The sequence below is a fragment of the Stenotrophomonas sp. YJH_SMC_80 genome (genome assembly GCF_059372495.1).
Map to the genome: position 1 here is coordinate 1 of NZ_JCAFVP010000005.1, position 110448 is coordinate 110448.

Annotated in this window: 109 protein-coding genes, 2 tRNA genes, 1 other RNA gene and 2 pseudogenes (1 of these 114 only partly in view); 54 read left to right on the forward strand and 60 right to left on the reverse strand. The window is 66.4% G+C overall.

All coding sequences use genetic code 11. The annotated features are described in order from the left end of the window. Nucleotides 1-139: 139 nt before the first annotated feature. A pseudogene (locus AC5P99_RS10300) lies at nt 140-712 on the forward strand (IS3 family transposase); the annotation flags it as partial. Nucleotides 713-864: 152 nt separating this feature from the next. Here the strand turns inward: AC5P99_RS10300 and AC5P99_RS10305 are convergent. Then, nucleotides 865-2136, reverse strand: a complete 1272-nt coding sequence (locus tag AC5P99_RS10305; RefSeq protein WP_495213123.1) for a tyrosine-type recombinase/integrase — start codon at nt 2134-2136, stop codon at nt 865-867. Between the two features lie 574 nt (nt 2137-2710). Further along, nucleotides 2711-5725 (reverse strand): autotransporter outer membrane beta-barrel domain-containing protein, encoded by a 3015-nt coding sequence (locus AC5P99_RS10310; RefSeq protein ID WP_088436037.1) that lies wholly within the window; start codon nt 5723-5725, stop codon nt 2711-2713. A gap of 294 nt (nt 5726-6019) precedes the next feature. On the opposite strand from AC5P99_RS10310, the gene AC5P99_RS10315 reads away from it, so the two are divergent. Continuing rightward, nucleotides 6020-6424 carry a DUF6165 family protein gene (locus AC5P99_RS10315; protein ID WP_005408281.1) on the forward strand — a complete coding sequence of 135 codons (405 nt, stop codon included), beginning with the start codon at nt 6020-6022 and terminating at the stop codon, nt 6422-6424. Nucleotides 6425-6502: 78 nt separating this feature from the next. Here AC5P99_RS10315 and AC5P99_RS10320 read toward each other — a convergent pair whose 3' ends face one another. Further along, nucleotides 6503-7549 carry a glycosyltransferase family 9 protein gene (locus tag AC5P99_RS10320; RefSeq protein WP_012479274.1) on the reverse strand — a complete coding sequence of 349 codons (1047 nt, stop codon included), beginning with the start codon at nt 7547-7549 and terminating at the stop codon, nt 6503-6505. A 20-nt stretch (nt 7550-7569) separates the two neighbouring features. On the opposite strand from AC5P99_RS10320, the gene AC5P99_RS10325 reads away from it, so the two are divergent. The 3 genes from AC5P99_RS10325 to AC5P99_RS10335 are packed head-to-tail and all read left to right on the forward strand — an operon-like array spanning nt 7570 to nt 9472. Further along, nucleotides 7570-8319 carry a 3-deoxy-D-manno-octulosonic acid kinase gene (locus AC5P99_RS10325; RefSeq protein ID WP_012479275.1) on the forward strand — a complete coding sequence of 250 codons (750 nt, stop codon included), beginning with the start codon at nt 7570-7572 and terminating at the stop codon, nt 8317-8319. Continuing rightward, a complete protein-coding gene (locus AC5P99_RS10330; RefSeq protein WP_108270510.1) occupies nt 8319-9086 on the forward strand; it encodes an MBL fold metallo-hydrolase in 768 nt (255 codons plus the stop codon). The genes AC5P99_RS10325 and AC5P99_RS10330 overlap by 1 nt, the downstream gene beginning before the upstream one ends. Continuing rightward, nucleotides 9083-9472 carry a nuclear transport factor 2 family protein gene (locus tag AC5P99_RS10335; RefSeq protein WP_012479276.1) on the forward strand — a complete coding sequence of 130 codons (390 nt, stop codon included), beginning with the start codon at nt 9083-9085 and terminating at the stop codon, nt 9470-9472. Before AC5P99_RS10330 ends, AC5P99_RS10335 begins: the two co-directional genes overlap by 4 nt. Nucleotides 9473-9550: 78 nt before the next feature. Here the strand turns inward: AC5P99_RS10335 and ffs are convergent. Continuing rightward, an RNA gene (ffs, locus tag AC5P99_RS10340) (signal recognition particle sRNA small type) lies at nt 9551-9647 on the reverse strand. A 300-nt stretch (nt 9648-9947) separates the two neighbouring features. Between ffs and AC5P99_RS10345 the strand changes: the two genes are divergently transcribed. Together AC5P99_RS10345 and AC5P99_RS10350 are read left to right on the forward strand one after the other, a co-directional pair. Then, nucleotides 9948-10265, forward strand: a complete 318-nt coding sequence (locus AC5P99_RS10345; protein WP_005408286.1) for a DMT family transporter — start codon at nt 9948-9950, stop codon at nt 10263-10265. A 358-nt stretch (nt 10266-10623) separates the two neighbouring features. Continuing rightward, on the forward strand, nt 10624-21528 hold the full coding sequence (locus tag AC5P99_RS10350) for an autotransporter-associated beta strand repeat-containing protein (protein ID WP_495213124.1): 10905 nt from the start codon (nt 10624-10626) through the stop codon (nt 21526-21528). 56 nt (nt 21529-21584) lie between these two features. Here the strand turns inward: AC5P99_RS10350 and AC5P99_RS10355 are convergent, their stop codons facing one another. Continuing rightward, nucleotides 21585-22028, reverse strand: a complete 444-nt coding sequence (locus AC5P99_RS10355) for a GNAT family N-acetyltransferase (RefSeq protein WP_049451108.1) — start codon at nt 22026-22028, stop codon at nt 21585-21587. Nucleotides 22029-22377: 349 nt separating this feature from the next. On the opposite strand from AC5P99_RS10355, the gene AC5P99_RS10360 reads away from it, so the two are divergent. Next, a complete protein-coding gene (locus tag AC5P99_RS10360) occupies nt 22378-22788 on the forward strand; it encodes a DUF3592 domain-containing protein (RefSeq protein WP_275043323.1) in 411 nt (136 codons plus the stop codon). Nucleotides 22789-22926: 138 nt separating this feature from the next. On the opposite strand, the gene AC5P99_RS10365 is transcribed toward AC5P99_RS10360, so the two are convergent. Further along, a tRNA-Ser gene (locus tag AC5P99_RS10365) sits at nt 22927-23019 on the reverse strand. A gap of 162 nt (nt 23020-23181) precedes the next feature. Here AC5P99_RS10365 and dnaX point away from each other — a divergent pair. From dnaX to AC5P99_RS10385, 4 genes are all read left to right on the forward strand, one after another. After that, on the forward strand, nt 23182-25215 hold the full coding sequence (gene dnaX / locus AC5P99_RS10370; protein ID WP_049451114.1) for a DNA polymerase III subunit gamma/tau: 2034 nt from the start codon (nt 23182-23184) through the stop codon (nt 25213-25215). 6 nt (nt 25216-25221) lie between these two features. After that, the gene (locus tag AC5P99_RS10375) at nt 25222-25542 is read left to right on the forward strand and encodes a YbaB/EbfC family nucleoid-associated protein (RefSeq protein WP_005408298.1); all 321 of its coding nucleotides are present in this window, start codon (nt 25222-25224) and stop codon (nt 25540-25542) included. Nucleotides 25543-25653: 111 nt separating this feature from the next. Beyond that, the gene (gene recR, locus AC5P99_RS10380; protein WP_005408299.1) at nt 25654-26253 is read left to right on the forward strand and encodes a recombination mediator RecR; all 600 of its coding nucleotides are present in this window, start codon (nt 25654-25656) and stop codon (nt 26251-26253) included. Between the two features lie 67 nt (nt 26254-26320). After that, nucleotides 26321-26680: a histidine triad nucleotide-binding protein gene (locus AC5P99_RS10385; protein ID WP_005408300.1), complete on the forward strand. Its 360-nt coding sequence runs from the start codon at nt 26321-26323 to the stop codon at nt 26678-26680. A 77-nt stretch (nt 26681-26757) separates the two neighbouring features. Here the strand turns inward: AC5P99_RS10385 and AC5P99_RS10390 are convergent, their stop codons facing one another. The 4 genes from AC5P99_RS10390 to AC5P99_RS10405 are packed head-to-tail and all read right to left on the reverse strand — an operon-like array spanning nt 26758 to nt 31124. After that, nucleotides 26758-27285 (reverse strand): Slp family lipoprotein, encoded by a 528-nt coding sequence (locus AC5P99_RS10390; RefSeq protein ID WP_005408301.1) that lies wholly within the window; start codon nt 27283-27285, stop codon nt 26758-26760. Then, on the reverse strand, nt 27282-29231 hold the full coding sequence (locus tag AC5P99_RS10395) for a transglutaminase TgpA family protein (RefSeq protein ID WP_049451101.1): 1950 nt from the start codon (nt 29229-29231) through the stop codon (nt 27282-27284). The genes AC5P99_RS10390 and AC5P99_RS10395 overlap by 4 nt, the downstream gene beginning before the upstream one ends. Next, nucleotides 29224-30168, reverse strand: a complete 945-nt coding sequence (locus AC5P99_RS10400; RefSeq protein ID WP_495213125.1) for a DUF58 domain-containing protein — start codon at nt 30166-30168, stop codon at nt 29224-29226. The genes AC5P99_RS10395 and AC5P99_RS10400 overlap by 8 nt, the downstream gene beginning before the upstream one ends. 2 nt (nt 30169-30170) lie before the next feature. Then, nucleotides 30171-31124, reverse strand: coding sequence for an AAA family ATPase (locus AC5P99_RS10405; RefSeq protein WP_005408304.1), 954 nt, complete (start codon nt 31122-31124; stop codon nt 30171-30173). A gap of 42 nt (nt 31125-31166) precedes the next feature. Here AC5P99_RS10405 and AC5P99_RS10410 point away from each other — a divergent pair, with 42 nt between their 5' ends. Continuing rightward, the gene (locus AC5P99_RS10410; RefSeq protein ID WP_049451099.1) at nt 31167-33008 is read left to right on the forward strand and encodes a glycosyltransferase family 39 protein; all 1842 of its coding nucleotides are present in this window, start codon (nt 31167-31169) and stop codon (nt 33006-33008) included. 211 nt (nt 33009-33219) lie between these two features. On the opposite strand, the gene AC5P99_RS10415 is transcribed toward AC5P99_RS10410, so the two are convergent. Next, a complete protein-coding gene (locus AC5P99_RS10415) occupies nt 33220-33789 on the reverse strand; it encodes a Maf family protein (RefSeq protein ID WP_049451098.1) in 570 nt (189 codons plus the stop codon). 113 nt (nt 33790-33902) lie between these two features. On the opposite strand from AC5P99_RS10415, the gene AC5P99_RS10420 reads away from it, so the two are divergent. The 16 genes from AC5P99_RS10420 to AC5P99_RS10495 all read left to right on the forward strand — a co-directional run bounded on the left by AC5P99_RS10420 (nt 33903) and on the right by AC5P99_RS10495 (nt 46871). Beyond that, the gene (locus tag AC5P99_RS10420) at nt 33903-34412 is read left to right on the forward strand and encodes a YceD family protein (protein ID WP_012479287.1); all 510 of its coding nucleotides are present in this window, start codon (nt 33903-33905) and stop codon (nt 34410-34412) included. A 107-nt stretch (nt 34413-34519) separates the two neighbouring features. Beyond that, the gene (gene rpmF / locus AC5P99_RS10425; protein ID WP_005408308.1) at nt 34520-34714 is read left to right on the forward strand and encodes a 50S ribosomal protein L32; all 195 of its coding nucleotides are present in this window, start codon (nt 34520-34522) and stop codon (nt 34712-34714) included. A 91-nt stretch (nt 34715-34805) separates the two neighbouring features. Next, nucleotides 34806-35783, forward strand: a complete 978-nt coding sequence (locus tag AC5P99_RS10430; protein WP_088436031.1) for a beta-ketoacyl-ACP synthase III — start codon at nt 34806-34808, stop codon at nt 35781-35783. Between the two features lie 78 nt (nt 35784-35861). After that, on the forward strand, nt 35862-36644 hold the full coding sequence (locus AC5P99_RS10435) for a BUD32 family EKC/KEOPS complex subunit (RefSeq protein ID WP_088436030.1): 783 nt from the start codon (nt 35862-35864) through the stop codon (nt 36642-36644). A 257-nt stretch (nt 36645-36901) separates the two neighbouring features. Continuing rightward, entirely contained in the window at nt 36902-37846 is a 945-nt protein-coding gene (gene fabD / locus AC5P99_RS10440; RefSeq protein ID WP_049444071.1) for an ACP S-malonyltransferase, read from the forward strand. 81 nt (nt 37847-37927) lie between these two features. After that, nucleotides 37928-38671 (forward strand): 3-oxoacyl-ACP reductase FabG, encoded by a 744-nt coding sequence (gene fabG / locus AC5P99_RS10445; protein ID WP_088436029.1) that lies wholly within the window; start codon nt 37928-37930, stop codon nt 38669-38671. A gap of 152 nt (nt 38672-38823) precedes the next feature. After that, entirely contained in the window at nt 38824-39063 is a 240-nt protein-coding gene (gene acpP, locus AC5P99_RS10450) for an acyl carrier protein (RefSeq protein WP_005408313.1), read from the forward strand. Nucleotides 39064-39206: 143 nt separating this feature from the next. Next, entirely contained in the window at nt 39207-40469 is a 1263-nt protein-coding gene (gene fabF, locus AC5P99_RS10455) for a beta-ketoacyl-ACP synthase II (protein WP_049444073.1), read from the forward strand. A 190-nt stretch (nt 40470-40659) separates the two neighbouring features. Beyond that, entirely contained in the window at nt 40660-42024 is a 1365-nt protein-coding gene (locus AC5P99_RS10460) for an aminodeoxychorismate synthase component I (RefSeq protein ID WP_088436028.1), read from the forward strand. 197 nt (nt 42025-42221) lie between these two features. Further along, complete coding sequence (mltG, locus tag AC5P99_RS10465) at nt 42222-43283, forward strand: endolytic transglycosylase MltG (RefSeq protein ID WP_108270516.1); 1062 nt, start codon at nt 42222-42224, stop codon at nt 43281-43283. Beyond that, nucleotides 43280-43945, forward strand: a complete 666-nt coding sequence (gene tmk, locus AC5P99_RS10470) for a dTMP kinase (protein WP_005412450.1) — start codon at nt 43280-43282, stop codon at nt 43943-43945. The genes mltG and tmk overlap by 4 nt, the downstream gene beginning before the upstream one ends. After that, nucleotides 43942-44898, forward strand: a complete 957-nt coding sequence (locus AC5P99_RS10475; protein ID WP_005412451.1) for a DNA polymerase III subunit delta' — start codon at nt 43942-43944, stop codon at nt 44896-44898. The genes tmk and AC5P99_RS10475 overlap by 4 nt, the downstream gene beginning before the upstream one ends. Next, nucleotides 44895-45248 (forward strand): PilZ domain-containing protein, encoded by a 354-nt coding sequence (locus AC5P99_RS10480; RefSeq protein WP_005412452.1) that lies wholly within the window; start codon nt 44895-44897, stop codon nt 45246-45248. The genes AC5P99_RS10475 and AC5P99_RS10480 overlap by 4 nt, the downstream gene beginning before the upstream one ends. A 113-nt stretch (nt 45249-45361) precedes the next feature. Further along, nucleotides 45362-45436 (forward strand) — tRNA-Val (locus AC5P99_RS10485). A gap of 119 nt (nt 45437-45555) precedes the next feature. After that, nucleotides 45556-45843, forward strand: coding sequence for a hypothetical protein (locus AC5P99_RS10490; RefSeq protein ID WP_495213126.1), 288 nt, complete (start codon nt 45556-45558; stop codon nt 45841-45843). Nucleotides 45844-46097: 254 nt separating this feature from the next. Then, nucleotides 46098-46871: a DUF3800 domain-containing protein gene (locus tag AC5P99_RS10495; RefSeq protein WP_495213127.1), complete on the forward strand. Its 774-nt coding sequence runs from the start codon at nt 46098-46100 to the stop codon at nt 46869-46871. Between the two features lie 157 nt (nt 46872-47028). Here the strand turns inward: AC5P99_RS10495 and AC5P99_RS10500 are convergent, their stop codons facing one another. The 11 genes from AC5P99_RS10500 to AC5P99_RS10550 form a co-directional block, all read right to left on the reverse strand. Next, entirely contained in the window at nt 47029-47601 is a 573-nt protein-coding gene (locus AC5P99_RS10500; RefSeq protein WP_495213128.1) for a hypothetical protein, read from the reverse strand. A 103-nt stretch (nt 47602-47704) separates the two neighbouring features. Then, a complete protein-coding gene (locus AC5P99_RS10505) occupies nt 47705-48304 on the reverse strand; it encodes a tail assembly protein (protein WP_495213129.1) in 600 nt (199 codons plus the stop codon). A gap of 2 nt (nt 48305-48306) precedes the next feature. Next, a complete protein-coding gene (locus tag AC5P99_RS10510) occupies nt 48307-48588 on the reverse strand; it encodes a hypothetical protein (RefSeq protein WP_495213130.1) in 282 nt (93 codons plus the stop codon). A 305-nt stretch (nt 48589-48893) separates the two neighbouring features. Further along, nucleotides 48894-50261 carry a phage major capsid protein gene (locus tag AC5P99_RS10515; protein ID WP_495213131.1) on the reverse strand — a complete coding sequence of 456 codons (1368 nt, stop codon included), beginning with the start codon at nt 50259-50261 and terminating at the stop codon, nt 48894-48896. 309 nt (nt 50262-50570) lie between these two features. Further along, on the reverse strand, nt 50571-50807 hold the full coding sequence (locus AC5P99_RS10520) for a hypothetical protein (protein WP_135965965.1): 237 nt from the start codon (nt 50805-50807) through the stop codon (nt 50571-50573). After that, nucleotides 50804-51070: a hypothetical protein gene (locus AC5P99_RS10525; RefSeq protein ID WP_049469137.1), complete on the reverse strand. Its 267-nt coding sequence runs from the start codon at nt 51068-51070 to the stop codon at nt 50804-50806. The genes AC5P99_RS10520 and AC5P99_RS10525 overlap by 4 nt, the downstream gene beginning before the upstream one ends. Beyond that, entirely contained in the window at nt 51067-51267 is a 201-nt protein-coding gene (locus AC5P99_RS10530; protein ID WP_495213132.1) for a hypothetical protein, read from the reverse strand. Before AC5P99_RS10530 ends, AC5P99_RS10525 begins: the two co-directional genes overlap by 4 nt. Nucleotides 51268-51717: 450 nt before the next feature. Beyond that, nucleotides 51718-52230, reverse strand: coding sequence for a hypothetical protein (locus AC5P99_RS10535; RefSeq protein ID WP_495213133.1), 513 nt, complete (start codon nt 52228-52230; stop codon nt 51718-51720). A gap of 188 nt (nt 52231-52418) precedes the next feature. Further along, nucleotides 52419-52679 carry a hypothetical protein gene (locus tag AC5P99_RS10540; RefSeq protein ID WP_495213134.1) on the reverse strand — a complete coding sequence of 87 codons (261 nt, stop codon included), beginning with the start codon at nt 52677-52679 and terminating at the stop codon, nt 52419-52421. Then, on the reverse strand, nt 52676-53035 hold the full coding sequence (locus tag AC5P99_RS10545) for a hypothetical protein (protein WP_495213135.1): 360 nt from the start codon (nt 53033-53035) through the stop codon (nt 52676-52678). The genes AC5P99_RS10540 and AC5P99_RS10545 overlap by 4 nt, the downstream gene beginning before the upstream one ends. A 103-nt stretch (nt 53036-53138) precedes the next feature. Beyond that, the gene (locus AC5P99_RS10550; protein ID WP_135965969.1) at nt 53139-53345 is read right to left on the reverse strand and encodes a helix-turn-helix domain-containing protein; all 207 of its coding nucleotides are present in this window, start codon (nt 53343-53345) and stop codon (nt 53139-53141) included. Between the two features lie 113 nt (nt 53346-53458). Between AC5P99_RS10550 and AC5P99_RS10555 the strand changes: the two genes are divergently transcribed. Then, the gene (locus AC5P99_RS10555; RefSeq protein WP_495213136.1) at nt 53459-53932 is read left to right on the forward strand and encodes an Arc family DNA-binding protein; all 474 of its coding nucleotides are present in this window, start codon (nt 53459-53461) and stop codon (nt 53930-53932) included. Here the strand turns inward: AC5P99_RS10555 and AC5P99_RS10560 are convergent. After that, entirely contained in the window at nt 53929-55101 is a 1173-nt protein-coding gene (locus AC5P99_RS10560; RefSeq protein ID WP_495213137.1) for a site-specific integrase, read from the reverse strand. The genes AC5P99_RS10555 and AC5P99_RS10560 overlap by 4 nt on opposite strands. A 399-nt stretch (nt 55102-55500) precedes the next feature. Here AC5P99_RS10560 and AC5P99_RS10565 point away from each other — a divergent pair, with 399 nt between their 5' ends. Next, nucleotides 55501-55881, forward strand: coding sequence for a tautomerase family protein (locus AC5P99_RS10565; protein ID WP_172963519.1), 381 nt, complete (start codon nt 55501-55503; stop codon nt 55879-55881). A gap of 30 nt (nt 55882-55911) precedes the next feature. Here the strand turns inward: AC5P99_RS10565 and AC5P99_RS10570 are convergent, their stop codons facing one another. The 19 genes from AC5P99_RS10570 to AC5P99_RS10660 all read right to left on the reverse strand — a co-directional run bounded on the left by AC5P99_RS10570 (nt 55912) and on the right by AC5P99_RS10660 (nt 69785). Beyond that, nucleotides 55912-56985, reverse strand: a complete 1074-nt coding sequence (locus AC5P99_RS10570; protein ID WP_051187995.1) for a phage late control D family protein — start codon at nt 56983-56985, stop codon at nt 55912-55914. After that, nucleotides 56976-57191 carry a tail protein X gene (locus AC5P99_RS10575; RefSeq protein WP_088436025.1) on the reverse strand — a complete coding sequence of 72 codons (216 nt, stop codon included), beginning with the start codon at nt 57189-57191 and terminating at the stop codon, nt 56976-56978. The genes AC5P99_RS10570 and AC5P99_RS10575 overlap by 10 nt, the downstream gene beginning before the upstream one ends. Then, nucleotides 57175-57642, reverse strand: a complete 468-nt coding sequence (locus AC5P99_RS10580) for a phage tail protein (protein ID WP_005408323.1) — start codon at nt 57640-57642, stop codon at nt 57175-57177. Before AC5P99_RS10580 ends, AC5P99_RS10575 begins: the two co-directional genes overlap by 17 nt. 2 nt (nt 57643-57644) lie before the next feature. Further along, entirely contained in the window at nt 57645-58508 is an 864-nt protein-coding gene (locus AC5P99_RS10585; protein WP_495213138.1) for a hypothetical protein, read from the reverse strand. After that, on the reverse strand, nt 58423-60108 hold the full coding sequence (locus AC5P99_RS10590) for a phage tail protein (protein ID WP_495213139.1): 1686 nt from the start codon (nt 60106-60108) through the stop codon (nt 58423-58425). The genes AC5P99_RS10585 and AC5P99_RS10590 overlap by 86 nt, the downstream gene beginning before the upstream one ends. Nucleotides 60109-60115: 7 nt before the next feature. Then, nucleotides 60116-60664, reverse strand: a complete 549-nt coding sequence (locus tag AC5P99_RS10595; protein ID WP_134948479.1) for a phage tail protein I — start codon at nt 60662-60664, stop codon at nt 60116-60118. A 223-nt stretch (nt 60665-60887) separates the two neighbouring features. Then, entirely contained in the window at nt 60888-61784 is an 897-nt protein-coding gene (locus tag AC5P99_RS10600) for a baseplate assembly protein (protein ID WP_005412462.1), read from the reverse strand. A gap of 2 nt (nt 61785-61786) precedes the next feature. Next, nucleotides 61787-62125, reverse strand: a complete 339-nt coding sequence (locus AC5P99_RS10605) for a GPW/gp25 family protein (RefSeq protein ID WP_005408332.1) — start codon at nt 62123-62125, stop codon at nt 61787-61789. Nucleotides 62126-62177: 52 nt separating this feature from the next. Next, nucleotides 62178-62768, reverse strand: a complete 591-nt coding sequence (locus tag AC5P99_RS10610; protein WP_099530046.1) for a phage baseplate assembly protein V — start codon at nt 62766-62768, stop codon at nt 62178-62180. Continuing rightward, nucleotides 62765-63319, reverse strand: coding sequence for a hypothetical protein (locus AC5P99_RS10615; RefSeq protein WP_495213140.1), 555 nt, complete (start codon nt 63317-63319; stop codon nt 62765-62767). The genes AC5P99_RS10610 and AC5P99_RS10615 overlap by 4 nt, the downstream gene beginning before the upstream one ends. A gap of 117 nt (nt 63320-63436) precedes the next feature. Then, nucleotides 63437-63766 carry a hypothetical protein gene (locus tag AC5P99_RS10620; protein ID WP_495213141.1) on the reverse strand — a complete coding sequence of 110 codons (330 nt, stop codon included), beginning with the start codon at nt 63764-63766 and terminating at the stop codon, nt 63437-63439. 279 nt (nt 63767-64045) lie between these two features. Next, nucleotides 64046-64531, reverse strand: a complete 486-nt coding sequence (locus AC5P99_RS10625; protein ID WP_012479306.1) for a glycoside hydrolase family 24 protein — start codon at nt 64529-64531, stop codon at nt 64046-64048. Then, entirely contained in the window at nt 64528-64878 is a 351-nt protein-coding gene (locus AC5P99_RS10630) for a hypothetical protein (protein WP_005408337.1), read from the reverse strand. Before AC5P99_RS10630 ends, AC5P99_RS10625 begins: the two co-directional genes overlap by 4 nt. Continuing rightward, entirely contained in the window at nt 64875-65303 is a 429-nt protein-coding gene (locus AC5P99_RS10635) for a helix-turn-helix domain-containing protein (protein WP_223846372.1), read from the reverse strand. Before AC5P99_RS10635 ends, AC5P99_RS10630 begins: the two co-directional genes overlap by 4 nt. 355 nt (nt 65304-65658) lie before the next feature. Next, a complete protein-coding gene (locus AC5P99_RS10640; RefSeq protein ID WP_033835195.1) occupies nt 65659-66042 on the reverse strand; it encodes a hypothetical protein in 384 nt (127 codons plus the stop codon). Between the two features lie 152 nt (nt 66043-66194). Beyond that, the gene (locus tag AC5P99_RS10645; protein WP_495213142.1) at nt 66195-66833 is read right to left on the reverse strand and encodes a deoxynucleotide monophosphate kinase family protein; all 639 of its coding nucleotides are present in this window, start codon (nt 66831-66833) and stop codon (nt 66195-66197) included. A gap of 41 nt (nt 66834-66874) precedes the next feature. Further along, entirely contained in the window at nt 66875-67102 is a 228-nt protein-coding gene (locus AC5P99_RS10650) for a hypothetical protein (RefSeq protein ID WP_241876225.1), read from the reverse strand. 64 nt (nt 67103-67166) lie between these two features. Next, complete coding sequence (locus AC5P99_RS10655; protein ID WP_495213143.1) at nt 67167-67448, reverse strand: DUF7696 family protein; 282 nt, start codon at nt 67446-67448, stop codon at nt 67167-67169. Beyond that, nucleotides 67449-69785, reverse strand: coding sequence for a VapE domain-containing protein (locus tag AC5P99_RS10660; RefSeq protein WP_495213144.1), 2337 nt, complete (start codon nt 69783-69785; stop codon nt 67449-67451). 486 nt (nt 69786-70271) lie between these two features. Between AC5P99_RS10660 and AC5P99_RS10665 the strand changes: the two genes are divergently transcribed. The 6 genes from AC5P99_RS10665 (at nt 70272) to AC5P99_RS10690 (ending at nt 76592) form a co-directional block, all read left to right on the forward strand. Continuing rightward, the gene (locus AC5P99_RS10665; RefSeq protein WP_005408344.1) at nt 70272-70496 is read left to right on the forward strand and encodes a hypothetical protein; all 225 of its coding nucleotides are present in this window, start codon (nt 70272-70274) and stop codon (nt 70494-70496) included. A gap of 11 nt (nt 70497-70507) precedes the next feature. Next, on the forward strand, nt 70508-70762 hold the full coding sequence (locus tag AC5P99_RS10670) for a hypothetical protein (RefSeq protein WP_495213145.1): 255 nt from the start codon (nt 70508-70510) through the stop codon (nt 70760-70762). Nucleotides 70763-70973: 211 nt separating this feature from the next. Continuing rightward, complete coding sequence (locus AC5P99_RS10675) at nt 70974-71360, forward strand: DUF2946 family protein (protein ID WP_495213146.1); 387 nt, start codon at nt 70974-70976, stop codon at nt 71358-71360. Nucleotides 71361-71488: 128 nt separating this feature from the next. After that, nucleotides 71489-73627, forward strand: coding sequence for a TonB-dependent receptor (locus tag AC5P99_RS10680; protein ID WP_495213147.1), 2139 nt, complete (start codon nt 71489-71491; stop codon nt 73625-73627). Between the two features lie 11 nt (nt 73628-73638). Continuing rightward, nucleotides 73639-75144: a PepSY domain-containing protein gene (locus AC5P99_RS10685; protein WP_464048510.1), complete on the forward strand. Its 1506-nt coding sequence runs from the start codon at nt 73639-73641 to the stop codon at nt 75142-75144. Nucleotides 75145-75311: 167 nt separating this feature from the next. Next, nucleotides 75312-76592: an RICIN domain-containing protein gene (locus AC5P99_RS10690; RefSeq protein WP_005408349.1), complete on the forward strand. Its 1281-nt coding sequence runs from the start codon at nt 75312-75314 to the stop codon at nt 76590-76592. Nucleotides 76593-76658: 66 nt separating this feature from the next. Here AC5P99_RS10690 and AC5P99_RS10695 read toward each other — a convergent pair whose 3' ends face one another. Together AC5P99_RS10695 and AC5P99_RS10700 are read right to left on the reverse strand one after the other, a co-directional pair. Then, the gene (locus AC5P99_RS10695; RefSeq protein ID WP_049459421.1) at nt 76659-77792 is read right to left on the reverse strand and encodes an MFS transporter; all 1134 of its coding nucleotides are present in this window, start codon (nt 77790-77792) and stop codon (nt 76659-76661) included. Between the two features lie 11 nt (nt 77793-77803). After that, complete coding sequence (locus AC5P99_RS10700) at nt 77804-78580, reverse strand: DeoR/GlpR family DNA-binding transcription regulator (RefSeq protein WP_012479318.1); 777 nt, start codon at nt 78578-78580, stop codon at nt 77804-77806. Nucleotides 78581-78737: 157 nt separating this feature from the next. Between AC5P99_RS10700 and smqnr the strand changes: the two genes are divergently transcribed. Further along, on the forward strand, nt 78738-79385 hold the full coding sequence (gene smqnr, locus AC5P99_RS10705) for a SmQnr family pentapeptide repeat protein (protein WP_044569588.1): 648 nt from the start codon (nt 78738-78740) through the stop codon (nt 79383-79385). 3 nt (nt 79386-79388) lie between these two features. Here the strand turns inward: smqnr and AC5P99_RS10710 are convergent, their stop codons facing one another. Both AC5P99_RS10710 and AC5P99_RS10715 read right to left on the reverse strand, forming a co-directional pair. After that, nucleotides 79389-80063 carry a class I SAM-dependent methyltransferase gene (locus AC5P99_RS10710; protein WP_495213148.1) on the reverse strand — a complete coding sequence of 225 codons (675 nt, stop codon included), beginning with the start codon at nt 80061-80063 and terminating at the stop codon, nt 79389-79391. 88 nt (nt 80064-80151) lie between these two features. Next, nucleotides 80152-80850: a glutathione S-transferase family protein gene (locus AC5P99_RS10715; protein ID WP_495213149.1), complete on the reverse strand. Its 699-nt coding sequence runs from the start codon at nt 80848-80850 to the stop codon at nt 80152-80154. A 115-nt stretch (nt 80851-80965) separates the two neighbouring features. Here AC5P99_RS10715 and AC5P99_RS10720 point away from each other — a divergent pair, with 115 nt between their 5' ends. Next, nucleotides 80966-81910, forward strand: coding sequence for a LysR substrate-binding domain-containing protein (locus tag AC5P99_RS10720; protein WP_495213150.1), 945 nt, complete (start codon nt 80966-80968; stop codon nt 81908-81910). Here AC5P99_RS10720 and AC5P99_RS10725 read toward each other — a convergent pair. After that, nucleotides 81849-83228 (reverse strand): aminotransferase-like domain-containing protein, encoded by a 1380-nt coding sequence (locus tag AC5P99_RS10725; protein ID WP_088431379.1) that lies wholly within the window; start codon nt 83226-83228, stop codon nt 81849-81851. The two genes, AC5P99_RS10720 and AC5P99_RS10725, sit on opposite strands and share 62 nt — an antisense overlap. 133 nt (nt 83229-83361) lie before the next feature. Between AC5P99_RS10725 and AC5P99_RS10730 the strand changes: the two genes are divergently transcribed. Beyond that, the gene (locus AC5P99_RS10730; RefSeq protein ID WP_495213151.1) at nt 83362-84225 is read left to right on the forward strand and encodes a DMT family transporter; all 864 of its coding nucleotides are present in this window, start codon (nt 83362-83364) and stop codon (nt 84223-84225) included. Nucleotides 84226-84264: 39 nt separating this feature from the next. Here the strand turns inward: AC5P99_RS10730 and AC5P99_RS10735 are convergent, their stop codons facing one another. Next, a complete protein-coding gene (locus tag AC5P99_RS10735) occupies nt 84265-85200 on the reverse strand; it encodes a LysR family transcriptional regulator (protein ID WP_088436010.1) in 936 nt (311 codons plus the stop codon). 107 nt (nt 85201-85307) lie between these two features. Here AC5P99_RS10735 and AC5P99_RS10740 point away from each other — a divergent pair, with 107 nt between their 5' ends. Further along, the gene (locus tag AC5P99_RS10740) at nt 85308-86825 is read left to right on the forward strand and encodes an MFS transporter (RefSeq protein WP_088436009.1); all 1518 of its coding nucleotides are present in this window, start codon (nt 85308-85310) and stop codon (nt 86823-86825) included. A gap of 279 nt (nt 86826-87104) precedes the next feature. Here AC5P99_RS10740 and AC5P99_RS10745 read toward each other — a convergent pair whose 3' ends face one another. Next, nucleotides 87105-87509: a GFA family protein gene (locus AC5P99_RS10745; RefSeq protein WP_033834825.1), complete on the reverse strand. Its 405-nt coding sequence runs from the start codon at nt 87507-87509 to the stop codon at nt 87105-87107. Between the two features lie 171 nt (nt 87510-87680). On the opposite strand from AC5P99_RS10745, the gene AC5P99_RS10750 reads away from it, so the two are divergent. Further along, nucleotides 87681-88655: an Lnb N-terminal periplasmic domain-containing protein gene (locus tag AC5P99_RS10750; RefSeq protein WP_088436008.1), complete on the forward strand. Its 975-nt coding sequence runs from the start codon at nt 87681-87683 to the stop codon at nt 88653-88655. Next, on the forward strand, nt 88655-90676 hold the full coding sequence (locus AC5P99_RS10755; RefSeq protein ID WP_495213152.1) for an esterase/lipase family protein: 2022 nt from the start codon (nt 88655-88657) through the stop codon (nt 90674-90676). The genes AC5P99_RS10750 and AC5P99_RS10755 overlap by 1 nt, the downstream gene beginning before the upstream one ends. An 87-nt stretch (nt 90677-90763) precedes the next feature. Here the strand turns inward: AC5P99_RS10755 and AC5P99_RS10760 are convergent, their stop codons facing one another. Then, nucleotides 90764-92185 (reverse strand): MFS transporter, encoded by a 1422-nt coding sequence (locus tag AC5P99_RS10760; protein ID WP_088436007.1) that lies wholly within the window; start codon nt 92183-92185, stop codon nt 90764-90766. A gap of 29 nt (nt 92186-92214) precedes the next feature. Here AC5P99_RS10760 and soxR point away from each other — a divergent pair, with 29 nt between their 5' ends. Further along, nucleotides 92215-92649, forward strand: a complete 435-nt coding sequence (gene soxR, locus AC5P99_RS10765) for a redox-sensitive transcriptional activator SoxR (RefSeq protein WP_005412484.1) — start codon at nt 92215-92217, stop codon at nt 92647-92649. A gap of 72 nt (nt 92650-92721) precedes the next feature. Here soxR and AC5P99_RS10770 read toward each other — a convergent pair. Continuing rightward, nucleotides 92722-93333 (reverse strand): annotated as a pseudogene (locus tag AC5P99_RS10770) (short chain dehydrogenase); the annotation flags it as partial. Between the two features lie 89 nt (nt 93334-93422). Between AC5P99_RS10770 and AC5P99_RS10775 the strand changes: the two are divergent. Then, nucleotides 93423-94298 (forward strand): LysR family transcriptional regulator, encoded by an 876-nt coding sequence (locus AC5P99_RS10775; protein WP_099605049.1) that lies wholly within the window; start codon nt 93423-93425, stop codon nt 94296-94298. A gap of 176 nt (nt 94299-94474) precedes the next feature. Here the strand turns inward: AC5P99_RS10775 and proC are convergent, their stop codons facing one another. Next, entirely contained in the window at nt 94475-95296 is an 822-nt protein-coding gene (gene proC / locus AC5P99_RS10780; RefSeq protein ID WP_005408367.1) for a pyrroline-5-carboxylate reductase, read from the reverse strand. 18 nt (nt 95297-95314) lie between these two features. Continuing rightward, nucleotides 95315-95992: a YggS family pyridoxal phosphate-dependent enzyme gene (locus AC5P99_RS10785; protein WP_005408368.1), complete on the reverse strand. Its 678-nt coding sequence runs from the start codon at nt 95990-95992 to the stop codon at nt 95315-95317. An 87-nt stretch (nt 95993-96079) separates the two neighbouring features. Between AC5P99_RS10785 and AC5P99_RS10790 the strand changes: the two genes are divergently transcribed. The 3 genes from AC5P99_RS10790 (at nt 96080) to AC5P99_RS10800 (ending at nt 99552) form a co-directional block, all read left to right on the forward strand. Beyond that, nucleotides 96080-97117, forward strand: coding sequence for a type IV pilus twitching motility protein PilT (locus AC5P99_RS10790; protein ID WP_004147099.1), 1038 nt, complete (start codon nt 96080-96082; stop codon nt 97115-97117). Between the two features lie 100 nt (nt 97118-97217). Continuing rightward, entirely contained in the window at nt 97218-98360 is a 1143-nt protein-coding gene (locus tag AC5P99_RS10795; RefSeq protein WP_005408369.1) for a PilT/PilU family type 4a pilus ATPase, read from the forward strand. A gap of 208 nt (nt 98361-98568) precedes the next feature. Further along, the gene (locus AC5P99_RS10800) at nt 98569-99552 is read left to right on the forward strand and encodes an aldo/keto reductase (protein ID WP_005408370.1); all 984 of its coding nucleotides are present in this window, start codon (nt 98569-98571) and stop codon (nt 99550-99552) included. Between the two features lie 47 nt (nt 99553-99599). Here the strand turns inward: AC5P99_RS10800 and AC5P99_RS10805 are convergent, their stop codons facing one another. Beyond that, complete coding sequence (locus tag AC5P99_RS10805; RefSeq protein WP_049451062.1) at nt 99600-100499, reverse strand: LysR family transcriptional regulator; 900 nt, start codon at nt 100497-100499, stop codon at nt 99600-99602. Between the two features lie 471 nt (nt 100500-100970). Between AC5P99_RS10805 and AC5P99_RS10810 the strand changes: the two genes are divergently transcribed. Further along, complete coding sequence (locus AC5P99_RS10810) at nt 100971-101183, forward strand: DUF4287 domain-containing protein (RefSeq protein WP_014646220.1); 213 nt, start codon at nt 100971-100973, stop codon at nt 101181-101183. Nucleotides 101184-101293: 110 nt separating this feature from the next. Beyond that, nucleotides 101294-102001, forward strand: coding sequence for a YitT family protein (locus AC5P99_RS10815; RefSeq protein WP_014036228.1), 708 nt, complete (start codon nt 101294-101296; stop codon nt 101999-102001). 83 nt (nt 102002-102084) lie between these two features. Here AC5P99_RS10815 and AC5P99_RS10820 read toward each other — a convergent pair whose 3' ends face one another. Next, nucleotides 102085-102630 carry a DNA-3-methyladenine glycosylase I gene (locus tag AC5P99_RS10820; protein WP_495213153.1) on the reverse strand — a complete coding sequence of 182 codons (546 nt, stop codon included), beginning with the start codon at nt 102628-102630 and terminating at the stop codon, nt 102085-102087. Then, nucleotides 102627-104414 (reverse strand): DUF4153 domain-containing protein, encoded by a 1788-nt coding sequence (locus AC5P99_RS10825; protein WP_088436005.1) that lies wholly within the window; start codon nt 104412-104414, stop codon nt 102627-102629. The genes AC5P99_RS10820 and AC5P99_RS10825 overlap by 4 nt, the downstream gene beginning before the upstream one ends. Before the next feature lie 91 nt (nt 104415-104505). On the opposite strand from AC5P99_RS10825, the gene AC5P99_RS10830 reads away from it, so the two are divergent. The 4 genes from AC5P99_RS10830 (at nt 104506) to AC5P99_RS10845 (ending at nt 107364) form a co-directional block, all read left to right on the forward strand. Further along, on the forward strand, nt 104506-105072 hold the full coding sequence (locus AC5P99_RS10830) for a YqgE/AlgH family protein (RefSeq protein ID WP_005408377.1): 567 nt from the start codon (nt 104506-104508) through the stop codon (nt 105070-105072). Next, complete coding sequence (ruvX, locus tag AC5P99_RS10835; RefSeq protein WP_005408378.1) at nt 105065-105559, forward strand: Holliday junction resolvase RuvX; 495 nt, start codon at nt 105065-105067, stop codon at nt 105557-105559. The genes AC5P99_RS10830 and ruvX overlap by 8 nt, the downstream gene beginning before the upstream one ends. Nucleotides 105560-105574: 15 nt before the next feature. After that, nucleotides 105575-106525: an aspartate carbamoyltransferase catalytic subunit gene (locus AC5P99_RS10840; protein WP_049451058.1), complete on the forward strand. Its 951-nt coding sequence runs from the start codon at nt 105575-105577 to the stop codon at nt 106523-106525. A gap of 347 nt (nt 106526-106872) precedes the next feature. Next, nucleotides 106873-107364: an REP-associated tyrosine transposase gene (locus AC5P99_RS10845; RefSeq protein WP_088436004.1), complete on the forward strand. Its 492-nt coding sequence runs from the start codon at nt 106873-106875 to the stop codon at nt 107362-107364. A gap of 120 nt (nt 107365-107484) precedes the next feature. On the opposite strand, the gene AC5P99_RS10850 is transcribed toward AC5P99_RS10845, so the two are convergent. The 4 genes from AC5P99_RS10850 to ptsP form a co-directional block, all read right to left on the reverse strand. Further along, entirely contained in the window at nt 107485-108282 is a 798-nt protein-coding gene (locus tag AC5P99_RS10850; protein ID WP_099605450.1) for a carboxylesterase family protein, read from the reverse strand. Nucleotides 108283-108352: 70 nt separating this feature from the next. Then, nucleotides 108353-108619, reverse strand: a complete 267-nt coding sequence (locus AC5P99_RS10855; RefSeq protein WP_049451054.1) for a hypothetical protein — start codon at nt 108617-108619, stop codon at nt 108353-108355. 62 nt (nt 108620-108681) lie between these two features. Further along, nucleotides 108682-110043 carry a magnesium transporter gene (mgtE, locus tag AC5P99_RS10860; protein ID WP_005408383.1) on the reverse strand — a complete coding sequence of 454 codons (1362 nt, stop codon included), beginning with the start codon at nt 110041-110043 and terminating at the stop codon, nt 108682-108684. Between the two features lie 194 nt (nt 110044-110237). Then, nucleotides 110238-110448, reverse strand: partial view of a phosphoenolpyruvate--protein phosphotransferase gene (gene ptsP, locus AC5P99_RS10865; RefSeq protein ID WP_059033400.1) — the 3' portion only. Its footprint extends 1559 nt past the window's final position; 211 of the gene's 1770 nt are visible here — the last part of the coding sequence; its start codon lies off the right edge, out of view; the stop codon is at nt 110238-110240.

The window sequence follows — 110448 nt, forward strand, 5'->3', positions numbered from 1 at the left end:
CACCGTGAAGCCACGCTCGATCACCTGCTTCACCGCCTCTGCCCGGAACTCATCCGTGTACTGCTTGCTGTTGCCCATAAACACCTCGGTCATTGCCATCAATTATGGCAACCGGATGTCTACGAAAGGCTGGCCGGTCCATGGCCAGCGCGCTCAACCGGCACTGACGCCGCCGGGCGTGCGTAACCTGTTGGAGCGTGATTTCAGCGCCTTGGAGCCGGAAACCAAGTGGGTGACCGACATCACCGAGATCAAGACCCAGCAGGCCAAGCTGTATCTATGCGTCGTGCTGGACCTGTTTGATCAGCGCATTGTGGGCTGGCCCATGCATCATCGGCAGGACCGGCAGATGGTTATCAGAGCGGTGCAGATGGCGGTTTGGCAACGGCAGGAGCGGCATCCGCTGATCCTGCACTCCGACCGCGGCAGTCAATTTCGTAGCGGCGATTACCAGGGCTACCTGGCCGCCAATGGCCTGCTTTGCTCGATGAGTGCTGTGGGGCATTGTGGTGACAACGCCGCCTGCGGAGGCTTCTTTGGCCTGCTCAAACGCGAGCGGATATATCGCACAACGTATCCAACACTCGATGCCGCCAGGTCCGATGTGTCCGAATACATCGAGCGCCGCCACAACCCCAGGATGCGACGGCGCCGGGTCAAACAGGATCAGAAGTTTTCAGCCCTTTCCAAACAGTCCGTGATTTCGGGGTAGAACCCCTGTGGCGCGATGGGAGTTGTGTTAGTAATATTACTACTTCCCATCTGCCCGTCTGTCCACCCCCATCCTAGTGAGATGGGGGTAGAGCCCTGTTCAACTTGTCGTGGGAGATCCAGAGATTGAGTCGAGGCCGGATGTCTTGAACACTATTCGTGTCGGTCTATGGGCTGACTAGAGCAGTCCGGAGCAGGTCTGGGGAGGATGAAATCAGCCCATGCCTGCATCATGGGGCGTCGTTGCTCCAGCAGATCGGTGCGGTGATAGGCAGCTTCGACCTTGTTTTGGACAGTGTGGGCCAGCGCGCGTTCAGCAAGATCCCGAGCATAGCCTTCCTCGCTGCACCAGTCGCGAAAGCTTGACCGGAAGCCGTGCGCGGTGGCTATCCGCTTGTCGCTATCGCTGTGGGCCTTCAGGCGGCGCAATAGCGCAGTTAGGGTCATGTCCGAGAGGACTGTTCGGGACTGGATCGATGGGAAGACCAGATGATCGTGCTTCCCTGCCTGTACCTGCAGCAAAGTGATGGCTTGCTCAGAGAGTGGGACACGATGGGTCTGGCTGGCTTTCATGCGATCGGCAGGAATGATCCAGACTTTGTTGCGCAAATTGACCTCATCCCAAGTCATTCCCCTGACTTCGCCAGAGCGCGCAGCGGTCAAGATCAAAAACAGCAGCGCACGTTTGGTGACATCTAGCTCGTTTGTATCCGCCAGTCTGGTTTTTACAAACGCTGGGATGTCGGCCCAAGGCATGGCCGGTTGATGCTCTTGTCTGACCGTCTTGCTGGGTTGTACCGGCAACAGATGTGTGACTACATCCACGGGGTTGGCTTGGTTGAACCCGTGTGCCCAGCCCCAGGCCATCACGGCATGCAAACGCTGCTTTACCCTGGAAGCGGTCTCTGCTTTTTCCAGCCAGATCGGGCGCAAGACATCGGCCATATGACGAGGCTGAAGTTGATCCATCGGTAGGGAGCCGATCTTGGGGAAAACGTATTCGGTAAGTGTGTTGATCCACTGCTGTGCGTGCTTGGCATTCTTCCAGCCTGGCTTCAGTTCGGCGTGTACCTGTTTTGCTGCCTCTTGGAAGGATGGCATCACCGGTGCGGCCACAGGGGTCTCCTTGATCGCCAGGGGGTCATGCCCCAGTGCAATCTCTTCGCGCATCTCGCGAGCCAGCTTGCCGGCAAGAGCGACGCCCACGTGCGGGTAGCTGCCTAGGCCGGCGTTGCGCCGCTTGCCAGTGACAGGGCTTACGTAGCGCAAGACCCACTTGCCTTGGCCCTTCTGGGTGCGTGAAGGAAGCAGACTCAGGCCGGTAACTCCGCCGTGTGGCAGTGCTGCGCTTCCGGGAGTGATGCTTCGAGCTTTGATGTCGGTTAGCAGTGCCATGCGTGCCTGGTATGCCATCTGGTATGCCATCCAGTATGCCATCTGGTATGCCATTTCGCGTTGGGTGGTGATGGGCGTTGCTGGACGGTGCTGGATGATGTCACTTGTAAGTCATTGAAATTAAATGGCAAACATATTTTTTTTGAAATGCCACTGGATTTCCTTGGACGAATCTATGGCAGTCCCCCTCTCCGCCAGATAAAAGAAAAGGGCTGCCGAAAGGCAGCCCTTTTCTTTTATCTGGCGCGGGACACGACGCGCGTTTCGCGCGTCGCCCCACACGTTGCGTGGCAACGCGTGGGCCCCTCCCTTTGTCTGCCTCTCCCCGCCCCTGTCGGGGCAGCCCCTCAACAGAGGGGCTTGCTTCTCCAGATGGTTCCGGGCGTGGATGCGGCATTGATGACTTCCTTGTCTCTGCGGGAATAGAAGAGGGCTGCCGAAAGGCAGCCCTTTTCTTTTATCTGGCGCGGGTCGCGACGCGCGTTTCGCGCGTCGCCCCACACGTTGCGCCGCTCGTTGCCCGCTGGGTGCATCCACGCACGGCGTGGAAGGCAAGGCCATTCGCACAGGGCGGGGATCCATGCCCTGTGCGAATGGCGTGTGCTCAGAACGTGTAGCCCAGCCCCAGCTGTATGCCGTTCTGGGTCTGGCCGTCGCGCCGCTCGCCCACGTAATCAACCATCACCGACAGGCGCTTGCTGGCACGGCTGGTCACGCCCAGGTTCCAGGCCAGGACCTGCTCACCGACGGGCTGGCTGCTGGCACTGAACAGCAGGTCCGGGGCGGCGGCGAAGCCGTTGCTGTAGCGGGCCTGGGTATCGCCCAGCTCCTTCTGCCAGACCACGCGGGCCCGCGGGGTGATGCGCTCGCCGTTGTTGCCGTCGAAGGTCTTGAACAACTGCAGGCCGGCGCCTACGCGGATGCTTTCCAGGCTGCCACTGCGGCCGATGAGTGCGGCTGCGTCCTGGCCTTCGTTGAAGTGCGTGGCCGAGGTGCGCATGTAGTCGATCACCGGCAGCAGCGGCTGTATCACCAGGCCGTTGCCGGTGGTGAACGAGAACGCATGCTCCACGCGCGCGGAAATCGCGTCGTTGCTGTACTTCGCATGCAGCGGTGCCTGCAGGCCCTCGATCCCCTCGATGCTGCGACGGGTATCGTGGCGAAGATCGGTGTAGCGGACAGCGGCGGACAGGTAGCCGCGCGAATAGAGCGCGTCCACGTAGCCGCCGATATCCAGCGCGCGGACATCGCCGCTGAATCCTGCACCTTCGCTGGACCTGGTCGACATGTCGGCCGCGGCAAGGCTCACGCCCAGTGTCACACGGTCGTCTGCCAGGCGGGTATCGGCACCAAGTGCGATGCCGCCGATGGTGTGGCTCAGGCCGGCGACGCCGGCATCACCCTCGATACGGCCGTGGCTGCCGAAGCCCCGCGCCCAGAAGCTGCGGTTGCGTCCGGCGTCGCCCGCATCACTGCCCGCATCCGCCGGTGCGACCAGGTGCATCGCCAGCTGGTTGAACAGGCGATTGCCGGTCATCGCAGATTGTGCCGAGGCCGTCTGTGCGGCCTGTGCAGCCAGGCCGTCCGCATCGCCACCGCTGCGTGATGCTGCCTGGTGCTGCTGCACGACGTTGCCGATGCTGCCGACCAGTGCGGAATCGGCCAGGCGCAGGCTGGCATGCCCGTCGCCACGCAGTGCTCCCGCCTGGCGCGCGATGTCATCGCGGTCAGCGAACTGCAGGGCGCCCAGCAGTCCGCTCATCGAGGAAGTGCGCTGTGCAGCCGCCTGTTGCAGTGCGATGCCCAGGCCGTCGCCGGACGGGGCATTGCCGAACAAGCGTGTGTCGTCGAAGGAGGGATTGGCGGTCAGCCACAGGCCACTGCCGGTCTGGTTGACGGTGAAGCTGAGCAGTGAATTGTGGCGAGGGCGGAATACGGCGCCGGGAGCGGTGAGGTCCACCGCGCTGCCGGCCTCGCCACTGCGCTCGACGTACTGGAAGCGCCCTTCGATGAAGTCCGACACCGGCGCTGCGCGGGTCAGGGTATCGGGCGTAGCGGTGCGGCACCACAGGCCAGCGTACTCACCGTTCGACGCGCTGCAGGGGGCGATGGGCAGCTGCAGGGCGCTGGCATCCACCTGGGTTCCCACCAGGTGGTTCTGCTGCCCGGCCGGGAAGAACGCCTGCTTGACGTCCAGCGTCAGCCTGGCGGCGGGGGCAATGCTCAGCACGGCGCGGTTGATGTTGCCGAACAGGTTGTAGTCCCCCGTCTGCCGGTCCTCATCGACCAGGAAGTAGCGGGCTTCTTCCAGCGTCAGTGCCGGTGCAGTGCGCTGGCTGTCGACCTCGAAGGCCAGGTTCGCACCGTCATTGAGGTTGATGTAGCGACCCTTGCCGATCCGGAAGCGCTCACTGGTGAACACGTCGTCGCCACCCGGTGCGAGTGCTTCCAGCGAGTAGGGGCGCATGACGATGCCGGACGGCGCGAGCGTTCCGCCCTCGTTGATGTCGATCGTGGCATTCAATGAACCGTGCCCGGTCAGCACGCCGCCGCGTTCGATCACGGTCAGGCTGCGCAGTGCGCCCTGCTGCAGTTCGATGCGCCCGCCATTGCGGGCGCCGATGGCTTCGGCGTGGTGGATCCAGCCATTCTGCTGCAGGCGCAGGGTGCCGCCATCGGCGACCACATACTGGGCGGCGGAAGCGGTATCCAGCGACCAGACCCCGCCCTTGCCGATACGGATCACACCGAAGGCGTCGTCCAGCCGGATGTCCGGGGCCGACTGCTGGAAGTAGCGCAGGTTGGCCAGCGCATTGGTGTAGCGCCCGCGCACGGCCAGGTTCGGATTGAGGTCTCCGCTCACGTCCTTGTCGACGGAAAGCACGTCGCCGGTCTGGACGTAACCGGCTTCGGTGACGACGCGATCACTGTAGAAGGTCACACCGGGATACGCGGTGCAGTTGCCTGCCGCGCTCTGGTCGCGGGTCGGGCAGAAGCGCGTGGCCACGGCCGCCACGTTCGGGTCGAAGTAGCGCAGGAAGCCCGACTGCTGGGTCAGTTCATAGTGCGCCTGGACGATGCGCGCTTCGATGACCGCGAAGTCGGTCGGGCCGAACATGTCCCGGTAGTACTTGATGTACTTGTCCTGCCCCGGGTACGGGGTAGGGCCGTTCGGGCCGGATTCGCCATGGATGCCCAGCACCGTCTCCGTGTAGTTGCCGTGCGCCGGCAGCAGGCCGAATTGCGTGACCTTGCGCTTCACGCCGGCAACGAAGGCGTCGGCGCAGGCCGAGTAGCAGCCGCCGTCCAGCACGGTATCCAGCCCATGCTGGCGGATGATGGCGCCCATGCCCACGCCACCGGAGGCGGCCCCGCCCGGCGAGTTGCGGAACACCACCTGGCGCAGCGGCGTACCACGGGCCTGCGCGGCGAGGATGTAGGCCTCCAGCGTCTGCGGATCGGTCGCCAGCACGTTGCCGGTGTAGTAGAGCGTGTCTCCATTCACGTGGAAGGCACTGGCATGGGCCTGCGGCGAGGCAGCGATGCCGAGAAGCGCTGCAACAAGGGCACTGCCGAGGACGGTGGCGCGACGGGTGGGGAGGGCGGGATATCGATGCATGCGGAGTTCCACGGAAAGGAGTGAAGTGCGGTTGCCGCCCCTTTTTCGCTGCATGAACACGCTGATGCGGCGTGGTTTCAACACGTTGCAGCGTGGGCAGGGCGGCGGGTCGCGCGCGCTCGGCCGTTGGACTGGCCGGGCGAGGAGGGCGACAGGCCGCCTCTCCAGACCGCTAACGCAGCTGCGGGGGGTTCTCCCCCAGTCATCGCGCTCGGCTGACCATGCAGGCGCCGGGGCGCAGCGTTTGCGCCGCGCGGGTTACCATGTATGCATCACCTGCTGGAGCCTTCCCCCATGAGCGCTGAAATCCTTGTCCCCGTGTCCTTCGGCGAGCTGCTGGACAAGATCTCGATCCTGCAGATCAAGTCCGAGCGCATCAGCGACGAGGGCAAGCTGGCCAACGTGCGCAGGGAGCTGTCGGCGCTGGAGCAGACCTGGATGGCGCACCCGGCGGCGGTGAAGGACATCGCCAAGCTGCGTGCCGAGCTGAAGGCGGTCAACGAGCAGCTGTGGGACATCGAGGACGACATCCGCCTGAAGGAAAAGGCGCAGGCGTTCGACCAGGGCTTCGTCGACCTGGCGCGCAGCGTCTACCTGCGCAACGACGAGCGTGCGCGCATCAAGAAGGCGATCAACCTGGCGCTGGGCTCGGCGTACGTGGAAGAGAAGTCCTACCAGGATTACGCGCAGCGCGCGTAATCCCGGCGGCCAAAAGGGGGAGGTCCACGCCACGCGTGGATGAAACCGCAGGGCGCAGGCCAACGCCCGGCCGGCCCATCACCCCAGATGATCGGCCACGTAACGCTCGAAAGCCGCGATGCCGTCTTCGACAGTGATCAGTTCCATCACATCGTCGAACTCGATCTTGGTGCCCCATTTCAGATCGGCAGCCTGCTTGGCCAGGTACTTGCGTGCGGCGTCGTCGTAGCGGTCCACGCAGTAGCGGCGGTCCGAGTACGGTCCGCTGCGGTTCGGGTTGCTGGCCGCATGCAGGCCCAGCACCTTGGCGCCCATCGCGTTGGCGATGTGCATCGGGCCCGAGTCCGGAGTCATCACCAGGTTGGCGCGGGCAAGCAGGGCAGGCAGCTGCTTCAAGGTGTCCTTCCCGACCAGGTCCAGCGCCGGCGTGAGCAGTTGTGCCTGGATGGCATCGGCCATGCTGCGCTCCAGTTCGCTGCGGCCACCGCACAGCACCACCTGCCAACCACGCTGCGCGGCGTGGTTGGCCACGGCTGCATAGCGGTCTGCATACCAGTTGCGGCGCACGTGGCTGGAACAGGGCGAGATCATCAGCACCGGGCGCCCATCGTCCTGCCATTGCGCAGCGGCCCAGTCATATGCGGACTGGGGCACGGCCAGGTCCCAGCTGACCTCGGTCTGGCGCAGGCCCAGCGGCTCGCAGAAGCTGCCGATGGCATCCAGCACATGGACGCCGGGGCGGTCGGGAATGCGCTCGTTGATGAAGAGCCCGTGCAGGTCCTTGGAACGGCTGCGGTCGTAGCCGATGCGTCGCTCGGCGGGAATGAACGCCGACAGCAGGTTGGCGCGGAACGCCACCTGCATCTGCAGCAGCGCTTCAAAACGCCCCGGTGGCAGCTGTTTGCGCAGCTCCTTGACACCTGCCATGCCGCTCTTCTTGTCGTAGGCGTGGAAAGTGACGCCGGGCAGGCCATCGAGCAGTTTGTGGCCGACCTTGTCGATGATCCAGTGGATCGGCGTGTCCGGACGCGCAGCCTGCAGGGTGCGCACCAGGGGCACCACGTGGGTGACATCGCCGAGTGCGGACAGGCGCAGGAGGCACAAGGAGGAGGACGCTGATGCCATGTGTTGTTAGACTCAATGAAATGGTCGCATTCGACGCCAATGAAGCGCTGACGCCATGCCGCGAGGGTCGCGGCATCGGGGCCATTCTGTTCGACCGCGAGCGGCTGCGGCAAGCCGAGGTTGGCCTGTTCTCCCCCCAGCACTGGGGCAGCAAGGCCCGGCCGGTCGGCGAGGGCGGCCGCGGCAGCGCCTGGTTCATCGATGCGCCGTTCGGCGCCAGCGTGCTGCGCCACTACCTGCGCGGCGGCCTGGCAGCGAAGATCAGCCATGACCAGTACCTCTGGCGTGGCTCGGACCGGACCCGGAGCTTTGCCGAATTCCGCCTGATGCGCGCCCTGCGCGAGAAGAAGCTGCCGGTGCCCCGGCCGATCGCCGCGTACTACATGCGCGAAGGCCTGCGCTACCGGGCGGCAATCCTGATGGAGCGGATCGAGGGCGTGCGCTCGCTGGCCGACCGTGCGCTGGTCGCCGGACGGGGCGCGCCCTGGGAAGAGACCGGGCGGCTGATCGCCCGCTTCCACCGTGCCGGCCTGGACCATGCCGACCTCAACGCGCACAACATCCTGTTCGATGGCAACGGCCATGGCTGGCTGATCGACTTCGACCGTGGAGTGATCCGCATTCCGGCCACCGCCTGGCGCGAACGCAACCTCAAGCGCCTGCTGCGCTCGCTGATCAAGCTGCGCGGCGAGCGCAGCGTGGAAGACGTACAGAAGGACTACGCGCGGCTGAGGCGCGCCTATGACATGGCCTGGAACCGGGGCACCTGATGGGCTGGTCGTTGCGTTTCCTCGGCGTCGGCAACGCGTCGGCGGTCGAGCTGGGGTCGCCGATGTCGGTGATCGAGCGGGACGGGCGGCCGTGGCTGACGATCGACTGCGGCGGCGAAGGCCTGACCGCGTTCAAGGCGCACTACGGGCACATGCCGCAGGCACTGTTCGTCACCCATGTGCACCTGGATCACGTGGCCGGTTTCGAGCGGCTGTTCGTCGATTCCTTCTTCAGTACGCAGCGCCGCGGCAAGGTGCGCCTGTATGTGCCTGCCACCGTGGTGCCGCTGCTGCACAAGCGCATCGGTGACTACCCGAACGTGCTGGCCGAGGGCGGTGCCAACTTCTGGGATGCGTTCCAGTTGATCGTGGTGGGCGAGGCGTTCTGGCACGAGGGCGTGCGCCTGGAAGTATTCCCGGTACGCCACCACTGGCCGGAGACGGCGTACGGCCTGCGCCTGCAGGGCGCGCTGACTTGGAGTGGTGATACCCGGCCGATTCCGGAGATGCTGGCCCGCTTCGCCAATGACAACGAACTGATCGCCCACGACTGCGGCCTGCACGGCAATCCGTCGCATACCGGTGTGGACGACCTGGAGCGCGAGTACAGCGCGGAACTGCAGGCGCGGATGATGCTCTACCACTACGCCAGCGTGGCTGATGGTGTGGCGCTGGCCGCGCGCGGCCACCGCGTGGCGCAGCCGGGGCAGTGCGTGCCGCTGGCAACCCCGACTGCACCGCACGTGCTGGCGCAGGATCCGCCGTGAGCGGTGCCGGCCTGCCCGCCGACGCGGCGCTGGCCGCCGGACTGGAGGTGCTGGAGCGCGCGCTGCATGCGCCTGCGGTGCGGGCCGATCCTGAGCGCCTTGACGCATTGCTGGACGAGGATTTCAGCGAGATCGGCAGTTCCGGGCAATGCTACGGCCGTGATGCAGCCTTGCAGGAGATCCCGTTGGAGCGCGCGCAGGTGCTGATCGAATCGGAACAGTACGCGGTGTGGTTGCTGGCCGACGGTCTGGCCCAGGTGCGTTATCGCAGCCGCCATTACCTCGACGGCCAGCCGCAAGGCTGGGTGCTGCGCAGCTCGCTGTGGCGCCGGCACGGGGATGGATGGCGCATGCTGTTCCACCAGGGCACGCCCGAGGCACGGTAGGACCGGGCCATGTCCGGCGAAGGGCGCCAACCAGGGGTGGCACCTGCCAGGGGCGGGGCGTCGCCGGAAAAGGCGATGGCCCCGCCGGCTGACCTCGGCGCCCGCGTCGATCGATACCGTTGCTGCCTTCCGGCCCTGGCGGGGTTTTCGACCTAGCGTCGCGAGGGGCCGACGGGGCCACCATAGAGACGTCGGCCGCCCGGAGGGCAGCCAGTTCACGGACCAGGGGAAGCAGCGCGCGATGCGCCAGAGACCACAGCCGGACTGCGCATCGGCTGGCCGATGGCAGACGCGTAGTCTAGCGCAGGCAGGTGCATCGACGCCAGCTTCACGCGCTGAATCCGCTGTAACCCGTTCCCGCCCATGGCGGCCCGGGCCACCCGCCGTTGCTAGAATGCCGGCCAGGAGGAACGGCCTCCCCCACATCGGGAATCAAAGACCAGGACGGCCTGGCCCTACCAAGAGGAGGGCCGTCATGGCCTGGATCTATCTGTTGTTCGCCGGCCTGCTGGAAATCGTCTGGGCCGTGTCCATGAAGCAGTCCGAAGGCTTCACCAAGCTCACCCCCACCGTGGTCACGATCGTCGGCATGATCGCCAGCTTCTGGTTGCTGGCGGTGGCCATGCGCAGCCTGCCGCTGGGCACCGCCTATACGATCTGGACCGGCATCGGCGCGGTCGGTGCGTTCGTGGTTGGCATCGTGTTCCTCGGCGAGCAGGTCAGCCCGATGCGGATCGGTGCAGCGGTGCTGATCGTTTCCGGCCTGGTGCTGATGAAACTCTCGAGCAGCTGAATGATTTACTTATGGCGGGGAAAGGAATCTCCGCTTCCAGCAGATATATGCATTTTCGGCAAGACCATTTTGTCCGCCCGTTTTATTTGACGTACGTCATGAAAATAACGAGCGTGATTCACATGCCGCTGGCACCGACGGTCGCACAGTGCCGCCATTCGTCGGGCGAAACCGGGGAGTTTTCGCCTTGAGGGACACGCTGTCGTACCTGTCGCCGGGTGCGACGGCGTGAAGATGTGAAGATTTTCAGGAGTTAATGCCTTCGAACCTTGTTTCCGCATCGGGAGCCGGGGTGGGCCGCATTGTCTCCAAAAAACCTGCCAGCTGTGCCATCCGGTCTTTTCATGGAGATTTACCGATGAACCGCATTTACCGTCTGGTTTTCAATCGTGCCCTTGGGGTAATGCAGGTTGCTTCGGAGGTCGCCCGGAATCCCGGCGGAAGCGCGGTCAGCGCAGGGCGGGTGCCGCGATTGCGGGCGCATCAGCTGGCGGTGGCACTGGCGGCCACGCTGGCCAGTGGATCGGCGTTTGCGGCCTGCACTACCGCAGGTACGACGGTGACCTGCGCCACCGGCTCCAATACCAATTCGCTGACCAACAGCATCAACGGCGTGACGCTGAATATCCAGACCGGCGCCGAGCTCAGCGTGCCGCCGATCGTTGGCGGAAGTGCAGTGAATTTGAGTGGTAACGGCATCACCGTGAACAACCAGGGCACGGTCGATCCCACCATCAACGGTGGCCTGAGCCTGGCAGCGTCGGGCATGGTGCTGGGCAACAATACCGTCGGTGGAAACACCATCAGCGTCAACAATCAGGCAGGCGGGGCGATCAAAGGCCTGGTCAACATCGGCTCCATCCTCGGTTTCGGCGGACAGGCGCTGGTGGTGCAGAACGCTTCCGGCGGTGTCAGCAACATCGTCAATGCCGGTAATGTGGACATGTCGATCTTTGGTGCAGGCCTGTTGACCACGGCCGATGCGGCATCGATCGTAAGCTACGGTGGTGCGCAGACCACTCTCAACAACACCGGCACCATTACCGGCCGCATAGGGTTCCAGGGTTCGGCCACGGCGGGGGCCGGCAATACCTTCCTCAACGCGGGAACCATCAACGGCAGTGTGAACCTGGGCAGTTCGGTCGCCGGCAACACCTTCACCGCCGTGTCTGGTTCCAGCGTCAATACCGCCGGTATCGGCGTGGCCGGGCAGGTCGGCGCGCTTGCGGTGAATCTGGCCGCGGCCGGCATCGTCGACGGTGGCTCGGCGTCCAACAACAGCCTGGTGCTGCAGAACAGCGCCACCGTCCCGGGCAGCGGTACCGGCGGAGCGGTAACCACGCTGGGCTGGAACCAGTACATCAACTTCCAGAGGCTCACCGTCAACAGCGGTACCTGGAACCTGCAGGGTGCGTGGGCGGGTGCGGGCACGACCACGCTCAACGATGGCCTGGTCAATTTCAATAATGCGGGTTCCTTCGGTACAGGGCTGTTCACCGCCAACGGCGGTGCCATTGCCGCCTCCACGGCCGGTCTGAACCTGACCAACGCCTTCAACCTTGGCGGCAACCTTTCCCTCGGCGGGACCAATGCGTTCAGCCTGGGTGGCGTGCTGTCCGGTACTGGCGGGCTGACGGTCAACAACACCGGCATCGTCACGCTCGGCGGCGCAAACCTGTTCTCCGGCGGCGTCAACCTCAATGCCGGCGGCCTGGTACTGGGGAATGCCGGTGCACTGGGCATCGGCAACCTGACCGTCGGTGGCAGCGCTTCGCTGGATACGACGGCGGGCTTCAACCTGGGCAACAATCTGGTGGTCAATGGCGGGGGCTCGCTGAACCTGCTGGGCAGCAATGCGCTGACATTGAGTGGCTCGATTTCTGGTGCCGGCAACGTGACCAAGAACGGCGCGGGCACGCTGACCTTGAATGGCGCCAATTCGCTGACCGGCGCCTTCAATCTGGCCGGCGGCGCATTGGCGCTGGGCGCGGGTGGCAGCCTGTCGCCCACCGGTGCGATCACGCTGGGCGTTGGTACCAGCCTCGATCTTTCAGCGGCGACCAACCAGACCATCGGCTCGCTGGCCGGTCTCGGCGGTTCGGTCAATCTCGGCAGCCACACGCTGACCCTGGGTGGGCTGGGCAATACCAGCTACAGCGGCACGTTCGCCGCAGGCACCGGTGGCCTGATCAAGCTCGGTACCGGCGTGCAGACCCTGTCCGGCGTCAACAACCTCAGCGGCGGTGTTGCGCTCAACGCCGGCGGCTTGTTGCTGGGCAATGCGGCCGCGTTGGGCAGCGGCACGCTGTCCGTCGGCGGCAATGCCACGCTGGATGGCACGACCGGGTTGGCGTTGACCAATGCCGTCAACCTCGGTGCCGGGGCCAGCCTGAATCTGCTGGGCAACCAGGCGCTCACATTCAACGGCGTGATCGGTGGCGCTGGTGGCCTGATCAAGAATGGCGCGGCAACCCTGACGCTCAACGGCGCCAATACGTTCGGCGGCGGTCTGGCGCTCAATGCCGGCAGCCTGGTGCTGGGCAACGGCGGTGCACTGGGAACCGGGGCGCTGAACGTCGGCGGTGCGGTATCGCTCGACGCCAGCGCCGGCCTCACCGTGGGCAATGGCATCACGCTTGGCGCCGGTGGTTCGCTCGATGTGCTGGGCTCGAATGCGCTGACGCTGGGCGGTGTCATCGGCGGGAGCGGCAGCCTGGTCAAGAACGGCGCCTCCACGCTGACGCTGGGCGGCGCGAACACGTTCACCGGTGGGCTGGCGGTGAATGCCGGAACGGTGTCATTGGCCAGTGGTGGCAGCCTGGCGGCGACCGGCGCGGTCAGCCTGGCCGGCGCTGGCAGCGCACTGGATATCTCGCTGGGTGGCAACCAGACCATCGGTGCGTTGTCCGGCGTGGCTGGCAGCACCCTGTCGCTGGGCAGCAGCACGCTGACCTTCGGTGATGCCACCAACCAGACCTTCGCCGGCGTGATCGGCGGCACCGGTGGCCTGATCAAGCAGGGCACCGGCGTGCAGACGCTGACCAGCGCCAGCACCTTCAGCGGTGGGGTGAATCTTGCCGCCGGTGGCCTGGTGCTGGGCAACGCCGGTGCGCTGGGAAGCGGTGCGCTGACCGTCAGTGGCAACGGTTCGCTGGACGCCACTGCTGCACTGAACCTGGGCAATGCGATCAACCTCGGCGCGGCGTTGACCCTGCCGGGCAGCCAGAACCTGGCCCTGGCCGGCAACGTCACCGGCACCGGCAGCCTGGTCAAGAATGGCGCGTCGACACTGACCTTGAACGGTACCAACACCTTCAGCGGTGGACTGAGCGCAAACGCCGGCAGTCTGCTGCTGGGCAACAGTGGCGCACTCGGTACGGGAGTATTGGGCATTGGCGGCAGCGTCTCGCTCGATGGCGGCGCCCCGCTGAACCTGGCCAACAATGTGTCCCTGGGCGCGGGTGCCGCGCTGTCGCTGCCGGGCTCGCAGGCGATCACGCTGGGTGGCGTGGTGTCCGGTGCCGGCAGGCTGGTCAAGAATGGTGCCACCACGTTGACCCTCAACGGCGCCAACAGCTTCGGTGGTGGGCTGACCGTCAACGGCGGCGGCGTGTTCCTGGGGAACGCCGGCGCACTGGGCACCGGTGCACTGTCGGTGGGCGCCAATGCCACGCTGGACAGTTCAGTAGCGCTGAACCTCGCCAACGACCTCAACCTTGGGGCGGGCGCGGCGCTGGATCTGCTGGGCAGCCAGAACGTGTCGCTGGGCGGTCTCATCAGTGGTACTGGCAGCCTGGTCAAGAACGGTACGGCGACGCTGGCGTTGAACGGCGTCAATACGTTCAGCGGGGGCGTCGGCCTCAACGCGGGCCTGCTGCAGCTGGGCAATGCGCAGGCGCTGGGTACCGGCCAGCTGGACGTGGGCGGCAACGCTTCGCTGGAGGCCACAACGGCGCTGGCGCTGGGCAACACCATCGGTCTCGCTGCCGGTGCCAACCTTTCCGTGCTGGGCAACAATGACCTGACGCTGGCCGGTCCGGTATTCGGTGCCGGTGGGCTGATCAAGGACGGCACGGCGCGGTTGACGTTGTCGGGCGCCAATACCTACAACGGAGGCACCACCATCAACGCCGGCACGCTGGCGCTGGGCGCAGGCGGCAGTCTCGCCGCAGCCGGTGCGGTGAATCTTGCCGTTGCGGGCGCGACACTGGACATCTCCGCAGCCGGTGCGGCACAGACCATCGGCGCGTTGAATGGCGTGGCGGGCAGCCAGCTGGCGCTGGGCGCGCAGTCGCTGACCTTTGGCGGTGCCAGCAATGGCAGCTTTGCCGGTGTGATCGGTGGAACCGGTGGCCTGGTCAAGACCGGCACGGGCGTGCAGACGCTGTCCGGTGCAAACACGTTCAGTGGTGGCCTTGCGCTCAACGCGGGCGGGTTGGTACTGGGCGATGCAGGTGCGCTTGGTACCGGTGCGCTGGGTATTGGCGGCACCACCACGCTGGACAGCACGGTGGCATTGAATCTGGCCAACGCGGTGAACTTCGGTGCCGGCACCCAGCTCACCCTGGGCGGAACCAGTGACGTTGCATTCGGAGGCGTGCTGAGCGGCAACGGCAGCCTGGTCAAGAATGGTGCGGGCCTGCTGACCCTCAACAACACCAACACCTTCGGTGGCGGCCTGACCTTGAACGGTGGTGGCCTGGTGGTCGGCGCGAATGGTGCGCTCGGTACCGGTGCGCTGGCGGTCAATGCCAGCACCACGCTGGATGCAGGCACTGCAGTGACGCTCGGCAATGCGGTCACGCTGGGCTCGGGCGTCGCACTCACGCTGCCCGGCAGCAATGCGCTGACGCTGTCGGGAGTGGTAGGCGGCAATGGCAGCCTGATCAAGAATGGCGGCACCACGTTGACGCTGTCCGGTGCCAACACCTACACCGGCGGTACCACCATCAACGCCGGCACGCTGGCGTTGGGCACGGGTGGCAGTCTCGCCGCAGTCGGTGATGTCACGTTGGGCGCAGGCGCAGGCTTCGATATCTCCGGTGCCGGCGGCAACCAGACCATCGGCGCGCTCAACGGCGCGGGCGGCAGCACGCTGACGCTGGGCGGCAATTCGTTGACCTTCGGTACCGCCGGCAACGCCGCGTTCGATGGCGTGATCAGCGGCGGTGGTGGCCTGGTCAAGGTGGGCGCGGGCGTACAGACCTTGTCCGGCGCCAATACCTTCGGTGGCGGCGTGACGCTCAATGCAGGCGGACTGGTGCTCGGCAATGACGCAGCGCTGGGCACGGGCGCATTGACCGTCGGTGGTGCTGCCACGCTGGATACCACCGGCCTGGCAACGCTGGCCAACAACATTGCGCTCAATGCCGGGCTGACCGTAATCGGGACCAATGCACTGACGCTCAACGGCGTCCTTTCCGGTACCGGCAGCCTCACCAAGAATGGCAGCGCGACGCTGACGTTGAATGGCGCCAACACCTACACCGGTGGCACCAACATCAACGCCGGCACGCTGGCGCTGGGGGCCGGTGCCAGCCTGGCCGCGAGCGGTACCGTCAATCTTGCCACCGGCGCCACGCTGGACCTGTCGGCCGGCAGTGGCACGCAGCAGTTCGGCACGCTGGTCGGCAACGGTACGGTGAACCTCGGTGCCAACTCGATCGAAGTGGGCGGCGCCACCGATGGCACCTTCAGTGGCTCGATCGCAGGCACCGGTGGCCTGACCAAGGTCGGTGCCGGCATCGAGACGCTGACCGGTGCCAACACCTACACCGGCGGCACGTTCATCAACGCCGGTACCCTGGCGATCGGCCCCGGCGGCAGTCTGGCCGCGACCGGTGCGGTGAGGCTCACTGCGGCAGGCACGGGCTTCGATATCTCGACTGCCGGCGCCAACCAGACCATCGGGGCGTTGAACGGCGTGGCGGGTTCGACGGTGAGCCTGGGGGCGCAGACGCTGACCCTGGGCGGCGTTGGCAACAGCATCTTCGATGGCGCGATTTCCGGCACCGGTGGCCTGGTCAAGAATGGCGCCGGCATCCTCACGCTGGGCGGTGCCAATCTGTTCAGTGGTGGCGTTGCACTCAACGGCGGTGGCTTGGTGGTCGGCAACAATGCTGCGCTCGGCAGCGGTGCGTTGACGGTCGGAAGCAACGCAACACTGGATGCATCGACCGCTGCCAGCCTGGCCAACAACATCAGCCTGGCAGCGGGTGCCAACCTCGACCTGCTCGGCAGCCAGGCGCTGGCGCTGGGCGGTGTGATCTCGGGTACAGGTGGGTTGATCAAGGACGGTGCGGCCACGGTAACCCTGAGCGGTGCCAACACCTACACCGGTGGTACCACCATCAACAGCGGCACGCTGGCGATCGGTGCCGGTGGCAGCCTCGCCGCGACCGGCGCGGTGAATCTGGCCGGTGCTGGCACGCTCGATATCTCCGCGGGCAACCAGACCATCGGTTCGCTGGCCGGCGTGGCCGGCAGCACGGTGGCGCTGGGCGGCAGCACGCTGACCCTGGGCGGCACCGTGGACAGCACCTTCAACGGTGCGATCAGCGGCAATGGCGGGCTGATCAAGAACGGCGCGGGCGTGCAGACGCTCAATGGCGGCAGTACCTTCAGCGGCGGCGTGGCGCTCAACGCCGGTGGCCTGGTGGTCGGCAACAATGCTGCGTTGGGCACCGGTGCGGTGACGGTCGGAGGCGCTGCGACGCTCGATTCGAACACGGCGGTCACCCTCGCCAACAACTTCACCCTCAACAACGCGTTGACCGTCCTCGGCAGCAACAACCTCACCCTCAACGGCATCCTCAGTGGTACCGGCTCACTGACCAAGGAGGGTGCCGCGACGCTGACCTTGAATGGTGCCAACACCTATACCGGCGGTACTTTCATCAACGCCGGCACGCTGGCACTGGGTGCTGGCGCCAGCCTGGCCTCCTCAGGCATCGTCAACCTGGCCTCGGGTGCGACCTTCGATCTGTCGGCGGGCAGCGGCACGCAGCAGTTCGGTACCCTGATCGGCAACGGTACGGTGAATCTGGGCGCCAACACGCTGACGATCGGAGACGCCACCAATGGCACGTTCAGTGGTTCGGTGGCCGGCTCCGGTGGCCTGATCAAGGAAGGTTCGGGTACCCAGACGTTGACCGGCACCAACACCTTCACCGGTGGAACCACCATCAACGCCGGTACGCTGGCGATCGGCGCCGGTGGCAGCCTCGCGGCGACTGGTGCGGTGAACCTGGCCAATGCCGGTACCGCCTTTGACATCAGCGCGGGTGGTGCGCAGGCGATCGGTTCGCTGGCAGGCGTGGCAGGTTCGACCGTGGCGCTGGGCGGCAGCACGCTGACCCTCAATGGCGTGGGCAATACCACCTTCGCCGGCACCATCGGAGGGGCCGGTGGCCTGGTAAAGAACGGCGCAGGCATCCAGGGCTTGACTGGCGTCAACGTCTTCACGGGCGGCGTGACCCTCAATGCCGGTGGCCTGCTGCTGGGCAACGGCGGTTCGCTGGGCATCGGCGCGCTGACCGTAGGCGGCAACGCCAGCCTGGATGGCACCAGTGCGCTGACTCTGGCCAACACCGTGCAGCTGGCCAGCGGCACGCTGACTCTGGTCGGCAGCAACGCGCTGACCTTGAACGGACCGATCAGCGGTGCCGGTGGCCTGCTGAAGGATGGCGCGGCGACGGTCACCCTGGGCGGTGCCAGCAGCTATGCCGGCACCACCACCATCAACAGCGGCACGCTGGCGGTAGCAGCCGGCGGCAGCCTGTCCGGTGCCAGCACGGTCAACCTGGCCGGTGCTGGCACACTGGATATCAGCGCCGGTGGCAACCAGAGCATCGGCGGCCTGGCCGGTGTGGCCGGCAGCACGGTGGCGCTGGGAGGCGCAACGCTGACTACCGGCGGCAACAACGCCAGCACCGTGTTCGCTGGCGTCCTCAGTGGCACCGGCGGCCTGGTGCAGGGAGGTACCGGTACGCTGACCCTGAGCGGCGACAACACCTATACCGGCGGTACCACCATCAACGGTGGCAGCACCCTGCAGATCGGCAACGGTGGCAGCACCGGTTCGGTGCTGGGCGACATCACCAACAATGGCAGCCTGGTCTACAACCTCGGCACCACGGCAACCGTGGGTGCGGTGGTCAGTGGCAATGGCGGTCTGACCCAGGCCGGCAGCGGCACGCTGGTGCTGACCGGCAACAACACCTACACCGGAGGGACCACCATCAATGCCGGCGGCGCGCTGCAGATCGGCAACGGTGGTGCGACCGGTGCGATCGTCGGCGACATCACCAACAACGGCGCGCTGGTGTCCAACGTGGCCGGCAACACCACGCTCGGTGGCACCATCAGCGGCAGTGGCGGCCTGACCCAGGCCGGCAGCGGTGCGCTGGTGCTGACCGGCAACAACACCTATACCGGCGGCACCACCGTCAATGCCGGTGGCACCCTGCAGGTGGGCAATGGCGGTGCGACCGGTGCGATCACCGGCAACGTTGCCAACAACGGCAGCCTGGTATTCAACGTGGGCGGCAACACCACGGTCGGTGGCGCGATCAGCGGCAGCGGTGGCCTGACCCAGGCCGGCAGCGGCGTGCTGACCCTGGTCGGCAACAACACCTATACCGGTGGCACCACGATCAATACCGGCGGTACGCTGCAGGTCGGCAACGGCGGGGCAACCGGCGCCATCGCTGGAGACATCACCAACAATGGCGCGTTGATCTCCAACGTGGCCGGCAACACGCAGCTGGGCGGCACCATCAGCGGTACGGGTGGCCTGACCCAGGCGGGCAGTGGGTCGCTGGTGCTGACCGGCACCAACACCTACACCGGGGGTACCACCATCAACGCCGGCGGCACGCTGCAGCTGGGCAATGGCGGCGCGACCGGCTCGATCATTGGCGATGTCACCAACAACGGCACGCTGCTGTCCAACGTGGCCGGCAACACCACGCTGGGTGGCACCATCAGTGGCAGCGGCGGCCTGACCCAGGCCGGCAGCGGCACTCTGACCGTGACCGGCAACAACACCTACACCGGGCCGACCACGATCAATGCAGGCGGCACGCTGCAGGTCGGCAACGGCGGTGCGACCGGCGCGATCGGTGGCAACGTCACCAACAACGGCAACCTGGTGTTCAACGTGGCCGGCAATACCACGGTCGGTGGCGCCATCAGCGGCAGCGGTGGCCTGACCCAGGCCGGCAGCGGCACGTTGATCCTGGGCGGCAACAACACCTATACCGGTGGCACCACCATCAATACCGGCGGCACGTTGCAGGTCGGCAATGGCGGCGCCAGCGGTGCGATCGCCGGCAACGTCAGCAACAACGGCAGCCTGGTGTTCAACGTGGGCGGCAACACCACCGTCGGAGGCACCATCAGCGGCAATGGTGGCCTGACCCAGGCCGGCACCGGAACGGTCACCCTGACCGGCAACAACACCTACACCGGCGGCACCACCATCAATGCCGGCGGCACCGTGCAGGTCGGCAATGGCGGCGCCAGCGGCTCGATCACCGGCAATATCACCAACAACGGTGGCCTGGTCATCAACACCGGCGGCACCACCACGCTGGGCGGCACCATCAGCGGTGGTGGCAGCATCGTGCAGGCAGGCCCGGGCGGCCTGAACCTGGGCGGCAACAGCGGCGGCTTCAGCGGCACCGGCCAGGTCACTGGCGGTGGCCTGAATGTCACCGGCAACATCGGTGGCCAGTGGACCATCGGCAGCGGTACCACGCTGTCCGGTACCGGGACCATCGGTGGCACGGGTGGCGGCGTGACGGTGTCCAGCGGCGGCGTGCTGTCGCCGGGCAATGGCCCGGGCAACGGCAGTGGTGCGGGCAATGGCACCGGCACGGTCACGGTGGGCGGCAACCTGACGTTGTCGCCGGGCAGCACGCTGGGCGTCGACCTGGGCGCCACCGGCAGCGATACGGTACAGGTGGGCGGCAGCGCCAACGTGGGTGGCAGCATCGTCAAGGTGAATACCATCTCGCCGAACACCAGCTACCAGCAGGGCCAGCAGTACACCGTGATCAACGCGGGTGGTGGCGTCAGCGGGCAGTTCGCTTCGGCGACCTCGCCGTCGGCCTTCCTGACCATCACCCCGGTCTATACCGCCAACACGGCCAACCTGCAGATCGACGTAGCGCAGACCGCGGCATTCACCACGGCGGCGAAGACGCGCAACCAGTACAACACCGCTGCAGCGCTGGACAGCCTGCCGCAGAGTGGTCCGGCACTGGGCCTGTACAACACGCTGCTGATGTATGACGCGGGTACCGCGCGTGCGGCGTTCGACCAGTTGTCCGGCGAGGTACATGCGGCCAGCCGTGCGGTGCTGCTGTACGACAACTACCTGGAAGAGGGCATCCGCCAGCGTCTCGGCAGCGAACTGCCGACCGTGCGTGGCGAGCGTGCCTCGGCCTGGCTGGCCGGCAGCGGCAAGGTGTTCCGCCAGGACGGTGACGGCAACGGCGATGACATCCGCTCCAACCGCAATGCACTGATGGCGGGCGTGGACTGGCAGCTGGGCGAACACGTGGTGCTGGGTGCGGCCGCAGGCAACGAGCGGCTGGATACGCGCCTGTACGATCGCAGCTCGCGGGCCCGCCTGCGCGGCAACACGTTCGGCCTGTATGCGCAGGGCCAGTGGAACAACGGCTTTGCGGTCGGTGGCAGCGTATCGCGCGGTGACTACCGCACGCGTACCACGCGTGAGGTGCCGCTGCTGGGCCAGACCCTGTACAGCCGCCAGGACTCGGATGTGACCATCGCGCAGGTGGAGGGCAGCTGGACCTGGACCCATGGCAGGACCCAACTGCAGCCGTATGTGCAGTTCACCAGGCACTGGGTCGACAGCGATCGTGCGGTGGAGCAGGGCGGCACGGCTGCGCTGGTGCTGGAAGGCGGCAAGGACACGCTCAATGTCAGCACCGTGGGCGTGCGCGGCCGTTGGGATGTGGGCAGCGGCGAGCGCTTCCCGGCGCAGCTGACGGTTGGCCTGGGCTGGCAGCATGCATCGGGTGATACCGATGTGGCCAGCCGCAACCGCTTCGCGGTGGGCGGCAATGCCTTCGACGTCTACAGCGCGGTGATGGCACGCAATGCGCTGGTCAGTCAGGTGGGCGTGGCGGTGGGCCTCGGCCGCAACAGCCAGCTGTCGATGTTCGTGCAGGGCCAGCACGGCGATGGCCGCCGCGACGTGGGCGGGCAGATCAACCTGCGCGTGGGCTTCTGAGGAGAGTGGGGCGAGGTTGGATCCACGCCTGCGTGGATCCAGGGCGGTGCGGAGGGCTAGACCCTCCGCTCCATCTCCACGGCATCGATCCCGGCGCCGTGGCCATTGGAAACGATCCGCGTCACCTGGAAGCCCAGGCCAGCATAGAAGCCCTGGGTGTGCTGGCTGGTACTGAGCGTGATGCGCTTGATCGAGGGATCCGCTTCGGCCTGGCGCAGGCGTGCCAGCGCCAGTTCCCGGCCCAGTCCATGCTGGTGCAGCGCGCGCTGTACCATGCCCCAGCAGAAACCGGCACTGCCGTCGCCGCGTCGCGACAGGCCGCCGCAGGCCACGATGCTGCCATCTCGTTCGATGACCTGGAATGCACAGTCCATGGCCTGTTCTTGCAGGAAGCGCTCAAAGTCGCTGCGCTCTTCGGGCGCGAAGTAGGTGGGTACGTTGCTGTCGAAAATCGACAAGCAAGCGCTGGCATCGGCGGGGCGGTAGAGGCGGAGGTTCATGGAAAATGCCTTGGCGTTGCCCGGGCGCATTTCAACCGTCCAGACGTTGTCCTTCTCAAGGGGGTATCGCGCGACGAGGCCGCAGGAGCCGCCGAAGTGCTCCAAGGTACATGGAGCGGAGTCGATCTTCTCACGGATGATTTCGCCCACCTCGAATGACTGTGCGGAACACAGGCGCCTGCACCAGGCGGGTGCGTCGGTGGCGGGTAGTGGCGAGGCGGATGCGGGCGCGATGGCGTGCAGCGGGGCGCGGCGGCTCTTGGGCTATGCTCTCGACACGTGGGACTGACCGCGCGGCAGGATCCGCCGGCCCCATTCGTCTTCCTGCCTGCAACGGAGCTGCCCAGCGATGCCCGACCCTTCTCTTTCCCGGACTGCCCAGGTCATGCGCGGTCTGCTGTTTGGCGCGGTGGGGCTGTTGATCCTTGCCGTGGCCGCCTTCGAAGTGACGCATCGCCTTGAGTTCCTGCAGATCGCGCATGCCGTCGATGGCCAGGTCGAGCGCCTGAACGCGGGCGGATCGCATCCGCAGATTGCGTTCACCACCGCGACCGGCCAACACGTCTCTTACCCGCAGGGCGGCATGATCTTCGGCTATGAGCCTGGACAGCCGGTACGCGTGCTGTACGATCCGACGCAACCGCGCCTGGAGCCGGTCCTGGATACGTTCGGTGCGCTGTGGGGAATGACGGTCGTGTGGATGCTGCTGGGGCTGGCGTTCGTCGGCGTCTGCGTGCGGGGACTGCTCCGGCGCAGGTGACTCGCAGCGGTCGCGCGCTGTCGCCGGGCGGACCGTTGGACCTGCCCCTGGCGGCAGAGCCTGTTCAGTCCGGTACCTAGCGCGCTTCCCGCCAGCCAAATAAAAAAAGCCGCCCAGTGGGCGGCTTCTTCATTTATCTGGCGGAGAGAGGGGGATTCGAACCCCCGAAGCGCGGTTTAGACGCTTACACACTTTCCAGGCGTGCTCCTTCAACCACTCGGACACCTCTCCGGATCCCTGCCATCGGCAAACGCCTCAGCAGGGGCGCAGATTCTAGCGGGCTGCGCGGCACTTCACAAGCACCCCGGCCAGGAACCCGCGAAAGATGTGCCGGAGGCGAGGGGGCTGGACAGGCATGGCACAATGGAACATCCGATGGAAAACGGTGGCCTGATGTCCTATCTCGTCCTTGCCCGCAAGTGGCGTCCAAAGCGTTTTGCCGAGCTGGTGGGCCAGGAACACGTGGTCCGTGCGCTCAGCAACGCGCTGGACAGCGGCCGGGTCCACCATGCGTTCCTGTTCACCGGCACCCGCGGCGTGGGCAAGACCACCATCGCGCGCATCTTCGCCAAGTCGCTGAACTGCGAACAGGGCACCAGTGCCGATCCCTGCGGCCAGTGTGCAGCCTGCCTGGATATCGACGCCGGCCGCTACATCGACCTGCTGGAAATCGACGCCGCGTCCAACACCGGCGTGGACGACGTGCGCGAGGTGATCGAGAACGCGCAGTACATGCCTTCGCGTGGCAAGTACAAGGTCTACCTGATCGACGAAGTGCACATGCTGTCCAAGGCGGCGTTCAATGCGCTGCTGAAGACGCTGGAAGAGCCGCCGGAGCACGTGAAGTTCCTGCTGGCCACCACCGATCCGCAGAAGCTGCCGGTCACCGTGCTCAGCCGCTGCCTGCAGTTCAACCTCAAGCGCCTGGACGAGGACCAGATCCAGGGCCAGATGACCCGCATCCTGGCGGCCGAGGAGATCGAGGCCGACGGCAGTGCCATCGTGCAGCTGGCCAAGGCCGCTGATGGCAGCCTACGGGATGGCCTGTCGCTGCTGGACCAGGCGATTGCCTATGCCGGCGGTGCGCTGCGCGAGGACGTGGTGCGTACCATGCTGGGCACGGTCGACCGCACCCAGGTGGCGGCGATGCTCGATGCGCTGGCTGACGGCGATGGCCCGCGCCTGCTGCAGGTGGTGGCCGCGCTGGCCGAATTCTCGCCGGACTGGAGTGGCGTGCTGGAAGCGCTGGCCGAAGGCCTGCACCGCATCCAGGTGCAGCAGCTGGTACCGGGTGCGGCCGTTGCCGAAGGCCTGGATGCCGCCGCATTCGCCGAGCGCCTGCGCCCGGAAGTGGTGCAGCTCTGGTACCAGATGGCCTTGAACGGCCGTCGTGACCTGCCGATGGCGCCGAGCCCGCGCGCGGGCTTCGAGATGGCCGTGCTGCGCATGCTGGCGTTCCGCCCGGCCGCGGCGGTCCCGCCGGTGCCGAAGTCGGTGGAGGGGGCAGGCAATGCGCCGGGTGGCAATGCTGCCGGTGGTGGCACCGGTGCGGGGACCCACGAAGCGACGCCGGCGACTGCCGCCGCTTCGGCAAGCCCGGCCGTGGTGGCGCAGGTGGCCGCTCCGGTGCAGGCCGCGCCGCGCGAACCTGAACCCGAACCTGAGCCGGCCCCGCAACCCGAACCGGACCCGACGCCGGAGCCCGAGCCGGTTCCGGTGGAAGAGCCGGTGTCACCGCCGCCGGTGAAGGCCGAAGCAGCGACGCCGCCGTCCGTTGAAACAGAAGTGGGCGACGACCTGCCGCCGTGGGCCACCGACGAAGCCGAGGCACGTGACGAGGCGCTGGCGGCCGAGATGGCTGGGCCGGAAGCTGCCATGGTGGCGCCCTGGCATGAGCCGCCGGCTCCCGTCGCGGCTCCCAGCGAGCCTGCACCGCCCGAGCGCCCGTTCCGCACTGAAGGCATTGCCATCGCGCCGGTCGAGCCGGCGCCAGTGCAGGAGAATGCGCCGCTGGAAGGTGTGAGCGACCTGGCCAGCGCCGAGGACTGGCTGGATCTGGTCGCCAACAGTGGCCTGAGCGGCCCGTCGCGGCAGCTGGCCGCCAACGCTGCCTTCATCAGTTGCCAGCACGGGACCTTGAAACTGGGCCTTTCGCCCGGATTTGAATACCTGCGCTCGGAGCGCGCGCTGGCCGCCCTGGGCGAGATGCTGGAGAAGGCCCTCGGCCAGGCGCCGAAGATCGTGGTCGAGACCGTGGAAACCGAACACGTTCCGGCCGAGACTCTGCACCAGCGTGCCGACCGCCAGCGTAGTGAGCGGCAGCAGGTGGCAGAGGCCGTTTTCATGGACGACCCGGAAGTGCAGGTGCTGATCCAACAGCACGGTGCCCGGGTTGTTTCCGATTCCATCCGTTCTTTTGACGAGTAAGACACCATGCGCGGAAACATCGCCCAACTGATGCAGCAGGCCCAGAAAATGCAGGAAAACCTGCAGAAGGCCCAGGAAGAAATCGCCAAGATCGAAGTGACCGGCAGCGCCGGCGGCGGCATGGTCAGCGTGACCCTGACCGGTGCCAAGGAATGCCGCAAGGTGCGCATCGACCCGTCGCTGACCAGCGACCCGGAGATGCTGGAAGACCTGATCGCCGCCGCCTTCAATGATGCCTCGAACAAGATCGATGCCGAGTCGAAGTCGAAGATGGGGTCGGCCACCGCCGGCATGCAGCTGCCGCCGGGCATGAAGCTGCCGTTCTGATTTCCCAGGGGGCGCCTGCCGCTGCAGGTGCCCGCTCCAACCCTCGGTCGAGCATGGTTCGACTCTACAGACAGCTGTCGAGCGTGCTCGACGCCATGAAAGCATGCCGCCGTGTCCGCACCCCTGCTTGAACAATTGATCGACGCATTGCGGGTGCTGCCTGGCGTCGGCCAGAAGACTGCACAGCGCATGGCCTATCACCTGCTCGAGCGCGAGCGCGAAGGTGGCCAGCGTCTGGCCGAGACACTGGCATTGGCGGTGGAGCGAATCGGCCACTGCGTGCAGTGCCGCGATTTCAGCGAAACCGAGCTGTGCCCGACCTGTGCCAACGGCAGCCGCGAGCGCAGCCAGCTGTGCGTGGTCGAATCGCCGGCCGACCGCCTGGCCATCGAGAACGCCACCGGCTTCCGCGGTGTCTACTTCGTGCTGCAGGGGCGGCTGTCGCCGCTCGATGGCATCGGCCCGCGCGAGCTGGGCCTGGAGCAATTGGAGCGACGGTTGGCCGAGGGCGAGGTGCAGGAGCTGATCATCGCCACCAGCGCCACTGTGGAGGGCGAGGCCACCGCGCATTACCTGGCGCAGCTGGCGCGCGCACGCAAGGTGCAGCCGAGCCGTTTGGCGCAGGGCCTGCCACTTGGCGGTGAACTCGAATACGTCGATCGCGGCACGCTCTCGCACGCGTTCGGAACGCGCAGCGAATTCCGCGATTGAATGCCGGCCGGGCATCCCCCGGCGCGGCCGGCCTACAATGCGGATGACATCCCCGCCGAGGCCGACCATGAGCAACGAAACCCTCTTCAGCAAGATCATCCGTCGCGAGATCCCGGCCACCATCGTCTATGAGGATGACGAGGTGCTGGGCTTCAAGGACATCGCACCGCAGGCACCGGTGCACGTGCTGTTCATTCCGAAGAACGAGATCATTCCGACCCTGGATGACCTGCAGCCGTCGCAGGCGCACCTGATCGGCAAGCTGGCGCTGGCTGCCGCCGAGTATGCGCGCCGCGAGGGCTTCGCACAGGACGGCTACCGTATCGTGATGAACTGCCGCGAGCATGCCGGACAGACCGTGTTCCATATCCACATGCACCTGCTGGCCGGTGCGCCGCTGGGGCATTTCGGTGCGCCTGGGCGTTGAAGCCCCTGTCCACGCCATGCGCGGATGAAAAAGGCCGCCCGAGGGCGGCCTTTTCCGTCATGCCTGTGCGGTGACGATCACCACCAGCCCCAGCGACCATAGCCGCCCCAGTACGGACCATACGGGCCCGGGCCCCACGGGCCATAGGGGTAGGGCACCACGTCGACCTGGCGCTGTTCCGGCCACAGGTAGATCACATCGGCCGACAGCTTGGGCAGGCGGTAGTCGTACTCGCCGATGCGGGTGTTCTGGTAGCCGTCGATCTTGCCGATGAAGGTCACGTCACGACCGGCTTCGAACACGGCCGGGTCGTAGAAGCCGGCACGGCAGGCGATGAAACGACCGTCGCTGGCGTCGGACGAGGTGGTGTTCGGGCGGCCACTGCCATTGAGCGGGCGCGAGATGATCTGGAAGCAGGTCTCGCCCTGGCCGGGCTTGGTTTCGATGATGCGACCGCCCCAACGGACCGGCGTGCCGACCTGCTGGGTAGCGACCGAGTCGCGCGGGGAGACCAGGCTGAACTGTCCCTGCAGCGGCTTGGGGGCCGTGGCGCAGGCCGACAGGGCCAGCGTGGCCACAGCGGTGAGAAGGAACTTGGTGTTCATGGGGAGGCTCCGGAAGTCGGGCGATGCCTGCGCAGGTCCCGCAATAATGAAGCGAGGTCGGTGCAAGTTCCAGCGTAGCGCGCGTCGGCGAAACGCTGGCTGAGTGCGAGCAGGGCCGGGTCAGGGCGCTGCCGGTGCACCCGCTGGGCCCAGTCCTGTGCGGTTTCGTGCGGTTCACGGGCCAGGCCGAGGCGGGCGTAGCGCCGTCCGAGCCGGTGCCAGGCGCGCAGCAGCGGGTCGCGTTCGCGCTCGCCACGGGCCAGCAGCCAGGCCATCCACGCCAAGGCCAGCATCGTTGCCACCACGAAGCCAGCGACAAGTTGCGTGGGGCCCAGATCATCCAGCCCGAACGGCGTGAGCAGTTGCTGCTGGCGGCGTGCATCGAATGACAGCACCAGGTCGTTCCAGCCGCGGCGCAGCCAGTCGCCCATCTGCCCCAGCTGCTGCCAGCGTTGCTGCAGTGGTGTGTCCGTACCGGCCTGCAGGCGGTCGTCCAGTGTGTCCAGGATGCGTTCCGGTGCCACGGCTGCGGTCGGGTCAACCCGTACCCAGCCGCGCTGCGGCAGCCATACCTCGGCCCAGGCATGGGCGTCCATCCGCCGCACGATCCAGTAGTCGCCAAGGCGGTTGTAGGTGCCGCCGGCAAAGCCGGTCACCACCCGTGCCGGGACGCCGGCGTTGCGCATCAACACCACGAAGGCCGAGCTGAAGTGTTCACAGAAGCCGGCCTTGTAGCCGAACAGGAACTCGTCGATCGGGTCGCGCCCTGCCGCAGGGGTGTCCAGCGTGTACGAGAAGTCGGTGGTGATCCACTGCAGCGCGCGGCGCACGATGGCCTCGTCATCGCTGCCAGCCTGCTGCCGCCATTGCTGCGCCAACGTGGCGGTGCGCGGGTTGAAGCCACTGGGCAACTGCAGCGCGGCCCGTCGCAGATAGGGTGACAGCGTGCTGTCGAAGCGTTGTGGTGGCGCCGAATGCAACCGCCAGCGGCTCAGCGACGCCAGTGACCGCTCGCTGCTCAGGCTCATGTCCGCATCCAGCGTGCTGCCTGCAGGCGCGCGGCTGGGCAGGTCCAGTGCCACCAGCTGGCGCCGGTCGGTGGGTTCGTAGTCGATCTGGTAGTCCCAGCCCTGCGTGCCGGCCTCGACCACGGCCGCCGGCCGTCGCTCGCTGGCGCGGTCACGTGTCCAGCGCCGGCCATCGAAGGCGGTCAGTACCGGTCCTCGCCAGTAGCGTTGCATCGGCTCGGGTACCGCGCCGAAGAACTGCACGCGCAGCGCCGGGCTGTCGTCGGCCATCAGGTCCAGCCACTGGCCGGGCTCCATGCTGTCGGACAACCCCGGCGTACCCACGGCGCGCTCGGGAACACCCCACAGTGGCGTGGCCAGGCGCGGGAACAGCCAGAAGCAGGCCAATGCCAGCGGCAGGCCGATCGCCAGCAGGCGGCCAACGCCGCGCAGCTGCCCTCGCAAGGGCAGCTGCGCGGCGTGGCCTTCATCCCCGGCCAGCCGTTGCAGGGCGAGCAGCGCGCTGATCCCCGCCAGTGCGGCCAACACCGTGGTCAGTGGTCCTTGGTCGAGCAGGAACGCCGCAAACGGGGAAAATAGCGCGAACCCGAGCAGGCTGCGGGCATCGCGCCGGCTGCGCAGTTCGCTGGACTTGATCGCCAGCATCGCTGCCAGCAGGGCGCAACCGGTATCGCGCCCAGGTCGGACCATCCCCATCTGCCAGGCGATGGCACCGAGCATGGCCAGCACCAGCAGCAGGCGCACCGGCATGGGCAGCACCTTCCGCCACGACAGGACCGCAGTCACGAGCGCTGCGGCCGCGATCACGCCCGCCAGCAGGGGCGGCAACTGCAGCAGCAACGGCAACAGCGCCAACGCCGCGCTGGCCAGGGTCCAGTTGCGGGCATTGCGGTCGAGCGCGGGCGTGGTCTCAGTCATGCGGCATCAATGCCAGTGCACGCAGGCACAGGTGGTGGTGGCTGGCGCCCTGGCCTGGCCCGAACGGCGGGTGTGCAGGCAGCAGCAGGGTGTAGCGGCGGCCTTCGCGCTCGGCCATGTCGACCCATCGCGCCAAACGCGCGATGCGTGCTTCATGGCCCAGCGGGGACAGCGTGCGCCAATCGAGGATGACTTCGATGCCAACCGGCTTTTCGTACTCGCGCACCAGCAGGCTGTCGCGGCGTGCCGAGTGCTTCCACGAAATGCTGCGTGGCGCATCGCCCGCACGATAGGGCCGTAGCTGATGCAGTTCCTCGCCACTGGCATGGGCGCGCGTGTGCAGCGGATCGTTGCCGCTTTCCGGCAGTGCAGGGGCCAGCGCCTCGGGTTGCGGATAGACCAGCAGCGGTTGTTCCGGCCACACCCACGACCATGCCCGCACCAGGCCCAGTGGCTGGGTGGTGGAGAGGCGGATGCGCGGGAGCTCCAGCCAGCCGCGGCGTTCGCTGGGAACCTGCAGCTCCACTTCACCGCGGCCGTGTGCAGGCAGCGAGGTCCAGGCTTCGCTGTCACCCACCTGCAGGTTCAGGCCGTGGCGTGCGCGCGGATCACGCAGTGACAGGTCCACGCGCAGGCGCAGTGGTTGCCCGGCAGGAACCGGCTCGGCGGAGATCGCGTCGATCTGTACGCCGGACAGCTGCAGGTGCGCGGCGATGGCGCTGGCGATCGCCGCTGCCGCCAGCAGCAGGGCCAGCAGCAACGCCGGGTTGTTGTTGTAGTTCAGTGCGCCCAGCAGCATCGCCGCCAGCAGCGCGGCGACGAACAGGCCGAAACGGGTGGGCAGCACGTAGATGCGATGGCGGTCCAGGCGCTGCGGCAGTGCTTCAGGCCTGCGCGGGCGTGCCAGCAGTTGCAGTCGTGCCCAGCGCGTGGCCACCCTCAGTCCACCGCAACGGTCTGCAGGATGGCCCGTGCCAGTGCCGGCCCCGAGCTGGACTCGGCTTCGGCCACGAGGCGATGACCGGCCACCGCCACGAACAGGGTCTGCACGTCCTCGGGCACCACGTGGCCGCGGCCCAGCAGAAGTGCATGCGCCCTGGCCGCGCGCAGCAGCGCAAGGCCGGCACGCGGTGACAGGCCCACGCGCACGCCGGCGTGCTGGCGGCTGCGGGTCAGCAGGGCCTGCACGTAGTCGACCAGTGCATCGCTGGCATGGACCTGGCTGACGGCTTCACGCAGCGCGCGTACCTGGGTGTCATCCAGCTTCGGTACGGCACGTGCGATCAGGTCGCGGCGGTCTGTACCTCGCAGCAGTTCGCGTTCGGCCTGCGCACTGGGGTAGCCCATCGCCAGGCGCAGCAGGAAACGATCCAGCTGCGAATCCGGCAGCGGGAAGGTACCGGACAGGTCCACCGGGTTCTGCGTGGCGATCACGAAGAACGGATCGGGCAGGGGATGGGTCTGCCCATCCAGGGTGACCTGCTGTTCGGCCATCGCCTCCAGCAGCGCGCTCTGCGTGCGCGGCGGCGCACGGTTGATCTCATCGGCCAGCAGCACGTGGGTGAACACCGGCCCCGGATGGAACTGGAACTGGCGGCTGCCGGCCTCGTATACCGAAACGCCCAGTACATCGGCGGGCAGCAGGTCGGAGGTGAACTGCACGCGCTGGAAACTGAGGCCCAGGCTGCTGGCCAACGCATGCGCCAGCGTGGTCTTGCCCAGGCCGGGCAGATCCTCGATCAGCAGATGGCCACCGGAAAGCAGGGCGACGAAAGCCAGCCTGACTTCCGGCACCTTGCCCAGCACCAGTGCGTTTACCTGATCCTGTGCCTCCCGCAGGGCCTGGCGCAGTTGATCGGTTAGCATGCTGGGATTGGGGGACGAGGCTGGCATGATCGTCTCAGGTCTGGAATCCATTCGATTATCCATAGAGCAATGCAGGGCGAACAGCGCGCGCGGACAATATTTCTCTGGTTATGGACGCTGGTCACAGCGGCCAAGCTGGTAGTGGCTGCGCGGCTGCCACTGTTTGTTGACGAGGCGTTCTATTGGCAGGAAGGCCAGCATCTGGCCGCTGCGTATTCGGACCTTCCCGGACTGACCGCGTGGTTGGCGCGCCTGGGTGTGGAGATCGGTGGCCAGCATGTGCTCGCGTTGCGCCTGCCGTTCCTGGCCATCGGCGCGCTGCTGCCGTTGCTGGTGGTGCGCACGGCCACGCGCTGGTTCGGCAATGTGGCCGGTTGGCAAGCGGGCAGCCTCACGCTGTTGATGCCGTTGTCGGCGACGCTGGGCCTGCTGGCGGTGCCGGATGTGCCCATGGCACTGGCCGCGGTGATCTGCCTGCACGCCGGTGCGCGGCTGCTGCACAACGTTGATGCATCGTCGGCGATGAAGCTTGCGCTGGGCCTGTCGATCGGTGCGCTCAGTCACTACCGTTTCATCGGTGTCATCGGCGTTGGCTTCATCGCGTTGCTGGCGCTGCCGCAGGGGCGGCGCATGCTGGCCGATCCGCGCGTATGGGTCGCGCTGGCGGTGGGCGTGCTGGCGTGGCTGCCGTTGCTGGCATGGAACGCGGACAACCACGACGCCGGCCTGAAGTTCCAGGTGGTCGAGCGCCATCCCTGGACGTTCGAATGGAACGGGCTGTGGTTCCTGGTGATCCAGCCCATGCTGGTCACCCCGATCCTGTGCATGGCGATGTGGAAGGTGGCGCTGGCCGGTACCCGCAGGGGCGGCGGCACGCGCGTGCAGTGGCGCTACTTCGGCCTGGTCGGGGGCGTATCCACGCTGGGCATCTTCCTGCTGGGCTTCTTCACCGACGTCGAGCGGATCAGTTTCCATTGGCCGCTGCCGGGCTACCTGGCCCTGCTGGTGGCGGTGCCGGTGGTGCTCAACGGCTGGCCACGCTGGCTGCGGCGCACCGGCTGGTGGCTGGCGGGCGCAGGCATGGTGCTGGCGTTCGGCTATTACCTGATGGCCTCCACGCCTGCGTTGCGCGAGCAGCTGGCAGGCAGCAAGTACTACCCGCGCAATTTCGCTGGCTGGCAGCCGTTGGCGATGGCGGTGCGCGAAGAGTTGCAGCAGATGCCGGCGGGCACGCGGGTGCTGGCGGGGAACTTCAAGGTGGGGGCCGAGCTGGGCTTCCAGCTCGGCAATGGCGATATCGAAGTGCTGCCGCATCCGCTCAACGACAAGCATGGGCGCACCGCGCAGCTGGCGCAGTGGGAACTGCTGCATGAGGGCAAGCGCTCGACGCCGATGCTGCTGGTGCTTTCACCCAGTGACCAGCGTTATCGCGATCTGCTGGCGCGCTATCACGCCATCTGCGGACAGGTGGGGCCGCTGCCGGCGCCGCGTGTGGTCAGCAGTGACCATGGTTTCCAGCGTTTCCTGCTGTTCCGGCTGCCGGCGCGGCGCGCGCCGGGGGCGTGCGTGACTCCGGCAATGGCATGGCTGGATACCCCTTCCAACGGCGAAAAGGTGTCTGGCACGCTGGCGATCAAGGGATGGGCGTTCAAGGATGGTGTCGGCCTGGCACGGGTTGAGGTGCTGGTCGATGGCCGCTCGATGGGGGATGCGCGCTATGGCCGCGCATTCGACGTGCGCCAGACCTGGCCGGACAGCACCGATCCGCAGCATCCGGCGGTGGGCTTCGATGCTTCATTGGACACTAGCACGCTGGCGCCGGGACGGCATTGGCTGGGCCTGCGCCTGCACGGTCGCGATGGCAGCGTGGAGGAATGGCAGGAGCAGCCGTTCGAGGTTCGCGGGCGCTGAGGCGGAGCGCGGTCCAGGTGGTCGCGCGCCAGGTTGGTTGGGTGCTCCATGTTGGTAGAGTCGACTGTTAGTCGACTGCTCTTCCAGCCGCCGGCAGAACCCCGCGCTGCGCGCGATGGTCGACTGACAGTCGACGCTACCCGGCTCAGGTCCTACCCGGCCCATGTCCGGCCTGTTTCCGCGATCGGTGCCGGCAGTCAGTGTGTCGCCTTCAGGGCACCGCGAACCCTGCCTGGCGCAGCAACCCGCACAGCGCGATCAGCGGCAGGCCGATCAGCGCGGTCGGGTCGCGGTTGTCGATCGCTTCGAACAGGCTGATGCCCAGGCCCTCGCACTTGAAGCTGCCGGCGCAGTCCAGGGGCTGTTCGGTGGTCACGTAGCGTGCGATCTCCTCATGGCCCAGCGCGCGGAAACGGACCTCGGTCAGATCCACGGCACTGAATGATTCTCCGTCTCGCGTGAGACTGATGGCGGTATGGAAGCGTACTGTCTGCCCGGACATCGCCGCCAGCTGCGCGCAGGCCGCCCCGGCCGTGCCCGGTTTGCCCAGCGGCCGCCCGTTCAGGTCCGCCACCTGGTCCGAGCCGATCACCCAGGCGCCGGGGTGGCGGGCGGCGACTTCGGTTGCCTTGGCCGTGGCAAGGCGCGTTGCAAGGGCCAGCGGCGTCTCACCGTTCAAAGGGGTTTCATCCACCTCCGGGCGCGCGCAGTCGAAGGGCAGGCCCAGCCGCTGCAGCAACTCGCGGCGGTAGCGGGAGGTGGAGGCCAGGACCAGTGACATGCGAGAATACCGGGGCAGGGTGCGGCAGTCTGGCCTGTGCGCAGCGCCAGCAGCAAGTGCTGTATGGCGGGCATTTGACAGCAGCCCCCCCGATCCTTAGTATTCAGCGGCTTATGTCCGCGAACGTGCCCGAATCGCTGGATGCTTGGCGGATGGTCGTAGCGCGAAGGCGCTTCGACGGCCAGGTCTCCCTGGCTGAATTGACCCGCCTGCAGGGGCTGGTCGCAGATACCGACGGCGAGTGTTCCTACTCGCTTGAATTCGGTCGCGACGAAGTCCTGCGGGTATCCTATGTGGAACTGACCATCGACACCGCGTTGCCGCTGACCTGTCAGCGCAGCATGCAGCGATTCCTGTTGCCGGTGAAGGTGACCCAGAGGCTTGGCCTGATCCGCGACGAGGACGAGGAATCGTCCCTGCCGGAGGAGTACGAGGCGTTGCTGGTGCCGGAAGACGGCCAGCTGCGTCCGCTGGACCTGGTCGAAGACGAGTTGGTGCTGGCGGTGCCGGTGGTACCGCTGTCGCCCGACGGTGAAGCAGTCGACAAGGACTGGGCGCCGAGCGAAGAAGAAACAAAGAAGGCCAATCCGTTCGCGGCATTGGCGGCATTGAAGAAACAATAGCAGCCGGATTGTCGTCGGCGGCTGCGGCGAAAGCGAAAGTGTGCTGGGCGCTGGCGTCCTGCGCGACGATACGACGAAGCAAAACGAACCGAGTTTGGAGCAATCCCATGGCTGTGCAGAAATCCCGTGTTACCCCGTCCCGCCGCGGCCAGCGCCGTTCGCATGACGCCCTGAGCGCCAAGCAGCTGTCGACCGACCCGACCACCGGCGAAGTGCACCTGCGTCACCACATCACTGCCGACGGTTTCTACCGCGGCAAGAAGGTCATCCAGACCAAGACCTCGGCCGTCGAAGAAGATTGATGTGCCGGGAAGGCCGCTGCCCCCGGGCAGCGGCCTTTGCCTTCTTTCCCGGGCGTGCCGGTGATCGGCGGCCCGCGCAACAGGAAACATGATGAGCAAGCGGATCTATTCGAGGATCGCGGGCACCGGTAGCTATTTGCCGGAAAAAGTCCTGACCAACGCCGACCTGGAAAAAATGGTCGAAACCTCGGATGAGTGGATCCAGTCGCGCACCGGAATTCGTGAACGGCACATCGCGGCCGAAGGCGAAACCACCAGCGACCTCGGCTACCAGGCCGCGTTGCGCGCACTTGAAGCGGCCGGTATCGACGCTTCGCAGCTCGACATGATCGTGGTCGGTACGACCACGCCCGATCTCATTTTCCCCTCCACCGCGTGCCTGATCCAGGCCAAGCTCGGTGTTGCGGGGTGCCCTGCCTTTGACGTCAACGCCGCCTGCTCGGGCTTCGTGTTCGCGCTGGGCGTGGCCGACAAGTTCATCCGTTCCGGCGACTGCAGGCACGTGCTGGTGATCGGCACCGAAACGCTGACCCGCATGGTCGACTGGAACGATCGCACCACCTGCGTGCTGTTCGGCGATGGCGCCGGCGCCGTCGTGCTCAAGGCCGACGAGGAAACCGGCATCCTCAGTACCCACCTGCATGCCGACGGCAGCAAGAAGGAGCTGCTGTGGAACCCGGTGGGCGTCTCGACCGGCTTCAAGGACGGCGCCAACGGTGGTGGCACCATCAACATGAAGGGCAACGACGTGTTCAAGTACGCCGTCAAGGCGCTGGACTCGGTCGTGGACGAGACCCTGGCTGCCAATGGCCTGGACAAGTCCGACCTGGATTGGCTGATTCCGCACCAGGCCAACCTGCGCATCATCGAAGCCACCGCCAAGCGCCTGGACATGTCGATGGACCAGGTGGTGGTGACTGTCGACAAGCACGGCAACACCTCGTCCGGCTCGGTGCCGCTGGCGCTGGACGCCGCGGTGCGTTCGGGCCGCGTCGGGCGCGGCCAGCTGCTGCTGCTGGAAGCCTTCGGCGGCGGCTTCACGTGGGGTTCGGCCCTGCTGCGCTATTGATAGTGCAAGTTACGACAATGTGAAGTTTTGTCGTTACGGCCCCTCTGGGGCCGTAACGCGTTTAAAGGAGTACACGTCATGGTTGAGCCCATCGTCATCGAAGGGCAGCGCGCCTGGCTGAAGCAGTACGGCAAGGGAAGCCGCGCAGTGGCCCTGGGCCTGCTCAATTTCGTTGCCCGTCGTTTCCATCTGGACGCCCTGCGGCCACCGCCGCACCGTGGTGGTGATGCCGCGCGAGAAACCGAAGCCCGTCGCCTGGGAGAACTGCAGGCGCAGGGCGTGAACGTGCCCGACGTGCTGGGCACCGGCCATGCCGCGCTGGTGATCGGCGACAACGGCAATTCGTTCAATACCTGCCTGCGCCAGGCCGATGAGGCCGGTCGCGACCGGCTGGTGATGGCGGCGATGCAGGCCATCGCCGAGGCGCATGGACGCGGCGCGTATTTCGGCCAGCCGCTGCCGCGCAACCTCACCTGGGATGGGCAGCAGGTGGGCTTCATCGACTTCGAGGAAGATCCGCTGGAAGTGATGGATCTGTCCGAAGCGCAGGCCCGCGACTGGCTGATGTTCGGCTACGGCGTGGCCAAGTACTACGCCGACCGCCCGGAGCAGCTGCAGGCGATGATGGCCGAGGCGATGGGCGATGCCCAGGCGCCGGTGCGCGAGCACGTGCACGCAGTCAGTGGCCGCCTGCGCAGCCTGGCCCGGGTCTGCATGAAGCTGGGCCGCTCAGCGCGCGCGCTGGCCCATTCCATCTTCATTGCCCACGGCGCCAGCACCGCCGGCGTGCTGCTGCTGGTCGGCCTGTGCGTGGATTTCCTCGCCGACGGCGACCTGGACGTCCTGCAACTGTTCTGCTGATGGCAGGTTCGCGCTGCTGGCAGGTTGGCGCTGCGGTAGAGTCGACTGTCAGTCGACTTCCGCGCGCAGCGCGGGTTTTCAGCGGCTGATCGAAGGGCAGTCGACTGACAGTCGACTCTACCTGGGCGGGGACACCGCGCCGGATGCCGGGTTGTCCCGCGGCCGCGCTCCATACGCGTGCATACGCGCACGTACAGACGACACGGCATGTTCCCCCTTATCATGGGCCGCTTCGATTGCAACAAGCGGATGACCGCGTGACCGTATCCACCCTCGCTTTTGTCTTCCCCGGCCAGGGCTCGCAGTCTGTGGGCATGGTGGCCGAGCTGGCCGAACTGCACCCGCAGGTGCGGGACGCCTTCACCGAGGCATCCGATGGTGCCGGCGTCGACCTGTGGGCGCTGTCCCAGGGCGGCCCGGAGGAAATGCTCAACCGTACCGAATACACCCAGCCGGCCCTGCTGGCCGCAAGCATCGGCGTGTGGCGCGCCTGGAACGCCGTCGGCGGTCCGCGTCCGTCGGTGCTGGCCGGTCACAGCCTGGGCGAATACACCGCACTGGTTGCCGCTGGCGCGCTGAGCCTGCATGACGGTGCGCACCTGGTGCGCCTGCGCGGCCAGCTGATGCAGGAAGCCGCTCCGGCTGGCGTCGGCGCCATGGCTGCGGTGCTTGGCGCCGAGGACCAGCTGGTGCTGGACGTCTGCGCCGAAGCCGCAGGCAGCCAGGTGGTGGTGCCGGCCAACTTCAACTCGCCCGGCCAGATCGTGATCGGTGGCGACGCCGATGCAGTCGACCGCGCGCTGGCGCTGCTGGCCGGGAAGGGCGTGCGCAAGGCGGTCAAGCTGGCCGTCAGCGTGCCCTCGCATACCCCGCTGATGCGCGAAGCCGCCAACCGCCTGGCCGAAGTGATGGCCGGCCTGAACTGGCACGCGCCGCAGCTGCCGGTGGTGCAGAACGTCGATGCCCAGGTCCATGACGGCATTGACGCGATCCGCACCGCACTGGTGCAGCAGTTGTACCAGCCGGTGCAGTGGACCGGTTGCGTGCAGGCGTTGGCCGCCCGTGGCATCACCCAGGTTGCCGAGTGCGGCCCGGGCAAGGTGCTGACTGGCCTGGTCAAGCGCATCGACAAGGCCATCGATGGCCGTTCACTGGCCACGCCGGGCGACTTCGAAGGCGCCCGCGAGGCATGGTCGGCCTGATACCCCCTGTTCTGCCGACCGTACCGGTGGCCGCTGCAAGCGGCACGGGTGCGGCGGCCGCCCCAGCCTGAGGAAAACATCATGAGCAAGCCCCTGCAGGGTGAAATCGCACTGGTCACCGGCGCCAGCCGTGGCATTGGTGCCGCCATCGCCGATCTTCTGGCCGCCCAGGGCGCCACCGTGATCGGTACCGCCACCACCGAATCCGGTGCCGCTGCGATCGGTGAACGCCTGGCCGCCCACGGTGGCCACGGCCGCGCACTGAACGTGACCGACGCTGCCGCGCTGGACGGCGTGCTGGACGGCATCGCCAAGGAATTCGGCCCGATCTCGATCCTGGTCAACAACGCCGGCATCACCCGCGACAATCTGCTGATGCGCATGAAGGATGAGGACTGGGCGTCGATCATCGACACCAACCTGACCAGCGTGTTCCGCACCAGCAAGGCGGTGATGCGCGGCATGATGAAGGCGCGCAAGGGCCGCATCATCAACATCGCATCGGTGGTGGGCGTGACCGGCAATGCCGGCCAGGCCAACTACGCGGCCGCCAAGGCCGGCATCATCGGCTTCAGCAAGTCGCTGGCCAAGGAAATCGGTTCGCGCGGTGTCACCGTCAATGTGGTCGCTCCTGGCTTCATCGACACCGACATGACCAAGGCGTTGCCGGAAGAAGCGCGTACCGCGCTGATCAACAGCATCGCCCTCGAACGCCTGGGTTCGCCGGAAGACATCGCCCATGCGGTGGCCTTCCTGGCCAGCCCGGCTGCCGGTTACATCACCGGCGAAACCCTCCATGTGAACGGCGGCATGTACATGCCGTAAGCAAGGGGCGCAGGGATTGCGCCGCAAGTGGTTGATCTGCTGAGGTTTTTGCTGCAATGCAAGGCCGCGCCGGTTTCCACTACACTATCCCACGGCCATCGCCTTTGATGGCGACCACTTTTGAACCACAACTCCATCTGGAGCGAGATCCCATGAGCACCATCGAAGAACGCGTCAAGAAAATCGTCGTCGAACAGCTTGGCGTCAAGGAAGAAGAAGTCACCAACAGCGCATCGTTCGTCGATGACCTGGGCGCTGACTCGCTGGACACCGTCGAGCTGGTGATGGCCCTGGAAGAAGAATTCGAGTGCGAGATCCCGGACGAAGAGGCCGAGAAGATCAGCACCGTGCAGGCCGCCATCGACTACGTCAAGGCCCACGTCAAGGCCTGATGTCAGACGGCAGTGCGCGCGCGGGTTGATCCTCGCCGCGCACCGCACCCCATGGGGCCGCTGTTGCGGCCCCGTGTGTTTGGGCATCACATCGAAGCAAACCGAGTTACCCGCAGAAATCATCCGGGTCAGGAGAAACAGCAATGAAGCGTCGCGTCGTCGTAACCGGCCTGGGTATCGTCTCGCCGTTGGGCAATGATCTGGCCAGCAGCTGGGAAGGCATCACCCATGGTCGTTCGGGCATCGGTCCGCTGACCAACGTTTCTGATGCCTACCTGGACCGGTTCACCACCAAGATTGCAGGTGAGGTCAAGGGATTCGACATCACCGCCGACAATGAACTGTTCGGCAAATTCCGGGTCAGCGGCAAGGATGCCAAGAAGATGGACCCGTTCATCCATTACGGCCTCGGTGCCTCGTTCATGGCCCTGCACGACTCGGGCCTGGAGATCACCGACGCCAATGCCGAGCGCATCGGCGCCATCGTCGGCGCCGGCATCGGCGGCCTGCTTGGCATCGAAGAGCAGACCATCGAGTTCCACGAGGGCAAGAAGATCTCGCCCTTCTACGTGCCCAAGACCATCATCAACATGCTGCCGGGCCAGCTGAGCATCATCACCGGCCTGAAGGGTCCGTCGTTCTCGGCGGTCTCGGCGTGCGCGACCTCGAACCATTCGATCGGTACCGCGATGCGCATGATCCAGTACGGCGATGCCGACGTGATGGTGGTCGGTGGTGCCGAGCGTGGCTCGTCGCCGACCGCCGTGGGCGGTTTCTGCGCGATGAAGGCCATGAGCACCCGCAACGATGCTCCGGAACAGGCCTCGCGCCCGTGGGACAAGGACCGTGACGGCTTCGTGCTGGGCGACGGCGCCGGCATCCTGATCCTGGAAGAGTACGAGCACGCCAAGGCCCGTGGTGCGAAGATCTATTGCGAACTGGCCGGCTTCGGCGCCAGCTCCGACGCTTACCACATGACCGCGCCGAGCGAGAACGGCGAAGGCGCCGCGCGCTGCATGGTCATGGCCATGAAGGACGCCGGCGTGAGCCCGGAGCAGGTGGGTTACCTCAACGCGCACGGCACCTCCACGCCGCTGGGCGATCTGGGCGAGACCATGGCGATGAAGACCGCCTTCGGCGACCACGCCTACAAGATGATGGTCAGCTCCACCAAGTCGATGACCGGCCACCTGCTGGGCGCTGCCGGCGGCGTGGAAGCGATCTTCTCGGTGATGGCGCTGCAGGACAACGTCATCCCGCCGACCATCAACCTGCAGCAGCCGGGCGAAGGCTGCGACCTGGACTACGTGCCCAACGAAGCACGCCAGGCCAAGGTGGACGTGGTGATGTCCAATGGCTTCGGCTTCGGCGGCACCAACGGCACGCTGATCTTCAAGCGCGTCTGACCGGTGCGGTAGGTTGTAGAGTCGACTGTTAGTCGACTGCCTTTCGATCCGCCGCGGTGATCGTTGATGGGAAAGCAGTCGACTGACAGTCGACTCTACCCATCGGCAATCCGACAAACGGATCAACGCCGTGCACCACGGAGCCGCCGCAAGGCGGCTTCCGTGCATCTGAACTCCCGAACTGGCTGCCATGACCCACGCACCGCTGATCCACCCGCTGCCGCACCCGATCGATCTGCTGGCCCTGCAGCAGCACGACCCGGCGCGCTTCCCGCTGCTGATGGAATCCACCGCCTCGGGCACCGCCCAGGGCCGCTGGAGCCTGCTGCTGGTCGCGCAGGGCGATGGCCTGCGGCTGGATGCCGACGGCCAGGTGCGCGACCAGCACGACCTGGTGCAGCCCGGCACGTTCCTGCAGGCACTGGATCGCGCCTGGCAGCATGAGCGCCTGCCGCATGACGGCAGCCACAGCCTGCCGTTCCGCGGCGGCTGGGCGTTGATGCTCGATTACGAAGTGGCCAGCCAGATCGAACCAGTGCTGCCAGCGCGTGCTCGCGGGGATGGTCGCCCGACCGCGCTGGCGCTGCGCTGCCCGGCGGCGGTGCTGCATGACCACCACAACGATGCCAGCTTCGTCATCGCCGAAGCCGGCGAGCAGGCGTTGCTGGATGCGCTGGTGGCACTGGCCTCGGCCGTGCTGCCCGAAGCCGGGCTGGGCTGGCAGCCACCGCAGGCGGTCGGCGAGGACGCGCCGCAGCGTTTCACCGATGGCGTGCGTCGGGTGATCGAGTACCTGCGCGCCGGCGACGTGTTCCAGGTGAACCTGTCGCGGCGCTGGAGCGCGCAGTTCGCTGCGCCGGTCAGCCCGCAGGCGCTGTACGCACAGCTGCGTCGTGCCAACCCGGCGCCGTTTGCCGGCCTGTTCAGCGCGCACGGCCGCCATGTGGTCAGTTCCTCGCCGGAGCGGCTGGTGTCGGTGCACGCCGGCCATGCGCAGACCCGTCCGATTGCCGGTACCCGTCCACGCTTCGAAGGCGACGACGATGCCGCGCGCATCCAGGAACTGGTCGGCCACCCCAAGGAGCGCGCCGAGCACGTGATGCTGATCGACCTGGAGCGCAACGACCTGGGCCGCATCTGCCTGCCGGGCACCGTGGTGGTCGATGAGCTGATGACCGTGGAGAGCTACGCGCACGTGCACCACATCGTCAGCAACGTCAGCGGCCATCTGCGCCCGGAGGTCACGCCCGGCGAGGTGATCGCCGCCACGTTCCCGGGTGGCACCATCACCGGCTGCCCGAAGGTGCGCTGCATGCAGATCATCAGCGAGCTGGAGCAGGTGCCGCGCGGTGCCTATACCGGCGCGTTCGGCTGGCTGAACCGCGATGGCGACCTGGACCTGAACATCCTGATCCGTACCGCCGAAGTGGATGGCCACGAGGTGAGCTTCCGCACCGGCGCCGGCATCGTGGTCGATTCGGACCCGGACAAGGAGCTGGACGAGACCCGTGCCAAGGCCCGCGGCCTGCTGCGCGCACTGGGCCAGCAGGGGTAGTGCCGGCCGCTGGCCGGCAACCTCATTCGTCCACGATCCACGCGATTGCCGGCCAGCGGCCGGCACTACCGGTACCGGCGGGTGCCGTTGTTCCGGTGGGTGCCGACCGTTGGTCGGCACGGCTGCGTGGCCCCGGTCATGACCCCAATCCACCGGCACGGTATCCTGCACGACGGAATCGAGTTCAGAGGTAGTCCATGGCGGGAGCCAAGCGCGGGTGTCTGTTCGTGGTAACGCTGGTGGTGGTGCTGGGCGCCGTCGTGGCCGGCGTGGGCGCGTGGTTCTTCTACCAGCAGACGCGTTTCGCCGATGCCCCGATCACCCCGACCGCCGAGAGCGTGGTCATCGCCAGCGGCGATGGCATGAACAGCGTGCTGCGCAAGCTGCGCGATGCCGGCGTGGACGAGGGCCAGGACGCCCAGTGGCAGTTGCTGGCGCGCCAGCTTGATGCCGCCGGCAAGCTGAAGGTGGGCGAGTACGCGCTCAGCGCCGAGCTGACCCCGCGCGAACTTCTGCTGCGCATGCGCGCGGGCAAGGTGCTGCAGCACCGCGTCACCATCGTCGAGGGCTGGAACATCCGCCAGCTGCGTGCTGCGCTCAAGCGCGCCGAGCCGCTGCTGCACACCACCGACAATCTTGATGATGCCGCGCTGATGCAGCGCCTCGGCTTCGGTGGCCAGCATCCGGAAGGCCGCTTCCTGCCGGAGACCTATGTCTACCAGCGTGGCGACAGCGATCTGGACGTGCTCAAGCGCGCCCATGCCGCAATGGAAAAGGCGCTGGATGAGGCCTGGGAAAGCCGTGCGCCGGACCTGCCGATCAACACGCCCTACGAGCTGTTGACGATGGCCTCGATCATCGAGAAGGAAACCGCGCTGGCCAGCGAACGCCCGCAGATTGCCGGCGTGTTCATGCGCCGCCTGAAGATCGGCATGCGCCTGCAGACCGACCCGACCGTGATCTACGGCCTCGGTGCCGCGTATGACGGCAACATCCGCCGTCGCGACCTGACCACCGATACGCCCTACAACACCTACACCCGTGCCGGCCTGACCCCGACCCCGATCGCGATGCCCAGCCGCGACGCGCTGATGGCGGCCGCGCAACCCGCGGCGGGCGACGCGCTGTACTTCGTCGCGGTGGGCGATGGCAGCGGCGCGCACGTGTTCTCGCCCAGCCTGGACCAGCACAACGCCGCAGTCGCCCGCTACCTGCAGCAGCTGCGCCAGCAACGTACCCAGGAGACCCCGGCGCAATGAGTCCCGCGCTGCTTCGCCACCCGCGTTTCGTCAGCCTGGAAGGCGGCGAGGGCGCGGGCAAGACCACTGCCATCAATGCCATCCGTGACTGCCTGCGCAGCCACGGTCATGAGGTGGTACTGACCCGCGAGCCGGGCGGTACGCCGCTGGCCGAGCGCATCCGTGGCCTGGTGCTGAAGCCCGATGCCGAGATCGCCGCCGAACCGCTCAGCGCCGAAGCCGAGCTGCTGCTGGTGTTCGCCGCGCGCGCGCAGCATGTGCGCCAGGTGATCCAGCCGGCGCTGCAGCGCGGTGCCTATGTGCTGAGCGATCGTTTCACCGATTCCAGCTATGCCTACCAGGGCGGTGGCCGTGGCCTCGACCCGCAGTGGATTGCCGATCTGGAGCGCCGCGCGGTGGGCCTGCTGCCGGGCCTGACCCTGCTGCTGGACGTGGACGTGGCCGTCGGCCGGGCACGCGCCAATGGCCGTGACCTGTGGCCGGACCGCATCGAGAGCGAACAGGATGATTTCTTCCAGCGCGTGCGCGAAGTGTTCCGCAGCCGCGCACAGCAGGACCCGCAGCGCTTCGCGTTGATCGACGCCGGCCAGGAGCAGGCGCGCGTGGCCGCCGATGTGGTCGCGCGTGTCGAGCGCTGGCTGCAGGACGGGGAGGGCGCATGAGCACGTTTTCGCCTTGGCAGCAGCGCGCGTTCGACCAGACCGTGGCCGCGCTCGATGCGGGTCGCCTCGGCCATGGCCTGCTGATCTGCGGGCCGGCCGGGCTGGGCAAGCGTGAGGTGGCGTTGGCGTTGGCCGACCACGTGCTGGCGCGCGGGGACGCCGCGCACGCCACGCGCACGCGCCAGCTGATCGCCGCCGGTACCCATCCGGACCTGCAGCTGGTCAGCTTCATTCCGAACAAGAGCGGCGACAAGCTGCGTACCGAGATCGTCATCGAGCAGGTGCGCGAGATCACCGACAAGCTGGCGCTGACCCCGCAGTACGGCGTGGCGCAGGTGGTGATCGTCGACCCGGCCGATGCGATCAACCGCTCGGCGGCCAACGCGCTGCTGAAGACGCTGGAAGAGCCGCAGCCCGGCCGCTACCTGTGGCTGATCAGCAGTGACCCGGCACGCCTGCCGCAGACCATCCGCAGCCGTTGCCAACGCCTGGAATTCAAGCTGCCGCCGCAGCACGAAGCGCTGGCCTGGCTGCAGCAGCAGGGCCACAGCGAAGCACTGGCGCGCGAAGCGCTGGAGGCCGCCCGCGGCCATCCCGGCCAGGCCGACAACTGGCTGCGCGAAGACGGCCTGAGCCTGCGCCGCGAAGTCGGTCGAGATCTGGAACAGCTGGCCGCCGGCAAGACCGGCGCGGTGGAGCTGGCGCAGAAGTGGTGTGGTGACGACAACGCGGCGCTGCGCCTGCGCTTTGCCGCCGATCTGGCGCTCGCCCAGGCCAGCACCGATGCCTTGACCACGCCGGAGCGATTGCACAAGCTTGCAGCCTGGTTCGATGCGGCCAACCGCACCCGCGACCTGCTGCGCACCACGGTGCGTGCAGACCTTGCGGTGGTCGAGTTGCTGCTGGCCTGGAACAAGGTGAACGAGCGGCCTGCCGCAAGGGGAAATCGATGAGTGCCAGCAACGCCCGCCAGGGCATCCTGTCCCTGGCCGTGAAGGACAAAGCCGCGCTGTACAGCGCGTACATGCCGTTCGTGAAGAACGGCGGCATCTTCGTGCCCACGCCCAAGCGCTACTTCCTGGGCGACGAGGTGTTCCTGCTGCTGACCCTGCCCGATTCCAGCGAGCGCCTGCCGGTGGCCGGCAAGGTGATCTGGGTGACCCCGGCCGGCGCGCAGGGTAACCGCACCGCCGGCATCGGCGTGCAGCTGGCCGACGGTGCCGAAGGCGAGGGCGTGCGCCACAAGATCGAGACCCTGCTGGCCGGCCTGACCGGTTCGGACAAGCCGACCCACACGATGTGAGGTAGCGCCCCGGGCCATGCGGCTGCATGCCTCGAAACGCCCGTGAACACGAATGTGAAAAAGTGTTGACGGCCTCTGAAAAGCCCCTATAATGAGCGGCTCAGCAACACACCGGGCGGTTAGCTCAGCGGTAGAGCATTGCCTTCACACGGCAAGGGTCACAGGTTCGATCCCTGTACCGCCCACCAAATAATCCCTTGATATTTAAGGGTGAACGTTGAAGCCGGCCTTGAGCCGGCTTTTTCGTAAGTGCAAGGTAAGTGCGGTTTGAAGAAATTAGACAGCCTTATCCCACTGGAGGAGGAGCATGGAAATGCGTAATCGTGATGAAGCGGTTTTCGGTGAACTCCTGGCACTTAAGATGATGGTGGCCGTAGCGCTTTCCGTTGCCAATCGCGACAAGGAAGACGCTCGTTCTGCTCTGGCGGAAGCCTTGCAGGCCTGCAAGGAACAGATTCAGGAAGGTATCGCTGCTTCAAAAGCTGAGTTGCAGGCCGATGAGCTCGACACTTCAATAGTGTCCGATGCTGCGTTGGGGACAGTTGATTTCGTCTCTGCGGCTGCCGACAGCCTGCTTAAGTCTATGGGGCATTAAGCCCCGTCATCGCGCGTTGAGCGCTGCCCTCAACGCGCTGCCACCTTTACCAGCGCGTCATCGCCAATCGGTGATGGAGCACAACAGGTCCCCGGCCATGGCCGGCGCGTGGCCACCCGCCAGCCAGCGCGTCGAAGCAGTCCTGGGCTTGCTCCCATGGGCGCCTCGTCGCGAGAAAGATATCCACAGGCTTGTCAATGGCCGGCGGGTTATTTATGCCCTTAGACTGATGACATCAGCTAACGGACAGGCAAATGCACGCTTTCAACGTCTACATCGATGAGTCAGGAGACGAAGGTTTCCAGTTCAGAGACAACAACCGAGGTAGCTCTCGTTGGTTTGTGTTGTCTGCCGCCATCACAAGGACGGATACCGATCTTGAAACGGTGAAGCTGGTCGACCGTGTTAGGACTCAGCTGGGTAAGCCAGCGCGCGCAGATCTCCACTTCCGAAAACTAAACCACGGGCAGCGGCTCCCTTATCTCGCGGAGATATCGGGCGCACCATTACGCACGGTGAGCGTGCTTGTTCACAAGCCATCCCTACAGAGCGATGCGTACTCGGAAAAAGGGCTGCTCTACAACTATGCGACCAGGCTGTTGCTAGAGCGCGTGTCTTGGCTTTGCCGAGATGCGAGGCGTGATGCCCAACACAAGGCGAAGCTGGTTTTCTCGAATCGTAGCAATATGTCCTACACGGAGCTGTGCGCCTACCTGGCTAGGCTGCAGCAGAGGCGGGATGTTCGAATTGATTGGTCAGCTGTTGATTGCCAAAACGTAGCAATCTTCGAGCACAGCAAACGAATGGGTCTTCAAATTGCGGATGCGGTTGCATCGGCAGTTTGGAGTGGCGTCAACCCGAATGGCTATGGATTCACCGAGCCGCGCTATGCGGAGATGCTGCGGAGAACGATGTATCGCCACAAGGGGGCACGATTCGGCTACGGATTAAAAGTCCTGCCGGCGGAGATCATCGCAAACACTCCGCCCCCGGGAGCGGAGTGGCTCCAAGGGGCGGATTGGGCTTGAATAGGGCAGGCCCCGAGAATCAGGATCCCACGTCTTAGACGCTGCCGCCCGAAAGCGACCTGATTGAGGTCTCGCGCATGCCTGCACTGGGAACTATACAACACACCATTCTCATGCCCGATGAGATTTTGGAGGACTGGCGGATGGTCAGTGGCCCTCATTCATCAGGGGTCGCCGCATGGCGAAAGCGACGCCATGGCAGCCAAGCCTTCACTCGATCCCAAAGCGACCTGCCCACGATGGAGTCCAGCAGATGCGCCATTTCAAGCGTGTCCATTGAGATCTCGTTGACCATCGCGGTTATGAGACGCCTTCTCCCGAGGATCCTTGCTCCATTGATGACGGAGGATGGGCTCGGGGTAGCGGTCAGCTCAGAATGAAGCCTTGCGAGTCTGCGCGCGGCACGGTTGATGATGGTCATCAATCGCAGGTCAGGCACGGCTTCCATGGGCACAGAGCGGAGCTGTTCGAGCACTGTACCAACAAGCATTTTCGTCTCGTCGGAGCTGGGGTCCTCCAGTGCCATGAACAGGGTTTGCTCTGTGTGCGACATGAGGCCGATGCAGGCATCAGCCTTGCGACGGAACGCAAGCCTCTCTTGTTTGGCTGCGATTCGGGCAGCGGCGTAGATCGCCAGCGCGGAGAGGAGAGCTTGTGCCCAGGCAGCCCAGACCTCCGGCTTGAGACACGGAAATCCCAAAACCCACGGGCAGTACAATGGGTCAGCCATCTGGAGTTCCTTTCCGGAGAGAAGGGGCAAGCATGAAGGGCGGCCGCGCTACCAGCAAGCAGGCCATCACCCATCTAAGTCGGCTGATCCTTGATGGCTACGTTCAAAGCTGGTCCTCCGCCATGATGCCACCGCTGATCACTGCCGAGCCCACCATCATGCCCTTCTGGTCGTGGCCGCCGTAGGCGACCGGCACAGGATTGCCTTGGGCTTGGGTGTTAACGGTGCCGTTCATGCTGTAGCTCGGTCGGTTCTCGGCACTGTCTTGGGAGCCCAGGCCTTTCGGCTGCGGCCCCAGCATCTGAGCAACGCCACCAATGACCATACCCACGCCGGCATTGATGAACGGTTGTCCCCAGCCACCAGCAATATTCCCGTAGATGCCGACCACAATCAGGACGACTCCAAGGATGGTCTGCAGCACACCGCCTCGCTTGCTGCCAAGCAGCACCGGCGCTATGCGGATGTCTTCATTTCCCGGCGGGTCCTTCAGCTGCTCCTTGGAGAGGTTCTGCCTGCCGATGAAGACAGCGAAGGCCATGCCGTTCCGCTTGGCGCCGTGGAGATACTGCTCGAAGCCCGGGAGGATCGCGCATAGCGCGCGAACGGCCTCGGCGGGGCTGCTGACGGCCAGGCGGAACTTCCGCCCGAAGCGCGCGCCGAGAACGCCGTAGAGTCGGACTGTTCGGATGCGATCGGTCATTTTCAGTTCTTCGCAGGGGAATGAGGAAATTGGCCAACTGCTGCAATCTGAGTGAGCTGCTGATCTGGAGAGATGATGGCCAATCGCACAGCGGGATCGGGCGTTCCTAAATCAACCAGTAGTACTGCGGCGTGGCCTGCCGCGGCCGCGACTGCCATGCGCGTGATGCAGTCAAGGTCGGTGTTGGAGAGTCGGTCGACCATCAGGCGAGCAACCGGCGCGGCGGCGGCTGCGAACGTTGTCGCGGCTATCTGCAAATCTCTGGATATGACGAGCGCGGTCATCAGGTGGCCTTTTTCAATGTTTGCTGGGGCTCCCATCCCGGCGCCATGCCGGCTGTATCCGTTCCGAACCCATCCTCTTCACCAGACGGTCGATGGCGATGTAGGCCCCATAGGCGATTTTTTGGCGTGCCTAGCCAACGGGTGGCTTGGGGCAAAGCCTTGCTGGATGGGGTTTTCGGGGGGGAACTCGCCCCCCAAAAAACGAATTTTCTGAATTGACGGTGCAAAAAAATGGCTGAGCGGCCGGTGTCCGGAGGGAGGGTTTTGAACTTTCACCCTCCCCCTCCGGGGCCTGCGCTTGCCGCTTACGGGCTCGGTGCCAGCGTGAACTTGCGCACTGCCTTCACATCCAAAACTTCAAGGCCGGCGCGCAGCTCGCCCAGGATCTTCACCAAGTTGCGGATGAAGTAGTCGGCGTGCGTGTTGGTGGCGCTGATGCTCATCTGCTCGCGGTCCAGCACGGTGACGAAGCTGGTATCGATCACCAGGGCAGTGCCGGCCGCCAGGTTGGGATTGGTCACGATGCGGCTGTTCCACAGTGACGGCGGCACCGGCATGGTTGGGGAGCCGAAAACGTACTCATCGTCCTGGTCGTTCTTGCGGGTCAGCTGGATGCGGAACCAGTCCATCGGGTTCATCACCACCAGGTTGGGCAGGTAGCCCTCGTTGGCCATAGTGACCAGAGCCTCGCCGATGCGGTCCGCTGGCGTCTCGCCGATAGCGGGTGCAAAGGCGGTGGCCTGGTTCAGCAGGCCGTTGATGCGGCCATCGCCACCAGGGCCATTGATGATCTGGTTTTCCAGGCGGGAGAAGACCTTGTGCGCGATCACCCGGTCGATCTGTTGGGACAAGGCCGACTCGTCTGCAAGCACCTGCTTGGAGGCGGTAGTGTGCCCTGCGATGGTCACGATGTTCGCCTTCTTGAGCGCGCCGCTGAACTCCAGCTCTGCCTTCTCGTCGCCTTCCTTGATCTGCTCTTCGGCATCGCCTGTCGCGTTGAGCTGGACAAACTCCACAGTGTTGCTGCTGGTCGGGCGGCTCGGCAGTACGCTGAGCAGACTGAGAGGTGCCAGAACCGGACCCACTACACCACGTCGGTCGGGGTTGGTCGGGATCGAGGTGTCACCAGCCTGTCCCACGCCCACATTGGTGAGCGCCGCTCGGATGGAACTGTCCACGTTGACGCGGGCCGAGAACTGGCTGGGCTTCATGCCGCGCTCAGCGGTCTCTGCAGCGTTCGCAAAGGATGCATCTTCACGCAGCTTCGAGGCAGCCACACTACCCACGTCGGGTGCCGATGCGCTGAAGCCGCCGCCGCCGTTGGCATCGATCTTGGCCAGCACCTGCTGGGTGCTCTGCAGATCAGCGCGCATGCCCTGCACATCCTCGCGCAGAGTCTGAACTTCTTGCGCCGTCTTTTCGCGGTAAGCCTTCACCTCGCTGCCTACTTCCTTCACTGCAGCATGGACCATGCTGTAACCGTCGTTTTCCATCGCGCTCTCCTTTGAGCCAAATTTCTCGTTCAGCAGGTCCCGTGCGGCTGCCTGCAGGCTTGGGCTTGAGGACAGTGCCGCGCTGGCACGGGCGCGGTACGCGAGCAGGCCATCGACGCACGCCAAGGGGATGCCATGGCGCGCAGCGAAACTCTTAATGTGCTTGTGCTCTTCGTCCACGTTGCAGCTCCTCTTGCCTGGCTGCAGTTTTACGCGTGCGCGTGGGTGGTCGAAATGCTTTCGATACGCGGAGCAGGGGGTTTAGCTACGCTACGCGGTGATCTTCGTCGGACCAGTCGATCAGGGCCACGCCAAGGCGCATAGCTTCGATCTCGGTCAGTACGTCCAGTAGGATGCGGCGATTGCGAACCGCCTTCTGCTTGCAACGGTTGCTGCAATAGCGCCTGGGCCGACCGGTGGCTGCGATGGCCACCGGTCGGCCGCATGTTGCACAGGTCGGGCACGCTTCAGTGAGAAGCTTGGCGCCCATCAGTACAGCAGCCTGCCAATGGCAGCGACAACGCGGCGCACGTCATCCAGCAGTGCCTCATCGGCTGGGACGCGGTCATGCTGCTGCTCAAGCCATTGCTGAGCTTGCAGGTACTGTTGGTATATCGGGCGAACGTCGTTTCCGGCGTCATGGTGCACCTGGCACTCGGCGATTGCGGTGCTTGGGCTCCAGTGGTCCGGCGGCTGCCAGGCCGTCTGCAGTTCGAAGTGCGTCACTGCAGCGCTCCACCAGTGGCGGGGATCGTCATGATGCGCTTCATCTGCTGATAGTCATCGATGGTCGACCACCAGATGCATGGTGCTGCCGGGTTGATCTCTAGTGCCAGCACCATGCGTTCGCCACGCTCCAGGACGTTGGCAACCTTCGCCGTCAGCTCGGGGTCGGTCGTTTGCAGCTTGGCCAGCATTGCCTCGGCCAGGGTGGATGCCGCAGCGTTAAACGCCCGTGCGGCGGTTTCGATGTCGGTATCGATGCTCATGGTTTTGTCTTCTCCGTGGTGGTGGCCACTTTCCAGGCAATTGCCGATTTAACGGTCAGCGGTAGCTTTCGCCAGCGCTCCCTCTGTGTGAGGCGGGACACGACTTGCTCCGCCTCCTGTTTTGGACAGCCAGCACGCATCAGCTGCTTTGCCAGCGCGCGCTTCGTAAGTGCGCCGATCAGTGTCACTTTGGACATGAGGTTTTCCATGTTTGAGACTGGATGACGCCGGCCATTGCTCGGGGTCGCCGAGATCCGAGGTGTGTGTGCATACGGTCCCGGTGTGGTCGCGTATGGATTCTGTTGGCAGTGGTGAGCGGCGCGGCCTGGTGAACGTGCTTCATCGGGAGCGCCCGCTGCAGCCCTGCGCCCGCTGCATCATTTGTCAGCCGTGACGTGGCGTCACCCGTGGGCAGCGCGCGGCCGGCCCGGTTGAAGGGTGCAATCTGCGACATGGCAAAGGGTGCAACCAGCCGTAGTGGCGAAGGGTGCAAGGTGATGCATGGATGGTGAAGCGGTGGAGCCAAAGCTCGGCTCCGCTCCGCTACCGCCTGGTAGTAGTTACCTGTGTAGTGCGTAGCGCTACGGTTTATGGCCATCTGTTGCTCCATGCGTAGCGCCAGACGCTACGCTTTGGTTAACTGATCGTTACGCTGCCCTGCTGACGTAGTGCTGGGCGCTACGGTCCGTAGCGTCTGGCGCTACCGCGTTTTTTCCGCAGTCGCTGTCGCTTGGCCTCCAACGCATGTACGTCCTCTTTGCATCCACGTCGTCACCGGCCGGGCCGATGTTCGTAAGGAGGAAGGATCTTGCGCGGCCTGTGCCTGTCTTCTGATCGAAGCTGCCGGCCTTCGCCTCCTCAATCCAGCCGCGCTCCAACAGCGCCTTGAACGCGTTCTGGATGGGCCTTTGCGTGACTCCTATGCGCTGCATGGCTTCGCGGACGCTGAGGAACACTTCCGCGCCAGTGGAAGGCCTGTACAGCGCGCGCAGATGCATCAGTAGTACGACGGCCACGGGTTCGAGTGTTCGAAATGCCAGGCTTTCCATCTCCCATAGGTAGATTCGGACGTGCGGCGAGACGGGGACATAGACGCTGCTGGCGCGTCCCGTTGCCCGCGCGCGCCGCTTGGCCTGCTTGCGGGCTTCTCGCTCACTCATCTGCCTCCCCTACAATCACGATGGCCACCTTCTTCCCGATGTAATGCCTCGGCAGAACGGTGAACGGGAGGCAGGCGCCTACCTGCGAGCGATACACAACGTCCGCCGTTGGGACAGCGGCCGACGTTGCGGATGACCGCCGGCTTGGGGGCGCGCTATCTGAGCTGTCGAAGAGATCTCGATCCATGTCAGGCCTCCACCGCGGTTGCGAGTGCCGACGCGTAGGCCTGCTCGATCTGCTCGGCAAGGGCCAGGCCCCGCCGGAATTCGACAACCTGCTTTACCGCTTGGCTGTGGACGCCTTGGAGCGCCTCGCGGGAGACTGGGTTGGCGGCCAGGGCCTTCAGGTCGGCACGCTCGATCATGCGGAGGGTGTCGTGCATCACCTCTTCGACTGATCGTTCGGCGGAGCTGCGGCGGGCAGGCTTGCGATTGCGGAAACGCTTCATCCGACCCTCCGCGTGGTGGTGGCGTACACGACCATCCCCAGGATCACCAGCAGTTCGGCGGCGATTGGGTAGGCGGCGCCGGGATCGCTGCGCGTGGACACGTACAAGCCGCCTGGGCGGGCCTGGATGAATCGAATGGACTGCTCCCCATCGATCTCCACCGCATAGCACGCGTCGCCCACGAAGTAATTGCGGCGGAGGTCAACGTGTAGCACGTCGCCCGGCTCATACTTCGGAGCATTGAGGCTGTCTTGCACCAGCACCTGGCCCCAGCGCGCGGTGTCAGAGAAGTCCGGCAGAGCGGCGGGGAATTGCCCGATTGCGGCCGGCAGTGGTTGGTGTACGATAGGCGTCATGGTCAAGTCGTTCCTTGCAAGGGTTCGGCGGTGACTTTTACGGCTCGTCCCGGCTGCAATCCGGGCGGGCCGTTTCTCTATCTGAGGTTTGAGCATGTCGACCTCACGCGGCCGCGCCGCTGCTGGATTCCTTCTCCCTGGCCTCGATGAACTCGCGCAGCGCGCGGGCCGACACCATGCGTCGGCGGCCAACCTTGAAGGTTCGGATTTGGTTCTTCGAAATCGCGGCGTAGAAGGCGTTTCGGTTGAGACCCGTTACTGCGCACGCCTCGTCCGTGGTGTAGCTCAAGCGCTCGGCTTGCTGGTTCATTGCAGGAGTTCCTCGGTTGGGATAGGGCGCATGCCACTACCGTAGGTGCATCCTGACGTGCACCTATTTTAGTGTCAAGTAGTTTGACTCTGTTTTAGTGGCATAATTTCTGAATGAGCCAGCCCGAAATGATCAAGACCCAGCTCCGCCTGCCAGCAGACCTTCATCAGCGATTGGTGAAATTCACCGGAATCACCGGTCGGTCGATGAACGCAGAGATCGTTCACCGGTTGGAGCAATCTCTGAATCCGATGGCCCAACTCGGGAGCATGGGGCTGCGCGCGCAAATAGCCGCCGAGCGGGAGTTGGCTCAGTCCACTGTTGAGATGCTGTCCCGGGCTGTCGATGAACTGCGGGGACGAATCAAGAGCGGCGGCACGGGTAGCTACCCCAGGCAGGCGGCGGGGCGCTCTGTCGAAGAAGCTCTAGCAGATGCCATTGAGGCGAGGGACATGTTCCAGAACACCGTAGATGCGGCGACGGTGCTGCTGTCGGAGCTGTCCATTGCAGAGGTCAAGGGCGAAGACTCCGCCGTGGATGAGATCCGCGACCGTGCTGAGAAGTGGGGGTTGCTGGTACAGCGTTAGAGGAACTGCACCTGCGCGAGCTTGTCCCGAGCGGCACCCTGCACCAGGTGGCCGTAGTGCTTCTCGATCATCGCCAGCGACGTACCGGCCAGCTTCGCCACCGTCAGCAGGTCCATACCGCCCACGATAGCGTCGGTGATCCAGCAGTGGCGTAGCGTGTAGAGCGTCACACCGGCAGGTAGCCCAGCGCGCGCAGCGGCATCACGGACAAGCTCGCTCCAGTCGGTAGGCGTCCACACCTTCTTCCCGTCCTGGGTGAACAGGTGCGCCTTGGGCAGCTTCCCCTTGGCCAGACGGTCGAACAACGCAGTGGCAGCGGGGGAGAGCGGTATCTTGCGGTCGTGGTCCTTGCTGCGGAACCTCACGCTGGCGGTGCGGCCGTCATAGTCCGAGCGCAGGCACAGCGACGGATCGCCCGGCCTGCAGCCGGTCAGCGCCACACACTCGATCAGGTCACGCACAGGCCCCTCAGCGGCCTCCAGCAGCGCGCGCCGCTGCTCCCGCTCCAGGTACAGGCCACGGCGCTGGCCGGCATCCTTCAGCGGCTTCACGGCGTTCCACTCGAAGGCGAGGTCGGGGGAAGCCTTGCGGCGGGCCACAGCGTGGTTCAGTGCGGCCACCAGCGTCGTGCGGATGCGGTTGATGCTGGAGCGTGCCAGCGGCTTCGCCACCGGTGGCCGGCCGCGCTTCACTGGCAGCGGCGGGAGGTCGCCTTTCTCCACCCGGTCGCGCCAGGCCTCGATGTGATCCTGGTGGAGATCCTTCAGGCGCACTTTGCCTAGCTTGTCGCCGTAGAGGCAGCGCTCAAACCGGCGCTTGGCGTCATCCGCTGCGGTCTTGCGCCCATCCTTCTCCAGGGCGGTCACGTAGTCGCGGCAGGCGTCGGCCACGGTGAGTTCGCTCTTGGGGGCGACCACGGCGAGCGGGGCGCCATGCTGGGACGCCTCCGACAGGGCGGCAAGGGCCGCGGCGCGCGCGCCGGCCAGCGTCATCACCGGGTGCTTGCCGAGCGTTCGCCGCTTCCCGCGCCCCCAGGTCACGATGTAGGACTTCACGCCAGAGGGCTGCACCCGCAGCAGCAGGCCCTTCATGTCGCTGTCGCTGATCTCGTAGGGCTTCTCGCTGGGCTGGGCCAGCTCCACGGCGCGGATCGTCAGCTTGGTTCCCATGTCCCGTAAGTGCGTCGTAAGTGCAAATTGCAGTGTGCGGCCAAATTCAGTGGGACGCAACGACACTGGAAATCAAGGGTATCTGGATGAATGCCTTGTGCCATAAGGGCCTATGCCATCCTTCACACGGCAAGGGTCACAGGTTCGATCCCTGTACCGCCCACCATGTTGCAGAACGAAAGAAGCCTCCAGAAATGGGGGCTTTTTTGTTGCCTGACCATCAGCGCGGCTTTCCGGCATCGTTGGAAGCGCGACTCACCGGCTCCCTCAACCGCGCGAAGCGCTCGGGGGACGCACTTCACCGATGCGGGCACAGGATTCCATCCATGCGCTGTTCCGTGGTTCACGGCCGGCGTACTCTCGAGGCAGTGCCGTGCCCCCATTCCCTGGAGTGCCACCATGCCGCTCGCCCGCATCGATCTTCGCAAAGGTAAATCCGCCGACTACCTGCAACGTGTCGGCGAAGCCATCTACCAGGCCATGCGCGCGGTGGGCGTGCCGGAGAACGACCGCTTCCAGATCTTCCAGCAGCACGACGCCGGCACGCTCATCTACGACCCCGGATACCTGGGCGTCAACCGCACCGACGATTTCATCTGCATCCAGATCACCTGGAACGAAGGGCGTACGCTGGAGCAGAAGAAGGCGTTGTACGCCGGCATCGCCGATGGACTGCACGCGGCGGTGGGCATCCGCCGCGAGGATGTGTTCATCAATCTTGTTGAAGTAAAGAAGGAGAACTGGTCGTTCGGTAATGGCGTGGCGCAGTACGTGAGTTGATGCGCGGAAAGCACCACGCATGGCGTGAATCTACACTTCGCTGCCGACCTGTTCGCCTTCGCTGGCCGGGGCATTGCTGGCCGCTTTTACTGCGTCGGCGCTGTTGGGTTGTTCGCATTCGATGCGCGTGACGTAGCCCTCGCTGCCGATACTGTGCTCGGCACGCTTGACCAGCCACTGCCCATCCACGCCCTCGCGGAACCCCTGCATCACCACGGTGGCTTCGGCCATCAGTGTTTCGCGGCCGGGCAGGGTGTAGCTGAGCGTCCGCGTCTGCCGTGCCTGTTCGCGATGCTTGGCGCGCGCCGCCGCTTCTGCGCTCTCCCGGTCGGCATAGGCCATGCGCAGGCGCATGATCGGTTCACCGCTGCCGACCTTCACTTCCTGGCGCTTGGCACTGCGCACGTCGCGGTAGTACGCAATGGTGGTACCGGCATCTTCGCGTGCGGCAAGGGTTACCCGGTAGTCGCTGCCATCGGCCGGGGTGAGGGTGACATCGGGAATGCGCTCGCCGCTGGCGCTGGTGGATTCGCCCCGCTTCACGAACACCAGGCGCCCGCCTCCGGGCTTGGCGATGGCATCGTGCTGTTTGGCCAGGCGCAGCAGCAGGTTCATGTCCGACTCCTGCGACTGCACCGTCAGCGGCAGCACGATGGACGCCAGCGATGCGCTCACCGCTGCGTTCAGCCCATGCTCGCCGGCCATGCGTCGCACCATGTCGCCGATCGTGGTGCCCTTCTTCCAGGTGCGTGTCTTCTGCGTCTGCAGGTCGCTCTTGCCCCCCTTGCTGGTCTCGAACGGTGCCGCCCGGGCGCGCAGCGTCATGCTGCCGGGAAAGCCGGAGATCTCCACCTCGTCGCAGATGTACAGGCCTACGCGCCGCACTTCGCCGTCATAGCCGATGAAGGCCTCCAGTTCCGCGCCAACCGGTGGCAGCTGGATCGGATCGGACGGATCGTGGTCGGCCAGCTGCAGTTCCAGCGTGTCGGACGTGTTGCCGGTCTCGTCGGTGATGCGCAGCGACTTGAAGCGCGCCATGATCTTGTCGGTGATGTCCTGGCTGTTGGCCACCACGCGGAAGGCCGGTGTGATGTTCAATCCCACAGGGCGACTCCCTTGCGCTCGCTGGCCGGGCGCTGCACCTCCGGCAGGGTGATCGCTACGCCGGCAGGCAGTACCGGGCCGCGTGCGGCCAGGCCCGGGTTGGCATCGAACACCGCGCGCAGGATGGGCGGTGACTGCTCGCCATAATGCGCGTACGCGATACGGTCTACGACGTCGCCGTCGCGGGTGCTATACGTTCGTGCCATTGCTGTGCTTCCGCAGTGAAAGGGTGAATTCCTGTTTCAGGATCGCGCTGTCGGCGGTGAACTCGCTGGCGGTGGCATCGATCTTCTCGATGACCCACAGGCCCAGGTTGCCGCCTTTGCCGGTCAGCAGTCGATGAGGCGTGCCCTGCGCGGCCAGCTTGCGCAGCTGTGAGAGCTCATTGCCGGCGCCGCGGAACTGGTAGTAGATGACGCCCGGCAGGGTCATGCTGGCTGAGCCCGGGCCGGTGTACTGCAGGGCCGCCATCTGGCCGATGCGGTCCTGCGCCTGCCAGCGATACTCGTTGGATTGCTGGATCTCCCGGAAGACCGCGGTGTTGAGGCTGAACTTGAAGCCGCCCAGCATCAGCAGCACCGGGGCGTTGCCGGAGTCATTGGCTTTGAACTGCGACAGCAGCTTGTCCACAGTGCCGGTTACGAATTCGCGTTTCATGCTCAGTTCCTGTCTGCCAGGCCACCACGGGCGGCAACCGCGTTGCGACGTTGCAGCTCATCGGCCGTGCGGCGCGCCACCGATTCGCTGGATTCACCGGGTTGCTGGTGGATGGTGATGTTGTTGGTCTGTTGCTGCTGCACGGTGGTCGGTGCGCGCATCGTGGGCGAGGGCATGTCCGGCGCACGGCGTCCCTGCGCGCCGCTCAGCTCGGCCATGCGGCGGTTCAGGCCATCGTTGTCGTTGGTGCCGACCGCGTACGCAACGCGCGCCATGTCGCCGATGCCACCACCGCCGCGCGCCTTCATGCCGCTGTAGATGTTGGCGGCGCCCACTGCGGTCTGCAGCCCGCCCTCGGCGACCTCCAGCGCTTTGTCGTTGGCAGCCCCTACGCCACCACCAAGCTTGTCCATGAACCAGCCGACGCCTTCGATGACTGGCTTGAGCTTTTCCAGGATGCGGTCGAACGCTGCGGTCGCCTTCTGGCTGATCGACTCCCAGATGTTGCCAAGGGTTTCGTTGATGAAGCCGGCGACGGTGCCGAGCATCTCGCCCAGCCACACCACCGCCCCCACCACGCCGCCGATGACCTGGATCACCAGCCGGAAGTTGGTCAGCAGCGCCTCACCCACCAGCGAGCCGATCTGGGCGACGCGTGACAATTCATTGCCGGTGTACTGCGCCGGTTCCAGCATCTTCGACAGCCAGTCCCAGGCCTGGCCGATCAGCCCGCTCATGACTTCCCAGGCGGGGCGCAGTGGTTCAACCGCGCGCATCAGTTCACCCATCGCTGCGGTGCCTGCACCGCTCAGGCCTTCCCAGACGCCGCCCAGGAATGCCTTGATCGGTTCCCAGTACTTGCGCACCAGCAGGGCGCCGGCGGTGATGGCGGCGACGGCAACGGCGATGGGGCCACCGCCGATGGCACCAATGGCAGTTGCGACGATGCGGAAACCCGATGCCAAGCGCATGGCCATCGGCCCAAAGCGCCCCAGCTGTGCCAGCAGGCTGCCGCCACGGAACAGCTGGAAGGCCTTCTGCACGCCCAGGACCGGGCCCTGCAGGAAGGTCCAGGCATAGCGAGCGCCGAGTACCGCCGCGCGCATGCCCAGCATGCCGACCACGATCTGCGTGGTGTTGGCGATCAGCTTCGGGTTTTCCTGCACGAACGAGGTAACCCCGTTCAACAGCTCGGTCAGCTTGACCGCGGCCCCCGCCGGGATCGAAGTTGCCGCTGGTCCAGATGTTCCCGCCTGCGCTGAGCGTTGCGCTATAGGCACCCTCCACATTGCGGAAGGTGAAGGAGGAACCTGACTTGAAAATGTAGCTGTCACCGGTGCCGAAGTAGATGACACCATCGGTCAGCGTGCTGCCCCAGCCGGACAGGCGCAGCGAGTTGTTGGAGATGGAAACCGCGCCGGTGAACGTCCCGCCACTCTTGTCCATCTTCGCTTCAGGCGCGAAGTTCCCGGCATGCCACATCGGCGAGCCGTTCCAGCGCGGCGTGTCACCATGCTTGATGGTTATCTCGCTGCTGGCACTGCGGTCCGCGCTCCACACGCGCCACAGGCTGGAATTTGCCCAGCCGCCAATGAAGGACTGCTCGGCACCGGCGGCACCGAAGCCCAGCAACGGATACGTGCCGCTGATGAACTGCTGGTCGGTGAACGTGTTGCCGCCCCTGGACGCCTTGCCATCCAGTGCCGACTGCAGCCCGGTCACATCGGCAATCACATGCTTGTGGCCCACGGTGGCGAAGTCACCGGCCAGGGCGAACTCGGAGGCGTGCTTGCCGTCCAGGGTGTCGGCGTCCAGGCCGTTGCCATGCCCGGTGTCCTTCAGTGCGGCGCTCTTCAGTTCCAGCGCAGTGCGCGCCGCCGCGGTGTTCGCCGCAGACAGCAGTGTCTTCGCCAGCGCGGTCGGGGCGCTGGCGCCGAAGCGCTTGTCGGTGTAAGCGCGCACGCCACGCGGGGTAGCTGCGCGCTGGGTGTCGGTCGCATCTTCGGCTTCGGTGCTGGTGGCCAGCTCGACCACGCCGACGACCTCGGTGGTGGCCGGTGGATAGAGGAAGCCGGCATCGCCGAACTGGATCTGCGTCGTGTCGATCCCGCTGAAGCGGGTATCGGTGGCCAGCAGCAGCATCGATGCGGCCGACTTCTCCATGATCGGATCGGCCTGGCCGTAGCTGGCGAACAGCGTACCGTCAGCCAGGTACAGGCCGAAGCCGCGCAGCGTGTAGGAGGTGGCGCTGTCGTCGCGGATGGTGACGTGCACGGTGTCATCGCCCACGGCCTGGCCGCCGAAGGTGGCGACGCGCTTGATCTCGCCGGGCAGTGCGGTGAGCCCCGCGGAAGGCACGAAGGCGGTCGAGGTCAGGCCGATCTGGGTGATCAGCACGGCGTTGGTGCCGGTGTTCGGCGGATTGACCAGCTTGGCGAAGCCGGCATCGGTGATTTTCAGGCGCATGCGGGGGTTACTCTCCGATCAGTTGAAGGCGGCGGAAGGCCGTGGCGTGGGCGGCTGCAAGTGCGCCGATGGCGGCGTCGGCCTGCATGCCCTGGGTAAAGGTGAAATGCGAGCGCACCGGCTTGGTCCGGGTGATTTCGCCGATGACGTCCTCGACGAACATCGCCGTGGCGGACTGGCCATCCTGGTTGGCGATGGTCATCACCGCTTCGAAGGTGTGCGGCGCGCCCTTGGGCTGCAGCTGCCACCACTCGCGGATCAGCACCGAGCCGCCGAAGGCGGCCACCACGTCGCGCACGCTGCCGGCGGTGCCCTTGCGGCGCTGGATGGCGATGGCCGTGCGCACCCGTGCGCGTTTCACCGCTTCGGGCCAGTAGGCCTTCCATTCGTCCACCGACAGTGCCCAGGCCAGCCAGGGCAGCAGTGCGGTCGGACAGCGGTCGGCATCCCACAGCGCGGTGATGTCCACCGGCAACGGACGCGCAACGATGGCGCGGGCAAGCGCGCGCTCGGCGTGGGTGGCGTTGGCGGGCAGCAGGTTCGCCGCCGAGGGCACCACCACCTGGGCGTCACCATCGATGACCTCGCCGGGCGCCGGTGCAGCGGCCAGGGTGACCCGGCTGCCCTCGATGACGCTGCCCTGCAGCGGCTGCCGCCCCCGTGCATCGGTGCGGTACACCGCCTGCAGGCTCGCCAGCGCGCCGCCGGGGTGGCGGAAGGTGCGGTTGCGGCCATCGATCGCGCCGCGCAGCCGCGCGTTGATCAGGCGCGTGCTCGGCTCATTCATCGGTGCCGCCGTGGGTCAGAGTCACGCCGGCGCAGTGGGTGGCTTGGGTTCGGTCCACCACCACATCTGCAGCCGGATGGACGATCTCCACGCGCTGCACGCCCTCGGCATGCAATGCGGCGAACAACCCCGAACGGGTGACATCGCGGCCGAGGCGATGTGACTCGCTGATGTAGCGGTCCAGGCGGGTGCGCGCTTCGGCAAGCACGACCTGCGAATCCGGGCCGGCAAAGGTGAACAGCGTGGCGTCGACCGAGTAGGTGACGATCGTGGCCGGCTTCACCAGCACGTGGTCGGTCAGCGGTCGCACGTCATCGGCGCTCAGCTTCGCCTCGACGATGTCGAGCAGGCCCTGGGTGGCGGTTCCATCCGCTTCGCGCGACAGCACCGAGACCACCACTTCGCCGGGGGCGGGACTGGTCGCACTGGCGTCGAGCACGCGCGGGTCGGCGCTCAGCGCATGGAATACATAGGCACCTTCCGGCCCTGCCACGCTGAACCCTTCCGGGCCCAGCTGGATGCGGCGGCGGAAGTCCTCATCGCTCTCATATCGCGGTGGAATGCCTTCCTGCGGCCTGCCCGGGTCGAGCACCTGGCGGGCGACGCCGAAGATCGCGGCGAGGTGGTCCAGGTCGCTGCCACCGGCATAGGCCAGCATCACGCCACGCGCGGCGTCGTTGACACGCTGGCGATCGAGCAGGCGCAGGTAGGTGCAGACCTCCAGGATCTTGAAGGCCGGGTCCGACGGCAGCAGCGCGTCGAAAGTGGGATCCAGGGCCTGCAGTGCGGTCAGCGATTCATCGAACATGGCTTCGAAATCGAGCACTTCGATGACCGCCGGTGCAGGCAGCTGGGACAGATTGACACTGGTGAACGAGCCGGATGCCACGGTTAGCGAACCTCGATTCCTTCGATGGTGATGGCCTCGCCGTCCGGCAGGTGGATCCCGGTCACTGCCAGGATCATCACGCCGGGGGCGGGGAGGGAGACGTCGACGTTCTCGACGTGGAGACGCGGTTCCCATCGCGCCAGCGCGTCGACGGTGGCCGCGATCAGGTCCATGCGCAGCGAGCGGTTGGTCGGCGCATCGATCAGTTCAAACACGCGTGAACCGTATTCGCGGCGCAGTACGCGGGAGCCAAGGGGCGTGGTGAGAATGTCACGCACGGACTGGTGGAGATGGGCGAGCCCATCCAGTGATTTGCCGGTGTTGGCGTCGATTCCTCGCATGGCCTCTATCGTCGTGGAGTGCGGTTTTTCAGGGCATTGCAGGCGTGGCCGCTCAGGCCTGGGCCGGCGTGGTCGGGGCGGTTGGGCCCTGTGCGGTGTGCGTGTGTGCCTTCAGGCCGATGGCACCGGCCTTGACTTCGCCCGGTGTGCTGATGTCCTTGCCGGCGCTGATCGCGCCGCTGACATCCAGATCGCCGGTCGCCTTGATCGAGGGTGTATCGAGCACGATCGATTCGCTGGCGATCACCTGTGCATTCGCGCAGGTGACGATGACCTTGCCGCTGCCGACATGGACGTTGAGCGTGGTGGTTTCCTGGTCGTACTCGACGCTGCTGCCGTCGGCGAACGCGGTGCGTTGCCGCAGGCGCGAGTCGGCCGGCGGCGGAAAGCGGTCCTGGTACAGGCTGCCGAGTACAAGCGCCTGGCCGGGGTCGCCATAGGGGCACGCCAGCACGACCTGCTCGCCTGGTTCGGGCGCGCACCAGCTGCGCATGCCAGGTCCGGCGCGGCGCTCCAGCCAGGGAATCCAGTCGGTAAGCATGCCGTCGGCATCGACGCGAACGCGTCCGTTCGCTTCGTCCAGCTCGCGTACCACACCGATCATCAGCAGGTTGCCGATCAACCGCGCGTGTTCGGCGCTCATGGTGCGCGCTCCGGCAATGGCTGGTAGCGGGACTCATGGACGCGGCCGATCTCCGGCGCGAAGCTGTAGCACGCCTGCGGCACCACGCCGCCAGCGTCGTCCCAGGGGTTGTCGCCCAGCGCGACCGGCAGTGACCACTCGACGATCCAGGTGCGCAGGCCCGGCTGTGCCGCCGCGGGGTCTTCCGGCAATGCTGCAATCACATCGATCGCACCGCTGGCAACGCCGGGGAAGCGGCCGAGCTGGTGCAGCCAGGTCGCCAGGGCGAGGGCCGCGTTGCGCAGCTGCAGCGCTGTGGTTGCATCGGTCGCCGGCAGCGCAATGCGCGCTTCGAAGCGCAGCGTGGCCTGCAGCAGGCCACTGCCATCATTGTTGTCCCTGCTGCGGTCACAGCGGGTCATCGCCAGCAGGCAGGACGGCAGGGGCATCCCCTCGGCGTTGGCTTCGCGATGGAACTCGACGCTTGCAAACCCCGGAAAGCGTGCGCGGATTGCGGCTTCGATCGCGGCAATCAGCGGATCGAGCGTGGGAGGGAAGGGATCGTTCGCCATGTCAGCTCATGCAGGGAAGGGAAGAAGGGCGTGGCCCGTGCGGCGCGCGCGGTCTGCAGCCAGTGTTGCCATCACCGCGGTGGGGTGGCATTGCAGGCGTGGCCGTATCCGGCAGGCTCAGTGCGTGGGAGTGGCACTGTTGCCGCAGTCGGCGGGTGCTGCCGGCGCGGCGCCATTGATGGTGATGCCGCGCTGGCTGCCGAGGCTGCACAGCAGCGCACTCAGCTGGTCGGCCAGCGCGTGGTACTGCTGTGCGACCGCAACGTGATTGCGCAGCAGCGCGTCATCGCTGGCTGCGTGCAGGTCCGGCAGGCGGGGTGGGGGAAGCAGCTGGGCAGGTGCGATGCTGAGGTCAGCGCGGCAGGGCGTGGCCGGCGTTGGCCTCGCGCCAGATGCGCACGAACTCAGCGTCAGCGTCGCCGCGATCACGACCAGGAGTCTTGGCATGGGTCTCGATGTCCCGTTGCAGGGTGTTGAACTGTTCGGTGTGCCGGGCTTGGTGGGCCAAGCGCTGTGATTCGGCCTGCGCGCCTGCGGCGGTGTTGGCGAGGGCCTGTTGGTGCGCGCGCTGGACTGCATCGGTGCGGGCCTCCTGCTGCGCTGCCCGGGTGGTGGCAACGGCAAGGTCCGCAGTGCGGTCGCGCAGGGTCCATCCCAGCCAGGCGCAGCTCGCGTGGCTGCCGGCAAGGACCAGCAGCCCGATGCCCAACCTCAGTGCCGCGGGCGTCACTGCAGGGCTCCGCCGGCGGCACGGTACGCCGCGCGCAGTGTTTCCAGTGCGTGCTCCTTCTGGCCGTAGCCGGCGCCCGGCAGCGATGCCCAGATGCGCCGGGCCGCGGTGACGGCGGCATCGAAGCGTCCCAGCCGGATCAGCTCGTAGGCACCACACTGTTTCAGCAGGGCGACTGCTGCACGGTCCTGGGAGACTGGCCCGAAGTCAGGCAGGCCCAGTCGCGCGCGCAGGTCATCCCAGGTGCTGCGCAGGAACTGGTAGCGGCCGGCGGCGCTGGATTTGATGCCATAGCGTGGCAACGACACCAGCACGCGGGGATGGTCGCGGTAGTCGGTGAACAGCTGGCCACCGACGATGACGTCGTAGCCGCGGTCACGTGAGCGCTGGTTCGGAATGTCGGTGCCTTCGGATACCGCCAGCATGTCCAGGAATGCGGCGACGTTGGCGCCACCGAGGGCGCTGGCTGCCGCGGCGGTCATGCGGCGGCCCCCGGCTGCTTGCGCACCAGGTTCAACAGAGCGTCTATCTGTACGCTCTGCTGGGCGATCTGTGCACGCAGGGCGCTGACTTCACCGCGCAGCTGCCCGATCTCCTGGGCCATTGCCTCGCGCTCGTGCATCAGCCCATCAGCGCGTGTACGTTCGGCCGCGAGCTGTTCCTGCAGGGTGCGCAGGGTGTTGCTGGTGGCTTCATCGGCGGTGCGGTCGACCTTGGCCGACGACAACCATTGGCGCAGCCACAGCGACACCGCGATCAGCACGCCCGAGGTCCCGCCCAGGTACTTGGCCCAATCCGGCACGCCAGCCAGCAGGTCGCTCTCGTTCATGCGCGTGCGTATCCCTTGAGCAGGGCCGGGTGGACAGCCGGTGGCAACGCGGTGCGCGCACCACGCAGGGCGCGCTTGATGGTGGTCTGTGAGACGCCGAACTCGCGCGCGACATGGTCGCGTGGCATGCCGCTGGCGACCGCGCGGGCAATCTGTTCACGGCGTTCGTGCGCGCCGGCAGCGAAGCAGGATGCCAGGAACAACAGTTCGCCGCCGAAGTGCGCGACCAGCCGCTGGGCGACGTCGTGGCCAAGGATGTCGATCAGCCGGTGCTGGTCGGGCAGGGTGGAGGGTACGTAGACGATGACGCGGTGACGGCCGGTGGTGCTGGAGGTGGTCGGCGGCCAGGCACGCACCAGCGTGAGGGCTGCGGATTCGCCGATGACCTCGGCCAGGGTCTGGATGCTGTCGGGCAGGGCGTTCATGGAGGATGTCTTCAGTGGCATTGATCTCCACTGTTGCCATCCCGCATGACCAGTCAACACCTTTCATCTACTTTTATATCGGTGCGCTGAAGACGTTCAGTCGTGCGTGAGGAGGGGGGAGGAGCACGACACGCCTGCTTGCAGTGAGCCGAATCCGCTTGCTCTGGCCGCTGGTGTTTTCCTGTACATCCGTACTCGTTGTCCTCACCTGGCAGGAACAGAGGCAGATCAAGGGGATGGGGCAGGTACAGGGTGAGGACGGCCACCTGCCACACAGCCTCATGCGCCGTGTACTGGCCGGAAACGAAAAAGCCCCGGACGATGCCGGGGCTTCAGGACTGCAGGGGGCGCTGGATCAAAGATCGAACACCAGGTTGCCGCCGGTCTTGCGGGGGATGTACCCGGCGTCGCGCAGCCAGCGTGCCGCGTTGACCTGGTCCATGCGCTTGACCGGGAAGCGGTTGGCGAACATCAGGAAGCGCGCCACGGTGATCGACTCGCCCTTGCCCTTCAGGGCCGCAAGGGTTTCGACGAACCATGGCGCGGGCGGCTGCTGGCTGCCCGGGCGGGCCACGGTACGCGTCTGCTGGGCGCTGCCTGCGCCTGCCCGGGCAGTGGCCAGCGTGCACAGCGAGATGAAGATCGCATCCAGGCTCACGATGTCCTTGCTGCCCTTGGGCTGGGACTTGAACAACTCGATGGCCTTCAGGCGCGTCGACGTGAACTGTTCGACCTCCATGGCGTTTCCTCTTTGCGAAATGGGTTGGGGATGCAGGGTGACGACAGGTGTCGTCGGTGATGGGGGATGACCTTACATCATTTTCGCCGATGATGGGTCGGGGCCTGCGCTGGGTTCGGGGGATGGACCGGATGGCGGGCCGGCATTCCGGATCAGATCACACCGCGCGAACGCAGCTGGTCCAGCGATCTGCGGACCAGATCGGCCGGGGTGCTGTCATTGTCGACTTCGATGTCGACCAGCTCATGCGGCAGCGGCTGCTCGCTGGCATGAGGGTCGCTGCTGCGATGGCCTGGGCGATTGACGCGGATCACGACACCACCACGACGGCGGATCGCGCGGGCCTCATTGGCGAAGCGGACGTCGGGTACCAGCCCGCCCTCGGGCAGGCGTGCGAACAGCGAGCGTACCCACAGCTCGGGATGGACGCGGTCACGCCCCCACTCGGTACCGGCGGTCTGCATCAGGTGGCGCGGGGTGAGTTCGGCCAGCCAGTCGATGGCGTCCTCCTTGCGGTTGTCCAGTTCGTGCAGGGAGAGCCCGAGGAGGGAGGCGACCAATTGCCGCAGTGGGGCCGCGAAGCTGTCGCATGGCAGTGACAACGCCGACGCCAGTCCATTGGCGAGTGTGTCCTTGCCCGAGCGCTTGCTGCCGGCGATGCCGATGTAGAGCGGCACACGAGAGCGTGGCGCCGGCCGCAGGGCGATGCTGCCCAGTGCAGGGCCGGCACGGAACGCGGCCAGTGTGTCGGCAATCAGGCGATGACCGCTGTCGAGGGAGGCGGGAATCATGCGGAATCTACTCCTGGAGAAATGCGGCAGGTGCCGGAGGATCAGGAATCGCGACCGGCGACGCTGCGGGCGCGGAGGATGCGCTGGGTGATGCGCCCTCCCCGGGCCGCTGCGGCGATCGGGTCAAAGCACAACATGGCGGTGCGGGTACGCCGGCCGGCAGCAAGGTGGTCGCGGATGGTCCGCTCGGACAGCACCGGTACCCGCTGGTGGATCTGCTGCACGGTCAGCTGCTCACCTTCGAAGGCATGCAGTCGGGGACGGGACATGGCGGAAGCGCTCCTGGAAGGTGGCGGGCCGATACCTGCATCTTGCCCCTGTAGATGCTCCCAGTCAACACCTTTCATCTACTTGCATCATGGTGCGGTTGGGCGGGCTGGCGATCCACAGCCGCAATGCCGCTGCTGCCAGACGCTCACGCTCAACCGGGCCGCGTGCGGCCAGGACACCCTCGAGATACTGTTGGCGGTGCCGGCGCGGACTGACCGTCGTCCAGCGCCCGTCGGTGCCCACGCGCCGGTAGCCGTCCAGTTGCAGCAGGCGACGTGCTTCGCAGTGCAGGCGCCAGTCGTCGCTGCCGCTGTCAACGTCGCGACCATCATGGATGCGTGGCATCTAGAACGGGCCTGCCGCATGCTCGGCGAGAGTGCGTCTGCGCTCTGGCATCAGCCAGACTTTGGCGCGTTCCTTGCCCACCACGCGGGTGCGTACGCCATGGCGTTTGACCACGTAGGCGGCGGCCTCGTTCACCTCGCGACGGTTGGGCCTGTCGATGCCCACCGCGATGACGATCTCGGTGGCGCGGTAATGCGCGCTCCAGTGTTCGGCAGGGAGCGACCAGTCGAAATGACGATCGATCAGTTCGGCGATCGGCGAGATGGGCTCGTGTTCGCTGTTGGTGGCATTGAGCGCATCCAGTTCCTCGGCACTCAAGTGCCAGGTCTCGCCACTGCAGTACAACGCATGGGCCTCAGCCCAGACCTGCTGCATGTCGATCCGCGCCGGTTCGCCCAGCGCCACGGCGTGCACGGTCCACCAGCGGGTGTTGCCGGTGGCATCGCGGAGGAAGCGTTCGTCGTTGACACTGGCAAACAAGATGGTGCGCCGCGCATAGCGGGATTCGGTGCGCGCGTAGGGGCGACGGATCTCGTCATGGCTGCGCGAGATGAATGATTTCAGTGCCGCGATATCGGTACGGCGGAAGGTGGCATCGACTTCGCCCAGCTCGACGATCCATCTGGAGATGACCTGCTTGACGCTGTCCTTGTTGGCCGGATCCAGCACCACCCCGTCGGCGATCAGTTGCAGCTCTACCGGCGCCAGCTGCCGCGCCCAGCGTGTCTTGCCCAGGTTCTGTTTCGAAACGAACGTCAGCACGCCGCGCGCGACCACGCCATCGGGCTCAAACGCCGCAGCCACGCCGGAGATCAGCCAGCGTCGCATCAGGACTTCCTTCAGCACGCGGCCGTCGGCCATGTGCGTGGGCTTGGCTTCCTGCACGGTGTCGAAGAACGCCTGCAGGCGGGACTGACCATCCCACGGCCGTGAGGTGATCCAGCTGGCTACCGGGTTGTAGGGATTGGCTTCGGCCACCTGGCACAGGTTGGTCTCGAAGCTGGCGGTGGCCATGCCGGCGCGGTGCATGCAATCCATCACTTCGCCCGCCGCGACCTCCTTGGCGTTGTCCACGGTCGTCTGCAGCCCAGGAACCAGAATCTCCAGATCCTTGCGGATGACGTTGTAGCGCACGGTCACACCGGTACGACGGCACAGCTCGGCCAGGTTGCGGGCGGTTGGCAACGGCCGCCCGCGCGCGTTGGTATCGGGAAACGGGGTGAAGGCATCGAATGCGGACAGGTTGCCAGGCACCTGGTAGCGCGCGCTGGCCGATGACGGCGCATCGTCCAGCGCCACGTCGTCGCCCCCTGCCGGCGGCATGGGGGGCAACAACTGGGCACGCACGGTGTCCAGCCCCTCGCGCAGATGCAGGTCGTTGAAGTCGGTAGGGCGGTCATCGTCGCCATGCAGCGTGGCGAACTCGGGCCAGACCACGCGGGCATCGATGTCCGCGGCAGCCTGCGTGGCCAGGGTGACGCCAGGGTTGTCCAGCGGCTGCCGCGTCCACTGATCGTTGTCGGCACACAGCACGAATGACGCGTCCGGCATGGCGCCGCGCCAGGCTCGGGCGACCGCGCCAAGGTTGCCTGCATCCCAGGCCACCACCACGCACCAGCCCGTGGCCTGATGGATGGATCCGGCGGTGGCATAGCCCTCTGCAATGGCGATCGGTTGGCCGGTAACCGGCTTGCCGATGACATGGAAGCAGCCCTGCTTGCGGCCACCGGAAAGGAAGTCCTTGTCGCGGCCAAGTGCTGGATCCACGCGGGGAAAGATCGCCTGCAACGAGACGATACGGCCCGCGCTGTTCATCACCGGTACCAGCAGGGCGCTGTCGATGTGGCGGAAGACAAGGCCATCGCTGTTGCGCACCGGCCATGGCGCCACACGCAGGCCATGTGCGTGGATGCCCTTGCGTACGAGATACGGGTGGTGGGCATCGGCAGGAATGGCACGGTTCCACAGCACGTTGGCCGCCTTGGCGGCGGCGTCCTCGCGTTCGCGCTGATGCCGTTCGCGCTCGCTGCGGGCCGCCTCCTGGCGTTGCCTGATGGCACGCTGCTCGGCGGCGCTCAACGCGGTCGGCGATTTCGCGCACCAGGCATGGCGGGTGCCGGTCCGCCAGCTGCCGAACTCGCCGGCCGGCACGTGGTCTCCAAACAACACCGCCCAACCATTGCGCGTGCCACGACGGTCGCCTTCCACATGGAAGCGCACCAGCGTGCCATCGGCGTTGAGCGCGTCGCGGCCGCGCGCGTCCGGCACGATGCCGTGCGCGTGCATGGCCTGCAGGAACGCGGGAACGATGTCCTGCGTGGGATGCGGTGTGTGCATTCGACAAGGCCCCTGGGAACGTGGATCGGTCCACGGCGGCCGATGGCGGCCAACGTGCTGTGCAGTGTCCGGCGTGCGCAGGTCACGCAGCGGCCGACCGACGCAGTGTGGTCAGGATGTGATGGAAGTGGTGATACGGTCATGGTGTCGGAACGGGGCTTCATTTGCAACACCTTCCAGCACCTTACATCCCTGATCGCAATGGGGCCACCCAGTAAGCATTGGATCTGCGATGGCGTTCGCAGATCACTGTGATCGTGCCGATGCGTCGCAGTTGGCGAGAACCGGTTTTCGGATGATGCGATCGCCGTCAACGACGGCCCATCGTTTCTCTCCATCGCGCCTTCGGGCGCCCGTGCACAAGGAGCCTGCATGCCTGAAATCCACTGCAACCACGAACGCCGATCCGCCGCGGAATCCGCGTCGTTGACCGTCGTTGCGACGTTCTCAATCGGTGCGACCACCCCTCGATAAAATACAACCCGCATGACGGACACCATCGACGAAGCGCAGGAAATGGAAGCGCGCCACCTGCAACGCGCCCTGGCCCAGCACGCAACGCGGGCCAGCAACGTTGCCCCTCTCACTCCCATGGGGGAATGCCACAACCCGGACTGCAGCGAGGACTTCGACAACGATCCGGCAAGACTGTTCTGCGGGCCTGCCTGTGCCGAGCGTTTCGAAGCCATCCATCAACACCGCAACGCATAGGAACAGGGGACATGTCTCTGAACAGCAACGACGCTGACTTCACCGAACGCATCGCCGGTTTATCGGCCGAGCTCGCCGTGCTGGTGAGCCTGGTGGAGAACCACATCCATCTGCAGCTGGCTGATCTGGCCGACTCGGGTGATGTGGATGCACAGGAGCGATTCGCGGTAGCCGATCCGGAGCGCTGGTTGGAGAACGCCCGCAACAGCCTGCAGGCGGGTGTCATGTTCCTGGAGCGCGCGGTGCAGCAGCCGGCGCGGTTCTAGTCATCCGGTGCGGGGGCGGAAGGGGCCGGCCAGGCTGCCTTCCGTCCCCCTCGGGCAGTGGACGATCCCCTGCGCTGGAGGCTGCGTCATAACGTCGCACTGGCCGCCGGGCAACCCTGAACGTGGTCCAAGGTTGACCGCAGGCCCGTAGAATGGCCGGGTGCGTCGTTCTGTCCTCCACCGCCGGTTCCAGTCCCTGGCATGGCTTGCCATGCTGCTGGTGCTGCTCGCCCCGTTGGTGAGCCGTTGGCTGGCGCACGGTCACGTGGCTATCGCTGCGCCGGTGGCGGCGATGGACCATTCCCAGCATGCGCAGCATGCGATGGAGGGCCATCACGACCACCACGCGATGGCGATGCAGCAGGGCGAGGTCGAAAAGAAGCCGCCCGCCGATCCACACGCCGCGCATGAGATGGGCGTGGACTGCGACTACTGCCTGATCGCCGCGCGGCTGATCACCCTGCTGGTGGCCGCATTGCTGCTGTTGGCACCGATGGTATCGATATGCGGTGCGCTGCGTGGTGCAGTGCAGGCGTTGCCGCAGCGGGTCAGCGGCACATTGGGAGCGCGCGGGCCACCGGCCTTCATGGCTGCCTGAGCCACACGCGCGGTGCATTGATCTTTTTTCATGAGGTTGCCGGCCACGGCCGGTGCCCGCACGCGCGTGTCTGTCCCTTTCTGATTGCTGCCCTGCCATTGCAGGGTGGCCTTGCATGCCGTGAACAGATGAAAACGAACCCCAACTCCGCGCGCCTGCGCCGGGCGACGCTGCCTGTCCTGTGCGCGTTGCTCCTGCACACCGCCTCTGTACTTGCCGCCGATGCGGCACCACCGACCACGCTGGATACCGTGCGCGTGGTCGATACCCGCAGCGGCGAGCTGTCTTCCACCTCCAGCGCAGGCTCTGCGTTGGGCCTGAGCGTGCTGCAGACACCGGCCAGCCTGACGGTGATTTCGCGCGAGCAGCTGGAACAGCGCGGCGACACCAACCTCAATGATGCGATCAGCCGCGCCGGTGCGATCAGTGCGATGCCGCACCCGGGCAACGGCCTGAGTGCGCTGTCCAGCCGTGGCTTCACCGATGGCGCTTCCGTGATGCGCCTGTATGACGGGCTGCGCCAGTATGGCGGCGTGGGCATCACCTTTCCGTTCGATACCTGGTCCATCGAGCGCATCGAAGTGCTGCGCGGTCCGGCCTCGGTCATCCATGGCGATGGTGCCATTGGCGGGGTCATCAACATCGTGCCAAAGAAGCCGACGCGCGGTGCCATCGAGAACGAGATCAGCGTGACCGTGGGCAGCGAGGACACCGCACGTCTGGGCTTCGGCAGTGGCGGCGCGCTGACGCCCGAGCTGGCCTACCGGCTGGATGTGAGTGGCAACTACAGCGGTGGCTGGGTTGATCGCGGGCGCAGTAGTGATGCCACCTTCTCCGGCGCACTGCTGTGGCAACCGCGTGCGGATCTGCAGCTGTCGCTCACCCATGCGGAAGGCTATCAGCAACCGATGCGCTACTTCGGCACGCCACTGGTGGATGGCCGCCAGCTGGAGGCGCTGCGCCACCGCAACTACAACGTGGAAGACAGCGACATCCGCTACCGCGACCGCTGGACCCAGCTCGATGCGCTGTGGACGCCGAACGCAAGCGTCGAATGGCGCACGCGCCTCTACCAGATCGACAGCCAGCGCGATTGGCGCAATGCCGAAGCCTACGTCTACAACCGCGCTACCGGCTTGATCGATCGCTCAGGCAATACCGAGATCACCCACGACCAGGACCAGACCGGGTTGACCTCGACGCTGAGGGTACAGGGGAACATTGCGGGCCTGGCCAACAGCTTCGCCGTGGGCCTCGATGCCAACCGCGCGCACTTCAAGCACACCAACAACACCTATGCCGGCAGCTCGGGCCCGGTCGATCCGTTCGATCCGGTGCCGGGCCAGTTCACCAGCGACGCGCCGAACCTGCCGCGCTACCGTAATCGTGCCGAGCAGTACGCGCTGTTCGTGGAAGACCGCTTGGCGCTGAGCGAGCGCTGGTCGGTGCTGGGTGGGCTGCGCCACGACCGCGCGCGCATTGATCGTGCCGATCTGATCAGCGGCCAGAACGCGTTCTCGAAGACCTACCGCAGCACCGGCTGGCGTGCAGGCACGGTGTTCGCGTTGCGGCCGACGCTGAGCCTGTATGCGCAGTACTCGCAGGCGGCGGACCCGGTCAGTGGCCTGTTGATGATCAGCCCGGCCAACGGTGCCTTCGACCTGGCCAAGGGCCGGCAGATCGAGGTGGGCCTGAAGCAGGCCTTCGATGGCGGCGAGTGGACGCTGGCGGCGTACCGCATCCGCAAGACCGGGCTGCTCAGCCGCGATCCGCTGGTGCCGGATCGCCGCGTGCAGGTGGGCGCACAGACCTCGCGTGGCATTGAGGCGTCCTTGAACTGGAACTTCGCGCCGCGCTGGTCGCTCGATGCCAATGCCACGGTGCTGAAGGCCGAGTTCGAGGACTTCCTGGAAACCACCGGTTCGCCGGCGGTGCTGGTGTCGCGTGATGGCAACGTGCCACCGAACGTGGCCGAGCGCCTGGCCAATGTGTGGCTGAGCTGGCAGTTTGCACCGGACTGGAGTGCGGCGGGCGGCGTGCGTTACGTCGGCAAGCGCTACGCCGACAACGCCAACACCTTGGAGCTGCCCGGCTACAGCACCACCGACCTGGCACTGACCTGGCAGGCGGCACCGCGCACGCGGCTGTCGGCGCGGCTGTTCAACGTGTTCGACAAGGCGTACTACGCCACCGCGTACTACACCAGCACGCAGTGGCTGCTGGGTGCGGACCGGCGCGTCGAATTCACCGTCGATCATCGCTTCTGAGGAGGCTGGCGATGACGTTGCGATCCACCGCCAAGCGCTGGACCTATCTGGTGCACCGCTGGCTGGGCATCGGCGGATGCCTGCTGATGTTGCTGTGGTTTGTCAGCGGCATGGTGATGCTGTTCATTGGTTACCCGAAGCTGACACCCGGTGAGCGGCTGGCGGCGTTGCCGGTGCTGGGGGATGCTCGCGATCTGCAGGGGCTGTCGGTACTGCCTGCCGTGGTGCAGGCCGAGCCGGAGGTTGTGGCGCTGACGACGCTGCGTGGCGAGCCTGCGTACGTGGTGCGCAATGGCAGCAACGTGGGCGCCTGGTCTGCCGTGACCGGCCAGGCGCTGCTGCCGGTGTCGGCACAGCGAGCCGAAGCATCCGCCGCACAGTTCGCGGGCGGCCAAGCCTTCGTCGGCGCGACACGCGTGGATGAAGACCGCTGGACGCATTCGCGTGCGCTGGATGCGCATCGGCCGCTGTACCGGGTTGAAGTGGGCGGCGCGCAGCCAGGGGATGTGTATGTGTCCTCACACACCGGCGAAGTGGTGCAGGACGCACCGCATGTGCAGCAGCGCTGGAACTATGCGGGCGCCTGGCTGCACTGGTTGTACTTCCTGCGCATGCAGTCGGTGGACCCGGTGTGGACGTGGGTGGTGATCGTGCTGTCCGCGCTGTGCTCGGTGGCAGCGATCAGCGGCATCGTGGTGGGTGTGTGGCGCTGGCGCTTCCGCGGGCACTACCGCACTGGCGCGAAGACGCCGTACGTCGAGCCCTGGATGCGCTGGCACCATCTGATCGGGCTGGTGGCTGCGGCCTTCATATTCACCTGGATCTTCAGCGGGCTGATGTCGATGAATCCGTTGGGAGTTTTCAGCAGCACGCGTGAAGCGATGGACAGCGGACGCTATCGTGGCGGTACGGTGGCGGTGGATGGCGCGTTGGGTGAACCGGCGGCGCTGCTGGCGGCCGTCGACGACGCGCGCTTCAAGCCGGTGGAGATCCAGTGGCGACGCATCGATGGTGAGCTGTTCGCGGTGTTGCTGGACGGGCAGGGCGAGACCCGCATTGTGTCCGGCAGTGATGGTCATCTGCAGGTTGCGCGGTTGCTGCCGGCCGCATGGCTGCAGCAGAAGGTGCGGGCGTTGTCCGATGCGCCCGTGCAGGGGTACTGGGTCCAGCATGCAGCGGATGCGTACTTCTACCCGCGTGCACCGGAAGCCATGAACGGCGCAGCGGTACGCCGCTTCCCGGTGGCGGTCGCTGATTTTGACGATGCCGAGGCGACGCGGGTCTACCTCGATCTGGCCACTGGCGACCCGTTGCTGACGATGGGGCGTCGCGAGCGCGTGGGTCGCTGGCTGTTCCACTTCCTGCACAGCTGGGACCTGCCGGCGATGCTGCGTCAGGTCACCGCCCGGCTGGCGGTGTTGCTGCTGCTGAGCCTGGCTGGCGCTGCGTTGTGTGCAACGGCCACGGTGATCGGCTACCGCCGGTTGCGGATGAAACTGCGGCGCAGGCGGCGGTAGCATCCTGCCGCGAGCGCGCCGTCTGTGAGACTATCCGGAGTTCCTGGCCATGAAGGCCGCGGCCCGCAGTCGATGTCGATGGCCAGGGAGTGCAGGGGGCACCGTACTTGCAGCGTTTCAATGGTGGTCCCTGGATAGGATTTCCACACAACGTAAATGGAGCAAGGATGAACTACGTTTCGATGGGTGTTCTCGCAATTGGAATTGCAGCGGCATCTGCGGGCGCGCAGGCCAAATCGTTCCCGCGTCTCTACAACCTCCCGACCACCACCACGGCTTCCGTGTCCAATGCCCTTCCGGCGCCGGGGCAGGTGATCCAGCTTTCTGCGCAGGTCGATGGCCAGGCGCTGGGGCTGTATCACATCCCGGGCAATGAGCAGATCGGTGGCTTCGTCGAATTCAAGGTGAATGGCCAAGCGGTGGGTAAAGTGCAGGTCAGCACGACCAATACACCAATGGCAGGTCTCGTTTCCCAGCTTGACCAGGCTTGCTATGCGGCAACACGCGATGTCCAGTTCTGTACGCATCGCTATGCCTATGGCAGCCCCGCCAAGGTTGCGGTGAACTACACCGTGCCCGCCGGCTTCACCACCGCATCGATCACCGCCACCTTCAGCGGCGATGGCCAGTTCTCGCAAGGTTCGGTGTCGGCGCCGATCAACCTGCGCAACATTCCAACCTTTGGTGAGATCCGCGGCGCAGGCAACAAGTGCCTCGACGCCGAAGGCGCCAACACCGGTCCGGGTACCGCCATCCAAGTGTGGGACTGCACGCCGGGCACGCCGCAGCAGTTGTGGACGGTGAAGCCCAACACGTCGACCATCACCGGTGTGCCCAGCAACCGCGTACTCGATATCGTAGGTTACGGCACCAGTAATGGAAGCCGGATCCAGCTGTATGACGCGCACGGTGATTGGAACCAGTCATGGAAGTTCACCAATACCTCCATCGTCGGCGTGGGCGATAAGGTGCTCGACGCCATCGGCGCCTCCAGCGCCAACGGCACCAAGATCCAGCTTTACAGCAACGCACAGACTGCCAACCAGAAGTGGGAGTTCAATCCGGCCAACGGCTCGATCGTCGGTGTCGGCGGCAAGTGCCTGGATGTGGAAGGCGCCAACACGGCAGATGGCACCCGCGTACAGCTGTGGGACTGTACGGGTGTACCGCAGCAGCGCTTCGAACTGGGTTCGGATGGATCGATCCGCGGGCTGGGCGGGAAGTGCCTGGAGGCAGCCGACGGCGCAAGCCATGACGGCAATGCGATCCGCATGTGGTCCTGCAACGGCGGTGCGCACCAGTCGTGGCGCCTGGTCGGCGAGATCCGCAATCCGCAGACCAACATGTGCCTGGATGATCCTGGCCTGGGCAACACCAATGGCTCCAAGGTGCACATGTGGATGTGCCATGGTGGCGACAACCAGCGCTGGCAGTTCTCCTCCTACTGAGGAGAGCCAGGGCTGATGTCATGCTCTGGAACCGCGTGCCTTCGGGCGCGCGGTTCCGTACAGGCGTCACACCCGCAGCCAACGTGTGGACACGGCCACCAGCAACAAGGCCGTGGCCACACCGATGAACGCAGCAATCAGACCGAAATGATTGGCGGCAAAGCCGATCAACGCCGGTCCGGCAAGGATGCCGGCAAAGCCCAGCGTGGAAACGGCGGTGATGGCTAGCGCGCCGGGCATGCGGGTCTGGTGGCCGGCCAGCGAGAACAGCGCGGGCGCGATGTTGGCGCAACCGAGGCCGACCAGCACATAGCCCGCCAATGATGCCTGCCACGGCGTGACCAGGGTCAGCACCAGCACGCCGGCAGCGGCGAGCAGCGCGCCGAACACGATCGCGCGCTGGCGGCCCACGCGTGCCACCAGTGCATCGCCGAACAGGCGCGCGACCGTCATGGTCAGGGTGAAGGTCACATAGCCGACGCCGGCGAGGCTGGCATCGACGCGACGTACATCGCTGAGGAACACCGCGCTCCAGTCGAGCATCGCACCTTCGCCGAGGAAGGCGACGAACGCCAGCACGCCGATGAACAGCACGATGCCATGCGGCAGGGCCAGCATCGGTGTGTCGTGCGGCATGCGTTCGCTGTGCCAGTAGGTCGCCGACAACAGCGTCACCAGCAGCATGGTGCCGACACCGATCAGCACCGATGCCAAGGGCGGCAACTGTGCGGACAGCAGCACGGTCATGGTGGCCGCGCCGAGGAAGCCGCCAATGCTGAAGAAAGCATGGAAGCCAGACATCATCACCCGCCGTGCTTCGCGCTCGACGATGACGGCCTGCACGTTCATCGTGCAGTCCATCGCGCCCACGGCCGCACCGAACACGAACAGCACCACGCCCAGCGTCCAGGCCGAACCCGCCAGGGCCAGGCCGGGCACGGTCAGGCAGATCAGCAGGCTGCTGGCCACCATCACCCGGCGGCAACCGAGGCGTGCGGCCAGCACGCCGGACAAGGGCATCGCCAGCAGCGAGCCGGCACCGAGGCAGAGCAGCACCAGCCCCAGCGTGGCGTCATTGATCCCGGTGCGCGCTTTGGCGAATGGCACCAGGGTGGCCCACAACGCGGTGGCGAAGCCGGGAATGAAGAACGCAGCGCGGGTCGCGTGCTGTTCGGCACGCGCGCGGTTGGCAAGGGACATGAGCAGTACGGTCAGGGAGGCGTGGGGTGCACCGCGATACCGGCGGCGTGGAAGCGAGCCGCCAAGGCGGGCGGTGCGGTGGTGGTCAGCACCAGGTCGTCGATCTCGTCCAGGCTGGCGATCTGCCAGTTGCCGCGGGCACCGAGCTTTTCAGTGGTGGCGGCGACGATGACGCGGCTGCTGCAGGCCACCATCGCACGCTTCAGCGTGGCTTCTTCCGAATCCATTGCCCACACACCGGTGTCGCCGTCCACCGCGCAGGGGCCGGGCAGGTACACGTCGGCACGCAGGCGCTGCACCTGGGCCAACGCCTCGGCACCGACCGCACCGCCACCGCTGGCCAGGCGCCCGCCGATCAGCTGCACTGAAGTGCCTTCGAGCATGCTGGCGGCGGTGGCGATCTGCGGGGCATTGGTGATCACCGTCAGCCCGAGAGCGGCCGGCAGCTGCTGGGCGATCGCCAGATTGGTCGAACCGGCATCGAGCAGTACCACCTGGCCGGGTTGCAGCAGCGCGCAGACGCGGGCGGCCAGCTCGGCCTTGTCGCCGCGGTCGCGGGTCAGGCGCTCGCGCAGCGGCCGTTCCTTGGGCGGCGGCAGCACGGCGCCGCCGTAGACGCGCTGGCACAGGCCCTGGGCGGCGAGCTCGCGCAGGTCGCGGCGGATCGAATCTTCGGAGACGGCATAACGGCGCGCCAGTTCGGCGGCGACCACGCGGCCCTGCTGGCGCAGCTCCTCGAGGATCTGCCGGGTGCGCTGGGCGGGGAGGGGGCTGGGGTCGGCGCTCATGCCGCAAGTCTGCACGTTCGTGCATAATCATGCAACAACATGCATTGGTCGGGAGGGCACAGGGCGGCTGGACTGCCGGTGAACCCGCCCGCCCCGGGGTCTATGGATCGGCCTCGCGGCCCGGCATCATGGCGGGGCACTTGGCATGGAATCCCTGATGTCTCCCACCGTTCACCGCAAGCTGCGCATCGGCGCGGACCAGTACACCGGCCAGAAAGTGGTCGACCAGCAGTTCCACGAGTGCGATTTCTCCGGTGCGGACCTGACCGGCACCGAGTTCATCAACTGCAGTTTCTACGATGCCGACAGCCGCGCCGGCTGCCGCTTCAATGGCGCCACGCTGAAGGAAGCCAGTTTCCGCAGCTGCGATATCAGCATGTGCCATTTCAATTTCATCAAGGCGCTGGGCCTGGAGATCAGCGAGTGCCGTGCGCAGGGCGCGGATTTCAGCAACGCCAGCTTCATGAACCAGATCACCACGCGCAGCTGGTTCTGCAGCGCGTTCATCAAGAAGTCGAACCTGCGCTATGCCAATTTTTCGCGGGTAACGCTGGAAAAGTGCGAGCTGTGGGAAAACCGATGGGATGGCGCGAATGTGAGTGGCGCCAGCTTCGCCGGCTCGGACCTGTCCGGCGGCCAGTTCGAGGGCATCGACTGGAACAGCGCCAACTTCACCGACTGCGACCTGACCAACTCGGAGCTGGGTGAGCTGGACCTGCGCAGCACCAACCTGCGTGGTGCCACGCTGGACGTGCAGCAGGTGGCGCTGTTGATGCAGCGCATCGGCATCACCGTGGTGCCGTAGGCATCACCCGGCGTACGCCACCCAGCCCTTGAAGCTGAAGCCTGCGTAGAACAGCTCCACGCCGTCGAAGCCGGCCTCCTGCAGCAGCGCCACTTCCTGTTCGGGGGCCAGCAGCGGCAGCCGCTCGGCAATGGCCTCGATCGCGCGCTGTGCATCGGCGTGGGCAACGCCCGAGGCTTCGGCGAACGCTGCGTAGCGCTGCAACCAGCGCAGCTTGCCGGCCGGATCCTGCGGCACGCTGTGGTGGGCCACCACCAGCGGTGCGCCGGGCTGCAGGCGCCTGTGCAGCTCGCGCAGCGTGTGCAGGCGCTGCGCGGCGTCGAGGAAGTGCAGGGTCAGCAGGCAGCTGGCCCCATCGAAGCGCAGGTCCGGGGCATCGTCGATGTAGCCTTCCAGCAGCTGCACGCGCGGCATCAGTGGACCCAGTGTCTGCTCGGCCAGGGCCAGCATCGGCGCGGCCGGATCCACGCCCAGCAGCTGCCAGCCCGGCTGCGCCTCGGCAAAAGCCTTCAGCTCCAGCCCGCCACCGGCGCCCAGCACCAGCACACGGCCCTGCGCGGGAACGCGTTCGGCCAGCAGCAGGCGGCTCATCTGCTGCAACGCGAGGAAACCGGGCACCTGGCGCAGCGGCGCTTCGGCATAGCGGGCCACCGCCTGCGGATCGGAGAACGTGGACATGCGCGGATTCCTGCGGCGGGGGGACATACCACTGTAGCGCGGCGCGCAAGAGGCATTGCGCGCCGCTGCCACACGGGCAGGACAGGGCTCAGGCCGCTGCTGCCTCAAGCACGTCTTCCAGCCGCACCTCGCCGAGGAAGCCACCGCTGCTGGTTGCCGGCTGCTGCGCTTCGATGGCGTGGGCGAACTGCACGCCGGCGTCGTCCTGCAGGCGCTCGAACAGCTGCTGCACCCTGGGGTACTCGCGACGATCGACCACCTGGTGATAGTCGTTCCAGCGCGCGATGCCGGCGAAGTAGGCATCGGCAAAGCTGCGCTGTTCGCCCAGCAGCCACGGGCCCGTGCCGATCATCTGCTCCAGCGCCTGGTGGGCGTGGCGCACCTTGGTGGTGCCATAGGCATGCAGCGCCTCGCCTTCATCGCCTTCCGCATGCTCCAGTGCGTGCCAGAGCGGCGCGTAGGCACCGAAGAAACTGGTGTTGAGATAGGCCAGCCGATGGTTGAGGCGATCGAAGCCGGAGGTGCCCTGTGCGAAGCCCAGCCCCTGCGCGATACCCAGCGCGGCCAGGTGGTTGAGGATGGCCAGGCTCTCGCTGAGCAGCTCGCCCTGCGCGGTTCGCAGGGTCGGGGTTTCGCCCAGCGGATTGAGGCGGCGGTAGTCTTCGCCCTGCACCTGGCCGGGCATGTCGATGCGGCACAGGTGATACGGCTGGCGCAGCCATTCCAGGGCGACGATGGAGCCGAACGAGCAGCCCGAGGGCACGCCGTAGAAGAGGATCGGGGTCATGGCAGATTTCCGGTTCAAGCCGCGATGCGGCGGGTGAGGGAAGCGTGCCTGCGTGGACATTGCCCCGGAAGCCGCTTGAATGGCATCCTGAAGTCCACATCTGTGGACGTTGCGCATGCTCAACCTCAACGATCTGGCCCTGTTCGTGACTGCGGTGGAGCAGGGCGGGTTCGCCGCAGGCGGGCGCCATCTGGGCCTGCCGCGCTCGACCCTGAGCAAGCGCGTGGCGCTGCTGGAAGAGCAGCTCCAGGTGCGGCTGCTGCAGCGCAGTTCGCGCCGCTTCGCATTGACCGAGGTCGGCCAGGAGTTCTTCGAGCGCGCACGCGCAGCGTTGTCTGAGGTCGAAGCCGCCGAGGCCATCGTCCGCGACCGCCAGGCCGAACCCAGCGGCACCGTGCGGATCAGCGCTTCGATTCCGGTGGTGCAGGGGGAACTCGCCGCGTGCCTGCCCGCGTTGGCCCGCCGCTATCCACGGCTGCGTATCGAAGTTGAAGTGAGTGATCGTTTCATCGACCTGGCGCAGGAAGGCATCGACATCGCCCTGCGCAGCCACTTCGGTCCGCTGCCGGATTCCGGGTTGGTGCAGCGCATGCTCGGTAGCGAACGCATCGTGCTGGTGGCGTCCCCTGGTTATCTGGCAGCCGCGCCGGCACTGGACACGCCCGAACAGCTACGCGCGCATGCCGGCCTGCTGACCGCGCGCCATGCAACGCGCTGGACGCTGCACGGCGCCGACGCCCGCACTGTGCAGGTGGAGCCGCAGGTGGCGCTGGTCGGCAATGAATCGCAGCTGCTGGTCGCGGCGGCCGAAGCGGGTCTTGGCATCACCGTGCTGCCACACAGCCTGTGTGCTGCGGCCATCGCCGCCGGCCGCCTGCAGCAGGTGCTGCCGGCATGGCATGCCGGCGAAGTCACCACCAGCGTGCTGCTGCCGCATCGCCGCGGCCAGCTGCCGGGCGTGCGCGTGGTGGTGGATGCGCTGGTCGCGCATTACCAGCTCAACGCAGCGCGCGCGCCAGTACCTGCCAGATCCTCGGGTCCTGGCACTGCGAAACGTTGAAACGCACATAGTCGGCCGCGCGCTGCGATTGGCTGAAGGCATTGCCCGGCGCTAGCACGATGCCTTCGCGCAGGCATTGCCGCGCCAGTGCGGCGGCGTCGCGGCCATCGGGCAGCTGGCACCACAGGAACAGGCCGGCTTCCGGCTGCAGCCACGGCGTGATGCCCAGCATCTGCAGCTTCCGCAGTGTGTGCCGGCGTGCATCGGCCAGCCGCGAACGTATCGACTGCATGTGGCGGCGGTAACCGCTGTCGGTCAGCGCGATGTGCATCAACTGCGCGGCCAGATGGCCACCGCCGAAGCTGGTCGCCAGCTTCAGGTCGGTCAATGCCTCTATCCAGTCGTGGCGCGCAGCGATGTAGCCGCAGCGCGAGGCTGCCGACAGCGTCTTGGAGAAACTGCCGACGTGGATCACCCGTGACAGTCCATCGAGCGCGGCCAGCCGCGGTGCCGGCTGCAGTTCGAAGTCGGCGAAGATGTCATCCTCGATGATGATCAGTTCGCTGCGTTCGGCCAGGCCCAGCAGGCGGTGTGCGGTGCTCGCGGAAAGCACCGCGCCGGTCGGGTTGTGCAATCCGGAATTGGTGATGTACAGCCGCGGCGAATGTGCCTGCAGGGCCTGCGCGAACGCCTCCAGGTCCGGGCCGCTGTGCGTGTACGGCACGCCGATGGCCTGCACCTGGTGCGCCTTGAGCAGCGCGTGGTAGTTGAAGTAGCTCGGGTCATCGACCAGCACGCAGTCGCCGGGCTTGAGCAGGAAACGGCAGAGCAGATCGACCGCGTGCGTACCGGATTCGGTCAACAGGATCTGCTCCACCGGTGCATCGATGCCAAGCGTGGCGCTGCGCCTTTGCAGCAGCTGGCGCAACGCGGGCAGCCCGAGCGGGGCGGCGTAGTCCACCAGTTGCATGGCATCGGCACGCGCCAGCCGGCGCAGGCCGCGGCGCACGCCATCGTGATACAGCCAGTCACTGGGCATCCAGCCGCACCCTGGCTTGAGGTCGCCCGCGGGCGTTTCCAGCGATTGCCGTGATACCCACAGCGGATCCACCGCGCGATCCAGCCGTGGCTCCAGTTCGGCCAGCGCCAGCGGTGCGGCCGGGCCACTGACGTAGAAGCCCGAGCCTGCGCGCGCACTGATCAGGCCTTCGGCCGCCAGGCGCTCGTAGGCTTCGACCACGGTGGAGACCGAAACCCCCATCGTCGCAGCCTGCGCACGAACCGAAGGCAGGCGTGAGCCGGGGCCATCCACCCGTGCACTGATGCGGGTGCGGACGGTCTGGATGACCGATTCGATGCGGGTAAGCGGGCGCGGCATGGTGGAACCGTAGTGGAAGTGTGGGCAGTACAGTTACTTGCGACTGTACTGGATTGTAGCTGGGGTCTTCCCGCGCCGGATGCTTCCATGCAGGTCCAGCCGGGCATCGTCCGGCACCTTCAGGAGTATAGGCGTGGAACGGTCGGCGAGTGGTTGGATCAATGGCTTCATCGGTGTGGTGATCTTCGCCGGCTCCCTGCCGGCCACCCGCTTGGCGGTGCTGCAGCTGGACGCCGGATTCGTCACCGCTGCACGCGCCACCATTGCCGCCGTGCTCGGCCTCGGCCTGCTCCTTCTGCTGCGCCAGCCGTGGCCGCGGCGCAGTGACCTGCCCGGGCTGATAGTGGTCAGCCTCGGGGTGGTGGTCGGCTTTCCGTTGTTGACCGCACTCGCGCTGCGCCACGCATCGTCGGCGCACACCATCGTGTTTCTCGGCCTGTTGCCGTTGAGCACTGCGGTGTTCGGCGTGCTGCGCGGTGGTGAACGGCCGCGACCGGCGTTCTGGCTGTTTTCGTTGCTGGGCAGTGCCTGCGTGGTCGGCTATGCGGTGCGCAACGGCATCGAGGCATCGTTGCAGGCCGATCTGCTGATGCTGGCGGCGATCGTGGTGTGCGGGCTGGGCTATGCCGAAGGTGGTCGGCTGGCCCGTCATCTCGGCGGTTGGCAGGTGATCAGTTGGGCGTTGCTGCTGGCCTTGCCGGTGATGCTGCCGCTGACGGTGCTGATGCGCCCGACATCGTTCACTGCGGTCGGTGCCTCGGCGTGGTGGGCGCTGGGCTATGTGGCAGTGTTCAGCATGCTGATCGGCTTCCTGTTCTGGTACCGCGGGCTGGCGCAGGGCGGCATCGCCGCCGTCGGCCAGTTGCAGTTGCTGCAACCGTTCTTCGGCCTGGCCCTGGCCGCGCTGCTGCTGCACGAATCGGTCAGCCTCAGCATGGTGCTGGTGACCGTGGTCGCGGTGATCTGCGTGGCCGGCGCGCGCCGCTTCAGCCGCTGAACGAAAAAGGGGACGTAGGGGATTAAGTCGTAATCGGTCCTACTGTGCCTGAAACGACTTAATCCCCTCCGTCCCCTTTTCCGGGGCGCCCTGGAACAGATGCGCAACGGCGTAGTCGATGAACACCCGCAGGCGTGCACTCGGATGGCGCCCACCGGGCCATAGCAGCGAGAACTGCCCCTGGTGCGTGGGCAGCGCAGGCAGTACCCGTTGCAGGCGGCCATCGGCCAGCGCGTCGGCTGCGAGGAAGTCAGGCATCCAGGCCAGGCCCATGCAACCGATCGCAGCGGCAAGCACGGCCTCCATGTTGTTGCAGGTCATCGCCGTGGGAAGGCGCGCTCCGGCATCGCCTTCGATGCCCGGCAGCTGCCAGGGATGCAGCTTTCCGGTGGTGGGGTAACGGAAGCGCAGCGCGGTATGCAGGCGCAGCTCGCCCACATCGCCGGGCGTTCCATGCATCTGCAGATAGCCCGGCGCCGCACAGAGGATGAAACGAAAGCCGCCCAGTCGCCGTGCGGTCAGGCTGGAATCGGCCAGTTCACCACTGCGTATCACCGCGTCCAGGCCTTCGCTGACCACATCGACGATGCGGTCGTTGAAGTCCAGTTCCAGCTGCACCTGCGGATAGCGTTGCTGGAAGCCGGGCAGCACCGGCAGCAGGAAGCGGTACCCGATGGTGGGCAGGCCGATGCGCAGCAGCCCGCTGGGGGCGTGCTGTCGCTGCGCCAGGTCCGCCTGTGCTTCGGAAAGTTCATCTAGCGCACGCCGGCAGCGCTGCAGCAGCAGTTCGCCTTCGTCGGTGAGATGCACGCGGCGGGTGGTGCGTTGGAACAGCCGGGTGCCGAGCTCCTGTTCAAGGCGGGCGATGCGCTTGCCGACCGCCGACGCGGACAGGCCAAGTGCACGCGCAGCACCAACGATGCTGCCGGCCTCCGCGGTGCGGACGAAGGCGAGCAGGGCAGAAATGGAGTCCATGCGGGGCATGATTACGGAACATTAGGACGCAATCAACGTCCATCGAGCCTGTTTTTCAGGGATAGCGGCCCGTCCATCATCAATGCCCCTGATGGATGGAGGCCCGCATGGCCCCGGTTTCGATGCTCCCTGTACCTGTCCAGACGCAGCAGCGCTGGACCCTGCTTGCCGTCTGCCTGGCCGCACTGGCGTTGCCGTTGTCCTTCTCGGCCGGTGCGGTCGCGGTGCCCGCGCTGGCCCGTTCCGTGGCGTCGTCGCCGAGCGTGCTGGCCTGGGTGACCAACGCCTTCATGCTCACCTTCGGCAGCCTGCTGCTCGCTGCCGGTGGCCTGGCCGACCGCTATGGCCGGCGGCGGTTGTTCCTGCTGGGCACAGCAGGCTTCACCATTGCCACGATCGCCGTCTGCCTTGCTCCCACGCTACCCTCGCTGGATCTGGCGCGTGGGTTGCAGGGCGTTGCCGCCGCAGCGGCGTTGGCGTCCGGCACGGCTGCGCTCGCGCATGCCTGGCAGGGGCCGATGCGTGGCCGTGTGTTCGCCCTGCTGGGCGCCACATTCGGTGCGGGGTTGGCGCTGGGGCCGCTGTTTGCGGGTCTGCTGCTGCAGGCATTGGGATGGCGCAGTGTGTTCGCCGTCGGCGGCGTGCTGACATTCGCCGCCTTCGTACTGGGCGCGCGTGTGTTGCCCGAGAGCCACGGTGAACGCGGGCGGCTGGATGTCGGCGGCATGCTGGGCTTCAGCCTGATGCTGGCAGCGCTGACCCTGGCCCTGCTGTGGCTGGGCGAGTTCGGCCTGCATACCGTGCGCGTGCAACTGGCGCTGTTGGCGACGCTGCTGCTGGGCGCAGCGTTCATCTGCATCGAACGACTGCACCGCTCACCCCTGCTGGACCTCTCGTTGTTCTCGCAACCGGCGTTCCTCGGTGTCCAGCTGCTGCCGGTCGCAACCTGCTTCGGCTACGTGGTGCTGCTGGTGGTATTGCCTCTGCAGCTGCTGGGAGTGCACGGACAGAGCGCGACCCTGGTGGGGCTGCAGATGCTGACCCTGTCCGCGCCGATGCTGGTGCTGCCGATGCTGGCCGCGCGCTGGGCGGAGCGCGTGGGAAGTGCGCGGCTGTGCACGCTGGGACTGCTGGTCTGTGCCTCTGGCCTGTACCTGCTGTCGCGCCATGCATCGCAGCCGTCGCCTTCGCAGTGGGTGCCGTGGCTGATGCTGGTCGGTGCAGGAACGGCCTTGCCATGGGGGCTGATGGATGGGCTGTCGGTGAGCGTGGTGCCGGTACAGCGTGCGGGCATGGCCGCCGGCATCTTCGGGACCGTGCGTGTAGCCGGTGAGGGCATCGCATTGGCCGCAGTCACTGCCTTGCTTGCGCTGCTGATCGGCCATCAGCTGCAGGGCGCGTCGCCGGCATCGCTGGCGCGTGCCGGTGCCTATCTGGCCACGGGGGCGCGGGAACAGGCGCAGGCACTGCTACCGGCGATGAGTCGCATGCAGCTTCAGCATGCCAGTAGTGAGGCGCTGGCAACACTGCTGCGTGTACTGGCGCTGCTGACCGCCGCATGTGCTGCGTTGTTGCACCTGTTGCTGCGGAAACGTAAAGACGCGTTGGTCGGGCGTACTGCGTAGCAGGCTCATCGCCCGCCTTCGCCGTCATCCCGTTGTCGTGTCCCGCTCACGCTGCCTATGCCCACCCGGGCCTAGGCTTGGTCGTCCCCGTCCCCCACGGAGACCTGCCATGTGGCTGCTCGATCATCTCTGGCCTGGCCGTCGACCGCTTCCTCCCCCGGCCGCGGATGCGCCACCGGCACCGCCGCGCCGGCCCTGGCTGAAACGCCCGGCGCGGGCCGGGCGCAGCGGCATGGCGCCCTGGCAGAAGGTGGCCACCCCGCCGCGGCGCACGCGCCACTAGCCGGTGCGGTCTGATGGATGGTTGACCCCATCGCTGACCGGGATCACCCCCAACGCGAACGGGTCGATGCCTTCCAGGCAGGCCACGTTGTAGCCGTACTGGTCGGGGTTGGAGCGGCGCCGGTGATGGGTGTAGATGCCGCACACGCCACAGAAGTAGTGCTCGGCCACATGGGTGTTGAACTGGTACATCTGCAGGTGGTTCTGCCCGCGCAGCACCTGCAGGCCCTGGCGGGGGACGCTGGCGGCGATGGCGCCCCGGCGCCGGCACATCGAGCAGTCGCAGCGGCGGGGATCGACGATGCCGTCGGGCAGGTCCAGCAGCAGCTCGACGGTGCCGCAGTGGCAGGTTGCGCGGTGCTGGGGTTGGACCGGAACGCCGGCCACGGAAGTGATGCCCATCATTGCTCCTGTGTGATCCGTCTGGCCGCGGGGGCCGCCGCAGACGGTGCGCCGGTGTGCCTGAACGGGCCGTAGATGCCACGGTGAACCCGCTTGTGGCTAACTATGCGGCTTCAGGACCGCGACAGGATGCCAGTGAAAGCCGCAGGACGATGGATGACAGGAAGTGCCATGGCGCTGCTGGCGCTGTGGGTGACCGGGCTGCTGGCCTATCAGTTGCCGGGGCCGGGCTGGCTGGCCACCGGCGTCGCCGGGCTGTGGCTGCTGGTAGCGCTGTGGGTGTCGTGGCGGGTCGCGCGTGGCCGTGCCTCGCGCCGCCTGGGCCTGGCGTTCGGGGCATCGCTGGCGCTGGCCGGCCTGTGGTGGCTGCTGCTGACCCCGCGCCAGGACCGCCTGTGGGCCGATGACGTGGCCCAGCGCCTGCACGTGGTGTCTTTCGATGGCCGCCACGTCGTGCTGGACAACGTGCGTGATTTCACCTGGCGCAGCGAAACCGACTACGACGCCCGCTGGGTGCGCCGCGAGTACGACCTGGACCAGTTGCGCTCGGCCGATCTGGTGCTGTCGTACTGGATGGGCCCGGCCATCGCCCACACCCTGATCTCGTTTGGTTTCGAGGACGGTCGCCACGTGGTGTTCTCGCTGGAGATCCGCAAGGAGCGCGGTGAATCGTTCTCGGCGCTGGGTGGCTTCTTCCGCAAGTTCGAGATGACCCTGGTAGCTTCGGAGGAGACCGACATCATCCGCACCCGCACCAACGCGCGCGGCGAGGACGTCTATCTCTACCGTCTGCATGGCATGGACCGTGCGCAGCTGAAGGAACTGTTCGCTGCGTACATCGCGCAGGCCCGCGAACTGGATGCCAAGCCCGGCTTCTACAACACGCTGACCAGCAACTGCACCACGATCGTCTTCGACCTGGCCCGGCACATCGCACCGCGCCTGCCGCTGGACTATCGCCTGCTGCTGTCCGGTTACCTGGCCGAGTACGCGCAGGAGGTCGGCGCGCTCGCTCCAGGTGTGCCGTACGCCGAGCTGCATGACAAGGGCCGCATCACCCAGCGTGCGCTGGACCTGGGCAGCGGCGACCATTTCTCCACCGTAATCCGCCAGGGCGTGCCCGGCACCGAGCAGGACCCGCAGTAATGACCCGATTCCTCCCACGCCGCTGGCAGCGCCTGCTGCCGGTGTTGTTCGCTGCCTTCCTGCTGCTGGGTAGCAGCGGTTGCGCGATGGTTACCGTCAAGCAGGTCAAGTCCAGCGATTCGCTGGTCAACAAGCGTGCCGACGTGCTCAACACGGGCAAGCTCAGTCCGGCCGCGCGCGAGACGCTCAGCGCGGCAGGCCTGGACGAGTCGCAGTGCGAAAAGGACTTCCTGGTCTGCCGCAGCACGCTGCTGATGACCGACGACCTCAATGTCGAGCAGCGCTTGTCGGCGCTGTCCGAACTGTGGGTGAAGGCCGCGCTGGCGATGACGCCGAAGAAGACGGCTGCCGGCGATCCGCCGATGAGCGATGCGGCATTGGATGCCTGGCTGGAAGCGGCGCGCTATGCCTATGCCTACCTGTTCTACAGCGGCCGTTCGCCGTCCGACCGTGCCTTCGAGGATCGGCAGACGCAGGTGCGCGACTACTACAACTACGCCGCCGAGAAGGCGGCAGTGGTGCTGTTCGTGCGCGCACGCGCCGCTGCGCTGGCCGGCGAGGACTACACGAAGCCGCTCACGGTCGGCAGCTGGTCGCTGGCCTCCAACTACCAGCAGCTGAACCTGAAGAGCATTCCCGCGCAGTTGGTGCCGGCCGGCACGGTCAGCTTCGTCGGCCTGCGCAGTACCTATCGCCGCGATGGCTTCGGTGCCGAGCTGGTGATGGTGATGGACCCGCCGAAGCTGGTTGCACCGGTGATCGCACCCGAGGGCCCCAAGGCCGAGGCGCCGCAGGAGGATGAGGACGACGCACGCCGTGGCCGCCGTCATCGCCATGACGATTCGGTGCCCGAGTTCAGCGAGATGTCCTCGATCAACGTCACCGCACTGCTGCGCTTCGAGGGCAGCAACCTGGACGATGTGATGCGCACGCGCCGGGTCGAGCTGGACGCTTATTCGCCCGAAGCCACCGAGCGCATCACCCTGCATGGCGAGCAGGTGCCGCTGGCCGGCAACTTCACCGCCGCCTATGGCCTGTGGCTGGCGCAGAGCGGTTTCGCCCGGCAATCGCTGCGCACCCTGTTCGGCATGAGCGAGGGCATCGGCGAACCGCACATCTACCTGATGCAGCCGTGGGACCCGAATCGTCGCATCATCTTCATGCTGCACGGCCTGGCCAGCAGCCCGGAAGCCTGGGTGAACCTGGCCAACGAGATCATGGGCGACCCCGAGCTGCGCCAGCAGTTCCAGGTGTGGCAGGTCTACTACCCGACCAATGCGCCGATCGCGTTGAACCGCTACGAGATCGCCAACGCATTCAACGACACGCTGAAGCACTTCGATCCCAACGGCAGCACGCGTGCATCGAAGGACATGGTCTACATCGGCCACAGCATGGGCGGCGTGCTGGCGCGCCTGCTGGTCAGTGACTCGGGCGACGTACTGTGGAATGACCTGCTGGCCAACTACGACCTGAAGGGCGAGCGCCTGAAGCGGGTGCAGAACAAGCTGGGGCCGCTGCTGCATTTCAAGGCGCAGCCGAACGTGGAACGCGCGATCTTCATCGCCGCGCCGCACCAGGGCACCGACATTGCCGGCAACAAGGTCGGGCGCCTGATCGGTCGCCTGGTACGCCTGCCGCTGACCATCCTCGGCAAATTCGAGGATGTGTTCCTGGCACTGGCGCAGGCCGAACAGCAGGTCGATGGCACGGCCAAGCCGAAGATTCCGAACAGCATCGACAACCTCAAGGCCAGCGATCCGTTCGTGAAGGCCGCCGCACAGCTGCCGATCGAAGCGGGCCTGAAGTACCACTCGATCATCGCCCAGCGCAAACCGGAACTGCCGGTGGACAAATCCGATGACGGGCTGGTGCCGTACTGGAGCGCGCACCTGCCGGGTGCATTGTCCGAGAAGGTGATCATCTCCGGCCACAGCGTGCAGGAGACCCCGCAGGCGGTGCTGGAAGTGCGGCGCATCCTGCGTCGGGACATCGATGATGTGGGGGCCGGTACGCGGTAATGCCGGCCGCTGGCCGTCACCATCATGGGATTCCCGCGTGCGCGGAGGTTGCCGGCCAGCGGCCGGCACTACCGGAATCCGGCGGCGCTACACCCGTCGCGCGATCACCGTGGCCAACAGCGCAAGGCCGAAGGTGATGGCCAGGCACAGCAGGTAGCCGGTGTGCGGGGTGCTTTCCACGAACAACGCGAACAATGCGCCGGAGACCGCCAGCGCGGTGGTCACCGACAGGGCCTCGCTCAGCTGCAGTGCCGAGGTGTTGGCACCCTGCTCCCGCGGCGCCGACAACGACAGCGTCAACACCGACAGGCTGGCGTAGATCATGCCCATGCCGAAGCCGGTCACGGCCCAGCCGAGCAGCGACACCGGCAGTGGCACTACGTTGAACAGCACGGCCAGCGTGGCGGCGATGCCGACCGTCATCATCATCGTGCCGGCGCGCAGCAGCTGCTGGCGTGACCAGCCACGCTGCTGGTGGCCCTGCAGCCACGAGCCGGTGAACCAGCCCAGCGCACCGAGACTGAGTACGGCACCGGCCCAGCTGGGCGAAAGGCCACGTTCGCGCTGCAGCAGCAGTGGCAGGTAGGCCTCGCAGGCGAAGAAGGCGGCTGCCGCGATGCCACGCAGCGCGATCACGCTGGGCAGGCCACGGCGCAGGATCAGTGTTCCGGGCGGAAGCAGTCGATGTACGCAGAACAGCAGCGCCAGCACCGCCACACCGATGCAGAGCAGGGCAGGCAGGCCCTGCTGCTGGCCGCCGAAGTAGAGCAGCAGCGCCGCCAACGAGGCACCACTGGCCCAGCGCACCACGGTGCCTCGCCCATCGTCGGCGAGGCCGCCATCGGTGGGTTGCATGCGCGTAACTGCCGGACGCAGCAGCAGCGCGGCCGGAATGGCCAGCAGTGGCACGGCCAGGAACACCCAGCGCCAGCCCAGGTGCTGCACGATCAGGCCGCTCAACGCCGGGCCGACCATCGAAGGCACCACCCAGCCGGCCGAGAAGGCGGCGAACACCTTCGGCCGCAGGTGCTCCGGGTAGCTGCGGCCGACCATCACGTACAGCGAGACCGAGATCGCACCCGCACCCAGGCCCTGCAGCAGGCGTCCCGCCACCAGCATGCCCATGCGCATCGCAAAGCCGGCCAGCAACAGGCCCAGCACGAAGCAGGCCAATCCGTACCAGAGCGGCCGTGCCGGACCATGGTGATCGGCCCAGCGCCCGGCGAGGGTCATGCCGATCACGCTGGTGGCCAGGGTACCGCCGAAGGCCAGTGCGTACAGGCGCAGGCCATCCAGCGCCTCGGCCACGGTGGGCATCGCGGCCGCAACGGCCAATGCCTCGAAGGCGTGCAGCGCGACCAGCGCGACCATGCCGAGGGTGGTCGCGCGATAGCGTGCGGACAGGATCGAGGTGTCAGCCGGCAGGTGGGCGGCGGCGGGCGAGAGGGTCGGGGGCATACGGGTCAGATGCGGGCCGCGCTTGTCAACTGGCGGCGAAGATAGCAGCATGACACCTCAACAGCAGTTGAGGTCAAGCAATGGTGTCCCAGGAACTGAGCGTGGGCGAAGTCGCCCAGCGCAGTGGCGTGGCGGTTTCGGCGCTGCACTTCTACGAGCGCAAGGGGTTGATCAGCAGCCTGCGCACTTCGGGTAACCAGCGCCGCTATAGCCGCGACGTGCTGCGCCGGCTGGCGGTGATCCGCGTTGCGCAGCGCGTGGGCATGCCGCTGGAAGCGGTCGGCCGTGCCTTCGAAAGCCTGCCCGAGGGCCGCGCCCCGACCAAGGCCGACTGGGCCAGGCTGTCCGCGCGCTGGCGCACCGAGCTGGAAGAACGCATCCACATGCTGCAACTGCTGCGCGATGAGCTCACCGGCTGTATCGGCTGCGGCTGCCTGTCGCTGCAGCGCTGCCGCCTGGCCAACCCGGGGGATGTGCTTGGCGAACGCGGCGACGGCCCGATGCGCTGGGAGTGACCTGCGAAAAGGGGACGGAGGGGATTATGTCGTTTGTGCATTGACGACTTGATCCCCTCCGTCCCTTCTTTCTTACCAGACCGTGATCGTCTCGCCGCTCTGGATGCCTTCCACTGCACGCTGGAAGGCCAGCGCCGCGCGCTGCGCGCTCACCGCTTCAAAGCCCGGGAAGTAGGGTCCGTAGGCTGCCATCGATTCGATCAGCACGTTCGGGCTGACCACGTTGATGCGCAGGCCACGCGGCAGCAGTTCCAACGCGGCGGCACGCACGAAGCCTTCCAGCGCGGCATTCACCGAGGTGGCGTTGACGCCATCGCGGATCGGCTGTGCACTGACGATGCCGCTGGTCAGGGTGATCGAGCCGCCGGCGTTGAGATGGTGCTGCGCCGCCAGTGTCAGCCGCACCTGGCCCAGCAGCTTGTCCTGCAGGCCGAGGTTGAACTGCGCCGGAGTCATGTCCTGCAGCGGACCGAAGTGCAGCTTGCCGGCGGTGGAAATCACCGCATCAACCGGGCCGGTACGCGAGAACAGTTCGGCGACGCTGGCGTCGTCGGTCAGGTCCACGCGCAGTTCGCCGCTGCTGCGGCCGGCGGCGAGAATCTGATGCTGTTGGCCGAGCTGGCGGGCGACTGCCTGGCCGAGGGTGCCGCTGGCACCAACGAGGAGGATCTTCATGGCCGTTCCTTGCGTGAGGGAGTAAGCGCAGTCTGCGCCGTCACAGTGGGGTTAGGTAAGCGGCGTATGCTTTGCAGATTCCTAACTCCGGATTAGCAATGGACACCCTTCGCTGCATGCAGGCTTTCGTCGCGGTAGCCGAGTGCGGCAGCTTTGCAGGGGCCGCTGAAGAGTTGCAGGTCTCGGCGGTGATGGTCGGCAAGTACATCCAGCAGCTGGAGGCGCACCTGGGCACCGCGTTGCTGCAACGGAACACCCGCCGCCAGCGCCTGACCGAAGCCGGCAGCGCCTACCTGGCCGGGTGCCGGCAGGTGCTGGAGCAGGTGCAGCAGGCCGAGGCCGACGTGGCCGGCCTGCAGGTTCAACCGCGCGGGCTGCTGCGGGTCAGCGCACCCACCACCTGGGGCAGCTGCGTGCTGGCGCCACAACTGGCCGGCCTGCTGCGCGCGCAGCCGCAGCTGAACGTTGAACTGGATCTGAGCAACCGCCGTGTGGATCTGATCGAGGACGGCTTCGACGTGGCGATCCGGGTCGGGCCACTGCCGTCGCAGGAGGTGGTGGCGCGGCCGCTGCCACCGTATGCGATGAGCCTGTGCGCGGCGCCGTCCTACCTGCGCCGGCGCGGCACGCCGCGTACGCCCGCCGATCTGGAAGGGCATGACTGCCTGAGCCATCTGGCCTGGCGCGGTGGCCACGGCTGGCAGCTGGCCAACGGTGAACAGGTGGACTGGGAAGCGCGCCTGACCTGCAATGATGGTGTTGCACTGCGCGAAGCCGCGGTGGCCGGGGCCGGGCTGGTGCTGCAGCCGACCGCACTGCTGGCCGGGGAGATTGCAGCCGGGCGGTTGAAGCCGCTGCTGCGCGACTACCTGCCCGAACCGCGGCCGATGCACCTGATCTACCTGCCCGACCGCAGGCCGCGCCCGCGGTTGCAGTGCTTCGTCGATTTCGTCATGACCACGTTGGCGCAATAAGCATCCACGCCATGCGTGGATGATGGTAGGTGCCGACCATTGGTCGGCACACATCGGGATCAATCATTCACCGCAGACAGCAGAGCACCGTGCATTCCAGCGGCGACAGGTATCAATAGATCCACGCCATGCGTGGATGATGGTAGGTGCCGACCGTTGGTCGGCACACATCGGGATCAATCATTCGCCGCAGACAGTTCCTGCCCACGCACCTGCGCGGCGCGCAGTGCCGTATCCACCAGGGCCTCGAAGCCACCGGCCTGGAAGCTCTCGATCGCGGCCTGGGTGGTGCCGTTGGGCGAGGTCACGCGGCGGCGCAGTTCCGCCGGGCTTTCGCCAGCCTCATCCAGCATGCGCGAGGCGCCCAGCAGGGTCTGCACCACCAGCGTGCGCGCGGCGTCGGCCGGCAGGCCCTGGGCAATACCCGCCGCTTCCATGGCTTCGGCCAGCAGGAACACATAGGCCGGGCCGCTGCCGGAAACGGCAGTCACTGAATCCATCAGCCCCTCGCTGTCGATCCACACCGTGCGCCCGGCACTGGCCAGCACCTGCTCGGCCCGCGCGTGCTGCTGCGTGTCCACCGACGGTGTGGCGAACAGGCCGGTCACACCTGCGCCGAGCAGGGCAGGGGTGTTCGGCATCGCGCGCACCACTGCCAGGTCGCCCCCCAGCCAACGCTGCAGCTGCGCACTGGTGATGCCGGCGGCAATCGACACCACCAGCGGTCGGCTCGCCTGTGCCAGCGCCTGCAGAGACTGGCAGACCTCGCGCAGCACCTGCGGCTTCACCGCCAGGAGCCAGGTGCCACCCTGCGCGGCGGCATCGCTCGCGTTGTCATGCACCTGCACGCCGAAGTCGGCGGCCAGCGCCTGGCGCAGTTCGGCCACCGGTTCGGCGACGTGGATGTGCGCGGCCGGCACGCCCTGGCGGATCAGGCCGGCGATCAGGCTGCGCGCCATGTTGCCGCCGCCGATGAAGGTGATGGAATCAGCTGCCATGGAAGTCTCCTTGAAAAATCAGGCCGGGCGCGGGCGCGCGCCGAACAGGGCGGTGCCGATGCGCACCAGGGTGGCGCCCTCGGCGATGGCTTCGGCGTAGTCGCTGCTCATGCCCATCGACAGCGTGTCGATCTGCGCGTGCTGGGCAGCCAGCAACTGGAAAAGTGTGCGCATGCGCACGAATGCATCCCGACGGCGCTCGGCTTCGGGCCATGGCGCGGGAATCGCCATCAGTCCGCGCAGGCGCAGGGTGGGTTCGGCGGCAATCGCTGCGGCCAGTGCATCCACTTCTTCCGGTGCACAGCCATGCTTGCTGGATTCGTCGTCGATGTTGACCTGGATCAGCACGTTCAGCGGGCCTCGCGCGGCCGGGCGATGGCGTGCCAGCGCGGTCACCAGCTTGGGGCGGTCCACGCTCTGCACCCAGTCGAAATGGCTGGCCACGGCCTCGGCCTTGTTCGACTGCAGGTGGCCGATCAGGTGCCATTCCAGCGCCAGGTGCTGCAGCGCCTGCATCTTGGCCAGTGCCTCCTGCACGTAGTTCTCGCCGAAGGCGTGCTGGCCCTGCGCGGCCAGCGCGGCCACGGCCTCGGCCGGCTGGGTCTTGGACACCGCCAGCAGGCGTGGGTCGGGCCTGCCAGCGGCCTCGGCGGCGGCATGCAGGTTGCTCAGGATCTGGGGCAGGGGAGTGGCCACGTAACGCGTTCCGTTGAATCAGGAGGCTATACTGCCGCCCGGGGAAAGATCCTTCCAGTCGAAGCCGTTATTGGGGAGTAGCCGCTCATGGATATCGCCGAACTGCTGGCGTTTTCCGTAAAGAACAAAGCGTCCGACCTGCACCTGTCCGCAGGCCTGCCGCCGATGATCCGCGTCGACGGCGACGTTCGCCGGATCAACATCCCAGCCCTGGACCACAAGCAGGTCCATGCGCTGGTGTACGACATCATGTCCGACAAGCAGCGCCGCGATTACGAGGAATTCCTCGAAGTGGACTTCTCCTTCGAGATTCCATCGCTGGCGCGCTTCCGAGTGAACGCGTTCAACCAGAACCGCGGTGCCGGTGCGGTGTTCCGTACCATTCCGTCCGAGGTGCTCACCCTCGAGGACCTGGCCTGCCCGCCGCTGTTCCGCGAAGTGATCCAGCAGCCGCAGGGCCTGATCCTGGTAACCGGCCCGACCGGTTCGGGCAAGTCGACCACGCTGGCGGCGATGATCGACTACATCAACAAGAACGAGTACGGCCACATCCTCACCGTCGAGGATCCGATCGAATTCGTGCATACCTCGCAGAAGTGCCTGATCAACCAGCGCGAAGTGCACCGCGACACGCATGGCTTCAATGAAGCACTGCGCTCGGCGCTGCGTGAGGACCCGGACATCATTCTGGTGGGCGAACTTCGTGACCTGGAAACCATCCGCCTGGCACTGACCGCAGCGGAAACCGGCCACCTGGTGTTCGGCACCCTGCATACCAGTTCGGCGGCCAAGACCATCGACCGCATCATCGACGTGTTCCCGGCCGGCGAAAAGCCGATGGTGCGCTCGATGTTGTCCGAGTCGTTGCGTGCGGTCATTTCGCAGGCGCTGCTGAAGAAGGTTGGCGGCGGTCGTACCGCAGCGTGGGAAATCATGGTCGGCACCCCGGCCATCCGCAACCTGATCCGCGAGGACAAGGTGGCGCAGATGTACTCGGCCATCCAGACTGGCCAGCAGTACGGCATGATGACCCTGGACCAGCACCTGCAGGACCTGGTCAAGCGCAGCCTGATCACCCGAAACCAGGCCCGTGAGTACGCCAAGGACAAGCGCCTGTTCGAGTAAGGCGGGGCAGTAACGGGGCAGCGTGCGCCAGTGCGCTGCTGTTCCCGTGTTGTTTCCTCCACCGACCGTTACCTGGTAAACCGCTTTCCGGGAGCCTGCCGTGAACACCACCGCGACCACCATCGATTTCACTTCGTTCCTCAAGCTGATGGCGCACCAGCGCGCCTCGGACCTGTTCATCACTGCGGGTATGCCGCCGGCAATGAAGGTCAACGGCAAGATCTCGCCGATCACGCAGACCCCGCTCACGCCGCAGCAGAGCCGCGACCTGGTCCTCAACGTGATGACCCCGGCGCAGCGCGAGGAATTCGAGAAGACCCACGAATGCAACTTCGCCATCGGCCTGTCCGGTGTCGGCCGCTTCCGCGTCAGCTGCTTCTACCAGCGCAACCAGGTCGGCATGGTGCTGCGTCGCATCGAGACGCGCATCCCGACGGTGGAAGAACTGAGCTTGCCGCCGATTATCAAGACCCTGGCGATGACCAAGCGCGGCATCATCCTGTTCGTCGGTGCCACCGGTACCGGTAAATCGACCTCGCTGGCAGCGATGATCGGTTACCGCAACCAGAACTCGACCGGCCACATCATCACCATCGAAGATCCGATCGAGTTCGTGCACAAGCACGAGGGCTGCATCATCACCCAGCGCGAAGTCGGCATCGATACCGACAGCTGGGAAGCCGCGCTGAAGAACACCCTGCGCCAGGCGCCGGACGTGATCATGATCGGTGAGGTGCGTACCCGCGAAGGCATGGACCACGCCATCGCGTTCGCCGAAACCGGCCACCTGGTGCTGTGCACCCTGCATGCCAACAACGCCAACCAGGCGATGGACCGCATCGTCAATTTCTTCCCGGAAGACCGCCGCAACCAGCTGCTGATGGACCTGTCGCTGAATCTCAAGGGCGTGGTCGCGCAGCAGCTGGTGCCGTCGCCCGATGGCCGCTCGCGCAAGGTGGCGATGGAGATCCTGCTGGGCACGCCGCTGGTGCAGGACTACATCCGCGACGGCGAGATCCACAAGCTGAAGGAAGTGATGAAGGACTCGGTCCAGCTGGGCATGAAGACCTTCGACCAGAGCCTGTTCGAGCTGTACCAGGCCGGCGAGATCAGCTACGAGGACGCGCTGCGTTACGCCGATTCGCAGAACGAAGTGCGCCTGCGCATCAAGCTCAGCCAGGGCGGCGACGCACGCACGCTGTCACAGGGCCTGGATGGCGTGGAGATCTCCGAGATCCGCTGACCTGCAGATCTGTAGAGTCGACTGTCAGTCGACTCTCGCGCGCAGCGCGGGATTTTCCCGGCCGGTGAAAGAGCAGTCGACTAACAGTCGACTCTACCGGGCGCGTTGGCGATTGATGAATTCCAGTCATGACCAACTGCAACGCTGCCCATTCAATCGGCAGCCCCTGCAGGCGTATCGTCAGCGTTCCCCCCTCTGGAGCACGACGATGCAGACACGTGAACTCGGCCGCAGCGGCCTGAAGGTTTCCGCCTTGGGCCTGGGTTGCATGGGCCTGACCCATGCCTATGGCCAGCCGGTCGAGCGCAGCCAGGGCATCGCCCTGCTGCACGCTGCCGTTGAACGCGGCGTGACCTTCTTCGACACCGCCGAAGTGTACGGCCCGTACACCAATGAAGACCTGCTCGGCGAGGCCCTGGCGCCTTACCGCGACAAGCTGGTGATCGCCACCAAGTTCGGCTTCAGGGATGCGCGCACCGATACCGGCCTGGACAGCCGCCCCGAGAACATCCGCGCCGTGGCCGAAGCCAGTCTCAAGCGCCTGCGCACCGACCATATCGACCTGTTCTACCAGCACCGTGTCGACCCGAACGTGCCGATCGAGGACGTGGCTGGCACCGTGCGCGACCTGATCGCCGAGGGCAAGGTCGGCCACTTCGGCCTGTCCGAGGCCAGCGCCGCCACCGTGCGCCGTGCGCACGCGGTGCAGCCGGTGGCTGCCGTGCAGAGCGAGTATTCGCTGTGGTGGCGTGAACCGGAGCGCGAACTGCTGCCGGCCCTGCAGGAACTGGGCATCGGCTTCGTGCCGTTCAGTCCGCTCGGCCGTGGCTTCCTGACCGGCGCGATCAACGCCGACACCACCTTCGACGCCAACGATTTCCGCAACAGCGTGCCGCGCTTCGAAGTGGACGCCCGCCGCGCCAACCAGGCGCTGGTGGATCGCATCAGTACGATTGCTGCAGCACGCGGCGCGACCCCGGCGCAGGTGGCGCTGGCCTGGCTGCTGGCGCAGGCGTCGTGGATCGTGCCGATTCCGGGCACCACCAAGATCCACCGCCTGGAAGAGAACCTGGGCGCGGCTGACCTGCAGCTGGCGCCGGAGGAACTGCAGCGCATCGCGCAGGCGCTGGATGAAGTATCGATCGTCGGTGAGCGCTACAACGCCCAGCGTGCGGCGCAAGCCAAGGGCTGATCACCGGGTGCGGACCGAGGTGGGTGCGGACCGTCGGTCCGCACACCTCATCCAGCCATCGGCCCGCGCAGCGCATCCAGCACCGTGCGCATCGCCACCGTGACGTGGCGGCGCGACGGGTAGTACGCGTAGTAGCCATCGAAGTGCGGGCACCAGTCGTCCAGTACCGACTGCAGGCGGCCATCGTCCAGCATCGGCTGCACCTGGTCTTCCGGCAGCCAGGCCAGTCCGCTGCCGGCCAGCGCAGCGGCGCGGGTCATGCCCATGGTGTTGAAGGTCCACTGGCCGCTCACGCGCACGCTCAGTTCGTTGCCGTCCTGGCCGAAATCCCACGGCATCAGCCCGCCATGCGTGGGCAGGCGCAGGGTCACGCAGTTGTGGCCTGCCAGCTCGTCCGGATGGCGTGGGACCACGTGCTGGCGGAAGTAGCTGGGTGCACCGACCACGCGCATGCGCAGCGGCGGGCTGATCGGCACGGCGACCATGTCGCGCGCCAGGCGTTCGCCGAGGCGGATGCCGATGTCGTAGCGCTCAGCCACGATGTCGGCCAGCCCGTAGTCGGCGGTCAGTTCCACCTTGAGGTCCGGATACTGCTGCAGCAGCGGCGCCAGCCGTGGCCACGCGATGTACTCGGCGGCATGGCCGGTGGCATTGATGCGGATGGTGCCGGCCGGGCGTTCACGGTATTCGGCCAGCGCGGCCAGTCCGTCCTCGATCTCGGCCAGGCGCGGGCCCAGGGTGTCGAGCAGGCGGGCACCGGCTTCGGTGGTGGACACGCTCCGAGTGGTGCGGGTCAGCAGGCGCACGCCCAGGCGCTGTTCCAGGCCGCGCATGGCATGGCTGAGCGCGGACTGGGACACGCCCAGCTGGGCGGCGGCCTTGGTGAAGCTGCCCTCGCGGGCAACGTGCACGAAGGCCTGCAGGTCGTTGAGGTTTTCGCGGGGCATGACGGGATGATACGGCCGGGCTGCGCCCGGCACCTGCCGAATCAACGTCAACGGCAACGTCAAAAGCTGGCTTCCCGTGGGAGGCGGGGTGGCTCAGGTTGCGGGGGACGGCGCAAGTCCCCCTCCGGGGCCCGGCCCAGCCGCTGGCGGCTGTGCGTTCGGGCGCTTGCGAAGCAGTGCTTCGCAAGCAAAGCGCCCTCACCCATGAAGCTCGGTCGCGCTTGCTCGTGTGTGCTGTCCTGCGCACACGGCAAGACCGGGGTTGGTCGTCCTGCCCAACCCGCCCGAGGCATGCCTCGGGCCCATGCGGCTTACACCCCGCAACCTGAGCCGCCCCGCCTTCGACAATTTCCCGCTGCTGTTGGTGGGTGCCGACCGTTGGTCGGCACGGGATCCGGCCCCACGACGTGAGGGTGTGTCGATTTCAGGGACTGTGGTTCGTCGAATGAATGACTTCAACGGGAGCTGCACATGAGCACTGACACCAAGCCGAAAGGCCCGGCCTCGTATTTCCCCTCCATCGAGAAGACCTACGGGCAGCCGGTGGCGCACTGGTTCGGGCTGCTGGCCGGGAAGAAGGGCCTGAAACACATGGAACTGGTCAGCTTCCTGAAAAGTGAGCATGGGCTGGGCCATGGCCATGCCAATGCGCTGGTGGCGCACCATCTGGCCGGCAAGGGCTGAGCAGCGGCGGGCCGGAGATCGGGCGGGGCGCATTCAGCTGAACGATTTCATCTGCAACTGTCATGCAGATCGTGTCTAATACCGATCCCCACCTGCTGTTCCCCACCCGCATGTCCCTTCCCTCCCATGGCCCCGCGCCGTGCGACGACGCTGACGGCCACCTGGTCACCGCCGGTCCGCTGACCCCGCCGCCCGACAGCGCCGGCACCACCGCCGACGAAAAAGCGCTGCGCCACTCGATCGCCGAGGACGTGCAGGGCATGGTGCTGGCCACGATGGTGGCCTCGCTGGGCCTGGCCATCTTCGCCAAGGGCGGGCTGATGATCGGCGGCATGGCGGGCATGGCGTTCCTGCTGCACTACGCGATGGGCTGGAACTTCGGCCTGGTGTTCGTGCTGGTCAACCTGCCGTTCTACTGGGTGGCGCTGCGGCGCATGGGTTGGGAATTCACCCTGAAGACCTTCGCTGCGGTCACCGCCTGTGGCGTGTTGACCGACCTGCTGCCGCGCTGGATCGACTTCTCGCACATCAACCCGCTGTATTCGGCGATCGTCGGCGGTGCGTTGTCCGGCCTGGGCATCCTGTTCTTCATCCGCCATCGTGCCAGTCTCGGCGGCATCGGCATCCTGGCGGTGTACCTGCAGCGCACCCGTGGCTGGAGCGCGGGCAAGGTGCAGATGTCCTACGACGCCTGCCTGATGGTGGCCGCGTTCTTCGTGTTGTCGCCGTCGAAGGTGCTGTACTCGGCCATCGGCGCGGTGGTGCTCAGCCTGGTGCTGATGTTCAACCACCGCCCCGGCCGCTACATGGGCGTGTGACCGTTCAACGGGGTTCCCGGCCAGCGGCCGGCACTACCGGAACCCACGCGTAGTAACGCCGGGCCATGCCCGGCGGATATCCATCAGCGGGCGGCGGCCTTCAGCCACGGCGGCGACAGCGTCAGCAGCCGCGCATGCACCGGGCAGTCCTCGGCATGCGCACCGGGGAGGTAGCCCAGGCTCATCAGGAACTCGCCGGTGATCTCGCCGCCGGTGAAGCGGAAGGTCTTCTTGAACAGCTTCACCCAGTTGGCCTTGCTGCGCGGGTGGTGCGCGTCCAGCCACGCCGCGAAGCTGCCATGGCTGGCCCGCAGCTGCTGGATCACCTGCGCGTTGTGGATGGCCGCCAGCACCTTCAGCCGGTTGCGGATGATGCCCGCGTCCGACAGCAGGCGCTCGATGTCCTGCTCGGCGTATGCAGCCACGCGGTCCACATCGAAGCCGTCATAGGCCGTGCGGAAGCCCTCGCGCTTCTTCAGGATCGTTTCCCAGCTCAGGCCGGCCTGATTGATTTCCAGCACCAGCCGCTCGAACAGTTCGCGCTCGTCACGCTGCGGGAAGCCGTACTCGTTGGCGTGGTAGTAGTCATGCACCGGATGGCCCGGGGCGATGAGGCAGTAGCCGCTCATGGGGAAGACTCGGTGGATTCGGGTTCGGGATCGATGGCCACTGCGGGGCGCCCATCGATGGACAGCATCGGCCAGCGTGGCGGTTCGAGCGTGAGTTTGCCATCACGCAGCGCCTGGTTGATCGCCTCGGCCTGGCCGCTGGCGGTGCCGAACAGCGAACCGGCCCGGCGCCAGTGGGCATCCCTGCCACGTGCGTACAGCACGCAGTCCGGCCCACGGTGGGTGTACAGCTCGCACAGCAGCACTTCGCCAGTGCCATCGCCGTCCAGGTCGCGATGAACGATCAGGCAGTCGCGCTCGCTCTGGGCGCAGGATTCGCCATCGATCGCGCGCGTGGCCAGTGCCTGCCACCAATCGTCCGGTGGCGAGCTGGATCCCTTGGCCAGCTTCAACGCGCGCTGCAGGGCGACGACGTCCTGCGGCCCCTTGTCGAGGCGGTGGCCGTCATCCCAGCGCGAGGTACGTGCCAGCGCGGCAGCGATCACCTGTGGCGCGTTGGCATCGGCGGTGATGGCTGGGTCACGCTGCAGCTCGCGCAGCGCCTTCACGCCGCGGTGGCCAAGATCGAAGCGCAGCACGTTGACGTCACTGCTGGTGATTGCAGGCGGGTCCGCACGCAGGCGCGCCAGCTGGCTGGACAGGGTCAGCCGTACCGGGTCCAGCAGCGGCGAGTTGCCCAGCAACGCCAGTGCCAGCACCGCCCAGCACATCCAGCGGTTGACCGGCTCCAGCATCTGCAACCAGCGCCCCTGCCGGCGCAGCACCGCCAGCGCGTAGCCCGCGGCATAGCCGGCCACGGCCACTGCGACGAGTACCGCCCAGAACCGGTCCACGGTCCAGCCGTACTGCACCACGCGCAGCCCCAGTGCGTACAGGGCCAGTGCGGCGTAGGCCGGCAGCGCCAGCAGGCTGGCTTCAACCAGCCGGCGCAGCAGCAGCGGGTAGGGGGCGCTGTCTTCCCCCTGCTGGTAGACCGCGTTGGTGAACGTCACCAGCAGCAGCGACAGCACCAGCAGCAGGCCGGCGGCCGAGCGGGTCTTCCACAACGGTTCCAGCCCGGTAAGCGGCAGGCTCAGCACGAACAATACGGCGATGAACGAGAGCAGCGGCAACAGCCCACGGCAGATCGCGAACAGCACCTGACGGGTGATCTGGATGGCGCGGTGCTGGGTGCGCCCGATCAGTACGCCGAACCCGGCCAGGCTGCCGGTGGCCAGTGCGATGAACGCGTCCTGCCGGAACAGGTCGCGGAAGACGGTCACGTCGAGCAGCTGGAACAGCGCCGACCACAGCCACAACAGCAGCCAGGTCAGCCCGGTGAACAGTGCCGCCAGGGCCAGGGTCAGACCATTCTGCCAGGTGCGCTCGAACAGCTCGGGATAACTGGCACGCCAGTGCCCGTGCTGCAGCTGGAACTGCCACCAGGGCAGGACCACGAACACCGCAACGGCAATGCCCAGGGTCAACGGAAGCTGCAACGCGCCCGATTCCAGTGCGGTCTCGCCATTGAGGTTCCAGCCGATCCAGGCGGCCAGCGCCAGCACCACCGTCGAGCCGAGCACGGCCTGCAGCCACAGGCGGCGCTGGCCCAGCTCCACCAGGCTCAGCGCCACCGCGCTGGGAATGGCCAGCACCCAGGCGTACCAGCAGTAGCGCCAGCCGATATCGCGGAACGGCCACGCGTCGGACAGTTCCTGCGCGGCATACAGCATCAGGCCCTGCAGCAGGGCAAGCAGGACGATGGCGCTGCGTGCCGGCAGGGTCAGGGGCGTTGAAGACTGCATCGATGACCTTCCATGGCAAAGCACCATCCTAGCCCATCGCTGTTCGACGCCATCGCGCGACCATCCCGCCCCCAGCAGGTAGAATAGGACCATGCCTGTAACGCCGACCTCCCTTGCCGATCACCTGCTCGTCGCGCTGCCGTCGCTGCTCGACGCGACCTTCGCCCGCAGCGTCGCGCTGATCTGCCAGCACGACGAGAACGGGGCGATGGGCGTGCTGGTCAACCAGCCTTCCGAGTACACGCTGGGTGAAGTGCTTGCACAGATGGACATCACCACCGGTGATGGCGACCTGCAGGCGCGCATGGTGCTCAACGGCGGCCCGGTGCATCCCGAGCGCGGCTTCGTCATCCATGACGACGCGCGGGCGTGGGATTCCAGCCTGACCGTGGGCGACGGCCTGTACCTGACCACCTCGCGCGACATCCTCGAAGCGATGGCGCGCGGCGAGGGCCCGGCCAATGCCGTGGTCACCCTCGGCTGTGCCGGTTGGGGCGCCGGGCAGCTGGAAAGCGAGCTGTCCGAGAACAGCTGGCTGACCGTGCCGGCCGATGCCGAGCTGGTGTTCCAGCTGCCGCTGGAGCAGCGCTGGCAGGGTGCGGCCTCGCGCATCGGCGTGGACCTGTTCCGGCTGACCGACTACAGCGGCCATGTCTGAGCCCATCACGCCCGCGCCGGATTCTGCTGCCCCGGCGATCCGCCGTGATGGCACCGTTCTGGGTTTCGATGTCGGCTCGCGACGGATCGGCGTGGCCATCGGCAGTGCCTTCGCCGCGCATGCGCGCGCGGTGGCCGTGGTCGATGTGCACGGCAACGGCCCGGACTGGACCGCGATCGAACGCCTGCTCAAGGAATGGAAGCCCGACGGCCTGGTGGTCGGCGACCCGCTGACCCTGGACGGCCAGGACCAGCCCAACCGCAAGCGCGCGCAGGGCTTCGCCCGCCAGCTGCGGGAGCGCTTCAAGCTGCCGGTGGTGATGATCGACGAGCGTTCCAGCTCAGTCGAGGCCGCACGCCGCTTCGCCGTCGAGCGCGCCGAAGGGCGCAAGCGCCGCCGTGATGCGGCTGCCCTCGATGCCGTCGCCGCAGCGGTGATCATCGACCGCTGGCTGTCGTCCCCCGACGACGCCACCCCCATTCCCTGACTGCCCGACACCGCCATGACCGCCCAGCAAATCGATGCCTCCGGACGCCTGCGCCACCTGCTGACCCTGGAGGGCCTGCCGCGCGAAACGCTGCTGCAGCTGCTCGACCGCGCAGGGCAGATCCGCGATGCCGCAGTCGGCCGCGTCGGCAACAAGCGCCACGTGCTGGCCGGTTCGGCGGTGTGCACGCTGTTCTTCGAACCGTCCACGCGCACCCGCAGTTCGTTCCAGCTGGCCGCGCAGCGGCTGGGGGCGGACGTGCTGAATTTCGACGCCTCGACCTCCTCTACCCGCAAGGGTGAGACCGCCTGCGACACGCTGCGCAACCTGGAAGCGATGGGCGTGCGCGGCTTCGTGGTGCGCCACCCCGATGACGGCGCCGTGGCCGCACTGGCCGATGCGGCAGGCGAGGGCACCGCGCTGATCAATGCCGGTGACGGCCGCAGTTCGCACCCGACCCAGGGCCTGCTGGACATGCTGACCCTGCGCCAGGCCAAGGGCCCGGATTTCTCGAAGCTGAAAGTCGTGATCGTCGGCGACGTGAAGCACTCGCGCGTGGCCCGTACCGACCTGCATGCGCTGCGCACGCTGGGCGTGGGCGAGATCCGCGTGTGTGGCCCGCAGTCGCTGCTGCCGGACGACGAGACCCTGAAGGGCTGCGTGGTCGGCGATGATTTCGACGCGATGCTGGAAGGCGTCGATGCGCTGATGATGCTGCGCCTGCAGCGCGAGCGCATGGAAGAAGGCCTGGTGCCGTCGCTGGAGCAGTACCACGCGCAGTACGGCCTGACCAACGAACGCCTGGCGCGCGCGGGCAAGGATGCCGCGGTGCTGCACCCGGGCCCGATCAACCGCGGCGTGGAAGTGACCGACGAGGTGGCCGACGGCTCGCAGTCGTGGGTGCTGCGCCAGGTCGCCAACGGCGTCGCGGTGCGCATGGCCGTGCTGGAAACCCTGCTGGGCTGACCTGCCCTGGTGGGTGCCGACCGTTGGTCGGCACGGTTGATCTGTCCTTATCCGATCCGGTGGGTGCCGACCGTTGGTCGGCATGGTTGATCTGTCCTTATCCGATCCGGTGTGTGCCGACCGTTGGTCGGCATGGTTGATCTGACCTTATCCGATCCGGTGGGTGCCGACCGTTGGTCGGCACGGTTGATCTGTCCTTATCCGATCCGGTGGGTGCCGACCGTTGGTCGGCACTGAACCGTCAGTGCGGTGAAGTGCGGGCCTAGCCATGGAATGGTTCCGGGCCTACCTGTACTGACGTGATTGCCCGATAGAACCGGAGTAGCGGCAGGCGCACGCTTGGGCCCATGAGCCGCGCACGCCTACGCCTTGGCCGCCATTCCCGGATCGGACAATCCTACATCCTGACCACCGTCATCCAGGAGCGTCGACGCTACTTCGATGATGCCACTGCGGCACAGGAGGTGATGGATGTGTTCCGTCGCATTGATGCTGAGGGCCTGACGCACTCACTTGCCTATGTGGTCATGCCGGACCACATCCATTGGCTTGTGGAGATCCGTGCGTTCTCGCTGGACTACATCATGCAACGCTTCAAATCGAGCAGTACATTGCGGATCAACCGCATGCTGGGTAGGACAGGACCATTCTGGCAATCGAGCTATCACGATCACGCCATTCGTTCTGAAGAATCACTGTTTCGCCATGCGATGTACATCGTCGCCAACCCGGTCAGGGCGAACTTGGCGAGCTGCGTGGGAGAGTATCCGTATGCCTGGTGCCGATGGGAGATCGATGAGAGGTACCAGGCAATGGATTACCCCGAAGCGGAGAGGTAGTGCCGACCAACGGTCGGCACCCACCCATACCCAAGCCGACCAACGGTCGGCACCCACCAATACCCAAGCCGACCAACGGTAGGCATCCACCAACAGGTGTTTCCCAGCAGAAGCTGCGGTTCAGCGCTTCTGCGCGAACAGCCATTCCCACATTGCCGGGTCGGCGTAGGTGGCGTCCCAGGCATTGTGGTTGCCTTCCGGGTATTCGGTGTAGCGCACGTCGCGTGCGGCGGCGCGCTGGAATGCGGCATGCAGTCTGCGGTCGTCGTCCGGCGGCACCACGTCATCCAGTGCGCCGTGGAAGATCCAGATCGGCGTGTGCTGCAGGCGCTGGGCAATCACCGCGTACGGGTCCGCTTCGTGCGCGACCTGCTCGACGAACAGGGTCGGGCGTACCGCACGCGGGGCGAGCACCGCGCCGCACACGGGGACGATCGCGGCAAAGCGGCGTGGGTCATCCAATGCGATGTTCCAGCTGCCATAGCCGCCCATCGACATGCCGGTCAGGTATTGCCGCGCCGGGTCGGCGCCGAATTCGGCGATCGTCGCGTCCAGCGCGGCCACTGCCGCACGGTTGTTGCGGCCGCTCCATTCCTCGTGGCCCGGCACCTGTGGGAACACCACCAGGGCGGGGAAATCGGGATGCGCACGCAGGTAAGGCCCCAGTCCGGCGTGGGTCTGCTTGACGCCATCGGCGCCGCGCTCGCCCGAGCCGTGCAGGAACAGGACGACCGGAAGGTGGGTGGGAGCGGCGGCCTGCACGCTAGCCGGAATGAACACCTGGTAGTAAGCCGTTTGCCCGTCCACCTTCACCGCGCGTGCTTCGAAGCGGCCACGCGCGCTGTCCGGCAGCGAAGTGCAACCGCTCATCATCAGAAGGGCCAGCAGTGGCAGCCAGCGCGACAGCAAACGGACCATGGGATTTTCCGAAGCGGCGAGATCGCCTGCATCGTAGTCCGCCGACGTCGGCACGGCATCGTGCGCCGCGTCACTGCGGGCGCGGGAAGCTGGCGATGATCTCCAACTGCTCCTGTGCCTCGGCATTGCCTTCGGCGGCGGCGGCCTGCACCTGCGCAATGTCCGGGTGCAGGACCACCAGCAGTGGGTTCTCGCAGACCGGGCAGGCGTACTCGGTGGCGTCCTCGTCAAGTTCCATTTCCATGGCACGCGAGCTGCCCTTCCATTCACAGGCCGGGCAGGTGTGCTGCTGGTCGCGCCAGCCGGGCTGGAAGTAGTTTTCGATTGTCGTTGCCATGGGGGGATCCAGTTGGGATCGGGTCAGAGCGCCGCGCAGCGGGGATCCGACCCTCGAGACGGTCAGTGCAGCAGCACCAGGGTGGCCAGGCCGAGGAAGGTGAAGAAGCCCATCGAATCGGTCACGGCGGTCAGGAAGATGCCGCTGGCCAGCGCCGGGTCGAAGCCGAAGCGTTTCAGCGTCAACGGCACCAGCACGCCGGCCAACGCAGCAAACAACAGGTTGCAGGTCAACGCGATGGCGATCACTGCCGACAACCCGGGCGAGTGGAACCAGGCGAGCACGATCAGGCCCAGCACCGAACCCAGCATCACGCCGTTCAACAGCGCGACCCGTACTTCCTTCCACAGCAGGGTGCGGGCGTTGGAGGCGCCCACCTGGCCCAGCGCCAGGCCGCGCACCATCAGTGCCAGCACCTGGGTACCGGCGTTGCCGCCGAGGCCGGCGACGATCGGCATCAGCACCGCCAGCGCCACCAGTTTGTCGATGGTGCCTTCGAAGTGGCCGACCACGCTGGAGGCCAGGAAGGCCGTGCACAGGTTCACCGACAGCCACATCAGGCGGCGGCGCATCGCGCGCCAGACCGGGCTGAACAGATCTTCGTCCTCGTCCAGACCGGCGGCGCCCAGCGCCTGGTGCTCGGCCTGGCCGCGGATGATGTCGACCACGTCATCGATGGTGATGCGACCGATCAGGATGTTGTTGTCATCCACCACTGGCGCGGAGATCCAGTCATGGTCGGAGAACTGGCGGGCGACTTCCTGGTCGCTCTCGCCGACGTCGATGGCTGGCTGCTCGTCGTCGATCAGGCGATTGATCGGGGTGGTGTCCTCGTGGGTCACCAGTGCCGCCAGCGACACGCGGCCGAGGTACTGATGGCGGCGGCTGACCACGAACAGGTGGTCGGTGTGGTCGGGCAGTTCACCGCGCAGGCGCAGGTAGCGCAGCACGACGTCGACATTGACGTCGGCGCGCACGGTCACCACGTCCGGATTCATCAGGCGACCGGCGCTGTCCTCGGGATAGGACAGGACCTGTTCCAGGCGCTCGCGGTTCTCGCGGTCCATCGACTTGAGGACTTCGTCGATGACCGTGTCCGGCAGGTCTTCGACCAGGTCGGCCAGATCGTCGATGTCCAGGTCTTCGACCGCGGCGATGATCTCGTCCGGGTCCATGTCCGCGAGCAGGCTTTCGCGCACGTCGTCGCCGACGTGGACCAGCACCTCGCCGTCGTCTTCCGGATCAACCAGTCCCCACACCACCTCGCGCTTGCCCGGCGGCAACGATTCGAGCAGGTTGCCGATCTCGGCCGGGGCCAGGGTGTTGACCAGGCGACGCACCGGGCCCAGTCGGCCGCTGTCCAGTGCATCGGACAGCATCCGCAGTTGGCGCGCAGTCTTGTCGTGGCGTACAGCTTCAGCCATCGCAGCTCCCGCGGGGATAAGAAAAGCCGCGATCCCGGCAAGGATGCGGCAACAGGGGTGTTCAGCGCGTCATTATCGCAAGGCGATGTTTCAACGCATAGCCGCCGGGTGGCGGTAGTGCCGGCCGCTGGCCGGCAACCTCTTGGTCTTCGATGGGGAGGCTGCCGGCCAGCGGCCGGCACCACCCTTGGCGCTCAGGGCGTATCCGCCACCAGTGCCAGCCAGCGTTCGATCGCGCGGCGGTCGCGCGCGGCCAGCAGCTTCGGTGCGCGCGCGCGCAGCATGGCCAGGTCGGCCTCGCGGACCGCGCGGCGTACTTCCAGCAGCGTGCCCGGGTGCAGGCTGAACTCGGTCAGGCCCAGTGCCAGCAGCAGTGGGGTCATCCGCGCATCGCCGGCCATCTCG

Excerpts from the sequence above, each read along its gene's own strand:
- AC5P99_RS10460 (WP_088436028.1), top strand. The coding sequence starts at position 40,660 with ATGACCCACGCACCGCTGATCCACCCGCTGCCGCACCCGATCGATCTG.
- AC5P99_RS10605 (WP_005408332.1), bottom strand. The coding sequence starts at position 62,125 with ATGCGAGGAATCGACGCCAACACCGGCAAATCACTGGATGGGCTCGCC.
- AC5P99_RS10695 (WP_049459421.1), bottom strand. The coding sequence starts at position 77,792 with ATGTCCCTTGCCAACCGCGCGCGTGCCGAACAGCACGCGACCCGCGCT.
- AC5P99_RS10635 (WP_223846372.1), bottom strand. The coding sequence starts at position 65,303 with ATGAACGCCCTGCCCGACAGCATCCAGACCCTGGCCGAGGTCATCGGC.
- AC5P99_RS10620 (WP_495213141.1), bottom strand. The coding sequence starts at position 63,766 with ATGCCAAGACTCCTGGTCGTGATCGCGGCGACGCTGACGCTGAGTTCG.
- AC5P99_RS10810 (WP_014646220.1), top strand. The coding sequence starts at position 100,971 with ATGAGCACTGACACCAAGCCGAAAGGCCCGGCCTCGTATTTCCCCTCC.
- AC5P99_RS10375 (WP_005408298.1), top strand. The coding sequence starts at position 25,222 with ATGCGCGGAAACATCGCCCAACTGATGCAGCAGGCCCAGAAAATGCAG.
- mgtE (WP_005408383.1), bottom strand. The coding sequence starts at position 110,043 with ATGGCTGAAGCTGTACGCCACGACAAGACTGCGCGCCAACTGCGGATG.
- AC5P99_RS10530 (WP_495213132.1), bottom strand. The coding sequence starts at position 51,267 with ATGTCCAAAGTGACACTGATCGGCGCACTTACGAAGCGCGCGCTGGCA.
- AC5P99_RS10690 (WP_005408349.1), top strand. The coding sequence starts at position 75,312 with ATGAACTACGTTTCGATGGGTGTTCTCGCAATTGGAATTGCAGCGGCA.
- AC5P99_RS10805 (WP_049451062.1), bottom strand. The coding sequence starts at position 100,499 with ATGCCCCGCGAAAACCTCAACGACCTGCAGGCCTTCGTGCACGTTGCC.
- fabG (WP_088436029.1), top strand. The coding sequence starts at position 37,928 with ATGAGCAAGCCCCTGCAGGGTGAAATCGCACTGGTCACCGGCGCCAGC.
- AC5P99_RS10580 (WP_005408323.1), bottom strand. The coding sequence starts at position 57,642 with ATGAAACGCGAATTCGTAACCGGCACTGTGGACAAGCTGCTGTCGCAG.
- AC5P99_RS10555 (WP_495213136.1), top strand. The coding sequence starts at position 53,459 with ATGAGCCAGCCCGAAATGATCAAGACCCAGCTCCGCCTGCCAGCAGAC.
- AC5P99_RS10315 (WP_005408281.1), top strand. The coding sequence starts at position 6,020 with ATGAGCGCTGAAATCCTTGTCCCCGTGTCCTTCGGCGAGCTGCTGGAC.
- AC5P99_RS10685 (WP_464048510.1), top strand. The coding sequence starts at position 73,639 with ATGACGTTGCGATCCACCGCCAAGCGCTGGACCTATCTGGTGCACCGC.
- AC5P99_RS10420 (WP_012479287.1), top strand. The coding sequence starts at position 33,903 with ATGTCCGCGAACGTGCCCGAATCGCTGGATGCTTGGCGGATGGTCGTA.
- AC5P99_RS10410 (WP_049451099.1), top strand. The coding sequence starts at position 31,167 with ATGCAGGGCGAACAGCGCGCGCGGACAATATTTCTCTGGTTATGGACG.
- AC5P99_RS10715 (WP_495213149.1), bottom strand. The coding sequence starts at position 80,850 with ATGACCCCGATCCTCTTCTACGGCGTGCCCTCGGGCTGCTCGTTCGGC.
- AC5P99_RS10560 (WP_495213137.1), bottom strand. The coding sequence starts at position 55,101 with ATGGGAACCAAGCTGACGATCCGCGCCGTGGAGCTGGCCCAGCCCAGC.
- AC5P99_RS10625 (WP_012479306.1), bottom strand. The coding sequence starts at position 64,531 with ATGACCGCCGCGGCAGCCAGCGCCCTCGGTGGCGCCAACGTCGCCGCA.
- dnaX (WP_049451114.1), top strand. The coding sequence starts at position 23,182 with ATGTCCTATCTCGTCCTTGCCCGCAAGTGGCGTCCAAAGCGTTTTGCC.
- AC5P99_RS10670 (WP_495213145.1), top strand. The coding sequence starts at position 70,508 with ATGTCTCTGAACAGCAACGACGCTGACTTCACCGAACGCATCGCCGGT.
- AC5P99_RS10650 (WP_241876225.1), bottom strand. The coding sequence starts at position 67,102 with ATGTCCCGTCCCCGACTGCATGCCTTCGAAGGTGAGCAGCTGACCGTG.
- AC5P99_RS10850 (WP_099605450.1), bottom strand. The coding sequence starts at position 108,282 with ATGGTCCGTTTGCTGTCGCGCTGGCTGCCACTGCTGGCCCTTCTGATG.
- AC5P99_RS10575 (WP_088436025.1), bottom strand. The coding sequence starts at position 57,191 with ATGGCACGAACGTATAGCACCCGCGACGGCGACGTCGTAGACCGTATC.
- ruvX (WP_005408378.1), top strand. The coding sequence starts at position 105,065 with ATGTCTGAGCCCATCACGCCCGCGCCGGATTCTGCTGCCCCGGCGATC.
- AC5P99_RS10505 (WP_495213129.1), bottom strand. The coding sequence starts at position 48,304 with ATGACCGATCGCATCCGAACAGTCCGACTCTACGGCGTTCTCGGCGCG.
- soxR (WP_005412484.1), top strand. The coding sequence starts at position 92,215 with ATGGTGTCCCAGGAACTGAGCGTGGGCGAAGTCGCCCAGCGCAGTGGC.
- AC5P99_RS10820 (WP_495213153.1), bottom strand. The coding sequence starts at position 102,630 with ATGAGCGGCTACTGCCTCATCGCCCCGGGCCATCCGGTGCATGACTAC.
- tmk (WP_005412450.1), top strand. The coding sequence starts at position 43,280 with ATGAGTCCCGCGCTGCTTCGCCACCCGCGTTTCGTCAGCCTGGAAGGC.
- mltG (WP_108270516.1), top strand. The coding sequence starts at position 42,222 with ATGGCGGGAGCCAAGCGCGGGTGTCTGTTCGTGGTAACGCTGGTGGTG.
- AC5P99_RS10545 (WP_495213135.1), bottom strand. The coding sequence starts at position 53,035 with ATGACGCCTATCGTACACCAACCACTGCCGGCCGCAATCGGGCAATTC.
- AC5P99_RS10320 (WP_012479274.1), bottom strand. The coding sequence starts at position 7,549 with ATGGCATCAGCGTCCTCCTCCTTGTGCCTCCTGCGCCTGTCCGCACTC.
- AC5P99_RS10490 (WP_495213126.1), top strand. The coding sequence starts at position 45,556 with ATGGAAATGCGTAATCGTGATGAAGCGGTTTTCGGTGAACTCCTGGCA.
- AC5P99_RS10790 (WP_004147099.1), top strand. The coding sequence starts at position 96,080 with ATGGATATCGCCGAACTGCTGGCGTTTTCCGTAAAGAACAAAGCGTCC.
- AC5P99_RS10510 (WP_495213130.1), bottom strand. The coding sequence starts at position 48,588 with ATGACCGCGCTCGTCATATCCAGAGATTTGCAGATAGCCGCGACAACG.
- AC5P99_RS10610 (WP_099530046.1), bottom strand. The coding sequence starts at position 62,768 with ATGAGCGCCGAACACGCGCGGTTGATCGGCAACCTGCTGATGATCGGT.
- AC5P99_RS10390 (WP_005408301.1), bottom strand. The coding sequence starts at position 27,285 with ATGAACACCAAGTTCCTTCTCACCGCTGTGGCCACGCTGGCCCTGTCG.
- AC5P99_RS10565 (WP_172963519.1), top strand. The coding sequence starts at position 55,501 with ATGCCGCTCGCCCGCATCGATCTTCGCAAAGGTAAATCCGCCGACTAC.
- AC5P99_RS10525 (WP_049469137.1), bottom strand. The coding sequence starts at position 51,070 with ATGAGCATCGATACCGACATCGAAACCGCCGCACGGGCGTTTAACGCT.
- AC5P99_RS10800 (WP_005408370.1), top strand. The coding sequence starts at position 98,569 with ATGCAGACACGTGAACTCGGCCGCAGCGGCCTGAAGGTTTCCGCCTTG.
- AC5P99_RS10855 (WP_049451054.1), bottom strand. The coding sequence starts at position 108,619 with ATGGCAACGACAATCGAAAACTACTTCCAGCCCGGCTGGCGCGACCAG.
- AC5P99_RS10535 (WP_495213133.1), bottom strand. The coding sequence starts at position 52,230 with ATGAGTGAGCGAGAAGCCCGCAAGCAGGCCAAGCGGCGCGCGCGGGCA.
- AC5P99_RS10500 (WP_495213128.1), bottom strand. The coding sequence starts at position 47,601 with ATGGCTGACCCATTGTACTGCCCGTGGGTTTTGGGATTTCCGTGTCTC.
- AC5P99_RS10540 (WP_495213134.1), bottom strand. The coding sequence starts at position 52,679 with ATGAAGCGTTTCCGCAATCGCAAGCCTGCCCGCCGCAGCTCCGCCGAA.
- AC5P99_RS10840 (WP_049451058.1), top strand. The coding sequence starts at position 105,575 with ATGACCGCCCAGCAAATCGATGCCTCCGGACGCCTGCGCCACCTGCTG.
- AC5P99_RS10480 (WP_005412452.1), top strand. The coding sequence starts at position 44,895 with ATGAGTGCCAGCAACGCCCGCCAGGGCATCCTGTCCCTGGCCGTGAAG.
- AC5P99_RS10385 (WP_005408300.1), top strand. The coding sequence starts at position 26,321 with ATGAGCAACGAAACCCTCTTCAGCAAGATCATCCGTCGCGAGATCCCG.
- AC5P99_RS10395 (WP_049451101.1), bottom strand. The coding sequence starts at position 29,231 with ATGACTGAGACCACGCCCGCGCTCGACCGCAATGCCCGCAACTGGACC.
- AC5P99_RS10645 (WP_495213142.1), bottom strand. The coding sequence starts at position 66,833 with ATGATTCCCGCCTCCCTCGACAGCGGTCATCGCCTGATTGCCGACACA.
- AC5P99_RS10325 (WP_012479275.1), top strand. The coding sequence starts at position 7,570 with ATGGTCGCATTCGACGCCAATGAAGCGCTGACGCCATGCCGCGAGGGT.
- fabF (WP_049444073.1), top strand. The coding sequence starts at position 39,207 with ATGAAGCGTCGCGTCGTCGTAACCGGCCTGGGTATCGTCTCGCCGTTG.
- AC5P99_RS10360 (WP_275043323.1), top strand. The coding sequence starts at position 22,378 with ATGCCCGACCCTTCTCTTTCCCGGACTGCCCAGGTCATGCGCGGTCTG.
- AC5P99_RS10825 (WP_088436005.1), bottom strand. The coding sequence starts at position 104,414 with ATGCAGTCTTCAACGCCCCTGACCCTGCCGGCACGCAGCGCCATCGTC.
- AC5P99_RS10615 (WP_495213140.1), bottom strand. The coding sequence starts at position 63,319 with ATGGCGAACGATCCCTTCCCTCCCACGCTCGATCCGCTGATTGCCGCG.
- AC5P99_RS10720 (WP_495213150.1), top strand. The coding sequence starts at position 80,966 with ATGCTCAACCTCAACGATCTGGCCCTGTTCGTGACTGCGGTGGAGCAG.
- AC5P99_RS10495 (WP_495213127.1), top strand. The coding sequence starts at position 46,098 with ATGCACGCTTTCAACGTCTACATCGATGAGTCAGGAGACGAAGGTTTC.
- AC5P99_RS10845 (WP_088436004.1), top strand. The coding sequence starts at position 106,873 with ATGAGCCGCGCACGCCTACGCCTTGGCCGCCATTCCCGGATCGGACAA.
- AC5P99_RS10415 (WP_049451098.1), bottom strand. The coding sequence starts at position 33,789 with ATGTCACTGGTCCTGGCCTCCACCTCCCGCTACCGCCGCGAGTTGCTG.
- smqnr (WP_044569588.1), top strand. The coding sequence starts at position 78,738 with ATGTCTCCCACCGTTCACCGCAAGCTGCGCATCGGCGCGGACCAGTAC.
- AC5P99_RS10305 (WP_495213123.1), bottom strand. The coding sequence starts at position 2,136 with ATGGCATACCAGATGGCATACCAGGCACGCATGGCACTGCTAACCGAC.
- AC5P99_RS10680 (WP_495213147.1), top strand. The coding sequence starts at position 71,489 with ATGAAAACGAACCCCAACTCCGCGCGCCTGCGCCGGGCGACGCTGCCT.
- AC5P99_RS10345 (WP_005408286.1), top strand. The coding sequence starts at position 9,948 with ATGGCCTGGATCTATCTGTTGTTCGCCGGCCTGCTGGAAATCGTCTGG.
- AC5P99_RS10750 (WP_088436008.1), top strand. The coding sequence starts at position 87,681 with ATGGCGCTGCTGGCGCTGTGGGTGACCGGGCTGCTGGCCTATCAGTTG.
- proC (WP_005408367.1), bottom strand. The coding sequence starts at position 95,296 with ATGGCAGCTGATTCCATCACCTTCATCGGCGGCGGCAACATGGCGCGC.
- AC5P99_RS10655 (WP_495213143.1), bottom strand. The coding sequence starts at position 67,448 with ATGCCACGCATCCATGATGGTCGCGACGTTGACAGCGGCAGCGACGAC.
- AC5P99_RS10330 (WP_108270510.1), top strand. The coding sequence starts at position 8,319 with ATGGGCTGGTCGTTGCGTTTCCTCGGCGTCGGCAACGCGTCGGCGGTC.
- acpP (WP_005408313.1), top strand. The coding sequence starts at position 38,824 with ATGAGCACCATCGAAGAACGCGTCAAGAAAATCGTCGTCGAACAGCTT.
- AC5P99_RS10660 (WP_495213144.1), bottom strand. The coding sequence starts at position 69,785 with ATGCACACACCGCATCCCACGCAGGACATCGTTCCCGCGTTCCTGCAG.
- AC5P99_RS10700 (WP_012479318.1), bottom strand. The coding sequence starts at position 78,580 with ATGAGCGCCGACCCCAGCCCCCTCCCCGCCCAGCGCACCCGGCAGATC.
- AC5P99_RS10830 (WP_005408377.1), top strand. The coding sequence starts at position 104,506 with ATGCCTGTAACGCCGACCTCCCTTGCCGATCACCTGCTCGTCGCGCTG.
- AC5P99_RS10760 (WP_088436007.1), bottom strand. The coding sequence starts at position 92,185 with ATGCTGCTATCTTCGCCGCCAGTTGACAAGCGCGGCCCGCATCTGACC.
- AC5P99_RS10475 (WP_005412451.1), top strand. The coding sequence starts at position 43,942 with ATGAGCACGTTTTCGCCTTGGCAGCAGCGCGCGTTCGACCAGACCGTG.
- AC5P99_RS10310 (WP_088436037.1), bottom strand. The coding sequence starts at position 5,725 with ATGCATCGATATCCCGCCCTCCCCACCCGTCGCGCCACCGTCCTCGGC.
- AC5P99_RS10740 (WP_088436009.1), top strand. The coding sequence starts at position 85,308 with ATGGCCCCGGTTTCGATGCTCCCTGTACCTGTCCAGACGCAGCAGCGC.
- AC5P99_RS10745 (WP_033834825.1), bottom strand. The coding sequence starts at position 87,509 with ATGGGCATCACTTCCGTGGCCGGCGTTCCGGTCCAACCCCAGCACCGC.
- AC5P99_RS10435 (WP_088436030.1), top strand. The coding sequence starts at position 35,862 with ATGGTTGAGCCCATCGTCATCGAAGGGCAGCGCGCCTGGCTGAAGCAG.
- AC5P99_RS10355 (WP_049451108.1), bottom strand. The coding sequence starts at position 22,028 with ATGAACCTCCGCCTCTACCGCCCCGCCGATGCCAGCGCTTGCTTGTCG.
- AC5P99_RS10550 (WP_135965969.1), bottom strand. The coding sequence starts at position 53,345 with ATGAACCAGCAAGCCGAGCGCTTGAGCTACACCACGGACGAGGCGTGC.
- AC5P99_RS10815 (WP_014036228.1), top strand. The coding sequence starts at position 101,294 with ATGTCCCTTCCCTCCCATGGCCCCGCGCCGTGCGACGACGCTGACGGC.
- AC5P99_RS10430 (WP_088436031.1), top strand. The coding sequence starts at position 34,806 with ATGAGCAAGCGGATCTATTCGAGGATCGCGGGCACCGGTAGCTATTTG.
- AC5P99_RS10675 (WP_495213146.1), top strand. The coding sequence starts at position 70,974 with ATGCTGCTGGTGCTGCTCGCCCCGTTGGTGAGCCGTTGGCTGGCGCAC.
- AC5P99_RS10735 (WP_088436010.1), bottom strand. The coding sequence starts at position 85,200 with ATGGACTCCATTTCTGCCCTGCTCGCCTTCGTCCGCACCGCGGAGGCC.
- AC5P99_RS10630 (WP_005408337.1), bottom strand. The coding sequence starts at position 64,878 with ATGAACGAGAGCGACCTGCTGGCTGGCGTGCCGGATTGGGCCAAGTAC.
- AC5P99_RS10590 (WP_495213139.1), bottom strand. The coding sequence starts at position 60,108 with ATGCGCCTGAAAATCACCGATGCCGGCTTCGCCAAGCTGGTCAATCCG.
- rpmF (WP_005408308.1), top strand. The coding sequence starts at position 34,520 with ATGGCTGTGCAGAAATCCCGTGTTACCCCGTCCCGCCGCGGCCAGCGC.
- AC5P99_RS10405 (WP_005408304.1), bottom strand. The coding sequence starts at position 31,124 with ATGCCAGCCTCGTCCCCCAATCCCAGCATGCTAACCGATCAACTGCGC.
- AC5P99_RS10775 (WP_099605049.1), top strand. The coding sequence starts at position 93,423 with ATGGACACCCTTCGCTGCATGCAGGCTTTCGTCGCGGTAGCCGAGTGC.
- AC5P99_RS10640 (WP_033835195.1), bottom strand. The coding sequence starts at position 66,042 with ATGGAGGTCGAACAGTTCACGTCGACGCGCCTGAAGGCCATCGAGTTG.
- AC5P99_RS10350 (WP_495213124.1), top strand. The coding sequence starts at position 10,624 with ATGAACCGCATTTACCGTCTGGTTTTCAATCGTGCCCTTGGGGTAATG.
- AC5P99_RS10725 (WP_088431379.1), bottom strand. The coding sequence starts at position 83,228 with ATGCCGCGCCCGCTTACCCGCATCGAATCGGTCATCCAGACCGTCCGC.
- AC5P99_RS10665 (WP_005408344.1), top strand. The coding sequence starts at position 70,272 with ATGACGGACACCATCGACGAAGCGCAGGAAATGGAAGCGCGCCACCTG.
- AC5P99_RS10755 (WP_495213152.1), top strand. The coding sequence starts at position 88,655 with ATGACCCGATTCCTCCCACGCCGCTGGCAGCGCCTGCTGCCGGTGTTG.
- AC5P99_RS10710 (WP_495213148.1), bottom strand. The coding sequence starts at position 80,063 with ATGTCCACGTTCTCCGATCCGCAGGCGGTGGCCCGCTATGCCGAAGCG.